The organism is Bradyrhizobium sp. CCBAU 25338, assembly GCF_028128965.1.
Lineage (GTDB): Bacteria > Pseudomonadota > Alphaproteobacteria > Rhizobiales > Xanthobacteraceae > Bradyrhizobium > Bradyrhizobium liaoningense.
In genome coordinates, this window is record NZ_LFKY01000043.1 from 903,214 (window position 1) to 992,835 (window position 89,622).

Consider the following 89,622-nt stretch of genomic DNA (forward strand, 5'->3'; position numbering starts at 1 on the left):
ACGGCCTCGTTGAGGAATTTCACGGCCGTGTCGAGGTTCGGTGCGCCCTTGAGGATGCAGAGCGAGGTGCTCTGCAGAATGCCCTGGTTGTAGGTGAAGGCGACCTTGGCGCCTTCCTTGGCGAGCGCGCTGACGCGGCCATTCCAAGCCATCTCGATATCGACCTCGCCGTCGTTGAGCAGCTGCGCCGACTGTGCGCCCGAGGTCCACCACACCGTGATGTGCGGCTTGATTTCCTCCAGCTTCTTGAAGGCGCGGTCGACGTCGAGCGGATAGAGCTTGTCCGGCGCGACGCCGTCGGCCATCAGCGCCGCCTCGAGCGTGGCGATCGGGTGGTTGCGTAGCGCCCGGCGGCCGGGGAATTTTTTGACGTCCCAGAAATCGGCCCAGCTGTTTGGCGCGTCCTTCGCGAAGGTCTTCTGGCTGTAGGCCAGCACGCTCGAATAGAATTCGTAGGAGATCGAATAGGGGCTACGATAGGCCTCCGGCATCGCCGCCGCGTTCGGTATCCTGGAGAAGTCGAGCTTCTCGATCAGCCCCTGCTCGCCACCGCGCAGGCAATAGCCGGTTGGCGTGTCGACCACGTCCCAGATCGGCTTGCCGCTGCCGACCTGGGTCTTGATCGCCGGCCAGGCGTCGGGAATGGAATCCTGGTTGATGGTGATGCCGAGCTTCTTGGCGGAGGGATCGAGGATCGCCACCGTCTGCGCCTGCTGATAGGCGCCGCCCTGCGAGACGAAGGTGATCTGCTCGGCGGCATCCGCCGCCGAGCCGCCGAGTGCAATTGCGCCCGCTACGGCACAGCTCAGTCCAAAAGTCCGTGTCGTCATCATCCTCGCCTCCTCCATCGCCATAACAATGTCACTGACCGATCGCGTCGAGAAACTGATACCAGCCGGCGACCATGCGGACGGCCGGCTCGCGCAACGGATAGAACGGGATCGCTTTCATGCGCCGCGCGTCGAGCAGCGCCAACTCGGGCGTCTCGCCGCGCACAAGGGCGGCGAGATAGCGGCCCATCAGGCTCGACATCGCGACGCCGGCGCCGTTGTAGCCGACCGAGAACAGCGTGCGGTCGTCGAGCCGGCCGATATGTGGCACCGAATCCAGCGTCATGCCGACGAGTCCGGACCATGTGTAGGCAAGCGGAACGTCGGCGAGATCGGGGAAGATGCCGACCATGGCCTTGCGCAGCGCGTCGAATGCGGCTTGCGAGTCCTGCTTGCCGAAGGCGCCGCGGCCGCCGAAGATCACGCGGTTGTCGACCATGCGGAACCAGCGCATCATGCGCTTGGTCTCGGTGTAGGTGCGGCCCGTCGGCATCAACTTTCCGGCGAGATTACGCGGCAGCTTGTCGGTTGCGATGATGGCGCTGCGGAACGGGATCAGCGTGCGCTGCAGATGCGCCGTCGCACCGGTGAGGTCGGAATAGCTGTTGGTGGCGATGATCGCCTGCCTGGCCCGCAGGGCGCCTCGCGGCGTCTCGGCGACGATGCCGTCGGTGTCCCGCCGGAGCTTCATCACGGGCGATTCCTGAAAGATCGGAACGCCCCTACGCGCCAGGCCGTCGGCGAGGCCGCGCAGATAATTCAGCGGATGAATGCCGCCCGAGCCTGGGTTGAGCACGCCGCCGACGAAGACGTCGGAGCCGGTCTCCTCGCGCACGCCGCCCCTGTCGAGGATGCGGACCTCGGCCGAGCCCATCTCGCGCGTCATCCAATTGGCCTCGTCGATCGCGGCCCGCAGCGTCGTCTCGTTGTGCGCGGCCTTGACCTGGCCGGTGCGCGTCAGGTTCGCGCTGGTGATGCCGAATTCGGAGACGAGCTCCTCGACGATGTCGGTCGATTCATGCGCGATCTCGTACATGCGCCGAGCCATGTCGCGGCCGTGCACGGCGTCGATCTGCCGGAACGACAGCCGGAATTTCGCGGTGATTACCCCGCCATTGCGCCCGCTCGCGCCCCAGCCGGGACGGTTGGCTTCCAGCACGACCGGTGACAGGCCGCTTTGGGCGATGTGGTGCGCAGCGGACAGGCCGGTATAGCCCGCACCGATGATCACCACGTCCGCCTGATACTCGCCCGCGAGCACCGGAAAGTCGCGCGCCGGCTCCGCGGTGGCGGCCCACAGCGAGTTGGCCGATGGCAGCGCGCTCCACTCCCCTGTCATGCCCGCGCTCACGTACTTACGCCGCCGGCCCGATGGCCGCATCGGCCAGCGCCTTCAAGGTCGGGAAATGGAAGTCCGGCTTGGTCAACGTCTCCACGGCCGGCGTGCCGCCGAAACCGGCGATGCCCTGGCGGCGCTCGATCCAGCACACCTTGTAGCCGAGCTTCCGGGCGATTCCGATGTCGTGATACTGGCTCTGCGCGACGTGCAATATGTCGGACTGCTTGTAGCCGAAGGCGGACTGCCGCCCCTTGTTGTAGGCGAAGAACTCGGCGTTCGGCTTGGCGACGCCGGTATCGTCGGCGCATACGGTGTCGTCGAAGGGATCGCCGAGTGCATGGGCGTAAGCGGACAGCGCGACGCGGTCGGCGTTGGTCATCGCGACCAGGCGGAATTTGGTGCGCAGGCGCTTCAGGGCCTCGACGGAATCGGCGAAGGGGCCCCATCGCAGCACCGAGAGCTGGAACGCATCGCAGGCGGCATCATCGGCCGGCAGACCGAGCTCCTGGGCGAGATGGCGATAGACATGGAACATCGCCTCGCTCGAGCGCTCATAGTGCTTGTCGCGGCCGCGCTTGTACGGCTCGAAGATCCGGTCGTCGCTGAGCTCGGCCGGGGTCTTGCCCGAAATCCGGCGCACCGCGGCAAGGACGCCACTCTCGAAATCGATCAAGGTGCCGACGACGTCGAAGGTGAGGACCTTGAAATGGCTGAATGCGGCTGGGGTGGACATGGTCGTTTCTTCTCTCGGTTGAACGGGCGTGGGTTCAGTCCACCCGGGGCACGACGATGGTGTCTTCGGGGTGGAGAGTGACGGTGAGACCGCCGCCGAGCGGCGGAATCCGGCTGTAGGCCTGGTGATAGGCCGGCTGGCGCAGGCTGAGCTCGATGCCGCCTTCCAGGGCCAGGAAGATGCGCAGGCTCTCGCCCTGATAGACGATGTCGGTGACCGTCCCGGTCAGCCGGTTGCAGGCGGGATCCTGTGCGCCGTCGTCGATCAGCAGCTTTTCGCTGTGCACCGCCAGCATCAGGGCGTCGCCATCGGGAAGCGCGCGCGCACTGCGCAGCAGCACATTGCCGAGTGCGATACTGGAGGTATCGACGCGACGGACCGGGAGCATGGTCGCCTCGCCGATGAAGCTGGCCACGAAGGAATCGGCGGGATGGTCGTGCAGCCGCTCGGGCGTGTCGATCTGGATCAGCCGGCCGTCCTTCATCACGGCCACGCGGTCGCTCATGGTCAGCGCCTCGCGCTGGTCATGCGTGACATAGATGATGGTGGCACCGATGCGCTTGTGCAGCGCCCGCAGCTCGATCTGCATGGATTCGCGCAGCTGCTTGTCGAGCGCGGAGAGCGGCTCGTCCATCAGGATCAGGCGCGGCTCGAAGATCATCGCGCGCGCCAGGGCCACGCGCTGGCGCTGGCCGCCCGAGAGCTGCGCGATGCCGCGCTCCTCATACCCGGCGAGCCCCACCATCGCGAGCGACGCACGCACCTTCTCCGGCCAGGTCGCTTTGGACAACCGCCGCGCGCGCAACGGAAAGGCGACGTTCTCGCCGACGCTCATATGCGGGAATAGCGCGTAGTTCTGGAACACGACCCCGATGTCGCGCTTGTGCGGCGGCATGTAGGTGACGTCGCGGTCGCCGAAATGGATCGAGCCCGACGATGGCAGGATGAAGCCGCCGAGAATGCCGAGCAGCGTGGTCTTGCCGGAACCTGAGGGACCGAGCAGCGAGACGAACTCGCCGGCGCCGACATCGAGGGACACGTCGTCCAGGGCGCGAACGGCGCCATACGCCTTGCTCGCGGACCTGATCTCGACGCTTTCCGCTCGCTTGTCCAACGACCGACCTCACCCATCCCTGCAACGGCGTGCCTCACTGCGCGCCATAAGCCTGCTTTATAGACAGGGATTCTGGGCACTCACGTCTGGAGCGTGCAGTGCACCCAACCTTCTCTGGCGAGCCCTGTCTTTAGGCTGTGATGCCAATGACAACAGACTTGGCAAAACCCGGCAATTGCCAAATTATTACGGGCCTCATAACATGACGTTATGCCTGAGTTGCGCCGGATGCTGCCGTCCAGTAACGCCCTGTTCGTCTTCGACGCAGCGGCGCGCAATGGCAGCTTCACGGCGGCGGCCGCCGAATTGAACGTCACGCAACCGGCGGTGAGCCGCATGCTCGGTCAGCTCGAGGAGCATCTCGGCGTGCGCCTGTTCGACCGCACAGCGGGCCGCGCGGTGCTGACCGAGGAAGGCGAGCTGCTCTATCGCCGCGTGCTCGAAGGCTTTCGCAGCATCGAGAGCGGGCTCGTCGAGATCGAGCGGCGCCGCAAGGGCACCGAGACGGTGACGCTGTCGGTCTCTTCCGCCTTCACCACTCACTGGCTGATGCCGCGCATCGACAAGCTGCAAAAGCAGTTTCCGCAAGTTGATCTGCGCTTCCAGCTCATCTCTGGTGCGCTACGCGGACCGGTGGAGAACGTCGATCTCGGCATGCGCTTCCGCGATCGCGACGAGCCGTCATCCGGCGGCACCTTGGTGATGAAGGAAGTCATGCTGCCCATGTGCAGCCCCGGCTATCTCGGCGAGACCGATCCAACGGAAGGCAACACCATCATTCGTCTCGCCGAGACGCCGGGCGACTGGGCCGCGGATTACGCCTCGCTGCTCACCGGGCGCCGCGGCGCAGCCAAAGCGCTGAGCTTCACCGACTATGCCGTCGTCGTGCAGGCTGCGCTACTCGGCCAGGGCATTGCGCTCGGCTGGCTGACGGTCACCTCGCATTGGCTGCTCACCGGCGCGCTGGTGCCGGCCTCCGACACGCTCACCACCACGCGCCGCATCTGCGAATTCCTGCCGCCGCGCAACCGGCCGATGCGCCCGATCGCCGCCGAGATCCGCGACTGGATCACCGCGCAGATGAAAAGCGAGATCGCCGCGATCGATCGGCTTTATCCGAAGCTCGGCGCGATGGCTGCGTGCTATTGATGCGATCGCGCGGATCGTACTGCCGCTCGACAGGCTCTGGTTTAGTCCTCGCGTCGCAGACCGAACCGAACGGAGTCCGGCATTGACCTGACGCTCCGAGAGGTGCTGGTGGAGTCCGGCAAATGATCGAAGCCCGCACAAAGCCTCGCTTCACTTCAGATAGCTCGCAAGATTCAGGCTCAAGATCTTCCCGAGAGCCGAATAGGACGCCGTGAGTTGCGTCTGGTAAGTCGAAAGCTGCGCCGTGACGGCGGCGACGTCGACGCTGGTCAGGTCATTCGACAAGGTCTCCGCATAGCTCTTGTACTCGGTCTGGCGGGCGCTCGCGGTCTCGATCGAGGACGACGAGCTCGACAGCTTGGCCTGCACGGCGGCGGTGTCGTCGAGCGCCGTGCTGGCGAGGTCGAGCGCGCTGGTGATGTCCGAAGACGACAGCGTGGTGCTGTTGGCGACGAACTTCAGCACGCGCATCACTTCCTCGAACGCCGAATTGTCTGCGGTGACGCCGTATGACACGGTTTCGTCGGCGGCGACCCGCACCGAAGCGATTTCGTTGTCGCCATTGTAATAGCTGGTGTCCGCAGTCGTGGTCGAACCAGTGCCGGACGAAAAGCTCGTGAGATCGACCGGTGCGGTGTCCGTCTTGCCGCCGGCGAAGACGTACTGGCCGTCATATTGCGTGTTCATCAGCGAGCCCATCTGCTCCAGCATCTGCTGAGCGGAGCTGATCACCGAATTCACCTCGGTTGAACTTCCCGTCGAGGCGGCGGTGAGCTGGGACCGGAGCTGGGTGAGGATGTCCGTCACCGAGCCGACCGCCGAATACATCACCTGGACCTTGCTGTCGGCGAGCGTGGCGGCATCGATATAGGATTGCGCGCGCGTCACCGAAACCTGGAGGTTGACGACGTGCTGCGCATCCGAGCCATAGCCGCCGAAATCGGTCGAGACGACCCCCGAGGATTCCTGGATCTGCATGTGGGCCATGACCGATTCCACGCGCATCGCGTCGGCGATCATCCGGTTCGACTGGGCGAAGGTGGCAACCCGCATCGCGACCATCAGCGCGCCCCCGTTATGTCGACTGCACGGCGGTGAGCAACGCCGAGTACATGGAGTTGATGGCCTGGATCAGCGCTGACGCCGCCGAATATTTGTTCTGAAGCGTGCTCAGATTGGCTGATTCTTCGTCGAGGTTGACGCCGGACTGCGACGCCAGCGAGTTCGCGTAGGTCGACTGAGCGGTTTCCTTGGCCGTGTAGTCGGTGGACGCCTGCGAGGCCTTGCTGGAGACGTCGGACACGATGGCCGAGGCGTAGTCGGCCAGCGAACCCGTGGTGGCGGCAAGCCCGCCGGTCGACGCGAACGTCCGCGAGTCCGTCAGCCCATCGTACAAGGCATTGACCACGGTGGCCGAGCCGGACGACAGCACCGAGCTGCCGACCGTCAGGCTCGAAGACGAATCCAGCGTCGCGAGCTGCAGCTCGTTCGTCCCGGACAGGATCTTGCTGTTGACCGCGATGTCCGAGGCACTCGTTCCGGTCACGAGATCGTTGAGGCCGAAATATTCGGAGAATCCCTCGCTGGAGCTTCCGACCGAGCTCGTCATCTCGTTGATGGCGACGCCGTTGCCGGAGCCGGTCGCCGTGATCGAGAGATGGCCGTCCGAGTCGACCGAGGCGGACAATCCGGATATACCGTTGATGGCGGTGACGAGATCGCCGACCGTGGCGTAGGACGACAGGTCGAGGTCGGCGTAGGAGACCAGATTGCCGCTCTGGTCGGTGGCCGCGATACGCACCGAGCCGGAGGCGGACAGGGCAGAACTGCTGGTGACGGCCGTCGTCCCCGTCAGGCTGGTCGGCGCCGGCACCGAAGAGGCGCTGTTCGAGACGCTGTTCATCACGGACGCAAGCTGCTGCGCCAGCTGGTCGAGCTGGGACTGCGCGTCCGGCAGAGTATCGTCACGGAGCGTGATGAGTGCGCCGATGTCCCCACCGGTGATCTGGGAGGTGATGTCCACCCCGTTCACGGTGATCGCGCTGAAGCCGCTCGACGAAGAGCCGGCGGTGTAGGTCGTCGACGCCGTCACATTGGCGGCCGCCGTATAGCTGATCGTATGCGCGGAAGAGTCCACCAGCGCCTGGCCTGACGCGGTGTAGATCTGGAGATCGCCGTTCGACGCCGTGAAATAGCTGATATTCATCTTGGACGCGAGGTCCTGGAGCGCGGTATTGCGCTGGTCCTCGAGATCCGCGGTCGACTGGCCGGTCGCCGCCGTCTGCTTGATTTCGGCGTTGAGGTCCGCGATCTGCTTCAGATCCGCGTTGACGTCGTCGATCGACGAGGAGATGTCCTGGTCGGCATCCGACCGGAGCTTCTGGATCCCGCTCGAGGTCTCACGCAGTTGGCTGGCAACGTCATCCAGCGCACTGACGACGTTGGATTGCAGCGAGGCGCTGCTCGGCGTGCTCGCCAACGACGACAGCGCCGACTCCAGCGAGGCGATGCTGTTGGCGAGTGAGGTCCCCGACGACGAATCGCCGCTGCTGCTGATCGAACCGTAGAGCTTCTGGAGCGACGTCAGATAGGTATTGGCGGTGTCGGCCGCGCCGAGCTCGGAATCCGCGCTGACCAGCGACTTCAACAGCAGCTTGTCGACGGTCGAGGTGATGCCGGTCACCGTGACGCCGGTGCCGACGCCGTTGGTGACGCTGCTCGACTGGGTCGCGGACTTCTTGGTGTAGCCGGTCGTGTCGGCGTTCGAAATATTCGACGACGTCACGCTGATCTGCACGGACGTCGCGGACAATCCGCTGAAGGCGATCGATCGTGCGATATCGAGCGACACGGCGGTTTCCCCTCGTTCCGTCAGGCGCTGCGGCTGGTGCCGCTGGAAACGGTGCGGGCGGCCGCAACGCGACCGGACGCGCCATAGGGCGACACCGCCGCGATCTGCTCGCGGATCGCCTGCATGACGGCCTCGATGCGGCGGTTGCTGGCCTCGATTGCCGCGCGCAGGCGCACCAGATTCTCGTCCATCGCCGCACGCAGCTTCAGGATCTTGTCCAGAAGCTGCTCGCGCAGGATGCGATCCCTGACGGTCAGGCTGGTCGTTCCCGCCGCGCACTCGGCGACGGTCCGCTCGAAAATCTCCGCGAGCTTGTTCTTCTCGTCGACCTGCTTCAGGCGGGAGGCCGGCAGGCCTTTGGCGAGCTCGGCGTTCTCCTCCGCAACCAGCGCGGTCAGCGTGTCGATCAGCGCGATCAGCGACTTGATCCTGTTATCGCCGCTCGCGACGTTCGTTCTGGTGGCTTGCCTGTTGGCTTGGGCTACACTCATGGTCATCGCCTTCTTCTAGTTCTGCCGTTTGCCGCGGTCGGCCTGCGAGCTGCGCAAATACGCGCCGATCGCGGTCGTCCTGACGGTTGCCTGCCTCATTTCGCTCTCGATCTCCGCGGCCTCCCGCAGGAGACCGCGCCGCGTCGTCTCCAGATCGTCGAGCAGCGCGAGCAATTGCCTGCGGTCGCTACCCTTGACCGTCGCGGTCCGCGCCAGAAGCCGCCGCAGCCGGAGCAGCAGAGCCTCGCCGACGGCGTTTGCCTTTTCGCCTGGCATCGCTCACCTCATCGCCGAGATCAGGGTGTCGTACATCTTGTTGACGGTGGAGACGACCTGGGACGCGGCGGAGTACGCCTGTTGCGCCGAGATCATGCTCGAGAACTGGCTGGAGGTGTCGGTGGTCGAGGACTCCAGCTCGCTGCCGTAGATCGTGCCCGCGCCGTTCTCCCCGGAGCCCTGCAGCGCGGCGTTGCCCGACGTCACCGTCGCTGAATAGATGCCGTTGCTGGAGGCGGCGAGCCCGTTGGGATCGGCGAAGGTCGCCACCGCGATCTTGTAGATCGCGATGGTCTGGCCGTTGGAATAGGTCGCGTTGACGATGCCGTCGTCACCGATCGAGACGCTCGACAGCTTGCCGTAGGACAGGCCATCCGAATCGATGCTGGTGACGTTGACTGACGGCGTGGTTTCACCCGAGGCATATTGCGTGAGGCCGTCGGTCTTGCCGGCGGTTCCGAGATTCATGGTGATGGTGCTGTCCGCCGCACCGTCGGTCCAGCCGGTGATCGAGACGGTGGCCGGGTCAGGATTGGTGCTGGCGAGCGAACCGTCGCTGTTGAAAGTGATGTCGATCGTGCCTGACGCCGTGCCGGTCGCAGTCGTGGTATCCGATGCCGAGGTCGGATTGGCGAAGCTCGCGCTCCAGGTATTGGCACCGCTCTTGGTCCAGGTAACCTGCATCGAATTCGCCGCGCCGAGCGAATCGTAGACCGTCACCGAACTGGTGTAGGTGTCGCCCGTCGCGGCGTCCGACGGCAGGTTCGCAGCGATCGTGGTCTTGGTGGTGGCGCTGCCGCTGGTCGAGGCGACCTGGGTGTTGATGGCTTCGAGATTGCCCGCCGATTCATTGCCGACGACATTGCCATCGGCATCGGTGCGCCATCCCTCGAGATAATAGCCGTTGTTCTGGAGATAGCCGGCATTGTCGGTCGTGAAGGCGCCGTTGCGGGTATAGGCGACCGTGCCGCCCGACTTGGCGTCGGTCACCACGAAGAAGCCGGAGCCCTGGATTGCGACGTCCGTGGCGTTGGAGGTCGCGGCGAGCAGGCCCTGCTGGGTGATGTTGGCGCGGCCCGAGACGGTGACGCCGCCGGAAGCGTAGGAGGTCGTATTGCTGGAGGCGGTCACGAGCGAGTCGAACATCGCCGAGGTGGTCTTGTAGCCGGTGGTGTCGGAGTTGGCGATGTTGTCGCTGATCATCGACAGGGACTGGCTCTGGGCGTTGAGCGCCGAGATCGCCGATGACAATGCGCCGGTGAGACTCATGATGAAGCTCCGAGGAAATCAGGACGTGAGATCAGGATGTGACGCCGAGGATGTTGGCGGCGCTGACCGCGACGCCGTTCACCGTGAGCGAGGGCGTGGAAGTCGAGGTGTCGATGCCGGTTACCGTGCCGGTAACGGTCGTGTAGTTGAGGACCGAGTTGCCGGCGGTGTCCGTCGCCGTCACCGAGATGGTGTACTTGCCACCGTCGGAGAGCTGGTTGCCGCTTGAGTCCTTGCCGTCCCAGGTGAACGTGTTGGAGCCGGAATTGCCGGTGCCGGTGCCGGTGTAGACGACGTTCCCGGAGGAATCCGAGATGCTGATCGAGACGTCCGAAGCGGTCGACGACAGCGAGTATCCATAGGTCGCCTCGCCGTTGCTCAAGGTCGCCGTATCTGACTTCACCTCGACGGTGTGGCCGATATAGTTCACCGAGTTCAGCGTCACGAGGCTCGAGAACGAGCTCGCCAGCGACGACAAGTTGGAGTTGATCGACTGCTGCGAGGTGAAATTGGCGTAGGAGGTGAGCTGATTGACGAGGTCGGTGGTCGAGGTCGCATCCAGCGGATTCTGGTTCTGCAGCTCGCTGACCAGCAGGGTCAGGAAATCGCTGGATGTCAGCGTCGAATTGGACGACGTGCTCGACGACGACGATGTCGTGGTGGTCGCAGTCGTTGCAGAACTCACGGAGGAAACGGTCATCGGAGACTCCGGCCTTCTTTTGCTGCCGGCGACCAGTGTCGGCTCGCGGCGCTTGAAATCTGTGTGCTGATGAAACGGGTGGGCGTGCGGATTCAGGCGGCGATTCACGTGCGCGAGAACGGCATTCGACACGGCAAAATCTGCCGTGTGTGGGCGGGAGTTAGAGGAGCGACGAGGTCAAGGTAATTCGTTGCGGCGACGGAGCTGCTCTCTTGCTTCGGCTGCGGCAAAGCCATCGTTCACGATGTGAGCGTTGGGGGTGCCGATGCTTCCACAGCGTCGTGGCCCGGCTTGTCCCGGCCATCACGCCTCGCCGCGCAGCACGAAGACCGTGGATGCCGAGACAAGCCCGGGCATGAGGACGTCTAAAGCGCGATGAGATTTGGATGAATTATTGTTTGAGCATGATCGTTTCGGAAAGCCGCTGCACACTTTTCCGAATCATGCTCTGGCAGTCGATGTGAGAGAAAGAGCCGCTCAGCTCTCCGCCGTCTCGCCTTCGGTGCGCGGCTCGGCAGTGTCATCTTGCATTTTCGCGGCCGCAGCGACGATGCGGTCGGCGAGCCCTGCTGGCGCGCGCACTGGCGGTGCCGCGAACGCACGGCGCAGCATACGTGCCTCTTCCAGCAGGGCCTGCGCAGCGGACGATCGCGCCAGCAACGCTTCGGCGGGCAAGCGCCGGTCGTCGGGCCAGAGGGAGAGATCCTCGCCCAGCCGATCGATCAGTTCCTCAAACTCGGTGACGTCCATCGCCCGCCGATCCCGCCTCGGTCAGGCCCGTCATAAAGCATTGCAGGCGCGGCGGAAACCGGATTTCGGCGGCTTCGCGCGCCAAATGTGCCCGCAGCACTGCGGAAAGCGACGGAAACGGCGGGCTGGATGACGCCTGCCCTCCCCCGCGTCGCATTGGGGCAGACGTCTTCAGCCCTTGCGGGCCGAATCGGCTGGCCCAGGCTTGCCGCCCCGCACGGTCGTGTCGACGAACTCCCAGGCCTCCCGCAGTTCGGTCAACCCGGCGATGATGCGGCCGAAACTTTGGCGGGCGTGCGGACGGCCATAGGCTTTGTGGCTCGCCAGGATCATCGCGTTGTAGGTCTGGAACAGCCGCTCCGCCACGTCGCCGCCTTTGGCGAAATCGAGGTTGTGGCTGAGCCCACGCAGGATCGCGGTCGCCTTCATCAGGTGCTCGTGCCCTTCCTCGAAACGCCTTGCCTCCTGGGCGGCGAGCGATTTCTGGAGAGACGTGATCGTGCCACCAAGCAGCATCGAGACCGCCTTGAGCGGCGGCACAATCGTTGCCGTTCCCCGATAGGCCTGGTTGGCCATGTACGCCATCGGATTATGCATCATCAATCACTCGAGCTGTTGAGCAGGGCCTTGAGATAATCGAGCGTGCTGTTCGCACTCTCGATCGCGGCTTGGTATTTCGCGTACTGCGTCTGCAGCTGCGACTGCAGCGTCGCCGCGGCGCTGTTGATATCATCGACCTTCTGCTGGAGCTCGTCGTCGCGCGTCGTCAGACTGGTGATTTGCGTCTGCAGTGCGCCGGTCGAAGACGAATAGTCCTTCGCAATCTCGTAGATCTGCGATGCAATCCCGGTGGTCGAGGTTACCGTGATCGACTGCGAGGTCGAGCCGCTATAGGTGAAGGCCATGCCGGCATAGATCGAGCCGGATGCACCGATGATCGTGGTGCCGCTGACGGTAAACAGCGAGGAGTCGCCGCCGACCGAGGCCGAGGACAGGTTGCCGTCGGAATCGACGGTCAGTTCCAGGGTGAAGGATTGCGGCGACGTACCGGTATTGACGACGCTGAGCTGGCTCGACGACGTCGTGGTTTGCGCCGACAGCAGTTCGGTCACGCCGCTCAGGTTGGTGCTCAGGATCTCCGACAGCGTGCTGGTGTCGAGCTCGAGCTCGTTCTTCTCGTTGAAGGACAGGCCGAGATCGGCCATCGTCATGCCGCCCACGGTGCTGTTCAGGGCGTTCTGGAGCGCATCCATGATGTTGCGCATGGTTCCGTCGCCGAACAGGACCGCGCTCGAATCTGCGGTGCCGTCGGTCGCGGTCGTCTGCTGGGCGATGACCTCGTCACGAAAGGCATTGTAGTTGGTGACGAAGGTCTCCAGCGCCGATTGGATCTGGCTGGTGTCGGTCTCGATACTGATGTTCAGCGAGGTTCCGTCCGGCGTCGCCTGGAGCAGGCTGAAGGTGACCCCGCTCAGAACGTCGGTGATGTCGTTGGTGTCGCGGGTCATCGAAATGCCGTCCAGCGTGAATTCGGCCGACTGCGCCTCCTGGATGACGTTGGTGAAGCTGCCCGAGCTGTCGGTCACGCCGAGCTTGTTCATGATGTCGTCGCCGGACGTGCTGGAATAGGTGATGTCCGCCGCATCCGCGGTGCCGGTCAGCACCATCTGGAATGACGTGCTGGACACCTGCACGATGGAGGCCTGGACGTTGGTGGTCGAGGTCTGCGCATTGATGGTATCGACGACGTCCTGTAGCGACATCGTGCTGGTGACGGTGATGTCGGACGTAGCCCCGCCCTCCAGACCGATGGAAAACGTGCCGGAATAGCCGAGCTCGTCGGTCTGGCTCGATTGCGAGGCACCGGACACCTTCTGCGCGGTGGCGATCTGGCTGATCGTCAGCGTGTGGTCGCCGATCGCGGCCCCGTTCTTGATGCTCATCGAGAGCGCCGAGGAGGCGCTGACGTCGCCGGTCGAGCCGATGCTCGCCGCGCGCGTCGCAAAGGCGCTGGTGGACAGCGAGTTGACCACCGCAGTCGAAAGCGACGCCAAGCCGGAGTACAGCGTCTTCAGATCGCTCTGGAGCGTCTGGTAGGCCGAGATCTTGGCCTCGTTGTTCGTGATCGTCGTCGAGATCGTGTCCGCCTGCGCGGTCTTCGCATCGACGGCGGACTGGATCAGCGCAGACCAATCAATGCTGCTCGAATTGGTGGTCCCGCTCGTGGTGACGGTGACGCCCGAACTTGTGCTGCTGGTCGAACTGACGCTGGTCACTTTGCCTGAATATCCCTGGTAGTGGGCGGGCCGGCATCATGCCGGCCCGCCCGGATCATCATCAGCCCAGCAGCTTGAGCAGGTACTGGGGCATCTGGTTCGCCGCCGCCAGCGCCGACACCGCGGCCTGGGTCTTCACCTCCGCGGAGGAAAGCTTGGACTGTTCGGCCGCGATATCGACGTCCTCGATCGCCGAGTTCGCCGACTGCAGGTTCTGGGTCTGGGTCGAGATCGAGTCGGCGCTGAAATTGAAGCGGGACTCCTGAGCGCCGATGCTGGCACGGGCCGCGGAGACCGTGTCGATCGCCGTATCCAGCGCGGTCAACGCCGAGGTCGCGTCCGACAGCGTACTCACGTCGAGCGAAGACACGCCGAGCGAAGAGGCCGTGAGGCTCGTGAGAGTGATGGTGATGGTATCCGAGCCCGAGGAGCCGACCAGAACGGAGACGCCGGAGGCGAACACGCTCGAGCCGTCGAGCAGGCTTTGGCTGGAATAGCGGGTGCCGGACGCGATCGAGTCGATTTGAGCCGTCAGCTGCGAGAACTCCGAGTTGATGTAGGCGCGGCTGGAGTCCGTCACGGTGCCCGAAGCCGATTCCGACGCCAGCGACTTCATGCGTGCAAGAATGTCGGAGATGTTGGAGGCGCCGCCGTCAGCAGTCTGCAGGATCGCGGTGGCCTGCGAGGCGTTGGTCGCAGCCTGCTGCAAGGTGGTGACGTCCGAGGAGATGCGGGTGGAGATCGCAAGGCCGGCGGCGTCGTCGGATGCGGAGGTGATACGCGAGCCGCTCGACAGCTTCGAGAGCGAGCTGGTTTCCTGCGCGGAGTTGATGTTGAGGTAGCGGACCGCCGCATTGGCGGCAGTGTTGGTGTTGATTGCGGGCATCTGAAGCTCCTAATATTGATGGGCACGGAGTGCCGCTTCGTGGGAATCGACTTACGACGACGCGGACCGCAGCCCCGTCCGTTCGCTCAAACGGCGGAGCGCGAGGAGATCAGGCGCGAAAATCTTCGCGAGGCGATTTTTATGGTTAGCAGTCGGTAAACGCGGTGCGGATGTCGCGCTCGTGCTTGCGCAGGAGCTGGCGAAGCTGCTGGCGGCCGCGCTTGAGCAGCGACTCGACGGCGGCGACGGTTGTATCCATCACCTGGGCAATCTCACCGTTGCTCATGTTTTCGTGGTAGGACAGGATCACCGCGATGCGCTGTTGCTCGGGCAAGCGCTGCATCGCGAGCTCCAGCATGTCGTTTAGCTCATTGCGCTCGATGAGCTCGACGGCGCCCGGCTGACTGTCGGCGACTTCCGGCACGGCCTCGACGTTCTCAGTGCGCGGCTTGCGACGCAGATCGATGCAGCGGTTGGAGATGACACGGTAGAGCCAGGTCGAGAATTTGGCGCGGCCGTGCTGCCAGCGTCCGCGATGGCTCCAGATCTTGAGCATGGAATCCTGCACCACGTCCTCGGCGTCCGCGGCGTTGCCGACGATGCGCAGCGCAATGGCATAGGCGCGATCGATGTGACGCTCGACCAGCATGCGGAATGCGACTTCGTCGCCGGTAGCGAGCTTGTCCAGGAGTTCGCTGTCCTCGTCGTAGACGACATCGGCGGTATCAGGCGCGCCGCCCGGCGCGAGCGGCGCGGACGGCATCATCGGCACGGTCTCTTCGGCCGGCACCGTCGTCGCGATCTCGGCCTCGGCGGGAGCCCAGACATCAGCAGCGTAACTCATCCCGCAACCTCCAACCCGCAATGCCGGCGGCGCCCATGCCACACGGCTTCCAAGCGTTGAACGCGGGACGAAGGCAATCCAGGCGATGAATTTCTGTTGTTTTTCAAGATGTTACCTGGTCATTTTTGCCGAGTGTCGGGCAATAATTGCCGGTCGCGCGATCATCTTGCGCGTCGTACCTGCAATCATCACATCGTCTCGCGCCATGGCGGATCGTTCATCCTGAGCAGATGTCGTCGAGAGAAAACGTTGACATTACGCGGCACTAGGTGATCAAGCGCGATACGCGCCCGGTGCATGAAGAGACGATTGTTTCCGAGTGTGAATGAACGCGAGACGACTTCCGCACCCGGCAATTTTTTCCGAATCACCTTCTGCGAACCTAACGATTTTTTTGAATCTGTCAGTCGCGACGAACGCGAATTTGAATCGCGCGTGAACTTTTTTCGCTTCCGTGGCGCCTGACCTCACGCGCACGCACGTTAATCGCTCTGATTGGCGGGGATTACTGGCATGACGATCGCAACGACTGGCGCAGCGCGCCGCGCGCAAATTGTTTCTGCTTGGTCGTTCGATGTTTTCGATACATTTCTGCTTCGCGCCTGCACGACTCCAGATGGCGTGTTTGAAAGGGCTTACGAGCTTTCGTGCATTTCACGATCTTGTCCAAGTGTTTCCACGAGTTTCGTTCAGCATCGCATCCAGGCCGAATCGCGTGCACGCCGGACCGCGAAGGAGAAACGCGGTGTGGGTGAAGTGCACATCGACCAGATCTATTCCTATTTTCCGTTCAGGCTCTTCGGTCTGTCGCGCAGCGATCTCACAGAGCTGGTCGAATCGGAGTTCGCGGCGGAGATCGAGCTCTGCCGCGTCAATCCGGACATGCTTCGGCAATATCAGGACATGAAGTGCGCGGGCCACCGCGTCGGCTTCATCTCGGACACCTATTGGGATTCCGACCGGATGGCGCGATTGCTGCGGGCTTGCCATCCCGGTCTGAGCTGGGACTTTCTCTACGCATCCTGCGACCACGGCAGCAGCAAGAGCGGGTCGCTGTTCGCGACGTATGTGTCGGAGCAGAACATCGACGCCAGTGCCTCCTTTCACGTCGGCGACAATGAAACGGCCGACATCAGGGGCGCGAAGCGCCACGGCATTCGCCCGCGCTACTATCCGCAGGCCACCGCCCAGCTTGCAGCGAAGTTTCAGCGCGAGACAGCGCTGTTCGAGCTGTTGTGCACGGGCGCGCCGTCTCGGCTCGATCACGGCGCACGCACCCTGCGGCGCATGGTCGTCGCGCGCAGCGCCGAGAGGTCGCCGGCTTTCCATCTGGGAGTGACAGTGCTCGGCCCGGTGATGAGGGCATTCGACGCCTTTGTTGCACGGCGCTGCGAAGAGGTCACAGGTCCCGGCCGAAAGGTCGCCCTCGGCTTCCTCGGCCGCGACGGCTTTCTGCCGCACCGGATCTGGCAGCAGCTGCACGGCACGACCTCGGCCTATGTCGAGATCAACCGCCGCGTCAGCCTGATCGCCTCCGCAGACACGATGCAGCCGATCACCGATCTTCTGGGCAAGATCCTGAAGATCGACGCTCCAACCTTTCGCGACATGATGAAGATCCTGCCGCCGAAGGTCGCCGCGTTCTTTGCGAAGTCGCCCGACGGCATCGTGACCGGCCTCGAGATTGCGGAGGCGCTGCCCGAGCTGATGGGGGCGGATGAGATCGGCGAGCTCGCGGCTGGCCTGCGCGCGGGGTTGCTTTCCCATCTGCGCCACGTGATCCCTGGCTTCGACGACTGCACCGATCTCGTGCTCGCCGATCTCGGCTATTCCGGGAGCGTGCAGAAGGCGCTGCGTCGGATCTTCGAGCTGGAAGGCCTCGATATTCGCCTCCACGGCGCCTATCTGATCTCGCTCGATGACGCCTTCGACGACGTCGCGGAGGAGGACAGCGCCACGGGCTTCATCTCCGATCTCGTCGTCACGCCCCATGTGAAGCGCATGCTGATCCGCAACATTGCGCTGCTGGAGCAGGTCTGCTGTTCGGCCGACGGTTCGGTCCGGGACTACGACGGCGGCACGGTGCTGCGGGAGATCAATCCGCGACCCACGAGCCAGATCATGCTGGCGGCAGACATCCAGGCCGGCACGCTGGCCTTTGCGGAATGCGCCGAACAGGTCGCGGTGGATTTTCGTCTGAGCCCCTATGCCGCGCCCGATGTCGCCGCGCGCTGGTGCGTGGCGACCTTGGCCCGGCTCCTGCTGCTGCCGGACGAGGACGAGCTGGCGCTGCTGGGCGAACTGAAGCACGACGTCAATCTCGGCACCCATGCGCTGGCGCCAATGATCGACGGCGACTTCATCCGTCGGCAGATCACCGCCCGCGGCCTCTCAGCCGCCTGCACGACATCGGCGCCGCCGATGTGGCTTGCGGGCTGCTTCGCGCGCCTGTCGGCGTCTCACTCCTATCTCTACACGTTGTTCGGCGCCAACCGCCTGCCGGCCGACGTCTTCGAGGAGAGGCCCCGCGGCCCGGTCCAGGTCGGACTGTTTCGCGGAAACGGCGAAGCGACGCTGGAGACGGTGACGGTTCACCACAACGGCCTCGGTGAGCTGCGCGTCCGTATTCCGGTCTCGCGTGCGATGGGCATCGCCACGATCGTCCTGCCGCTGCCCAAATTCGCCGCCGAAGGTCTATTGCATGGCGTGACTATGCAGAGCGCCGCCGATGTCCGCGACGCCGCGGAAAGCCAGAGCGTGGTCGGCATCGCGGCTGAGAGCCTGGTCTTCGCCGGGATTGAGCGGAACGGCGACCATTATCGCGCCGAAAGCGAGGATGGCTGCCTGCTGATCCCGGTCGCCCCCATGACTGACGATATCGCGATCTACTCCGTGGCAATTACGCCACTTGGCGCCCATCCCAAATAGTCCGCCTGATCGCATCGCCTCGACCGTTGAAGTCCAAGGGCTGAGAGCGGGGGGTACGGACTTGACGGACGAAGACCTTGATCGGCTGTTGCAATCCGACGGCGTGAGGCTCGGCCGGGCCCAGCGCGACCGCCTGGACTGGCTGTTCAAGCAGTACGGCGCGCCGCGCGACGATTTCAGCGAGTGCCGGCGGAGCGGCGTTATCATCCTCAAGGAGCCGCCAAGCGGTGCGGCCGCCGAGCTGTTCTACCGCTCGCTAACGCCCGCCTGCGCCGTCGTCATTCCCAGAAGCGAAAACCCCGGCTTCGACTTCCTCAAGTCCAAGCTGACCGAGTTCGGCACTGTCGGCCCCTGCGGCGCGGACGGCCCGCACGAAATGTGGTGGGGCGGCATCGGCTGGTCGAAATTCCTCGCCGCCGCCGATTCATCCACCGTCCGTCCGCGGATCGTCTCCTGCTACCCGCGCGGGGGCGACGCAACCGCGGCCTTCGCGCTCCGGCATTCGCTCGAACGGTTTGACCTCGCCTGCCACATCGAGCCGATCGACACCCAGCTCGGCGACCGCTTCCTCTGCTTCGAGAAAGCCGAGTTCATGATGCGGATGTGGAACAAATATCGCGAGCCGCTGCTGTTCGTCGAAGCCGGCGCGGTGGTGCGCGAGGCGCCGCTGCTGCCGTCCTTCCTCGGCTGCGACGTGGCCTTGCACAAGTGGAATCGCTGGGAGATGTCAGCGCGCACGCTCTATCTCGGCCGCACCAAGGCTGCGGAGATGATGCTGCGCGCCTGGCAGCAGCTCGCCGCATCCTATCCTGCGATCTGGGAGGGCTATCTGCTCGACCAGGCCTGGAGCCTGACATCCTCGCAGACGCCTCTCGACACCGTCTGGCTGCCACGCTCGTACCACGCGCTCCGGGGTGACCTCGGCGCGATGCGTGCCACGATCCTGCACGACCAGCAAACGACGACGCTGGAGCTCGGTCCCGATCCCGCCTTTGCCGGCATCGCGCGCGCAGCCCGCCGCGCCGGACGTACCGGCGCTCGCGACGCCTTCATGGTCATGACCTCGAAAGCCGAGACCGGCACCGGCATCGCCGTAATCCTGCGGGACGTCTCCACCAGCGACGCTGGCGCGGTGGCTGCGACCGTGGAAGCCGTGACGGGCGCCTATGCCGCCAATAGCGGCGGCTACGGCTGGCTCGAACTGTCCCTCTGCGCCTGGCAGGACGACGTCGGCGCCGCCCGCGAAGCCGCCGCCCAGGCGCGTTACCGCATCCTGGAGATCGCGCCGGGACAGCGCATTGCCAACGACTTCTTTGCGACCCACGCTTCCGACGAAGCGGTCATGGCCGCCCGCCATCTCTTCCCCTGACGGACACCTCACGATGCTCAAGACCATCATCCTGCTCACCGACACCGTGCAACAGCAACGGCCGCTGGCCAATCTGCTCCGCGAACACAATCGCGATCTCACCTTCTGCTCGGCGCTGCGCGCGTCCGACCTCAGCGCGATCGAAGCCGACGTGCTGAGCGAGGCTCGGCTGGTGTCGTTTGCCGCCGACGTCGCCGCCCCGGAAAAGTTCCTGCTCCGGCTCGGCTATGGTGCCTACAAATTCTACGCCGCGCCGACGCAATTTCCGGGCCTGCCGCCGGCGCCCGACGAGAGCGACGAGAATCCGCGCTGCTATTCCGTGATCGCGCAATCGATGACGATCTGGCCGGATTTCAAGAAGGTTGTCGGCCTGGAGACCGTGACGATTCCCGACGGCACCTCTGATGCCGAGCGTGAGCGGATGGTGTTCTCTCGCCTCGCGCACCTGTTCTGGCAGATGTCGGGCATGATCGCCGGCCAGGCCGTCGATCTCCCCGGCATCATCGAGTCCGGCGAAAACCGGCGTCCAGCGCTCGCGATGATGAACTAAAGGCCGCTGGCGCAGTGCGAGGCGGCGCGGAGAGCGCCTTGCGGTGCTCCGGCGCCGCGATCGCGATCGTCCGGCGCGCCCCCGCACGGCAAGGCCGCAGCCGCACACGGCGGCGGGCGACCAGCTAGAACGAAGTGCCGCCCCCAAACCTGAACTCCTGAACCGTGTCGTATTTGCCTTTCGTCAGCGGCACGGCATAGTCGAAGCGCAGTGGCCCGAACGGCGAGGCCCAGATCAGGCCGACGCCGACGGACGACCGCACCAGATTGCCGTCGTCGTATTGCAGTCCGCAGGTCGGGCAGGCTTTGGTGTTGACTTCGCCCGTGGCCGACCATGAGGTCGGCCCCTGGTAGCCCCAGAGCGATCCGGCATCGGCGTAGACCGCGCCCTTCAGGCCGACTTCCTTGGGAAGGAACCAGAACGGCATCTGCAACTCCATCGACGCGCCCCAGTATTTCGTGCCGCCAAGCGCATCGCCGCTCCCGCCCAGGCTCCAATAGGTGGTGTCGCGCGGACCGATACCATTGGACGCGAAGCCGCGCACGAGGTTCGGCCCCATCTGGAAGTGATCCAGCATGCGCAGGTCCTGGTTGCCGAGCTTGCTGAGGAGACCGCCCTGGAGATGGATCACGCTGACGATATCGGACACGAGCGACGTGTAGTACTTGGTGTCGACCGCCGTTTTCAGATAGGTGACGTCACCGCCGACACCCGCGAAATCCTGCTTGAAGTCGATGAGCAGACCGTCCGTGGGGTTCTTGGTGTTGTCGAGCGTGTTGTAGTTCAGCGTGTAGCCGAGCGCCGACGTCCAGGTCGCGCCGTTCGCCAGCTCTCTCCGGACCGGCAGACTCGACTCACCGTCGCCATAGCAGCCGTATCCGTAAACGCCCGAATCCGTGGAATTGGTCGGGTCCACGCCGCCCAGAACGCTCCTGATGTAGGCCGGTGTCGGATTGAAGGCCAGCGACGTGTTCGATGCGTTGTTGTTGCAATTGTTGTAGGCGCTGGCGAGCGTGATGCTCTGCTGATAGAGCGAATAGCGGAGCTGGAGTGAGAGGTCCTCGCGCAACGCAAAGCCCAGGCGCGGAGAAAAGCCCAGCGTCGTCACGCCGTAACTCGTGTAGCTGTTCGCCAATTGCTGGCGCCAATAGGTGTCGAATCCGAGCGCCAGCCGGTAGTCGAGCAGATAAGGCTCGACGAAGGACAGCGATATACCGCGCGAATACTGGCCGTAGCTGACGGTCGCCTTGGCGTAGAGCCCCTTGCCCAGCAGGTTGCGCTCGGAGACCGAAACCTCGGCCAGCGCGCCGTCGGTGGTTGAGTAGCCGCCCGAGATCGAGAAATCGCCGGTCGATTTCTCTTCCATGTCGACGATGAGGACGACGCGGTCGCTCGACGAGCCCGGCTCGGTCGTGATCTTCACGCTCTTGAAATAGTCTAGGTTCTTCAGGCGCCGCTCGGCACGGTCGACCAACGCGCGGTTGTAGGCGTCCCCCTCCGAGAGATCGAATTCGCGACGGATCACGTAATCGCGCGTGCGCGTGTTGCCGCGCAGGTTGATGCGCTCGATATAGGTTCGCGGGCCTTCGTCGACATTGAAAACGACGGACACCGTGTGCGCCTCGAAATTGCGGTCGCCGGCGGGACGGACCAGGGCAAAGGCGTAGCCGCGGCGCGAGGCCTCGATCTGCATGTCTTCGGTCGACTTCTCGACCGATTCGACGTTGTAGAGCGAGCCGACATGGACGCGCGAATAGACGCGTAGCGAGGATGGATCGAAGTTCGGGATGCTCGAGCGGAAGTCGACCGCGCCGACGCGGTACTGCGCGCCCTCCTCGATCTTGAAGGTGACGAGAAAGCCTTTTTTCTCGGGATCGTATTCAGTGAGCGCGGCGACGACCTGGACGTCGGCGAAGCCGTTCTTGAGGTAGAAGCGACGAATCAGGTCGCGATCGGCCTCGACGCGATCTGGATCATAGATGTCGTTGCTGCCGAGAAAGCTGAACAGATTGCTTTCATGCGTCTTGATGACGTCGCGCAGTCGCGAGGCCGAGAAGGCGCTGTTGCCGATGAACTCGACGGACTTGACCGGGGTCTTGGCGCCCTCCTCGATCGTGAAGATGAGATCGACGCGATTGCTCGGCTGCTCGATGACCTCGGGCGTGACGCGCACGTCATAGCGGCCGGACCGGCGATAGATTTCGGCGATTCGCAGCGTGTCGGATTGTACCAACGCCCGCGAGAAGGTCCCGCGCGGCTTGGACTGGATCTCGGCCGAGAGTTGCTCGTCCTTGATCTTCTTGTTGCCCTCGAAGGCAACGCGGCCGATCACGGCATTTTCCACCACCGACACCACGACGCGGCCGCCGGACTGACTGATCTTCACGTCCTGGAACAGGCCGGTCCCGACCAACGCCTTGAGTCCGTCATCGAGGGCGGATTGATCGAGGCGACCGCCGGGGCCGGGTTTGAAGTACGAGCGGACCGTCTCGACCGCCACGCGGCGATTGCCTTCGACCACGATCGTCTCCACGCTCTGCGCAGCCGCCGGCTGCGGCAACAGCACGACGGGAATTGAACTCGCAATCGATACACCACTCATCGCCACCGCGATCAGCAAGCCCCGCAACACCGACATTCCACACCTCAAGAGCACCTCTTGCTCTGAAACGAAACGGCTGTGGCCGCGATGTGGCTTTGATATTGCTGTACTGTTTCCGGTCGTTGAAATTGATTGGCGGATCAGCCGCGCGAGTACGGCCGCCCCTGTCGACCGCGCGAGCCTTCGGCGGCCAAAGACCGACATGCGGACGGCCTCGCACGAGCCCATCAGGCGAGCGCGCAGCAACATCCCGCAACGCCTGAATTCTTTACAGCCCCTGAAGTCGGTGCGAGAGGCGGCGGCATCAGGAATTCGCACGGGGCATTTGCCGATGAACGCGCTTGTCGTGACCAGAACGGTGCTGGTCGTCCTCCTCTCCTCGACCCTCACCGCTCACGCCGCAACCACGCGCAAGCGCGATCGACAACAAGCGATGCATGATGTCGTCTATGAGTATGGTCCGCACGGGCCCAACCGGTCCTACCAGTCCGGCCCGCATACGCGCGTCTATGTGAGCAAGCGGTCGTGGCTGGATGGCGGGACCGAAGTACTTCCCGGGGAGCGTAAGTTCACCGACTACGCGTTGCCGCCTGGCACGTCGTTCGCACGCGGCAACAACAACCGGCCGCTCGATCGTCAACCCCTGAACCCGGATTCGGACCTGGGTGGATTTGCGCAGAGGATTCCGATTTCGTGGTGATCCGACTCTCCCGTGTCCCGGACGAACTACAACGCGTTGAGCGTTGTGGTGCAGAGCCGGGACCCGGGAAGCGACATGGTATAGTGCTGATAGATGGGCCCCGGCTGGGCAGCGCACTGTCGAAGGGATGCTGCGCTGCGTCCGGGGCACGAGAGTGGAGTATGGCGCACGTTCTCTCCGCCTCGTCATTGCGAGGAGCTCTTGCGACGAAGCAATCCAGACTGTCGCTGTGGAACGATTCTGGATTGCGTCGCTGCGCTCGCAATGACGGAGGATGAGGCGGCATCGCAGCCTCTGCGCGCATTTGAAATCGCAGACATGCCTTCGCGTTCTCGCGGCTGAATTCGCCCGAGCTTTGCTTCGTCGCTCACCCTCTTGAGCCGAGAGGGCGCAGGGAAGACCGGGTGCCGGCCGGCACCCGCGGTCCGCTGCGCGAAGATGTAGCGCAAGAAGACCGCACAGCAGCATACAGGTGTAGCCAATCACTCGGCCTTCCCTGCGCGATGGTCGGACGGCTTATGCCGTGCTCTCCCGGGAGCCGAGTTCGTTCTGGCCTCCCTCACTCCCGCGAAATTCACCGGCGCCGCGCCGGTTGACGCGACTGCCGCCTCCGCAAGAGCTTGACCGTAGCAACGACGGCCAGGACCACACGGTTTTGCCGTACGCGCGGCCCGCCATTTCGCCGCAGTTTTCCCAGCCCTGTCGACGGAGCTGGAAACTTACAGGCGAGACGAAGCCTGACAGCGCCGCTCGTCCGCACGCGGTTTCGGGCTCACGGAGAGCAATCCGCCCTGCCCTTCACCTCTCGTGCACGACGCTGCCGCGTCCACCGCAAGCCCGGCTCGCGACAATGACGACCTCATGATCGCCCCTCAAGGATGAGCCGGGATGGGCGACACATACGTCAAATCCGAATTTCGGTAAAGTGGAATATTTTCGCAAAGAGGGCTTGACGCAGCAGCAAAACAGGGTCGATGTCCTGCCTGGCAGGCACCGTGCGGAGGGCGCGGAATGCCCCGCAACATCTGTTTACATTCAGCAACATTCCGGCTGCCGAAAGGCCACGATCGCGCGGCTAGTGGGCCCTGTTCGTCGTACCCTTCCGAAGGCCATGGGCACCGCACGTCCCGCGGCAAGGCCCATGGATCTCAGCCGATTTGATGCCGTCACACTTGTTCGTCGCAGTTCCCACGCCATCCGCAGAGGAGAACCATCGCCCGACGCCGTCCCCACTGCGCGCCGCCCTGTCGCGCGCCGGATCGGCCTGCGTCGCGCTGATGTTGGGTGCCACACTGGTTGGCTGCGCGGTCGGGCCGGATTATGCCGGGCCGCCCCGGCTGGACATGCCGTCGCACTGGAGCGCGCAACCCACGTCCCGGCGGCAAGCCGGCACGCTGGATCGCTGGTGGCTGCGCCTGCGCGACCCCCTGCTCAACCGGCTGATCGAACAGGCCGTCGAAGCCAACCCCGATGTCGCCAAGGCCAAGGCAGTCGTGCGCGAGGCGCGCGCAACGGTGCAACAGACCGGCGCCGGCCTGTTTCCCTCCATCAGCGGCTCGGCCTCGGTGACCAACAACAAGACCAGCGCGGGCTCCGCCACGGCCGTCGTCGACACAGCGCCCTACACGCTGCACCAGGCGAGCTTCGATTCGAGCTGGGAGCTCGACCTGTTCGGCGGCACGCAACGGAGCATCGAAGCAGCGGTGCGTGGGCAGCAATCGGCCGAGGAGGATCTGCGCGACAGCCTCGTCACGCTGATCGGCGACGTTGCCGCCTATTACGTGGAGGCGCGCGGCTACCAGGCGCGGATCGCGCTGGCGCAGCGAACATCGGTCTCGCAACGCGACACCGAAAAGCTCACCCGCAGCAAATACGAGGCCGGCAGCGGCAACGCCGTCGATCTCGCCAAGGCGACCGCACAAGCGGCGAGCACAGAGGCGAACGTTCCGACCTATCAGGCGGCGCTCGCGGCCGACATTCACCGGCTCGGCATCCTGCTCGGACGACCGCCCGACGGCGTCGCTTCGCTGATGGCACGGTCCGCGCCCGTGCCTGCACCGCGCATGCCGTTGCCGACGGGCCTGCCCGCCGATCTCCTCATGACCCGCCCCGACGTCGCCAGCGCCGAGCGCAAGCTCGCCCAGACCACTGCCAAGATCGGCGCGGCCGAGGCCGACCGCTATCCTGCGGTGTCGCTGACCGGCTCGGTCGGCACCTCTGCGCTGCGCGCCGGCGACCTCGCAAAATATTCCAACGTAAGCTGGTCGGTGGGCCCCTCGGTCACGGTGCCGGTGTTCGACGCGGGCAAGCGCCTGGCGACCGTCAGGATCGCGGAGGCGCAACGCGACCAGGCGTTCGCGACGTTCCATTCGACCCTGCTCACCGCCTTTGAAGACGTCGAGAACGCGCTGGTGTCGATTTCGCAAGAGCGCGTTCGCACGGTCAAGCTGGCCGAGGCAGCGAAGAACTATCGCGAGGCCGCCCGGTTGTCGCGATCGCTGTTCGAGACCGGCAGCGCGAGCTTCATCGACGTGCTGGACGCCGAACGCTCGCTCTATTCGGCTGAGGATTCTCTGATCCAGAGCAAGGTGTCCGTGGCCAAGGATTACATTTCCCTCGCGAAGGCGCTGGGGGGCGGCTGGTCCGATCCGGTCGACACATCGACGCCGATCATCGTGGACACCAATACAGGGCCACACTTCCGGGAGGCGGTGAAGTGACTGATATCATCACCGCCAAGCGCGTGAAGATTGCCGCCGCGGTGGTTGCCCTCGTGGCAACCGGGGTGGTGGCCGCCATGCGCTTTCCGGCGACGTCGAGCAAGGGACAGTCCTATATCACCGCGCCGGTCACCGTCAGCGATCTGCGCGAGGAGGTGCTCGCCAGCGGCACGCTCAAGCCGGCGCGCCTGACCGCCGTCGGCGCGCAGGTGTCGGGCCGGATCACCGCCCTCAATGTCCGCGTCGGCGACAGGATCAAGGCCGGCGACGTTATCGCGCAGATCGACCCCGTCACCAAGCAGAACGATCTGCGCAGTTCGGAAGCTTCGCTCAAGAACTACCGCGCGCAGAAACTGGAGAAGGAAGCCGCGTTGGTGCTGGCGGAAGCCAACCTCGCGCGACAGCAGGCGACACTGGCACAACGCGCCACCTCGCGCAGCGATTTCGACAGCGCGGATTCGACGGTGCGGCAGACCCGCGCCCAGATTGCCGCGCTCGATGCTCTGATCGTGGGAGCCGAAGCCAGTGTCGAGACGGCACGGGTGAACCTCGACTACACAAGGATCACCGCGCCCATCGACGGCACGGTGCTCGCCACCGTGGTGCAGGAGGGACAGACGGTCAACGCGGTGCAGTCCGCTCCGACCATCGTCGTGCTCGGCCAGCTCGAGACCATGACGGTGCGGGCGGAGATCTCCGAGGCCGACATCGTCAAGGTCAAGCCGGGCCAGGCGCTGTATTTCACCATCCTCGGCGACCAGGACCATCGCTACGAGGCCAAGCTGGAGCAGATCGAGCCGGCGCCCGAATCGATCAAGAGCGACGCCAGCTTCTCCTCGACCACCACGTCGAGCTCGAGCACGAGTTCGAGCTCATCGAGCTCCACCAGCACCGCCATCTACTACATCGGCGTCTTCAACGTCCCCAACAAGGATCTTTCGCTGCGGACCTACATGACCGCCGAGGTGCACATCATCACCGGCGAGGCCAAGCGCGTGAAGGTCATCCCCGCGCTCGCGCTGATGCGGAAATCCGACGGCCGCAGCACCGTCCGCACCCTCGACGCGTCGGGTGACGTGCGCGAGCGCGAGGTCAAGACCGGACTCAATGACCGCACTACGGTCGAGATCAGGTCCGGCCTCGATGAGGGCGACCGGGTCGTCACCGGAGAAGCCAGCGAGCAGACCGCATCGCGCAGCATGTCCGGCGGCCCGCCGGGAGGTCTCTGAGATGGCCGATCCGATCATCGCCCTTGAGAACGTCAGGCGGGAATTCTCGGCCGGTGACACGCGCGTGGTTGCGCTCGACGATTTGTCGCTGAGCATCCAGCCCGGCGAGATGGTGGCGATCATCGGCTCGTCCGGATCCGGAAAATCGACGCTGCTCAACATTCTCGGCTGCCTCGACCGACCGACCACCGGCACATATCGTGTCGCCGGCAAGAACGCCTCCGAACTCGACGCAGACGAGCTGGCGGCGCTGCGGCGCGAGCATTTCGGCTTCATCTTCCAGCGCTATCACTTGCTCGGCGATCTCTCCGCGGCCGAGAACGTCGAGATCCCGGCGATCTATGCCGGGATGAAGGCCCGGGAGCGCCGCACGCGCGCAGAGCAGCTGCTCGCAAGGCTTGGTGTGGACGACCGGCGCGGCCACCGCCCTAACCAGCTGTCGGGCGGCCAGCAGCAGCGCGTCTCGATCGCACGGGCGCTGATCAACGGCGCCGAAGTCATCCTGGCGGATGAGCCGACCGGCGCGCTCGACCGGCGCAGCGGCGAGGAGGTCCTGAAGATCCTGAAGGAGCTGCACGGCGAGGGACGGACGATCATCATCGTTACCCACGATGCCGATGTCGCCGCGCGGGCCGAGCGCATCATCGAGCTGCGTGACGGCAGGATCGTTTCCGATCGCCGCACCGAGACCGCAGGCGCAGCGGCGCCGGCTGTTGCGGCGCCTCGGGCCTCATGGGACAGCGGCGCCGGCTGGCCCGGCGCGCTGCGGCGCCTGCGGGAAGCCTCGCGAATGGCGCTGGTGGCGATGGCCGCTCACCGGCTGCGCGCCTTCCTGACCATGCTCGGAATCATCATCGGCATCGCCGCAGTGTCCTCCGTGGTTGCGCTCGGCAACGCCTCTCAGCGCAAGGTGCTGTCGGACATTTCGAGTCTCGGCACCAACACGATCGAGGTGTTTCCGGGCAAGGATTTTGGCGACGCGCGCGCCGGCAAGATCAAGACGCTCGTCCTCGGCGATGCCCGCGCGCTCGGCCAGCAGGGTTTCATTGCCGGAGTCACACCGACGGTCTCGACCAGCACGACAGTGCGCTATCGCGGCAGCGAGTCCAACGTGCTCGTGAACGGCGTCGGCGAGAGCTATTTCCAGGTCAAGGGCGCCAAGCTGGCGAAAGGCCGCTTGTTCGACTCCGACGCGGTGCGCAACATCGAGCGGCAGGTCGTCATCGACGACAACACCCGCAAGACCTTCTTCGCCGACGACCAGAACTCTGGGATCGGCCGCGTCATCTGGCTCGGCAAGGTGCCCTGCCGCATCGTCGGCGTCATCGCCCAGCAGCAGGGCGGCTTCGGCTCCAACCAGAACCTCTCGGTCTATCTTCCCTACACCACCGTGCAGGCACAGTTCACGGGCGACCGCTCGCTCCGCAGCATCCTGCTCCGGATCAGCGACGAGATCTCGACCACGCTGGCTCAGGATGCGGTCACCACGCTCTTGACGAAGCGGCACAATACCAGGGATTTCGTCATCCTCAATACCGACGACATCCGCCGCACCATCACCAGCACGACGCAGACCCTGGCGTTCCTCGTGGCGGCGATCGCGGTGATCTCGCTGGTCGTCGGCGGCATCGGCGTGATGAACATCATGCTGGTGTCCGTCTCCGAGCGAATCAGCGAGATCGGCGTGCGCATGGCGGTCGGCGCCAGACGCAGCGACATCCTCCAGCAGTTCCTGGTGGAGGCGACCCTGATCTCGTCCATCGGCGGCATCGCCGGTATCCTCGTCGCGATCCTGCTCGGGACGGTGGTCAATATGGCAATGCCCGGATTCCAGGTCAGCTATTCGCTGTTCTCGATCGGCGCGGCATTCCTGACCTCGACCGGGATCGGGGTGGCCTTCGGCTTCTTCCCCGCCCGCCGCGCCGCCTTCCTGGATCCCGTGGTGGCGTTGAGCCGTGACTGACCGTAGGATTGCAGACATGACCGTAGTTCTTCGGACGAGACAATCGTCCGCAAATCGACCAACGATCGGCAACCCCGATGCGATCTCAAACATGACCAACGGCACGCAAAACATCCTGATCGTCGAGGATGACCGGCAGACCCGCGACCTCATCGCGCGCTATCTGCGCGAGCATTCGTTCGAGGTCCACCTGGTCACGAACGGCAGGGAGATGGACCGGCATCTCTCGCATAACCGGGTGGACCTGATCGTGCTCGACCTGATGCTGCCGGGCGAGGACGGTCTGAGCCTCTGCCGCCGCGTGCGCATGGAATCCATGACACCCATCATCATCCTCACCGCGAAGGGCGAGGATCTCGACCGGATCCTCGGTCTCGAGATGGGGGCCGACGACTATCTGCCGAAGCCGTTCAACCCGCGCGAGCTTCTCGCCAGGATCAACGCCGTGCTGCGCCGCCAGGCGAGCGGCCGTGCCGCCGGCGGCGCGGCGACACGCCTGAAATTCCTGGGCTGGATCATCGATCTCCGTTTGCGGGAGTTGCGCGACCCCGAGGGCGCGCAGGTGCCGCTGACCAGCGCCGAGTTCGACCTGCTGCAGGTTTTCTGCGAACGGGCCGGCCGCATCCTCACCCGGGACAATCTCCTGAGCATGACGCGCGGCCGGCCCGGCGGCAACTTTGGCCGCAGCATCGACGTGCTGGTCAGCCGGCTACGCCGCAAGCTCGACCGCACCCAGGACACGTCCGTGATCAAGACCGTCCGCACCGGCGGCTACATCTTCACGCCGGTGGTGGAGGAAGCATGAGCCGCGCCGCCGATATCGTCGCGCTGTTCAGCTTCAGGCGGATCAGTGGCCAGATCGCAGCCTTGGTTCTGGGATCACTGATCCTGATCCATGTGCTGATTGCCGGATACTTTCTGCTCAGCCGGCCGAACGTTCTGACGGACAGCCCGGTGGAGCAGTTCGAGCTGGTTGCGAGGATCATCGCCAATACGCCGCAGGGAGAGCGAGATCTCGTTCTTGAAAACCTCAGCCGAACCTTTCCGGCGCTGAAGCTGCAATTGAAAAAGGATGTTTCCGCCTCCATCGCTCCTTTGCCGGAACGGACGCGCCTGAACACCCCCTCGGCTATTGAAGGCCCGGTCGATCTCATTCGCGGTTCCACACCGGAAGACAATCGCCTCTGGTTCTATCTGGCAAATGGCGACGTGCTCGAGGCGACGATCGGGACATTCAAGATGCCTGCCTTCGTGAGCGGCCTCTGGACGAGCACGCTCCTGTTCCTGGTGGCAAGCGTGACGCTGCTCGGCGTCTGGGCCGGCCGCGCGCTCAGTTCGCCCCTGTCGGCCTTCGCGCGCGCGGCGGAGGACTTCAGCTTGAATCGCTCGTCCGAACCGTTGCCTGAGAACGGCCCGGAGGAAATCCGATCCGCGGCGAGAGCGCTCAACCGGATGCGCGAACGCGTTACCGCACTGATGAACGATAGAACTCGAATGCTGGCCGCCATCAGCCACGACCTGCGCACCCCGATTACGCGCCTGCGGCTACGCTCGGAATACATCGAGGATCCAGCACAGCGCACCCAGACCGTACGCGACCTCGATCAGATGCAGTCGATGCTCGAGTCGGTGCTCTCGCTGCTGCGCAGTGAAAGTGCTGCCAGACCGACACTGGTCGACGTTGCCGCGCTGCTCCAGATGGTTTGCGACCAGTTTTCCGATAGCGGCCACGCGGTGCACTATCTTGGTCCGGACAGAGCCGCATTCATGGTCCGGCCGGACGAAATCATCCGCGCGGTCACCAACCTGGTCGAAAACGCCACACGCTTCGGAACCGAAGTCAGCGTCGAGCTCCTGATCTCCGGGAACCAGATCATCATCGACGTCGTCGACGACGGTCCTGGAATACCCGATGAGAAGAAGACGGCGATGCTGGAGCCCTTCGTGCGAGGAGAAGAAGCCCGCACCATGGACGAAACGGCGGGATTTGGCCTCGGCCTCGCGATCACGCAGGCGATCGTGACCGCGCATGGCGGAACGTTGCTGCTGCTCGACAATGAACCGAGGGGTCTTCGCGTCCGCCTGCTGCTTTCCAATGCAGACCGTAGCCACGACTGACGCTGCCGTCCGCATCGTTCCGGAAGCAAGGGGGGCAAGTGGGGACGGACCGTCAAGACGGCCGGAATCGACCCGCAATAGACACCGGTGTCGAAGAGGCGGCGCCGGTTTACGCTGCCGGCAAAGCAAAAGAAAACGTCGCGCCGCCGTCCGGATCATTCGCGGCGAGAAGCTCGCCGCCGTGCTCGCGCACAATGCCGTAGCTGATCCAGAGGCCGAGCCCCGTCCCCTCGCCGACTCGCTTGGTCGTGAAGAACGGCTCGAAGATGCGGCTGATGTGATCCTTGTCGATTCCCGGACCGTTGTCCGAAATCCGGAACAGGATCTCGTTGCCCTTGCGCGCCGCCGAGACGACCAGCCGCGGCAATTCGGTGCCGCGCATCGCGTCGATCGCGTTCTCGACGAGATTGACGATGACCTGGTGCAACTGTCCCTCGTTGCCGGAGATCCAGAGTTCCGGCTCGAGCTCCATCTGCAGGTCGATGCGCACCTGCTTGGTGCGGACGGCCCACATCACCGCGGTGTTGATCAAACGCTCGATATCGACACGCTCGACCTCGCCGAGCTTGCTGAAGGAGAGTCGGCGCAGATTCTTCACGATCTCGCTGATCCGGACCGCCCCTTCCATGGTGCCCTCGATCAGCGGGCCGAAATCCTCCATGACCTCGTCGATGCGCAGGCTCTTCTTCAGTGCGGCGAGGTCGCTCGCCCGTCCCTTGCCGTGGATCGCGTCGAGATAGGCGACGATGGCCGCGCGGTAGCGGATCAAGGTGTGAATGTTGCCGTAGACGAAGCTGATCGGATTGTTCAGCTCGTGCGCGACGCCGGCGACGAGACGGCCGAGGCTCGCCATCTTCTCCTGCTCGACCAGTTGCCGCTGGGCACGCTGCAATTCGTGATGGGCCTTGTGCAGCGCCTCATAGGCGCGGCGCAGCTCGCCGATCGGCCGCCCCGTCAGCACCACGCCGATAAAGCGGCCACGATGATCGTGGCGCGGCGAGCTGTTGATCGCGAACAGATCGGTGCTGCCGCCGTCGGTCGCGAACCTCAATTCACCGTCGACGACGTCTGGCGTGCCGCGCGGCTTCAGTAGCGGCAGCAGCTTGGCGCCGTCGGCGCTATCGATGACGTCGGCGATGCTCCTGCCGACCACGTCCCCGACGCTGCGGCCGAGCGCATGCTGGAACGCGGAATTGACCTGCTGCACCATCCCCTTGGCATCGCAGACGATCAGGATGTCCGAGACGGATTCGATGACGTTGGTGACGAAGGCCTGCGCCTCCTCGAGCTCCGCGTTCTTGTGCTCGAGGTCGACCTCGTAGCGCAACAGGTCGGAATAGACCTCGTCCATCTTGCGGATGACTTCGATCCAGGCGCCTTCGCGCTCGCGGTCGAACTCGATCGCACCGCCGCTGGTGACCAGCTTGAGCAGCGAATCCGCCTCACTCGCTTCAGGAGAATGCGTCGCCTTTGGCATTTTTTCTCAGATCATACCTGGTCAGCTTGTTCCTGAGCCCTACCCGCGAGAGACCCAGCTCGCTGGCGACGCGGCTGATGTTTCCGTCGTTCCTCTCCAGGCAGTTCATGATAACCGACTTCTCGAGATCCTCCACCTTGTCTTTCAGCGAGGCCGATCCGTTCAGCTTGCCGTGGGTCGGCGGCGGCGCGAATCGCTTCCCGTTGCGGCGGCCGAGCAGCGGCGGCGCGCGCAGCTCATCCCGGTCGGCGAGCACGACCATGCGCTGGATCTCGTTCTGGAGCTCGCGTACGTTGCCCGGCCAGTGATATTTGCCGAATTCATCCAGGGCCGAACGCGCAAAGCGCAGATTCGGCCGGTTGAAGGAACTCTTGACCGCCGACAGCACACCCTCCGCAATCAGCGGGATGTCCATCGGGCGCTCGCGCAGCGCCGGCATGTGCACCGGGAATGCGGCGAGGCGGTAGTAAAGGTCGCGCCTGAAGCGACCGGCCTCGACCTCCGCCTCCAGGTCGCGATTGGTCGCCGCCACCACGCGAACGTCGACCTTGCGCACGCGCTGCGCGCCGAGCGGCCGGATCTCGCTCTCCTGCAGCACACGCAGCAGCTTGACCTGGAACGCCGGCGAGGTCTCGCCGATCTCGTCGAGGAAGATCGTGCCGCCATCGGCGACCTCGAACAGGCCGATGCGGTCCTGATAGGCGCCGGTGAAGGCGCCCTTCTTGCAACCGAACAGCTCGCTTTCCAAGAGCTCGTCCGGCAGCGCGCCGCAATTCTCGACCACGAACGCCTTGTTGGCCCGCGCCGAGCCGTAATGGATCGCGCGCGCCAGAAGCTCCTTGCCGGTGCCGGATTCCCCGGTGATCAGAACCGAGATATCGTAGTCGGCGGCTCGCCTGCCGAGCTCGATCACGGCGTGCATCGGGCTTTCCGTCGAATGCACGATGCGGTCGAAATCGTAGAGTTGCTTGGCCACTCCGCGCTTGACCGAGACGACCTTCTTGATGTGCCCCGAGGTCGCCTTGACGTCGACGCCGGCGGTCTCGGTCTCCTTCTGCAGCCGATAGAGCTGAACCGCCTCCTTGACGGTTTCGACCAATTGGTCCGGCTGCCAGGGCTTGGTGATGTATTGATAGATGCCGGCCTCGTTCAGTCCCGCGATGATGTCCTCGGAGTCCGAATAGCCGGAGATGATCATCCGCACCGGATCCGGCCAGAGCTCGCGGACGCGCTTCAGGAAGCTCACGCCGGATTCGTGCGGCATCCGTTGGTCGCACAGGATCGCGTGGACGATCTCGCCCTCCAGCAGCTTCTCCGCATCGGTCGCATTGCCGACGCAGAGCACCTCGAAATCCTCCCTGAGCACGCGCCGCAGCGCTTCCTGCGAACGGACCTCGTCGTCGATGACGAGAATGGTTCCCTGAATGCTCACGATGGCACCGCCATGCCGACAGGCCGATCTGGCGCACGCCGGGACCGGTGACCAGCGATGGTCAGCGGCGTGCGCGACTTCGGCACCTTGTGGATGAAATTGTAGCGCGCGACGTGGTAGCTCGGATCGAAGCCGTAGAAATTCAGCTTCATCCGCCGCAGCTCCTCGTCGCGGTAGCATTGCAGCGGCTTCTCGGCCTCGTCGGCGGCGCGCCGCTGCCGCTTGGCGGCGAGGCGCGAGGCAAAGCCGGCATCCGACGCCATAGTAGAGCCGAACTTCACGAGGCTAGCATCAGCTAGCGCCTCGCCCGACAGCACGCGATCGACGATGCCGAGGCGGCGGGCCTCCGCCACGCCCATCGGGAGCCGGCATTGCGTGATCCGGGTCGCGTTCGCGGCGCCCGCACGGCGCGGCAGCAGATAGGTCCAGTATTCCGAGCCGTAAAGATTGCCCATGTCCTTGTAATGCGGATTGAGGACGATCTGGTCGCTCGCCCAGACCTCGTCGGCGGCGAGACTGAGGAAGACGCCGCCTGCACCCGCATTGCCGCGAATGACCGAGACGACCAGGCGGTCGGTGGTCTCGATGATCGCACGGGCAAGATCGTCGATCGCATTGATGTTGCGCCAGGACTCATCCGCGGGGCTGTCGGCCGCCTCAATTTCTGCAAGATGAATGCCGTTCGACCAATAATCCGGGCCACCGGTCAGGAGCAGCACCCTGGTCGGGCGCGCCAGCGCCGCGCGATAGGCCTCGAGCAGGGCCTCGCAGTCGCCGGTCGCCATGGCGCCGTTGTAGAAGGAGAACGCGAGCTCGCCGACCTCGCCATGCTCGCGATACCGGATCGGGGCGTAGCCGCAGCCGGGCCGGCGCGGCAGCTGCGCCGCCTCGGCGGCGAAGACTGTCGCGGCCGGCAGCTTCAGGCTCTTCGGCGCGAGCTTCCTGACATGCCCGATCCAGACCGCACCATCGACCGTGGCGCGCGCCAGCGCGCCGTCGCATTGCGCGACGACCGTGCCGGGCACGCCGGAGATGCCGTGAGCCTCATGCGCATCGAACAGCCTGACCTCCTGGAAGAACAGGCTGTCGACCAGGCCCGGCATGCCGTCGGCGCTGTCGATCTTGCGCAGCACGGTCGCGGTGGTGTCGTGCTGCCAGTCGATCGCCCGGTCCGGCTGGCGACAAGGTCCGCGCACGCGAATGCGCGGGTCGTCCGCATCCATCGGCTGCGGGGCAGGCCGTCCGGATTCGATCGCCGCGACCGCTTCGAGCACCGCCGCAACCGCGCAGTACGTCACCTCGTTGCGGTAGATGCTGGACTTGGCTGCGCGCCGCATCGGGAAGCTGCGGAACGCCCAGACCGGACCAGCGTCGAACTCGCCGTCCGCCTGCAAGACCGTGACGCCCCCCTCGCTTGCACCATCCAGAATCGCCCAGTCGAGCGCCGCCGGACCGCGGTCGCCGGGCGGACCGGGATGAACGACCAGACAACGCACGCCGCGCCAGACGTCGTCGGGAATCGCCCGCTTCAGGAACGGTGCGATCACAAGGTCCGGCCGATGCAGCGCCACGCTCTCGCGCGTGACCTCGGCATGGATGTCGAGCTCGACCGCGACATCGTGGCCTCGCTCCCTGAGCTCGACATGGAGCCGCTGCGTCAGGCTGTTGAAGGAATGCGACAGAAGCAGAATGCGCATGATGGGCCCTAACAGATTCTCGGCAATTGCTCACCCGACAGCCAGTCGACGATCCTCCCGCCGCCGAAGCTCGTGGCCATCTGCACGAAATGATGATCGTCGGCCACGGCCTCGCCGATGTCGGCGGCGTCGCGGCCAAGCGGATGCGCCCGCATCGCGGCCAACACCGCACCGGCAAGCTCGGGAGCGACGATCGCGACCAGCTTGCCCTCATTTGCGACATGGAGCGGATCGAGGCCGAGCAGCTCGCACGCTGCCGCCACGCCCGGCTTGACCGGGATCGCCTCCTCGCGAAGATGGAAGCCGAGGTCGGACTGCTGGGCGATCTCGTTCAGCGTGGCGGCAAGGCCGCCGCGGGTGGGATCGCGCATCAGGCGGATGCCACGGCCGCCGGCTTCGACCATCTTCGCGACGAGGTCGTTCAGCGCCGCCGAATCCGAGACGATCTCGGTCTCAAAGGCGAGATTCTGCCGCTTCGACATGATCGCCACGCCGTGATCGCCGAGCGTGCCCGAGATCAGGACGCGATCGCCGACGCGGGCATTCTCCGCCGAGAGATCGAGCCCGGGGGGCACGACCCCGACGCCGGTGGTCGATATGAACAGGCCGTCGGCCTTGCCGCGCTCGACCACCTTGGTGTCGCCGGTGATGATGTGAACGCCGGCCGTGCGCGCCGCCTCGCCCATCGATTCAGCGATCATCTTGAGGTCGGCGAAGCGGAAGCCTTCCTCGATGATAAAGCTCGCGGAGAGGTAGAGCGGGCGTGCACCGGCCATGGCGATATCGTTGACGGTGCCGTGCACCGCAAGCGAGCCGATATTGCCGCCGGGGAAGAACAGCGGCGAGACCACATAGCCGTCGGTCGTCATCACCATGCGTCCGGCACCGACGTCGAATGCCGACTGGTCGTTGCCGCGTGCCAGCCATTCATTACCGAAGGCCTCGTGGAACAGACCCGAGATCAATTGCGCCATGGCCCGGCCGCCCGAGCCGTGGGACAGGTCGACGCAGCCGTTCCTGATGTCGAGCTTGCGCTGGTGGGCCTTCATGATGCGCGCCTTTGCTGGTGGTCGCGGAAGCGGCCATAAGTCCAGTGTGCGGCACAGGCGCCCTCGGAGGAGACCATGCAGGAGCCCATGGGCGTCTCCGGCGTGCAGACGGTGCCGAACAGCTTGCAGTCGACCGGCTTCTTCACGCCGCGCAGGATGGCGCCGCATTCGCACGCGGGGTTGTCGTCGACGCGCAGCTCGTGCATGTCGAAGCGCACCTCGGCGTCGTATATGGCGTAAGCGCGCTTCAGCTTCAGCCCGCTATAGGGGACCTGTCCGAGCCCCCGCCATTCGAACTGATCGCGCAGCTCGAAGATGTCGGAGACCTCCTCCTTGGCGCGCAGATTGCCGTCGCGGTTCACCGCGCGGCTGTACTGGTTCTCGACCTCGTGCCTGTCCTCGTTGACCTGCCGCACCAGCATCAGGATCGCCTGCATCATGTCGAGCGGCTCGAAGCCCGCGATCACCACGGGCTTGCCGAACTCCTCGGCAAAGAACTCGTAAGGGGCCGTGCCGATGATCGTCGAGACATGGGCCGGCCCGACGAAACCGTCGATCTCGATCCGGCCGATGTTGCGGATGTCGGGACTCTCCAGGATGTTCTGCATCGCCGGCGGCGTCAGCACGTGGTTGCAGAACACGGAGAAGTTTTCGAGCTTCTTCTTCTCCGCCAGCCGGATCATGACTGCAGTCGGCGGCGTCGTGGTCTCGAAGCCGATGGCGAAGAACACCACCTCACGCCCGGGATTGTCCTCGGCGATCCGGATAACGTCGATGGTGGAATAGACCATGCGGATGTCGGCGCCGCGCGCCTTCGCCTTCAACAGCGACGCGCCCTGCGAGCCGGGAACGCGCATCAGGTCGCCATAGACGCACAGGATGATGTCCGGCCGCTCGGCGAGCCGGATCGCCATGTCGATGCGTCCGGCCGGCAGCACGCACACGGGACAGCCGGGTCCGTGGATCATCCGCACGTTCTTCGGCAGCATGTCCTCGAGGCCGTAACGCGAGATCGCGTGGGTATGGCCGCCGCAGAATTCCATGAAGCGATAGGGCTTCTGCGGATCGGCTTCCGCACGGATCGCTTTCGCGAGCCCGAGCGCGATCTCCTTGTCGCGAAACTCATCGGCATATTTCATGACGCGGCTCCCTGCCCCTCGGCGCTGAGCTCGCGCAGCAGCTCAAGCGTCCGCCTCGCCTCCTCCGGATCGATCTTGGTCAGGGCATAGCCGACATGGATGATCACATAGTCGCCGACGGCGAGATCCTCGATCAAAGCGACCGATATCTCCTTGCTGACGCCGTCGATCGAGACGATCGCCATTGCGTCGGGCAGGAGCTTCGTGACCTCAGCAGGTATCGCGAGACACATCAGGCTGTTCCTTCCAGGCCGTATTGTTCGAGCCGGAGCGCGGCGATCCAGGCCTGGCCCAGGCTGAGACCGCCGTCATTGGGCGGCATTTGCCGCGGCAGCAGCGGCAAGAGACCGGCGGCGATACAGCCGCGCTCGATCTCGGAACTCAGGATCGCGTTGAGAAAGCAGCCGCCGCTCAGGGCGACGGCCGTGACGCCGGTCTCGCGCGCCGCTCGGCCGATCCAGTCGACGCAGGCGGCGGCGAGCGTGCCATGGAACAGCCCGGCCCCCTCGACCGGATCGATGTCCTCGGCCGCAAGGCGCGCAAGCAACGGAAACAGGGACAGCACCCCATCCTCGATTGACCAGCCGTCTTTCATGGAATGCGGCGCGCGAACCCGCGCCTCCAGCTTCATCGCGGCTTCGCCCTCATAGCTCTGCACCTGGCAAAGACCCAGCAGCCCCGCCACCGCGTCGAACAGCCGGCCGGCGCTGGTCGTCACCGGCACACCCGGCTGGTCGAGCAAGGCATGGAGACGCGCAGCCTGCGGCTGCGCGGCAAACCGGGCCGCGATCGCGTTGCCGCGGGCCAGGCCATGCATTGCGCTTGCGGCCATGCGCCACGGTTCGCGGGCGGCACGATCTCCACCCGGGACCTTCATCGGCGCCAGATGGCCGAGCCGCCGGAACGTCGCCCCCTCGTACAGCAGGAGTTCGCCGCCCCAATTGCCGCCGTCGCTGCCCTGGCCGAAGCCATCGAGCACCAGCGCCAACGCAGGCCCCGCGATGCCATGCTCCGCCATCACAGAGGCGGCATGGGCATGATGGTGCTGGACTGCGATCAGCCGCCGCCCGTTCGCTTCGGCAAAGCGGGTCGAGGCCATGTTCGGGTGCAGATCATGGGCGACGACGACCGGATCGACATCAAGGGTCGAGAGCAGATGGCTGACGGTTTCCTCGAAAAAGCGGACGCCTTCGGCGGTGTCGAGGTCGCCGATATGCTGCGAGACGAAGGCCTCGTTGCCACGCATCACCGTCACGGTCGACTTCAACGCGCCGCCGACCGCAAGGATCGGCTGCACCGGTCGCGCCAGCCGAACCGGCTCGGGCACCCAGCCGCGGGCCCGACGGATGAACTGCGTCCGGCCGGCAACGACCATGGCCACGGAATCGTCGGCGCGCGTGACGATGTCGCGATCATGCGTGACGACGAGGTCGGCGATGCCGGAAAGCCGCAGCTCCGCCTCGTGATTGTCGATCAGAAGCGGCTCGCCGCCGGGATTGGCGCTGGTGGCGACGATCGCCCAACTCTCGCCGGGCCGCTGATGCGCCGTGTTCAGTACCTCGAAGATCAGGTGGTGGATCGGCGCGACGGGCAGCATGACGCCAATCCGTGACAGTTTTGGCGCGATCGCGCCCGCGAGGCGCCTGTGCGACGTCATTAGCACGATCGGCCGCGCCGTCGTTTCGAGCAAGGCAAGCTCTGCAGCACTGGCGTCGGCGATCCCGCCGACGTCGTCGCGCGAGGCGACCATCACCGCGAACGGCTTCTGGTCACGATGCTTGCGTTGCCGCAGCCGCGCGACGGCTTCATCGTCGCGGGCATCGCAGAGCAGTTGATAGCCGCCGAGCCCCTTGATCGCCACGATCTGGCCCGCGGCGATCGCAGCCGCGATATCCGCAATGCCGTGGCCGAGCCGCGGGCCGCATTGCGGGCAAGCAATCGCCTCGGCATGGAAACGGCGGCTAGCCGGATCGGCATATTCGGCGGCGCAGGCCGCGCACATGGCAAAGCGTTTCATGGCCGTTGCCGCTCGATCATAGGGAAGCCGCTCGGCAATGGTATAGCGCGGACCGCAATGGGTGCAGTTGATGAAGGGGTAGCGATAGAACCGGCTGGCTGGATCGAACAGCTCGCGCAGGCATTCCTCGCAGGTCGCGGCATCGGCGACGATGCGTGTCGACACCCTGCCCTGTTCGCTCCCGCGGATATAAAACCCCTCGCTCGCCACCGCCCCGACCGGCTGCACCGAGATCTCGTCGATGCGGGCGAGCGGCGGTTTTTCCAGCGGCAACGCCGCGACGAAATCGGACGCGCGCTCGCCCTCGACCTCGATGACGACGCCATGGGAATCGTTGGCGACGAAGCCGCCGAGGCGGTAGCGCGTGGCGAGACCGTAGACATAGGGGCGAAAGCCGACGCCCTGCACCGCGCCGCGCACATGCAGGCGCAGCCGCCGTCCGTCCCGTGCTGTGGCCTCGCCGCCCATCGTCACTCCGCCGCCGTCATCGCGGCAGGCGTCGTCGCCGCCATCCGCTTGCGGATCCAGGCATAGAACGTTGGAAACCCCTCGCCGGTGCGTGCCGACACCGTCAGCACCTCGATCTTCGGGTTGACTCGGCGCGCATATTCGATGGTCTTCGCCAGATCGAAATCGAGCACGGGCGCGAGATCGATCTTGTTGATCAGCATCAGCGACGAGGCTGCGAACATGTCAGGGTATTTCAGCGGCTTGTCCTCGCCCTCGGTGGTCGAGAACACCACGATCTTGCAGGCCTCGCCGAGATCGAACGCCGCCGGGCAAACCAGATTGCCGACATTCTCGATGAAGAGCAGGCCGCCGTTCAGCCAGGGCAGCCGGTCATAGGCCTCGCCGACCATGGCGGCATCGAGGTGACAGCCCTTGCCGGTATTGACCTGGATCGCCGGCACGCCGGTGGCGCGAATGCGCTCGGCATCGTTGGAGGTCTGCTGGTCGCCTTCGATCACGCCGATCGCAAAGCTTGCCTTCAGCTCGGACACGGCGCGGACCAGCAGCGAGGTCTTGCCGGCGCCGGGGCTTGAGACCAGGTTGAAGGCGAGCACGCCGTCGGCCGCGAAGCGGGCGCGGTTGTCGGCCGCAAGCCGGTCGTTCTTGCCGAGGATGTCGCGCTCGACCTGGATGATGCGGTCGCTGCTCATACCGGCGATCTTCTGGCCCGCGGGATTGGCGCCGCAGTCGAGCAGCCCGGCCTCATCGGGGGCTGGGTCGTGGTCACCACCGTGGTGATGGTGGTGAACATGGCCGTGGCCATGACCGTGGTGATGATGATGGTGGTGCCCGCCGTGCTCATGGCCATCACCGTGATCATGATGATGATCATGCGCATGTTCGATCGATGCCTTGCCGTCGCCGCAGCCGCAGACCGTACACATCAGTCGACCTCCAATTCCCTTACGCGCATCTCTTCGCCGCCCGTCACCTGCAATTGGTAGCCGCCGCAGGACGGGCACGGCTCGTAACGCTGCCCGATCTCGACGGTTTTGGAACAGGCCATGCACCAGGCCGTGCCGGGCGTCTCGACGATCTCGAGCCGCGCGCCTTGCGCGATGGTCCGCCTGGCGACGGCCTCGAAGCAGAATTTCAGCGCCTCCGGCGCGACATGGCTCAGCGCACCGATCTCCAGACAGACGACGTTCACCTTGGTGAAGGCGCGCTTGCGCGCTTCCTCCTCGACGATACCGACGATGCCTTCGCACAGCGCCATCTCATGCATGGGCGGCCTCACGAAAATCCAGGCTGAAGCCGACGCAGGGATCGAAGGAGCCTACCAGCGCGCGAACCGCGTCCTGTCCCTGCCGGCCGGCCGCGAGCGTCGCGCCCTTGAGGCTCCTGACCAGCGGTCCGCGGGCGTGAAAATTCCACTCGGTCGGTGCCAGGAACTCGAACTTGACGATGCGATCCTCGTCGTCCAGCACGACGGCATGATGGAGGCGCCCGCGTGCGCATTCGACAGCGGCCGCCCCCTTGCCCGCGCCGAGCCGGTAGCTCGCAACGACGCCCTCATCGAGATCCGCATCGCCACGATCGAGCCAAGCGCAGAGCCGCTTGACCTCGGCAACCCGCGCCTTCAGACGCGCGGCGGGCCCAGCTTCCGCCGGCGAGACCGCTTCACGGCGCGCCCTGCGCGCCCAGACGCCGGTTTCCGGAATCCGGCCGCGGAGGTCCGGCGCATCGGCATAAGCCGCACCGTCCGCCAGCAGACGCGTGACGATGTCTGGATCGTCCGCCACCGTCAGGAAGGACGGTTCGGCCTCCGGCTGTGACACCAGCCTGCCATTGCATCCCGCGACGGAGGCGGCGAGCGCGCTGCCCGGCGCGAGCGTCTCGTCTTCTTCGCCGGCGATCCCCATCGCGCCGAGCGCGGCCTTGATCTGCACCACCGCGTCGCGATGCAAGGCCGGTGGGACGGCCTCATCCGCGCGGCCGAGCAGCGCGCCTGCCTGCATTGCGGCGCGCACCGCCGGCGCGTTTGTGCCGTCGAGCGCGAGCCGTCCGACGAAGAGGCCGCGCAGCAGTTCGGTCAGCCGCTCGACGACGACTGCGGTGACGCGGCGCCGCACTGTTGCGGGAGACGCCTGCCGCCCTTGTGCGGCTTCCACCGCCGACTGGAACGCCACGTGATGGGCGACCGAGCACAGCGAGAACAGACGCGGCAGCACGGGAAGCAGCGAAGCGGCGGGCTTTCCCGCAAACAGCCGCGTCAGCGGCGGCCGGCTGCGCGGCTTGATCGCGACGTCGGCGATCATGGCGCCGGACAACAGCACCGTGATATCGATCTCGTTGCGGAACGAGAGGCTCATCCGCGCCGCTCCGTCAAGGCACCCCGCAGGAAGTTACGCCGATCGATCGGGCTTGTCGCGGGCTCGCGGCGGCGAACCGCCTCATCGCTGTCCGCCGGCAGCATCAATTCGGCAAGCGCGGCTTCGGCCGTCGCTCGCGCGGCGTCCATGTCGGCAAACTGGAACATCGGCGAGAACAGCGAGCAGCTCGCGATCCGGCCGATCGGGGCGACCTCGCTGAGGGTGAATTCGATATCGCCCGCGGGAAAACGCATTCGCAGGGTCGCGCCCGAGGTGGCCGGCGCCACCGCGCCCGCCGCCATCACCACGTTCATGAACCACGGCGTGACCATGATGCCGACGATCGTGCCGTCGTAGGGGCAGAAACCGACCGCATCGACGCCGAGCGCATCGTTGTAGATGGGCAGATCGCGCATCGCGCGCTCGCCGATCTCCCGATAGCTTGCGGCCAGAAGCTCGCCCCATGCCGCCGCGTCGGCGCCGCCGGCAGGACCTGATGTACTCGCTGGCGCGCTGCCGGTCATGTTTCGATCGCCATGAACTTGGATTTTGGCGCGTCGCAGTTCGGGCAGCGCCACTCCTCCGGCAGCGCCGCGAACGGCGTGCCCGGCGCGATCTGCGCTACCTCATCGCCATCCGCCGGATCGTAGACGGTCCAGCAGATGCCGCATTCCAGCCGCGTGGCCTCAGTGACGTCCTGGCGCACGCCAAAATTCTCGAAGGCGCTCATTTGAAGTAGGCCTCGATGATTTCCTGCAGCCGCTCGGCGGAATCCTCGAAATCCTCGTCCGCTGCCAGCGCAACCGTCGGCACGCCGCCGACTTCGAGCGTATCGAGAATGATGGTGTCCATGGCGTTGAAGAACTGCACCGACCAGACATGGCGGATGCCGGTGGAGAGCACCCGGCAGGTGCCGTAGCCGCGCGACACGAGCTGAATCGGTCCGTTCCGGATCGTGTCCTGCAGGAAGCTCATGTCGACCGGGCTCATCGGCAGCAGCGTGAAATTGATGATCTGCGAGCGAAGGCCGGGCCGCCAGGCCTGTGCCCGCTCGCGGATCTCGGCGAGCACCGGCAGCACGTTCATCGCGCCCTCCGGCACCTGCCCGATCTCGAAATCGGCGGATGTCAGATCGGCCGCCGCGCGCCTGACGATCTCCGGAATCGCCCCGATCTCGAGATATTCGGAAGCGGCGTCGGTCTCGAGCCGCACACGCCAAATTCCCGCCAGCACCGATTCCTGGATCTGCGCCAGCGATCCGCCCGGCAGCGCGACGACGCCGGCGACCTCGCCCTCGCCGAGCACGTCGGCCACCAGCTTGCTCTCGAGATCGTTGAGATTGGCGAGCCGGAACAGGCTTGTCGGCGCCTCCGCCTTTTGATCCGCGATGGCATCCGCGATCCTCGAAAGCAGCGCGACCGCGTTCGGGCAGCTCTTTGCAAGCTCCGCACTGTCGAGCGTTGCAAGTTTTGCCAGCGCGCCGGCCGCCGTCAGGCTGCCCTTCGCTGCATTGAGACTCTCCTCGCCGATCGGAAACACGTTGACCGGCTGCTCAGCACCTTCGGGCGCATCCCAGAAGCCGGCCTTCATAGCCCGACCTCTTGTGCGCGATGCTGGGGAACGATGGTGACGGCGACTGCGGCGCCTTGCCCGCGCGGCCGGTCGATCAGCTTGGCAATGCGGTCGACATAGACCGACCAGTCCTGGATCTTGGCGATCAGTCCGAGCGTCTCGCCCTTGGCGACGAAGATCAGCGTCGGCTGCACGCGCACGCCGAAACGCTGGCCGAGCGCGCTCTCGTCGCTGCGCGCGATGATCGCACCGCGCAGCCGATTGCCGAACGCTACGATAAGTTCGGGCAGCACCACGGCGACATCGATTGCCTCCGGAAAGCGGTTGGGATCGCCCGCCGACAGCAGCACCGCGACCGCACCGGCCTCGTCCGCTCCGCCAAGGAAATGATCGACCGTCGCAGCATCGACCTCGGGCAGGCCACTCCGCGCCGGATCATGCTTTCCCACCTGGAATTCCATCGAACCTCCCCTGACAAGCTTGTGTTTTTGCTCGAACTAGAGGTTAGCAAGGCACGTGCCAGGATCGGTTATCACCTGTCCGGATTTATCCAATTGATCTATATCATCTATTTTCTGGCATCGACTGTCAGCCAAGCTTCTATGAAAAGATACTTTTCATCCCTGGTGATAGCCAGCTTTGCAGATAGAAATCGACCTTCCAGGCGCACAGCGGCCGCCGGGGCCGGCCGGTCACTTGTGTCGTCAATGCATTCATCGGGAGATGCGGCGGCGCTGCTAGCTGGACCGGAGGTGCTCCGGTAGTTGCGGCTCGCGGTCGATGAGGTCGGCGAAGAAGCGGTCGCAATCCTCGCCGTCGAGCGCCGCGCTGAGTCCTTCGATCGCATTCGCGATGAGGCGCGCCTCGTCCTCGTCCAGCAGCCGGATCGCGGTGTCGATATAGACCAGCACCTTGGCGCCGACCGGCGGATTCGAGAGCAGCAGCACAGAGACCCGGCGCTGCTCGCCGCGATAGGCGCACAGCGCCGACACTCCGTCGGTCTCGACAATCGTCATGGGCAGGCCGAGGCACATGGACAAAATCTCCGGCAGTGGCCGATCAGGCCGGCCGCGTCTCGTAGTGGAGATGATCGATGTCATTGGCGAGCAGCCGCTCGGTATCCGCCAATGGCTCGGCGCGTTGGCTCACCGTGACGCCCCATTCGGCCAGGATGGCGCAAGCGAGATTGATCGCCGGCGCGATCTGGTCGCGCACCGGCGGCGTCAGCGGCCCGCCCCAGTCCTCGAGATCGAGCGGCTGGCAGCCGATCAGCACCAGATGTTTCGGGCACCGGCCGAGCAGGTCGGCCGCGCTGATCACTTCCTGGAAGCCGGTCTGGTGCAGGCTCATCTTCTTGGCGCCGGTGAAACGCGGCACCTCGTCGTCACGCACAAGCTTCAACTGCCCGGGCTCGAGGCCATAGTCGATCGCGTCGAACACGATCAGGCGGTCCGCCTCTTCCAGATAGTTGACGAGATAGAGCCCCTGCGTGCCGCCATCGAGGATGGTGACATTGTCCGGCACGGCGTAGCGGCGGTGAAACTCCTCCACCGCGCGCACGCCAAAGCCTTCGTCGGCCCACAGGATATTGCCGATGCCGAGCACCAGGATGCGATCGTCTTGCGAGAATGTCGGCATCACTTGGCGTTCCCGTCTCTCAATCCCGGAATTGCCGTTCGCCCGAGATCATCGAGGAGATGATGCTCTGGCGCGACATGATGTCCTCGCGGATCGCGGCGTAGATGTGTACCATCACGAACACGACCAGCGCCCACATGCCGAGGTGATGCCAGGTATGAACGTCCTGGCTGTTCGGCCAGATTGCAAACACCCAGCCGAACAGCTTGTGCTGCCAGCTGTCGATGCCCTGCCCTTCCGAATATAGTGCAAAGCCGGTGACGATCATGAAGGCCACGAACAGCGTGAAGCCGGTGAACATCGCGGTCTGCGCCAGCGGATTGTGGCCGACATACATCTTCGGCTCGCGCTCCAGGAACGCGTACCAGCGGATTTCGTGCAGCACTTCCTTCCAGAACTGCTTGCGGTGAACCGGGATGTAGAAGATCTGCCGGGAATGGTGGTTGCCGACGAAAGCCCACAGGATGCGCGTGAGGAAGAATACCGCGAGCACCTGTCCCGCAGCGAAATGGGCGAAGCGGATGTAGCCCATCACGAAATTATCGGACGCCTCGCCCGCGACCGTCGGCAATGGCGTTCCGATCAGATAGCCGGTCACCATGAGCACGATGATCGAGAACGCGTTCACCCAGTGACAGATCCGCACCGGAGCCTCATAGACATAGACGGTGGGACGACCCACCGCTCGTTCTCCGGAAGCATCGGCTGCGATCGCCGCGAGGTCGGGCCTGGCGTCCGAGGCGGGAGCAACTGCATCCATCATGATCCTCTCCTACCTGACCTTGACCTTGGCGAGCTCCTGGCCGTCCGGGCTCATGACATGCGTCGAACAGGCCAGGCACGGATCGAAGGAATGGATGGTGCGCAGGATCTCCAGCGGCTGTTCGGGATTGACCATCGGCGTGTTCATCAGCGACGCTTCGAAGGCGCCGATGTTTCCCTTGGGGTCGCGCGGCGAGCCGTTCCAGGTCGTGGGCACCACGCACTGGTAGTTGTCGATCTTGGTGTCCTTGATCTTGACCCAGTGCGCGAGCGCGCCGCGCGGCGCCTCGGTGAAGCCGACTCCCTTGGCCTCCTTCGGCCAGCTCTCCGGCTTCCACTTGTCGACATTGGCGGTCGAGCTGTCGCCGGCCTTGATGTTGGCGACGAGCTTGTCCTGGAAGTAGCGCATCTGGCGTCCGGCCCAGACGGATTCGAGCGCACGCGCCGCCGTGCGGCCGAGCGTCGAGAACAGCGCCGACATCGGCAGGTCCAAATCCCGAAGGAACTTGTCGACGGGATCCTTGAACTCCGCCTTGTTCTGCGCGTAGCCGACGACCCAGCGCGCCAGCGGGCCGACCTCCATGGCGTGACCGCGCCAGCGCGGCGCCTTGATCCAGGAGTACTTGCCGCCTTCGTCGAGCTGCTCGATCGCCGTCTTGGTGCCCTTCGCGTTGGGTCCCAGCACGTAATTCGGCTCGGTGACACCGTCCCAGGGATGAAGTCCCTTGGTCTCGTCGGGATATTTGTACCAGGAGTGCACCACGAACTCCTGGATCTCGTCGGGATTGGCGAGATCGACCGGAAATACTTCCGAGAGATTGCCGTTGATGATGGCCCCGCGCGGCAGCTTCAGACTCTTGGCGGAATAGTCGTTGGCGTGTTCGGGCACGTCGCCATAGGCGAGCACGCTTTTGCCGGAGAGGCCGCCGCCATAGAGCCAATCCTTGTAGAATGAGCCGATCGCCGCCACGTCGGGCAGATAGACCATTTCGTTGAACTCGATCAGACGGTCGATGATCGAGGAGATCAGGTTCAGCCGTTCCATGTTGATGGCGCCGACAGCGCCGGTGCCGTCGACGTTGATCGGACAGGGCACGCCGCCGACCAGCCAGTTGGGATGCGGGTTCTTGCCGCCGAAGATGGTGTGAACCTTGACGATCTCCTTCTGGAAATCGAGCGCCTCCAGATAATGCGCCACCGCCATCAGATTGGCTTCGGGCGGCAGCCTGTAGGCCTTGCTGCCCCAATAGCCATTCTTGAACGGACCGAGCTGTCCGGACTCGACGAACTTCTTCAGCCGGGTCTGCAGATCCTTGAAGTAGCCGGGCGACGACAGCGGCCAGCTCGAGATCGACTGCGCCAGCGTCGAGGTCGCCCGCGGATCGGCCGAGAGCGCGGAAACGACGTCGACCCAGTCCAGCGCGTGAAGGTGATAGAAATGGACGACGTGGTCGTGCACCTGAAGGGCAAGCTGCATCAGGTTGCGGATCGAATTGGCGTTCTCCGGGATGGTGATCCCGAGCGCGTTCTCGACCGCGCGCACCGAGGTCAGCGCGTGCGTGCCGGTGCAGACGCCGCAGATCCGTTCGGTGAACGCCCAGGCGTCGCGCGGATCGCGGTTCTTCAGGATCACCTCGATGCCGCGCCACATCGTGCCAGTAGAGACCGCGTTGCGGATGACGTTGTCGGCGTCGACGTTGACCTCGACCCGCATGTGACCTTCGATACGGGTCACCGGGTCCACGACGATGCGCTTGCCGGAATTGTCGAGATTGAAGCCGTTGGGAGTCTGGATACCCATGATTGTCCTGCCCTGCCGTGTCTTTTCGATCAGCTATTGTGGTCGGCGTCTTCGCGCTTGGTCGCCAGCCGCTTGACGGCGGTCACAGCCGCATGCGCAGCCACCGCGGCGCCGACGGCGCCGGCCGCCACCATGCCGATCTGATCGGCGTTCTTCTCGATGCCGAACTGCTTGATGTTGGTGAGACGATCGTAGAACGAGCCCTTGTCCCAGAAGCCGTCCTCCGAGCAGCCGATGCAGCCGTGACCCGACTGGATCGGGAAGGACACGCCGCCGTTCCAGCGTACGGTCGAGCAGGCGTTGTAGGTGGTCGGCCCCTTGCAGCCCATCTTGTAGAGGCAATAGCCCTTGCGCGCGGACTCGTCGTCCCACTCCTCGACGAACTGCCCCGCGTCGAAATGCGGGCGCCGGTAGCACTTGTCATGAATGCGTTGCGAGTAGAACATCTTCGGCCGGCCCTGGCGATCGAGCTCGGGCAGCTTGCCGAAGGTGGTGATGAAGGTGACGACGCCGGTCATCACCTCGGCGATCGGGGGGCATCCCGGCACCTTGATGATGGGCTTGTTGGTGATCACCTTGTCGATCGGAGTTGCCTGCGTCGGATTGGGCTTTGCCGCCTGCACGCAGCCCCAGGAGGCGCAGGCGCCCCAGGCGATGATCGCCATCGCGTCGTCGGCCATCATCTTCAGCTTCTCGACGAACGGCTTGCCGCCGTCGATGCAGAACATGCCGCCTTCGTTCAGCGGCGGATTGCCTTCTACCGCGAGGATATACTGGCCTTTGTGCTTGGCGCGGGTCTCATCGAGGATCGCCTCGGCCTGGTGGCCAGCGGCAGCCATGATGGTGTCGTCGTAGTCGAGCGAGATCATCGACAGCACCGCATCCTTGACCAACGGATGCGCGGAGCGGATGAAGCTCTCCGAACAGCAGGTGCATTCGAGGCCGTGCATCCAGATCACAGGCAGGCGCGGCTTGGTCTCGAGCGCGTTCGCGATGCGGCTCGCCGCCAGCGGTCCGAGGCCGAGGCTCGTCGCCGTCAGGCTGCAGAATTTATGAAAGCTCCGACGCGTGATGCCTTGCCGCCTGATCACGCTGTAAAACGTTTCCGTCGCCGCGCCCATGAATCCTCCCGCCTTCGGCTTTGACTTTTCGATGACGCAAAGCACAGCAAGAAGCAGGCCAACAGCCTGGAGCGATTCAAAACTGGAGAGATTCCAGAATGTTGCGGATTTGAACCACCTTCAAGAACGGTACGCGAGGACGCTGCCAGCACGAGAAGCGGAAACAATTCGATTTGCAGCCGGCAACGAAGTTTCCGGTCAATGCGCGGTGCACACCATGCAGGGATCGAACGAGCGCACGACGTGCTGGATCGCCACCGCACGCGGCCCGGCGTCGCCGACATCGGTGCCGACCAGCGCCTGCTCCAGCGGGCCGCCGACGTCGAAGGAATCGCGCGGCGAGAAATTCCAGGTGGTCGGCGCGATGATCTGGTAGCGCTCGATCTTGCCGTCGCGCACCGCCATCCAGTGCCCGAGACTGCCGCGGGCGGCCTCGACCAACCCGACACAGCTTCCGTCGGGGAGTTCGCGCGAATTGTGGCAGAACGGCTCCGACAGCCGCAGCGCGCGCGTCCACTGCTCCATGGCAAGCGCGATGCGCGCGGTCTCGATCAGCCGCGCGATCACGCGGCTGCGCACGTTGGTGCCGTCCCGCGCGACCAGATCCGTGATCAGCGCCTGGCCCGCCACCGTCTGCCGCGCGATCGCGCCGACCTCGATCGGCTGGCCCGACAGCCGTGGCGCCTTGCACCAGCTGTAGGCCGCCGGCTTGTCGGGATCCGGGACTGTGCTGCTATGGGCCGGATCCGCGGAGGAATTCCGCATCCAGGCATGCGAGACGTCCTCGGTGATTTGCGTCAGCGGCAGGGGTTCGACGATTGCGCGCGGGCCGAACAGGCCGCGCGGAAACAACTCGCCGTCGACGCCATGATAGGCGCCGTAGCTCATCATCAGCCCCGCCCCCCGGCCGAGCCCGGTCAATGCCAGACTGTCCGCCAGCCGCAGGAAATGCGCGAAGTCGCCGCCACGGCCGTCGCGCCAGCCGTCCAGTTCGTCGGCGGTTGCGATCGCCAGCACGTTCTCCAGCGAATCCGCGAAGACGATGCGCTCCAGGAAGGCTCGGAACGCCGTCGTAATCGACAAGAGCCGGATCCGCTCGCCGAGATCGATGGCGCGCGTAGTGCCGCCGGGCTGGAACGCCAGGCTGTGCGGCCATTTTCCGGCAATGATGCCCATAGTCTCGAGCAGCCGCGCCCGCGCCGGCAAGGCATCGCGCGCCGCGCTGCCGCGGGTGGCGGCAAAGCGCTCGCGCGCCTCCTCATGCCAGCCATGGGCGGCATAGGCCTCGCGGGCAAAGTCCGGCATGAAGAAGATGTAGAAATGGGTCAGATGGTCGGCCGCGTTCTCCGCGGCATGGGCGATGTTGGTGGCGAGCAGCCCGTTGGGCGCCGCCTCGATCGACATGGCGTCGCGCAGGGCGGCCGCAGCCGCGACCGATTGCGAGACCGAGCAGATGCCGCAGATCCGCGGTGCAAGCGCCAGCGCATCGAGCGGCGGCCGACCCTCCAGGATCTGCTCGAAACCTCGGTAGAGCGGCGCCGTCACCTCGGCGCGCACGACGCGGCCGCTCTCGACATCGAGGCGGACTTCGAGATCGCCCTCGACGCGGTTGAACGGGCCGATCGTGATCCGCGTCATGGCTTGCCCTTCGTCGTCGCGCGCCCCGGCGGCACGACCACATGGTCGGCGGTCGCGTTCAGCCGCACGCGGCGCGGCGTCGCTGACTTCGACAACGCGGCGAGCGCGACGAACCACGCCTTCGGCATGTCGGTCGGAAGCCCGACCGGAATGCCCGCGAGCTTGGCGGTCTCCAGAAAGTTCTGCGCCCCTTCGAAGCCCGGCGAGGTGCAGGCGATGCAGGCATAGCCGCCCTTGGTGCAGGATCCGCCGCCGTTCCAGGAGCGCTGGTTGCAGTCGCCCACCGCCTGGGTCGCCTTGCAGCCGAGATGCTCCATCAGGCAGCCACGCTCCGACATGGTCTCGGCGCTGGCCTTAAACTCGTAGAACTCGTTGCGCGAGCAGCCGTGATGGGCAAGGTGATTGGCGACGAATTTAGGCCGCCCGTAGGAATCGAGGTCGGTGGCGGCGAGATCCTTGGTGGTCAGTGCCAGGATGGTTTCCATCATCCAGCCCGGATGCGGCGCGCAACCCGCGACGTTGATGACGGGAAGACCGAGCCGCGAGCGGAAGCCCGCGCCCAGCGCACCGCCGCTGTCGGACCCTTCGAATTGCAGGCCGACCGCATCGGTCGGGTTCGATCCGGCGGCCGGCACGCCGCCATAGGCCGCACAGCTTCCGACCGCGATCACATAGTCGGCGCGCGGCGCAAGATCGAGCATCCAGCGATAGACCGAACGGTTGGTGCCCGCGAGCATGTTGAAGCGGCCGGTGTCGTTCGGCCCCCGCGCCACTGATCCTTCCAGCAGGAGCAGGTCGAGCCGCACCTTGCCGTCGAGCACGGACTGCAGAACCTCGACCGCCTCCTCGCCGGTCTCTTCGCTGACCGACGGATGCCATAGCAAGTTGATGCCGAACTGCCTGAGCTCGTCGAACCAGCCGGACGCACCGCTTTCAAGGATCGACATCGTGCAGCCGCCGCAACTGGCACCCTGCAGCCAGAGCACGTTGGTCATTCCGTCCGATCCGCTCATGGCTCCTCCTCAGCCTCCAAGCATCGGCCCCTCGTAGCACACGAGCACGGCCTTGGCTTGAAGTAACTCAATCTTGCCTGGCCGACGTCCCACCGTCATGCTTCAAGTGCCGCCTGCGAATCCGGTGCGTGACAATCCAGGTGACGCCGATGGCGACCGGCACGAAGAGCGCAGTCGCGAGCGACGGCTCGATATGCACGCCGCCGTCATGCGCGCCCTTGGCAAGATAGCCGAACAGGCTGACAACGTAATAGCCGATCGCCGCCACCGACAGCCCCTCGACCGTACTTTGCAGGCGCAGCTGCAGCTTGGTACGCTCGTTCATCGCGCGCAAGAGGTCGCGATTCTGCTCCTCCAGTTCGACGTCGACGCGGGTGCGCAGGAGGTCGGCGGCGCGCGCAAGCTTGATCGACAAATTGGCCTGGCGCTCCTCCAGAGCGGCGCAGGTCCGCATCGCCGGCGCCATCCGGCGGGCGAGAAATGACGACCAGGTCGGATAGCCCGCGATCTCACCGCCTTCGACCACCCCGAGCCGAGCCTGCACGATATCGTAATAGGCCCGGCTGGCCCCAAATCTGAAGAGACTGCCGGCGGCGCCGCGCTCGAGCGAGGCGGCGAGCGCAGTCAGCTCGGTCAACAGATGATTGTTGAGCTTGAAGTCTGCTGCGCCCTGCATCTCCTCGAGCACCTCGACCAGCCGTCGCCCGATGTGATCCGCAGATGGTGCGAGCGCAAGCGCAGCCGGCAAACCGAGCAGCGCCAGCGTGCGATAGGTCTCGATCTCAAGCACGCGCTGCACCAGGGCGCCCAGACGGCCTGAAGACAGACCGTTGTTGCAGACCAGGATGCGCACGAAGCCCTGCTCGTCCACGCGGAAGTCGGAAGCAACCACAGCCTGGCCGCTTCGAACGTTGACCATGGCCAGGCTGCCTTTCTCGAACAGCTGTTCGGCGCGTTCAACCGCGGCAGATGTCTCCTCGACCTCGAGTTTGAGTGCGACCAGCAATTGTCCGGCCTGAGGAAGCGACCCGATCAGCGCAGCAAGCTCGTCATCCACATCACCAAACGGACGCGAGGCGCCCGCATGATTTCTGATCCAGGTGAAGGTCGTGAACTCGGAATGTTGCTCCCAGCGCAAAGTGACGGCGCCGACCGTCACGTGATGGTGTTTTGCAGATGCATCCGGCGTTGTCAGTCCATGTGCGGCGCAAAAGGAGGCAAAGCTCTGCCGATCAGCGGTAGCTGTATCGCCCTGGCTGAGAAATGCAAATCGCAGCACGGCGAGCGGTCCGGTTAGCCGGGTGAACGGGCGCGCATGGACTTCACCCAACACCGTGCCCCGCTGCGGATGCAACTGAAAGCAGGCGAGGTCCAGACCAGAGCTCATCGACGAACTATCTGCTTTTCGCTGCACGGCTTATTTCTCCTGGAAGTCGGCGCGGTAGCCGACGCACCCGTTGAAGGCTCTGGTCGCGGATGAACGGAACGCATTGTCTTCGGTCAGCGGGCTCGAGGCCAGATAGCGCCAACGCAAGGATCCGGACCAGCCGGTCTTCTCGCCGAGCGCATGCCGGCCGAGGCCACCATCGGCGGGCATTCGGAATGTAGTTGCCGGGTGGTCTGCGTCGGCAGGCTCGCCAATGGACCGTTCAGCGTATGCGAGACGTTGGCGCCGGCCAAACTCAGGCCGCCTCCGTCGCATCGACGCATTCCAGCACTTCTGGCGCCGCACCGCGCGCGTCATCGGCAAACATGCGGCGATAGGTCACGACCGAGACGAGCCAAGTGATCGCGAACAGGGCGACAACGGCGAAACCGACGTTCGCAAGCGACTCATTGAGGCCGTCGACCAGCGCCCAGGCGCCGCCGGAAAGGCCGAAGCGGTCGCCGACCAACCCGAGCGCCTCGATGCCGCCGATGAACAGCGCGACCGCCACGGAGGCGCCGGTGATCGTCAGGTTGTACCAGAGCTTTCGCAGGGGATCGACGTAAGCCCAGCGATAGGCGCTGACCATCAGCGCCGAGTCGGCGGTGTCGACCAGCGCCATGCCGGCGGCAAACAGCACAGGAAAGACCAGCACATGCACGAGAGACACGCTGCGCGCAGCTTCTGTGGCGGCGATGCCGAGCAAGCCGATCTCGGTCGCCGTGTCGAAGCCGAGCCCGAACAGCAGGCCGAGCGGGTACATGTGCCAGGATCTCGTCACCAGGCGGAACATCGGACCGAGACATCGCGCTAGAAATCCGCGGGCCGCGAGCTGCGCATCGAGACGTGCGGCGTCATGGATACCCTGCTCGCGCACCTCGCGCAGGGTTCGCCACAGGCCGGCGAAGAGCGCCAGATTGATGACTGCGACCGCCAGCAAGAACAGCGCCGACACCGAGGTTCCGATCAGGCCGCCAACTTCCTTGAGCAGACTGTCGCCGCCAAGGCTCACCATGCCGAGCGCAAGCAACATCGTCGCAACTACGACGACGCTGGCATGGCCCAGTGCGAAGTACAGGCCCGCGGACCGGGGCGCCTGTCCCGCCTGCATGAGCTTTCGTACGACGTTGTCGATCGCTGCGATGTGGTCGGCATCAACTGCATGGCGCAATCCGAACACCCAGGCAAGCAACGCGGTCGCCATCACCGTCGGCCGGTCGCCGAACAGCGCGAAAGCCCAAGTCCATGCGGCGATGTTGGCTGTCACAAGCCCGCCGAACAGCAAAATGGGATTGGCAGCTAGCGCGCGTCGAGAGCCTTCCCTCGCGCGATGCACTTTAGCCAAGACCGGAGCTCCTCTCGTATGATCTTTGCGTCAACCTTGTCATACCAAGGGGCAACATTTGGGCCAGACGGCAATCGCTGCTCCGAGGCGCCTGGTTCCTAGACCCAAGTTTTTGTCTTACGAGAAGAATTGGCCTTGCTGGCACTTTTGAAGCTCTGAGCTCACGATGCGCAGCCCTGGAAACCAACTAACCAAAAGCGCAAACATAGTTTGATGCTTAGTCGCGAAATGCTCACATCATGGCATGAGGTGGCCTCGCAAGTGCTATCGACGCTCACACAACCTTGCCAACAACTGCGCCAATTCCAGCCGTCAATCCCATCGCACAAGCTCCCCAGAATGTCACTCGCATGGTTGGCTTCAACAAGCCGGCGCCTCCCGCCCTGGCACCGATCGCGCCGAGCAGCGACAGGAAGAGCAGCGAACCTGCGGAGACGACCGGAATCAAGATATTGGATGGCGAGACCAGGACAAGCGCAAGCGGCGCCGCCGCTCCGACGGAGAAGGTCGCAGCCGATGCCAACGCCGCCTGCACCGGACGCGCAGTGCTGATTTCCGAAATGCCAAGTTCGTCCCGGGCGTGCGCGCTCAACGCGTCCTTTGCCATCAATTGCTTCGAAACCTCGCGGGCGAGACCGGCCTCGACGCCCCGCGCGACATAGATCTGGGCGAGTTCTTCCCTCTCAGATACCGGATCGCCCGCCAGTTCCCGCTTCTCGCGCGCGAGGTCGGCATGCTCCGTATCGGACTGCGAACTGACTGAGACATATTCGCCAGCCGCCATGGACATGGCGCCGGCAACCAACCCGGCGATCCCGGTCAAGAGAACATCGCTTCGGGAGACGGCAGCCGACGCCACTCCCAGGATAAGACTCGCGGTTGATATGATTCCGTCATTCGCGCCGAGCACGGCCGCTCTCAACCAGCCGATGCGCGCAACGAGGTGGGTCTCTTTGTGAAGGCGGGTCATCTGTCCAATACTCTCTCGACCGCCCTTGCCTGCCCTGCGGAGGCCGGTTGAAGAGCTTGCTAGCGGTAAACAGCCGACGTGATACTTCTTTCACACACTTCGTGATTCTCGATCACGATCACCGCTCAGTTGCATCACGATCGATCCCTTGATCTTAATCTCCGGAACTGCGAGCCTCCCGTAATGATCTAGATCAACAAGGGACTGCATAACGGCGGTTCTGAGCGAGCCAGGCGCTCGGAGGTCACCCGTCCTAGTGCGGCATATTTTCTGACAACTGGTCTTCCAGACGAACGCACGAACAGCAGAAGCCGCTGAGAGCCGTGCGCAACCGCTGAGACCTGCAATTCCCCGATGGCAGCAGTCCGCCTAAGCCTCGATCAGGCCGCGCTCATAACAGGATTTATCGTAAGGAAAGACGACCGCCGGATCCGGCCTGTGGAGGCGGCGGTGCTCTCCCGGTTAATTCAGCCGCCACAGCATGTCGCGAATAACATTGAGTCGCGCATGTTCCTTGTCGCCGGCCCGGACCACGGCCCATCTGGATCGACATTTGCATGGGCTCGTCAACTCGGCCACACTTCCCGAAGGGATAGGGGCCTGGCCAGAGGCCGCCCGATCGGAGCTTTCGTTGTCTACGCTGAAGGTTCTTCACACGACGACCTATCGATTCAACGAACACGTGTGCCTGTTGCCGCACCGCTTGATGCTTCGTCCGCGCGAAAGCCGCGAGCTTCGTTTGATTTCGTTCAACATCACGGTGACGCCCCCTGCGGCCCTGACCTGGGCGCACGATGTGTTTGGCAATGCAATCGCAACTGCCACGTTTCAGATGACCGCCTCCAACCTGGTGATCGCCAGCGTCGCGGAGCTTCAGCTCGACGCGGTTGCATGGCCGGTGTTCGATATCGCGGTCCCGGCCATGTCTTACCCATTCCGCTATTCCGATGACGATTGGACTGATCTCGGCGCCCTTGCTCTCCCCCAGTTCTCGGACACGGCTGGGGTGCTGCAAAATTGGGCAAGAATGTTCGTTCGAGGAAGTCGGACGGACACGCTGTCACTGCTAAAGGACCTCAGCGTCGGCGTTTCCGAGGCTGTCCGATATCAGAGCCGTGAGGACGAGGGCACCCAAACGCCGGTAGAAACCCTGAATCGCGGCTGGGGGTCATGCCGGGATTTCGCGGTGCTCTTCACCGAAGCAGCACGCATGCTCGGGTTCGGAGCCAGAATCGTCTCCGGCTACCTTCACAATCCGGAACAACAGAGCGTCGGATCGAGCGGAGCGGGTTCAACCCATGCGTGGGCGGAGGTGTTCGTACCGGGAGCCGGCTGGATCACATTCGACCCAACCAATCGCAGCCTCGGCGGCTTCAATCTGATCCCGGTCGCGGTCGCGCGCGATATCCGGCAGACGACCCCAGTGTCCGGCAACTTCGTCGGAAGCACCGGCGCCTTCGCCGGGATGTCCGTAGAAGTGCTTGTCACGTCATAGGTCGACGGGATCTTTGGCGATCGCCGTTGAGCTTCGCTTTTTTGACGCGCCTCGCGCGCCGGTTCGATCTGCTGCGTGAGTGCCGCATCCCCACGCAGCAGATCGGTGACGAGTTGCGGGCCGGCTATAGCCAATTGATCCCCGCCAGCGGCAACAGCCGTTGAAGGATCGCGGCCAGGCAGACCAGCCCCACCAACAATTTGAGAAGACCCGCCAAACGGGATTCATTGACAAACTTGTCGATGACCCAGAAGCAAATTGCCCCGACGACGCAAATGATCAAGATCCCGATTATGAGTGAAAGCATGGAAGCCCCCTTGTTCTGTCGTGGCAGCGACACGCATGCGCCACTGCGGATGAAAGGAATAAATCAGCGCTCGTTCATGCGCAGGGCGCTGCGTCGCGGACGCCTCCGACGATCAAACTAAGTCTGTCCAATCGATGCGCGCTCACGTTGCGCTGGATCAATATACGTAAGCTTTCCTGGATCATTATGACGCGTCCCTTCCCGAAGATGGCCGGCTGCGCTGAAGGCAGCCGCTTTGCCAAAATGCAACTGGAGATGCTGTCATGAACAAGACGTCCAAGACTGTGCTTCTTGCGCTCATCGTCGCCGCCACACCGTGGTTCGTCGCGCCAGTCACAGCGGCGCCGGTAAGCTCCGCGCTGATGCTGCGAGACGCGGTGGCGCCGTCGGTGGAGACCGTGCAATATCGCCGCGGCTGGCGCGGTGGTTATCGTGGCGATGCGGGCATTGGAATTGGTGCAGGCATCGCTGGCGCGCTGATCGGCGGGGCAATTATTGGCGCAACGCAGCCTTACGGCTATTACGGCTACGCTCCCGGCTACTACGGGCCGGCCTATGTCGCTCCGCCCCCCTATGTTGGTGGCGACGCGGTCGGCTATTGCGCGCGACGCTTCAGGTCCTATGACCCGTATTCCGGCACCTATCTCGGCTACGACGGCCTAAGGCATCCCTGCCCGTGAGGAGGGCGACCTAAAGTCTCGGCAGTTTGATATAAGTGATCATTCAGGCTGCCGAGAGGCATTCGCAATTGTCATTGATCCACATCAACTGACGCGCAAAAAACAAATCCGCCATAACTGGAACGCCTGCCCGCCGTTTCTATTCGTTCATTGTCCAGTTCCGGACGAACAAGAATTGGTGGATTCCATGAAAAGCACCCTATTGGCGGCGGCCGCAGTCCTTGCGCTCGCTTCGCCGTTATTCGCGGCTGAGACGGGCAAGACCGTTGGGCAATCGCCTTCATCTTTTTACCTGGCTCAGGATAGCGCGACCATGAAATGCCAGATCGTCGAGAGCCAGCCTGCGACCGGCAGCAACATGAAGGTTGTCGGCGCCGCCCACACGACAAAGGCTTCCGCAGAAGCGGCTTTGAAAGCCGACAAGACTTGCGCCAAGTGATCGATCAAGTCGCGGCGCGAGTACAGCGGCGGGTCTATTGCCTCGCTGGAAGCACGAGACTTTAGACCTGCCACGTGACCTTCAGAGCACTCTGGCTCTGCGTCAGTAGCTGCAACAAGGGCCAACCATCAAGCAGGCCAGCGACACGCAAGCCGCTTGCCGCTTGAGATACTCCAAGTTCGAGAGGATACAGCGATGAACAGGCAGACCAGGATATGCGCGATTGGCGCCGCGCTCTTCGGCGCCGCGATGCTCGGCTCGGTACTCCCCTCGGGGGCAGCTCCGATCTCGCCGAGCGCACCTCTTCTGACAGAAGGGACGTCTTCGTCCGGAGTGACGGAGGTCCGCTATCGACGCCATTACCGCGGTCGCGTCTATCGGCCGGCTCCCGGGGCGGCAATTGGTCTTGGAATTCTTGGTGCCGCGGCCGGAGCCGCCGCCTATGGGGCCTACGGCCCCCGCTACTACGGTCCGGGTTACGCGCCGGGCTACGCACCAGGTTACTACGGCGATCCCTACCCGTATCGCCGCCAATACTACGCCCCGTACTAAGGCAACTTTGACGCCGTTTGGCGCGGCAGGCTCTGGCGCAGGCCCGCGCCGCTGAATCCGCTCTCAAGCGGCGGTCCGTCGAAAGAAACGATCAGCGCTGCGGTTCAGCGAACGCGATGACGCGGCAGCGTATTCAATGTGAAGTTTGGAGATACACCTTTGGAGATACACCATGGACTGGAATCAAATTGAAGGAAACTGGAAGGAGCTCCGAGGCAAGGTGAAGGAGCAATGGGGCAAACTTACCGACGACGATCTCACCGCGATCAACGGCAAACGCGACCAGCTCGAGGGTCGGCTTCAGCAGCGATATGGCTTTGCAAAGGATCAGGTTCGCAAGGACATCGATAGTTGGTTTTCTTCCCTCAAGTAGGGTGTTAACCGAGGCCGGGGGCTCCTGGCCCCCGGGGCGAACGATGCACGCAAGACCAATCCGCCCTGGTTCGCTGGCGGGGGCCATTTTCGGCTTGCCGTAACGAGCGTCAGCCGGAAGAGGCATTCGTTGCGGGCAATGGTGAATTGATTGCAGGTCCGCTATCAACAGCGCGGCTGACATGGAACGCTAAGTACAATGCCGAGATGCGGAGGAAATTGACCTGCATCAATCTAGCGTTTTCCCGCCGCTCTAAACTCATCCAATAGTTGAGTGCAATGAGAAGAACCCTCTCATTGGGAGTTGGTATCATGGATGAGGAACGTTCGTCCGGCGATCCCGGTCTTCCTCCGGGCGTGCTTGCTCAGAGCTCGGGTCGATATTTGCCCCGTGCGGAGCTGACGGACTACCGGCTTGTTGCAGTTCAATTGCGAAAGGCGCTTGCAAGAACCGAGGCGCGGCTTCGTCAACGGGACGAGCTGATCCACCGACAAGAACTGCTGAAGGCGGAATCCGATCATCGCCTGCTGAACGATCTCCAGATGACGATCAGCCTTCTTACGCTGCAGAGCCGCAATTCAACGAGTCCGGAAGCGGCCTCACAATTGGCCGCGGCGGCTAGTCGCGTTTCCATGATCGCCCGAATCCACCATCGCCTCAATTCCCACGATGGTGTGAGAACAATCGAATTCAAGAAATTCCTTGAGGACTTTGGACGTGAGTTTGCAGCGATGTCGTCGTCGGACGCCTCCGCAGGAAAAATTAGCGTCGAAGGCTGTGAGATCAATTTGCCTGCCGTCACCGCCATTCCGCTCGGCTTTATCGCCAACGAGTTGATCACGAACGCGGCCAAATACGGCAAGGGTAGGATAGCCGTCAGGTTGGCAACGGATCCGAAACATGGCTGCGCGCTGTCGGTTTCCAATGAGGGCCCGGCATTGCCCGAGGGTTTCGACCCCGGCGCCGGCAAAGGGCTGGGGATGAGAATTGTTCGATCCTTTACCGACCAGATCGGCGGTGAGTTACGGATCGGCCGTGGCGCCGACGGTCAGGGTGCGCAATTTACCGTGCTGTTCTCCAGTGGCTGAGCATCGAGGATACCCCCTATGGACGAGGACCGCATCCCTGAGCGGAGAGACCGCAAGCGGACAAAAAACAAGCGTTGACGATCGAACCGCGGAGCATCGGTCACTCCCGTTTGGGACCCTCGTCCGCGCCGACAATCAGGAAAGCAGACAGTCGGCAATCGTACGGGTCACCGATCGTGGCCCGTTCGGCAGCGGAAGAATAATCGACCTCATCACTGATCACCGAACATAAATCGGCTTCACAGATCTGACGAAAGTATACCTCAAGAATCCATCATTTCCGGAAACTCGATCATCGACGATATCATCAACCGGTCGGCGCAAGCTTGAGGCGGGTCAGTATCGCCACCAGATCTTCGAATTTGAAGGGCTTCTTCAGCACCGGCCGGCCCGCGTAACCGTCTCTCAAGTTATGACCGGTGTTGCCGGTCGCATAGACAAACGGCACACCGTGCGCGGAGAGTGCGTCCGCCACAGGATGACTATCGTTGCCATCCAGATTCACGTCAAGCAAGGCGACGTCGAAAGCTTGCGCCTCGATCAGCGCGAGCGCCTTATCGACCGTCGCGGCAGATGTCACCGACTTGCAGCCGAGGTCCCCAAGCATGTCTTCAATCATGATGAGAATCAGCATCTCGTCCTCGACCACGAGGGCTCGCCGGCCGTAAAGGAACTTATCCACCACGAGCGTCTCCTGCCAAGGGAACGTCTATCGTGCAGATAAGACCGTCGGGCCGATAGTCGAGCTGCACCGTGCCTTCCAGCTCATGGGCGAGGCCACGCTCAAGCACCCGCGAACCAAATCCCTTGTGTGCCGGCGGCGTGACCGGGGGCCCGCCACTCTCCTTCCAGCTCAGCAAGAGCCGTTTTCCAGCCGGTGTCTTCTCTGCCGCCCACGCGATCTGGATTGATCCGGCCGCGTTGGACAAGGCGCCGTATTTCACGGCATTGGTCGCAAGCTCGTTAAACGCGATGCCGAGGGCCAAAGCTGATTTCGGTGAAAAGCGGATGTTTTCACCCGTGATCACGATGCGATCCGCCCGGCCGCCCGAAACTCCGAACGGCTCCAGGGCATCGTGCGCGATATCGAGCAGACCGGCGCCTTCCCATCTTTCGCGGGTCAGCAGGTCGTGCGACCGGGAGAGCGCAAACAATCGCGATTCGATGGATTGTCGGATCTCCTTAGGATCGGTGGTTGCTCGCAATGTCTGCCAGACAATCGATTGCACCGTAGAAAGGGTATTCTTGACGCGATGGTTCAGCTCGTCGATCAGCATCCTGGAGCGGACTTCCTCCTCCTTGTGCTTGGTGAGATCGATGAGGGATGCAAAATACTGAACGATGGCGCCGCCCCCATCGCGTACCGGACTGACGAAGAGCGCAGCCCAGAATTCGCTGCCGTCCTTGCGGCGGCAGAGGACCTCCGTGCCGCCGCTGGACGAACCCTCGAACTCGGCTTTGGTTCGTGTCAGGGCCTCGGCATCCGAACCGTCAGCCATCAGGAAATTGAATCCTTTGCCTAGCACTTCGTCCCGGTCGTAGCCGGCAAGGGCGACAAGACTGTCGTTCGCAAAAATGATCGGGTTGTCGGGTTTTGCCGCGTCCGTAAACAGCATGGGCATCCGGGTTGTTTCAGCGGCGACGACAAACGGGCCGAGGTCCTTCCGGAAGCTGTCGACTGCGGCTTCGGCGCCCTTCTGCCGGTCAGATTTTTCCGTTATGTCCGACATGTCCCCAACCGATCGATGCGCCTTGCGGCCAGCGCTGAGATGACGGTGCTGCGGGCTTCTTCCTCAGCCGAGCATTTTCATGATAGCATGATGATGCTGCTGCCGGAGCAAATCATTGCGGCGGTCAAAATCCAGTTCACCTGGATCTGCTTGCGGCGAACCGACGGACGAAATGGGGGGCGAAGCGGGCGTATGAAGGCGGACGTTGTATCACCCGCGGCTCCCCAGGCCTCCGTTCCTTCTCCGGCGGAGGCAGTTGAGAAGCTGCCGCAGGCCGCCCATCCTCTGCTACCGATCATGCCGGGCGTGGTGGCCAGACCCGCTCTCGCGGACGCACTCGTCAAAGCTACACCGATACACGGCTTCAATCTTGCCCGGGACCTGAGCTTGTTCGCGCGCGTGCTTCGGCAGGCTGACGGCGGGCGACGGGTGATGGCGATCTTCATTGCTTCGACTGTCGTCACCATTGCCAATATGTTGGGACAAGTCCAACTCAATGATTGGAATGGCCGGTTCTTCGACGCCGTCGGCCGCAAGGACCTGTCGGGCTTCGTTCATGATCTCCAGACGTTCGTTGTGATCATCGCCATTTTGTTGGCGCTCACGGTCGCAAACACCTATCTCCAGGAGCGCCTGAAGTTTCGACTGCGGGAATGGATCACCCTTCACCTCCTGGCCGAGTGGCTCAAGCCGTTGCGCGTCTATCAGCTCGGCTTTGCTGGCGAGTATGGTCGCAACCCGGATCAGCGCATCCAGGAGGATACGCGTCTTTTGGGCGACTACACCGCCGACCTTGGCTGCGGCGTCGTATATTCCTTGCTTCAGCTCATAGCTTTCGTCGGCATGCTCTGGACGCTCTCGGCGCAAGTCACGTTCCAGGTCGCGGGCTACGACATCGCCATTCCCGGCTACATGGTCTGGTGTGCGCTCGCTTATGCCTTGACGGGGTCCGCTCTGACCTGGATCGTTGGGCGACCGCTGATTGCCTTGAACGGTGAGCGATATGCGCGTGAGGCGGAATTCCGCTTCGCACTCGTTCGCGTCAACGAATCCGGCGAGAGCATCGCACTCCATGGCGGTGAGATCGACGAACGACGGCATCTCGAGGCCGCGCTCGCGGCGGTCGTAGACACGATGCGACGGATATCCTCCTCGCTTGCTCACCTGACCTGGATCACATCGGGCATTGGCTGGCTGTCGCTGGTCGTTCCGATACTGGTAGCCGCACCGGCCTATTTCGGCGGCAATCTGACGCTGGGCGGCCTGATCATGGTGGCGGGCGCGTTCACCCAGGTGCAATTGGCGTTGCGATGGTTCGTCGATAATTTTTCGCGGCTCGCCGACTGGCGCGCCGCGGTTCATCGGGTCGCGGCGTTTCGCGAAGCGCTCGACAATCTTCCTGCGGTCGAACAAGGCGCCGAGGAAATCAAACGCGCGGTGCACCCGGAGGGACATCTCGCTTTCGAAGCCGTGCGCATCCTTTTGCCGGACGGGCATATCGTTATCGATGACGCGACGGCCAGCATCACCCCTGGCGAGCGCGTCCTGATTGTCGGCGACACAGGACGAGGAAAATCGACACTCTTCCGCGCCGTGGCGGGTTTATGGCCATGGGGTTCCGGAACAATCCTCACGCCTCCACCCGATTCCATGGCGTTCCTGCCGCAGCGCCCCTATCTGCCGTTGGGCACGCTACGCAACGCCCTGAGTTACCCGAGCCCGCCCGAAGCCTTCCTCGATTCGGATGTGCGACAGGCCCTGGAGCGGTGCGATCTCGGCGATCTCATTTCCAAGCTCGATACGACCCAGCGCTGGGACAAGGAGCTTTCGCTCGGCGAACAGGAGCGCCTCGCCTTTGCGCGCCTGCTCCTTCACAAGCCGGGATGGGTCTTTCTTGACGAAGCAACAGCCGCGCTTGACGAAGACAGCCAGCGTCGCGTCATGGCTCTGTTCGATGATGAGCTGAAGCAGACCACCGTGTTGAGTATCGGTCACCGCCCGGATCTGGCCGTCTATCACACCCGAACGCTTCAGCTTGTTCATGGACGTGACGGTGACCGCCTCAAGCTCAAGCCGCCCCCGGCGCCACCTCCCCCGCGGCGCTGGCTGCAACGGCTCGACGACTGGCTGCTGAGGATCGGATCATAATGGATGACGGTCTCAGCCTGCTCCACATCTTTGATTTGCATCAACAAGTCTCCGCCACCTCCGCTACAAGATGAGTTCCTGATTGGAAACCCGCTTTGAAATCCGCCGCTGAGTCATGCATGAGGCAGCGACGTCGCGATCCGAACCGCAAAAGGAGATTGGGCAATGTCAATTTGGACCATCATTCTGATCATCTTGGTGATTGCGCTGCTGGGCGGCTTCAGCGGGATCGGTGGCGGTCCGTTTTACGGTACTGGTTACTACGGCGGTGGCGGTCTCGGCCTCGTGATCGTTATCCTGCTGATCTTACTTCTGCTTGGAAAACTCTGACCAACCGGCGGCCCGCAAATAGGTGATGAGCCGGGCTGTAACGCCACTATTCCACAGGTCTAGCCTTGAGATTGCTTCTGGCGAGCCTGTTCGTGGTGCGGTGGAGTTCGTTGAACTGGATGGGCCAGACCAGCCATCAAGGCGAAGCACACAAATCGAGAGTTCGGACAATGTCGCGCAATATGCTCTACCTCGTCATCGGCGGGCTCGCTGTCGTCACGATGATCCTAGGCTATCAATTCTACCTGGAGCGACAGAAGACCAGTGGCGTCGAGATCAGCATCGGCGACCGTGGAATCTCAATCGAAAAGAAGTAGCGGGACTCTTTCTCGGTGATGCCGCCGGCTATCATCGCCGGAAGCTTGAAAGTCGCGCACTCAACTTGGACTGCCAGTAGACCAACAATTTCCCAAGGTCCCGTCAAAGGAGTCGGACAATGTCGATCGGACTGATCCTGGTCATCATCCTCATCATCTTCCTGCTCGGAGGCTTCAGCGGCCGCTTTGGCGGCTACGGCTACGGCTTCGGTCACGGCGGCATGGGCGTGATCGGGATCATCCTGGTCATCCTCGTCGTATTGCTGCTGCTGGGTCGGCTCTGATCCCGTCAGGGGCCAGCTGCGTCGACCGCGCGGCGCTGTCCAGGAAAATCCTGTCACGAGCGTACAGAGTCCCAACAAGCGCCAACCGGGGCACGTGGCGACGGTTTTCCCGTCCGCCGTTACCTCGGGTGGAACTCGGCGGAAGAGCGCCGTTTATCTGATTCGATCTTTCTGAGCGGTCGCCAGGCCATGATCAGGCGAGCAAGGCATCCGCCATTGGTATTGCTGCCCGGTCAAAATGAGGGCTGCTCGAAAGAGGTAGCCGCCACTGGAGATCCGGATGCGCCAGTCGAAGCCGACGCAAGCCGCCGATGAAGAGGTGTTTGCGCCCGCGTCTGTCCTGCTGCAGCGCCTGCACGACGAGGCACCGACCGATCATTTCACTCTGGGTTGGCTGATGGGCCGCCTCCACAAACGCTCCTTCGGCCTCATCATGCTGCTGCTTGCTGTGGTCGCTATCGCACCGGGTGTCTCGATCGTGGCCGGCCTGCTGCTTATGATTCCCGCGTTCCAGATGATCGCCGGTCAGAACATGCCCGTGTTCCCACGCCGCATCGCTGTCCATCCGTTGCCGACCCGGCACCTCGCCGCTCTGGTGCAGCGAGCTGTTCCCGTGCTCCGGTATCTGGAGAAACTCATCCATCCGCGCTGGCCAACTCCGCTCGACGCGACGAACCGTGTCGTCGGCGCCGTCGTCGTGCTGCTGAACATCAGCCTGCTCTTCACGCCGGTCCCACTGAGCAACGTCGTGCCCGCGCTCGTCATCGCGCTGATCGCGCTGACCTATCTCGAGGAGGACGGGCTCCTGCTCTCGATAGCCCTGCTCATTGGCGGCGTCGTGCTGGCGGTCGAGCTGGTGGTTGTCTGGGAGACCGTCCTCGGCGCGAAATGGATCGTCGGGCTCTGGTGAACCACAATCGTGGCCAACCCGGAGGATGCCCTTCCGGGTGCGTCCTGATTGGTTTGTATCAATTCTCAAGCTCCCGCGGCAGCAACGAAGTGCCTGGGCCCAAGATGTTTCACAGGGCGCAGTCCTCACGGAGATACATGGTACGATGTGAATCCTCCCGATTCCGGCGGTCGCCTTCTTGCTGATCCTGCAAAAGAAAGGCCCGGTATCTCTACCGGGCCTTCTGTAATTACTGAGCTCCAACGAGCTGGATCTAAAAATCCATACCACCCATGCCGCCACCTTGAGGCATGCCGCCACCGACGGCGTTCTTCTTTGGCAATTCGGCCACCATGGCTTCGGTCGTGATCAGCAGTGCGGCAACAGAAGCCGCATTCTGAATCGCCACACGAACGACCTTGGTCGGATCGATGATGCCTCTTGTGACCAGGTTGACGTACTCGCCGGATTGGGAATCAAAGCCATAGCCATACTGATCCTTCTCCAGGATCTTGCCGACGATCACCGAGCCGTCTTCACCGGCGTTGATCGCGATCTGGCGGGCGGGAGCCGACAGCGCCTTGCGCACGATCTCGACGCCGGTCTTCTGGTCGTCGTTCTTGGTGCGCAGGCCCTTGAGATGCTCGGAAGCACGCAGCAGGGCGACGCCGCCGCCCGGCAAGATGCCTTCCTCGACGGCCGCACGGGTCGCATGCATCGCGTCATCAACGCGATCCTTGCGCTCCTTCACCTCGACCTCGGTCGCGCCGCCGACGCGGATCACCGCGACGCCGCCTGCGAGCTTGGCGAGACGCTCCTGAAGCTTCTCACGGTCGTAGTCCGAGGTGGTCTCCTCGATCTGCGCCTTGATCTGGTTGACGCGCGCCTCGATGTCGGCCTTCTTGCCGGCACCGTTGACGATCGTGGTGTTCTCCTTGTCGATCATCACCTTCTTGGCGCGACCGAGCATGGCGAGCGTGACGTTCTCCAGCTTGATGCCGAGATCTTCCGAGATCGCCTGGCCGCCGGTCAGGATCGCGATGTCCTGCAGCATGGCCTTGCGGCGATCGCCGAAGCCCGGAGCCTTGACGGCCGCGACCTTCAGGCCGCCACGCAGGCGGTTGACGACGAGAGTGGCGAGCGCCTCGCCTTCCACGTCTTCTGCGATGATAACAAGCGGCTTGCCGCTCTGTACGATGGCTTCCAGGAGCGGAAGCAGTTCGTTCAGGCTGGAGAGTTTCTTCTCGTAGATCAGGATATAGGCGTCGTCCATTTCAACACGCATCTTGTCGGCGTTGGTGACGAAGTAGGGCGAGATGTAGCCGCGATCGAACTGCATGCCCTCGACGACCTCGAGTTCCGTCTCGAGCGATTTGGCTTCTTCAACGGTGATGACGCCCTCGTTGCCGACCTTCTTCATGGCGTCGGAGAGGAACTTGCCGATCTCCGCATCGCCATTGGCCGAGATGGTGCCGACCTGGGCAATCTCCTCGTTCGAGGTGACCTTCTTGGAGTTCTTGACGAGATCGGCGACCACGGCGTCCACCGCGAGGTCGATACCGCGCTTTAGGTCCATCGGGTTCATGCCGGCGGCAACCGCCTTAGCGCCTTCACGGACAATCGCAGCCGCGAGCACGGTCGCGGTGGTGGTGCCGTCGCCGGCCGCATCCGCCGACTTGGAGGCAACTTCGCGCACCATCTGGGCGCCCATGTTCTCGAACTTGTCCTCGAGCTCGATCTCCTTGGCGACCGTGACGCCGTCCTTGGTGATGCGGGGAGCGCCAAACGACTTTTCGAGCACGACGTTGCGGCCCTTCGGGCCGAGCGTCACCTTTACCGCGTTGTTGAGAATTTCAACGCCGCGCAACATGCGATCGCGGGCATCGACACCGAATTTGACTTCTTTGGCTGACATAGCGATCTCCGTTTTCAACTGGCCAGATCCCAAAGGCCGCACAACTGGCGAGCTCTTGAGAGATGAGATTTGAATTGCCGGCCTCATCCTTCGAGAACCCGGCTATGCCGAATCCTCAGGGTAAGGAAAACTGTCTGGCGCTTACGCCGCCTTCTTCTTGGCGATCGGCAGGTCAGTGAGAACGCCCATGACGTCGCTCTCCTTCATGATCAACAGCTCCTGGCCGTCGATCGTGACCTCGGTTCCCGACCACTTGCCGAACAGCACGCGGTCGCCGACTTGCAGGTCGATCGGGATCGGCTTGCCGGCTTCGTCGCGGCGGCCGCGGCCGACGGCGATGACTTCACCCTGGGAGGGCTTCTCCCTGGCAGTGTCCGGAATGATGATGCCACCAGCGGTCTTGTCTTCGGCCTCTATGCGCTTGACCACGACACGGTCATGGAGCGGACGGAATTTCATGCGAGTCTCCCCTTGGCTTTTGTGATTATTTCTGGATTGGAGTCGTAAATGAACTACGTGCCGTAAACGGCGTCCATTAAGACGTCGGTCTTCGTTTCAAAAGTTAGCGGCGACCAGATCGTAAGACCCCCTGCTGCCGCGGACGTACACCCTGGCAGCGGCGGCACATATTGCATCACGATTGGAATCGAATGCGTTCAGGAAGCCCGATTCATTGGGGTGAGCGTCCGGTTGAAGTCGCCTCAGCGCGTCTTCCTCTATGAAGAACGATGCCTCTAACGCGCTATCGTATCCCCAAAAACGCACGGCATGCCGCGTTCGGTCATATGAACGACTATAATTGGGAAACTCGATCACGGTTGATTCCCAAATTCTCGCAACGGAACGAGATGCTGAAAGCGACCCGACCGCGCTTAACCGTAAGTGGCTACTCTGGAACCGGATTACAACCTGCCCACGGAAATTAAGTTACGACGATTCGTCGCGATCCGGTGGAGCGCCGCGATATTCCCCCATATCTCCGCGCAATAGATTCAGTGTTCATGGGTGGCTCGTACGTCCGGTATTTCTGCCGATCTCTCGGCTGTTGATCGTCGCTGCAATAGTTATCCAGTGGAACCATTCTCTCACGAGCCCATTGGCTCACTGACACAATTACTTTTGGAGAAATCTTATGAAAGCTCTCACAATCATTCTGGCTGCCACGGCAAGCACGCTTGTTGCGGCCGCCGCTTCAGCCGCCCCGCTTTCCGCCAACGCAACAGTTGGACCGGAGAGCGACCTTCAGAACGTTCGCATGGTCTGCAACGAAGACGGTCGCTGCTGGCGCCAGCGTGACGAACGCCGCGTCATCATCCGCGACAGGCGCGATGCTTACGGATATGCACCCCGCCAGCGTCACATCGAACGGCGCGGCTATGAGGACCGTGGCGGCATCGGCTTCAGCGCTCCCGGCGTGAGCGTTGGAATCGGGAACGGCCGATACTGAAAGACGACGAAATACCCCAGAAAAATGGCCGCGGAGAAATCCGCGGCTTTTTCATTGGGACCCATCCCGAATGGCAAGGATCGAATGCGTCAGGGTGTCTGCCGTGGATTTGTCCCGACCTGCCGACGCAAGGAGCGTTCGTCCCGACGCAACCGTTCGGCAAACCAAAACGCCCCGATCGCGACGAATGAGAGAAGAACAATTCCTCCACACGACAGGAAGGTAAGCGTAAGATTTACATCCATGATTCTCCCAAGAGAAGTGTCCGCCTCGAGCGGAAATACCGCCAAGGCGATCCGGCGGCGCCAATTCTTAAGCGGCTAGGTTGCTGGCAGACGACAACCCCACTCCCCCTGTCACAGTAAATAGTTTCGCCTGGACCATCGTTATTCCATGGACGGGCATTATATCTTGAACATCACCGCGCGCTTCTCGGCTGTTATCGGTGACTGAGAGCATTGTGCTCCCGCCGCGACCAAAAGGCGGTCTATATGTCAGACATCTCCCAGTTAGGACTCCGCGAGTGGCTGCGGCCTTCGGTACTGCTGCCGATCTTCTTCGCGATCGTGATCGCTGCTGCAGTGCTTGTTCAGTGGTAGTTGCTCCCCTGCGCGGACTCGAGCCGCCATCTCTGGCCGGCGGCTCATTCGGGCCAATGACGCGAGTCGAAACATCATTGGCCCACAGGCTGGGGATCCAGGCGGCCGACGCGCTGGATCGAGCCGGCAAGATGCCTCCAGGCCGCGGGCGCCTCGAGGCAATGCAAAAGGCGACAATCCTTCAGAACGCTTCTGACATGATGGAGCATTTCAGTCGCAAGATCGGAGTGCCGGCAGAATGACCGTCGTCAGCTGTTTTTGATGCCAGAGAGCGCGAAGTGTCCGACAGGCTGCAGAAGCTGATCCTCTAAGAGCTGCACCACCAGATCAAGAGCACGCTTACCGGCTCGCCCCAATCGTCTGCCAGAGCCTATGGGGGCGGTCACTGGTCACCGCCGAGGAATCGCACGGCTAAGAAGCATTGATTGCACAGTGCCTGGCTGGCGGCTGAGCAATATTGCTCAGCAAGTCGTCCAGGCGCGGACTAAGATTGATTTGCAGAACGAGCCCTTCGAGATGTCTCGAACGTCTCAGCGCGATAGATCCTGCGAAACCTTGCGTCGCTGTCGGCGCGGTACCGGGTGTCATGCGTTGCGTTGTGCGAACACCGAAGGTCGTGATCATTCCGGTCGGCGACGATGTCCCGACTTTGCCAGCCAATCCAAGAGCAATTGGACATGATTCAAAGTGCACCAGAAGCCCGCTCGTTGGCACAGTTGCTGGCGCGCTATCGCCAAGCCGACAATTCTCGCGCCATTTTTGAGCTGGTGATCACAGCAGTACCGTTCTTTGTCATCTGGGCTCTGATGCTGGCTGGTGTTGCCTACGGCCACTGGATCGGTCTGCTGCTGGCGGTGCCTGCGGCGGGCCTGCTCGTTCGTCTTTTCATGATCCAGCACGACTGTGGCCATGGGTCGTTCTTTCGGGCTCGCCTCGCGAACGACTGGGTCGGGCGATCCCTTGGCGTTGTTACCCTGACGCCTTACGATTACTGGCGGCGCAACCATGCCCGCCATCACGCGAGTTCGGGCAATCTCGATCATAGGGGCTCCGGCGACATCGACACATTGACCGTGAGCGAGTTTGCCGCGCGGCCTCGATGGCGCCAGATCCTCTATCGCCTGTACCGGCATCCGGCTGTGATGTTTGGCGTAGGCCCCACGTACTTGTTCGTCCTGCGGTTTCGGCTTCCGATCGGGATGATGCATGGCGGCTGGCGGCCGTGGCTGAGTACAATGGGTACGAACCTCGCCATCACGGCTCTGGTCGCCGGCATGATTTGGCTGGTCGGCCTTGGCCCATTCCTGCTGGTGCATCTGCCGATCATGATTCTGGCGGCGTCGATCGGTGTGTGGTTGTTCTACGTTCAACACCAGTTCGAGAACACGTCGTGGTCACGTGATGAGGCCTGGAGCTTTCACGATGCTGCGCTCTATGGCAGTTCGCATTACCACTTGCCGGCTGTCTTGCGCTGGTTCACCGCGAACATCGGCGTCCATCACGTCCATCATCTATGCAGTCGAATCCCCTGCTATCGGTTGCCGGACGTGCTCCGGGATCATCCGGAGCTCGCCATCGTGGGGAGAATCACCCTCTTCGAGAGCTTGCAATGCGTGTCGAGGACCTTGTGGGACGAAAAGGAGCGGCGGCTCATTTCATTCCGAGATGCGGGCCTCGGCCAGAAGCCGGAGTTGAAAAGGTCTCCATTCGCCTGACCCGCACGGATCTTGGAAGCCGCCGCGGTTACCATGATGCAGCGTGTGCCGCAGAGCGAGCCCACAGTCGCGGCGCCGGAAGCGATGTCACAGCGGCCCGTCGCAAGCCGGTCTGCGGGAATGCGTCACCATCGCCGACCCCAATTGCCGCCCCATCGACCTCCCCATCCGCTGCCACCCCGAAGCAACCGAACGATGAGCAGCAGCAATATCGCTCCGATGGTCGCATTGACGATCGCACTGATCATTCCGGTACCAAGATGGATGCCGAGCTTAGGTAACAACCAGCTTCCGACAAAGGCGCCCAAGATCCCGACAATGAGGTCACCGATGATTCCAAAGCCGGTTCCCTGGACGATTTGACCCGCCAACCAGCCCGCAGCGAGACCGACAAAGAGTATGACCAGCAGCCCTTCGCTCGACATATGCATCGTGACACCTCAGGCACCCGGTTTGGAGGTAGTATTGCAGGGTGGTCCGCCCTGCGTCTGTGCAAATTTGATCAGCTTGTTGGAATATCGGGTTTGGCGCGCGGTATCTCATTCGGTTTCCGACAATTCCATTGGTCGGATCGAACTCGACCCAGCCGGAACCGGGGACGTAAATTTGGCACCAGGCATGGGTGGCGCCCCCGCCCAGCCAGGCAGGTCCATCGCGATCCGGTACGCAGATAAAGCCCGTAGTAAAGCCATCGACCGACACGATCTTCGGGATCGGAGAACCATCCAGATCGGAGGCCTCTTCCTCATGATACGCAAATGGATGGTCCCTTCGCGTAGATCTGGTCCGCGTGGCGGTGGCCAGAATTCCGAGTCAGGCCATTCCTTTGTTCGGCACGTATTGGGGGACTGGCGAGGATGAGATCGGGATGAACGTGGACGTCAACGTCAAAACAGCGTCGGCTCTTTTGTAGTTATTTGCTAAATGAGATAGCATCAACCTCAAGCACCGCCAGAGTGCTAGAGCTTGCGCCGGCGCAACATACCAGAGTGCAGAGTGAGCATACTCAAAATCAAAGCGGTCGAGTCCATCTAGTAGATTTGAGGAACGCCAGTGAAGATCCGGGTCGGCTATGAGATGATCTACGATTTTCCGCAGCCCACACCCATGATCATGGTCCTGGGTGTTCATTTTACCCGGGCTTCAGATGTGATCGTGCCCGATTATCTGACCACTGACCCCTCGGTTGCGATCGTCCCCTACCGCGACGGCTTCGGTAACTGGTGCAGCCGTATCGTTGCCCCAGCGGGTCGAATGCGTCTGGCGGCTGATGGGATCGTTCGGGACACAGGCCTGCCGGACGTCGTTGTGCCCTCGGCTTCCCAACACGCGGTCGAGGACTTGCCGGCAGAGACGATCGTGTATCTGCTTGGCAGCCGCTATTGCGAAACCGACCAGCTGTCCGATGTCGCGTGGAAACTCTTTGCGAAGGAGCCGCCTGGATGGGCACGCGTTCAGGCGATCTGTGATTTCGTTCACAATCACATTCAATTCGGCTATGAGCACGCGCGCGCAACCAAGACCGCCCGGGACGTTTTCAACGAGGGTAAGGGCGTGTGCCGAGATTTCGCGCATCTGGCCATCACGTTCTGTCGCTGCATGAACATTCCAGCCAGATACTGCACCGGCTATCTGGGCGACATTGGCATGCCTCCCCCCTACGCCCCAGGAGATTTCGCGGGATGGTTCGAAGCCTATATTGGCGGGCGCTGGTACACGTTCGATCCACGCAACAACGTCCCCCGGATTGGACGTATACTGATTGCTCAAGGACGTGATGCCGCTGACGTCCCGATTTCCCAGACATTTGGACCCAACACCTTGGTCAGCTTCAAAGTGTGGACCGACGAGATCCCTTCCTAAGCGGGATACAGTGAGTCTGGGCCCCGGGTTTAGTCCCACAGAAGCGACTTGAGCCTGTGCCGGAACGAATGTCGGTGGCGTAACTTGGTGAAGGGCGACCGGATGCAAACGCCCCCCAAAGCATCCGAGGAAATGACGGCCTTGGAGCGCCCCCACGCTCTGGGGCCGTCTGTTCGGGCGGTCCTTCTAGTCGCGCTCTCTGAGCAGAGGCTTCTCGTGCAACACCGCACTCAGGAGCGAGTTGTGGACCTCGATATGGCCATTATAGCTGATGAGTCCCAATCTTCGAAACTTGTTCATGAAATAGCTGACCCGCGATCGCGTGGTTCCGATCATCTCAGCCAATGTTTCCTGACTGATACTCGCGCTGATCGGCTGCGGGCTGCCTTCCTTGCCGAAATTCGCGAGGAGCAACAGCAGACGAGCAAGCCGCCGTTCGCTCGAATTGAATAGCTGGTCGATCAGGTCCTCCTCAATCCGGCTGTTCCTGGTCAGAAGGTACGACATGAACAGCTGTGAAAATTTCGGCTCGTCGCGAATAGCCGCCATCATCGCTTCTTTGGTTATCGACGTGATGACGCAATCTTCCATCGCTGTTGTCGTCGCGATACGTAACGTATGACCATTCATGCATCCCTCGCCAAAGAACTGGCCAGGCTCCAGAATCGCAACGACCGCCTCCTTGCCCTGCTCCGATACGACCGTCAGCTTGACCTTCCCGCTTTGAATGTAAAACACCGAGTCCGCAGCGTCTCCTTGCTCAAACACATGCTGGTTCTTGCGAAATGTGAGAATTGCTTTGCCCGCGCCCATCTTGGCGAGAAATCTTTTGGGGTCGAACGCGTCCTTGGTCGATTTCGCCACGTATGGACTCCTTTGACTGGACGAAACTTACTCGCTTTCGATCAGTCGCCAAGCGAACGGAGACGAGCAGCTGCTTCTGCCGCCCAGAACCTGCAGGGGCGACCTCGTTAGGCAGACTTTACTCCCTGATTGCTCGCAATTCTACGGGAAGAGCCACCTTCCAAGCGGCGCGGTTCACTGTGCGCCCATCAGTAGGCCTTCGCCATTCACAGACAAGGCGGCGCTCGCCCTGCGCGCGACACGACCTTGAGGTGGAGCATAGAGAGTATGCGGACCCGGCAGCGCGACGCGCTGGTCAATATAGCTCACCATGGAGCGCTTGACGGGATCATTGCAGAAGGCAGCAGCGACACGCCTCTTTGCGGGGCCTGCTTTGCACCCTCGCTATTCGAACCTTCCATACCCATATCCTGTGTGTCTGATCGTACCGTCGGGCAGTTGAGTGCGGCGCACTTTCCTCGACAGGCTGCCGACATGAATAAGCGCCGACAATAGGAGGATTCCCATGTCACCTGCGCACTTTCGAATCGATGACGGGCCGCACAGCATGGACGGGCTCCGGCTCTTCGCTCGGGAGGGCAACGAACGGGTCGAGGCCTTCATGAGCCGGAAGGTGGTGGACGTTTGGGCGGAATCTGTCGAGCATCGCGGAGGACGTCAAAGCCTCTTCCGAGATCAATACAACGCACTCGGCAGACTGAACCTCCCCGCACTCCAACGGATTGTGCGCGCGAAATACGAGCGAGGCGCCGTATTCAACCGCCAACATCCCTTCGTCGAGATTCTATTCTCTGACATTGTCGAAAGTGGCGAGGCTTTGGATCTAAGCGAACTGGTTCGAGAGGCGTTGCCGCCGGCATTTCACAGGCTGACCTGAGATCTGAACGCTGCGACCGAAGCGGCAACGATGAGTGGCGCTCCGCTTAACCATGGTTGATGTCATGCGGTCACTTCAGCGCAAGCGAACAGAGAACCAAATCGGCTACAGCATCTCGCAACTTGTTCAATTGCGCTGCCAGATGCTCCGGTTTGCTCGGTCGCTCCCGCTCGGACCCGAGCGGAATCAGCGCCGGCAAATCGCATCTTCCTTGCGTAGCCTCTCTAGAAGCAAGCGGTGATCCGACGATGCGCCCTCCCTCGGAGGAGGAACGCACGGAGCGCAAGCGTCGACTGACAAGAGGCCCGAATCTCGCCAGGGGCCTCGACCAGCCTCGACCGGCCGAGGCAAAGGAGCCGCTCTCGCATCAATGCCATGCGACACTGGGCGCCATGACAATGGCGACGGCGCGTCGTCAATGCGAACAGCAGTCAACTAGAGCGTCCCAGATGCGTCGCTGCGCTTCGGCCTTCCTCGCGCATTCGGAAGTCTCTGCGTCGTCCGATTGTAGGAAATTTGCCGCAGAAGTCGATGGGTACGGAAGAATCCAGCGCTCCGAGATTGGATCATACCATTTTCCGATTTTCATCTACGACACACCGTGTTTGCTCGCTGCAAGGCCTACGCGGACACGACTCACGGCAAACCAGTCAAGGCCACCCTTGCAATGCGCGCCAACCTGCGAGTGCCAACCAACATACATAGGCTTCCGTTCCTGCGGAACATTGGCCAGCTCTTGCCGGCCTGTGCCATCGCACCTTTCTTCGCGCCGCGTGGTGCCAACCTGGTCCAGTGCTAGACGTCCCAGCGAGCAACAAGTGCCCTGTGGGAGCGTTCCTAAGCCTTGGCAAACCGTTGTGGGGCATTCCCGCCGATACGGGTCTCGGAAGCGGCTTCGTCGATGGCCGCCATCAACTGAGCAGTGGCAGACTGTTGGATCATATGCCCTGCTCCGGCGATGCGGCGCAATCTGCTGTGCTTGACTTCACCATGCAGTCTGACCGATTGCTCGTTGATGTCGATTATCCGGTCGTCATCGCCGGCAATTATGATGGTGGGCATCTCGAGTTGCTCGTAGGTCTGCGAGGCTTCGTATGCCGCGGGTATCATCAACGTCGCTTCCGCAGCACTGGCACGCATCTGTGACGGTCGCACCGCCATTTCCCTGGGGAAACCATCGAACTTTTCCGGGATTGGCTGCGGACCGAACATCTTGCGCAACATGGAAGGCCACAGGAGGCGGCTGAGAATTGGCGAGATGGTGTGAGTGATGGCATCGCCCATCCCGGGGATCGCCGATACCGAAGATGCCGCCACGTCGGCACGGACAGTGGGAAAATAGTATCCCGATGCCAGCACCAAGGCTTCGACAAATGACGGATGTCTTATCGCCAGCGCAAGAGCGACCGAAGCACCCCATGAATGTCCAAGCACAATCGCACGTTGAACGCTCAGCCGATCCAGCGCTTTTCTGAACAGATCTGCCTGTGCTTCGGGCGTCCAGATCACATTCCGCGGCCGCGAGCTGTGTCCAAATCCGGGGCGGTCGAACACGATCACCCTGTAGCTATCGGCCGCCAGATCGATCAAGCCGCTTGATTCAAAATCCTGGATCATGCTGCCGTTGCCGTGAAAGAGCACAAGCGGACGCCCATTGCCGCGTTCCACGTAGTGCAGCCGGACGCCATCGATCTCCAAGAACTGCCCACGCGGCGGGTTATCGCGTTCCGCTTTCCTGGCGAATTGCTGGTTTACGATCGCTATGGCACCGACAAGAGTAGCTGCCGCTGCAAAGGCCGCACGCGCAGGGTGCCGCCGCAAGACGGCCACATAGTCGGACAGGAGGGAGGGGGAACGTGTTCGCGGAAGAGCCATGTGCAGTACCTCAGTTGGTCTGCACGATGCCTCAGGCGAATTGAGAAATGTTGCAGCTCATCGTCAACGGGGGCGGTTGGGCTTTCGTTCCACACAGTTTTGGGGCGGCATCGCAAGCATGTACGCTGCGATCGTTACGAGGTTTTCATGCGTTCGTGTTCGCACCCGTCACGGTCGCTGTCGCTTCTCGCAGGAGCTGGAATTTCTCGCTCAAGCCGTGGCGCGATTGCCTCACTGAGTTGCGCATACCGAACGAACACAAGTCAATGAGACAGAGTTGGAACATAGCAACACTGATCTCGTTCAACTCCGTTACCCTTTCTCAGGAGCGAGTGTCCAATGGCCAACAACAAAGATCCCGATGAGAAGCAGCCCGGCGAGAATCCGGAAGGCAAGTATCACTTCAATCCCGGAAACATGGCTGGGAAAAAGCCGGAGGATGCAGAAAAGACTGACGAAAATCGCGGCGCTCCACGTGAGCACAAAGACCACAAAAAGCCCGCCGGCTAAACTGCTCGGTGGCCGCACGGGATGGACAGCGGCCATCTGCCTCCGCACACCTTCTGCCGCAACTCGACGGACTGCAGGCGAAATTGGTTGGCCACTGCCCGGTAGCGAACTCCCGAATCCGGACGACACGGGGGATGGTCTTTGGCGAGGCGCTTCCAGGACTTGAGTGCAGCGGCCCGGACAAGATGGCCGTTCATCTCGTCTCCGAGCGTGGGCCGCCGACCTGCCGAGAACAGGAAGCTTGCGAGGAACAAAGGGTGAGAAGGCGGTTTGTATCTGGCGGCAGAACCAGGAGACTGGGAGCCGCGAGGAAAAGCCGTTCGGTGTAACGCCCGGACGGCTTTTGTTTGACGGCGTGTTTCTTGATATCCTTGGCGTGTCATCCGGCGTCCGCGGCGTTTGCACCGGGATTTTGACGTGCCGGTGCTTCAGAAGCCTCCTCTCGCCATGTTGCGATGGATTGTGGTCAAGTGGGAGCAGCTAAGGCGACCTTTCAGAACGACGCCGTCACACACAGGGATGACGCCAGTTGGCCACGCGGCAAACTGGAGCGACGCGAACGTCCCACCCAGCGCGAAACAAGTCCGGCATTTGGAACGTTGGGGCTGAGCCGGGTTTGGTCAAGCAGGAGGTCACCATGACCAAGACATCAGACCACGGCATCACGCGCGTGCGCGGAGAAGACCAGCCTGCGGACAAGGAGCGGGCCCAACAGGCGCAGAAAATTGAGCTTGGCCACACACCGCCTGTGGTTAGGGAAGAGGCAAACGACCGAGACTGATCGGTATCATGAGCTGATCGCGCGGGCTGCCATCAGGATCCGGGCGCCTCATCATGCTGCCTTCTGCGGCTGCTCGAGCGCGGCAATAGCTCGAAAGCATCAGCGTGAGGCTCTCGCCCTTAAGCATCTGCGTCTTGATACTTTCCAGCAGGATCTCGGCCGCCTGCTGAGGATCTGCGATCCCACCCGAGCGGTCCAGAACGTTCTATGAGAGCTGGAAGTAGCAGGTCGTGCGGGAGAACCGCCCCGCATGACCTGCCGCTCCTTCATTTCGGAGCCAGCACTCTGGGTGAGGACAGCCACTCGCTGATTTGAGCGCCAGTCTCAGCCTGTCGAGCTTTGCGGATTGCTTGCTCCCGTTCAATACCCGGCGGAAGCGATCTTGCCTTCTGACGCAGGAGCCGCGCTTGTTCGGCAAGGCGTTCTTCAAGCGAGCTGGTTTGCCTGAAATAGCGTCGCTGCATGTCGCGCTCCTTGTCCAGAGAAGGCGGGAGCGCGATAGCGTTCTCATCACCGACAGATGCCGAGGGCCGCGCGGTGGTGGACAAAGTGTGGCACTTTCCGGTCCGATGTGCCGGTCAATATTGATCACCTCGCGAAGGGTGAGTGGGACGAGCGCCTCACCGCTCAGAAAGAATTGCGCGAAGCATCGGCTCATCCTCGACGATCAGGACGCCCAGGAGAGCTTCGCTCGTTCATATTAGGCCTTCTCAGGCGCGCAACAAATGTCGTCAGCCGGGACACACTCCCGCGGTCACACCTTTAAGCGCCGCAATCTGCACACATCTCGCTGAGCTCGCTCGGCAATGTGCCCCTTGACCGGCTTTCCTCGCATATCGCCGCAGGTCGAATGCCGCACACCTCCCCACACGAAGATGACAGGCGTCATCTGCGCGGCAGCCGGATAGAAAAGCACGTCCCTGTCTGTTCGTTCGACACCACAGAAATCTCGCCGCCATGGGCTTCGACGATCAATTTTGCGATGTAGAGGCCAAGCCCAAGGTGCGTGTTGTGCTCGGACAGATTTCCCACATCCTGCCCGCGTGTCCAGGACTGAAAGATTGACTTTTGCGTATCAGGCAGGATTGAAGACCCGAGATTGTGCACGCTGATTGTAACGGCATCGGGATCGTGACCTGCGACGGTCACCGTGATCGGGGTCGTTACGTCGCCATATTGGATAGCGTTGCCCATCAGGTTGGACAACACCTGTCCCAGGCGCGCGGAGTCGCATGAAACCAACGGATCACCGTCATGTGTGACCTCAAACTTCCGATCTGCGTTGACGGCACGAAACTCATCCGCGATTTCCTGACACAAAGCCGCAACGTCGACCCTGGTCTTTGTAACCGGGATTTGAGTGCCGAAAGACGAGCGCGTGAGATCGAGCAGATCGTTCAGAATCTGTGTTGCGCGCCCTGCCGCCATCCTGATCTCCGAAACGACCCTCGCCTGCTTTGCGTCGGTTATTGCAGATCGCTCCATCCAAAGAGCCCCCATTGAAACGGCGCCGAGGGGATTGCGCAGGTCGTGGCCAAGGACGCCCAGAAACAGGTTGCGCGAGTCGTTTATCGTCTTGGTGTAGTGCGCTACCGACTCCGTGACGGCCTGATCGATCGCTTCGTTGAACCGCGTCAAATCCTCGATATCGGTTCCGGCGAGCGTCCTATGGTGCGCAACCCACTGCTTGACAACGCTTGCCCGAAGCGCCCTGTACTCCGAGACCATCTGATCAATATCAAAGCCGTCGGCGAGACGTAGCGCGGCATGAAGCTCGGCCGCGCTTTGAGAAAAGGCGCTATCTTGCGGGCCGTCGCCCCGCGATTTATCGAACCGCTCCCGCGCGGTTTGTACAGTCTCGAGGTCGTCCGCCACAAACCCAAGAAGATCGACGATATGATCTTCAAGAGCCAGTTTCGACATCTGATCGCTAGCCGGGGACAGCGTTCGAGCGAACTCCGTCCATTCTTTCACGATAGGAGCGTGGTTCTGTCGAATGAAGTCAGCCAGGCGTTCATACTTTGGCCGCTCAGTAGAATTACTCAAAGCGAGCTCCCAAGTAGATGACTGCGAGAACCAATCGAGCCGGCACCGCGAGCGCCTCTGCTCGCGAAACGGCCATGCCCGGCCGGCATTCTGGAACAACAAGTTTCGAGTATAGCTACCGCCTTCCGCGCTGTCACAACTGACTGCCTCGGGCGGAGGAGAACGTTGCAACCGGAACCTCGGGGATAGCGTCCGCGGGCCATTGCACCGCCCCTGTAATGTGGAACCCATTCGCCGAACTCGCCGGCGCACCTCTGCCTTCTCATCTACCAGGGGTATCGGGGTTGCTGCCGCGGCGCCCAACAGACGTCGATACGCCGAGCTTCGATACCATCACGCTGGCAGACCTGCTCTGACGCTCCGGTGGCGGTTCCGTCGCGGGCAAGAAGCCGTGTCGAACGGTCGCACTTTGTGAACGTGTAAGCCCGGTTTCTTGGAAGTATGTCACGGCCGGCACTTGCCAGCCACATTGCGCTGTTAAACAGCTTGGATGACGTTGTAAGGCAGATCTCGCTCGCCGTCGCCATCATTTGGTGGTGATCGCGTCAGCATCGCTGCCGAGCGCCGTCAAGAACAAGCGGAGGTCACGATCATCAACTCAAATTCGTTGGCAAGTGCTGTCTCCTTCGGACAATCTCGTTCCATGGTCCGACCGAACTAGGTGATGCGCATGAATGCATTCAAGATAAAGATCGCACGCATCGAGATGATTCCGCCGAATGAACGCAGCGAGGACATTAGCCTGACGTTTCAATTCGAGAGCCGTCAGACCAGCTTTGCCTTGCCGATTTTTCTAAGCTCTTGCGAATTCGACGATACCGAGATCGTCAAGGTGGCTCGAAGCAAGTTACACGACGTTTTCCGGCAGCTCCGCGGCCAGTGCGAGGATTGGCAGCTGACAGAGGACGAGCGTCGCGAACTTGCAAGCATCAGCGTCCGGCCCGGCGTCAAGGCGCACGAGTAGGTCGGGACCACAAGTCGCTATTGAATTTGAATGCATGCCTCCTGAAATCGACTTTTTCGTCGCGGCGGGATGCGGATTCAGCTCTCGGAAAGGCCAGACGAGTAACCTTTCGAACAGGGAAAGCGAGATCAGAGACGTCAGCTGAAGCGCGGTTGACGCCACCGATCATGATAGAGGCACTCAGCGCCTCATTGCAGCCAGCAGCGCCGAAATCTCGATGGTCGCGAAGTTGGAGAACGTGTCCGACACCGCGTATGGCAGAATGATCCGGTCGTTGTGCCGCATCGCGCCGCAGGTATAAACGACGTTGGGGACGTATCCTTCGCGCTCGGACGGTTCGGGCCGCAACAGTGGCTCGCGCGAACGCGCCAGCACCTTGGAGGGATCGCGCTTGTCGAGCAGCACCGCGCCGATCGAATACTTGCGGACCGGGCCGACACCATGCGTCAGCAGCAGCCAGCCTTCATCGAGCTCGATCGGCGACCCGCAATTTCCGATCTGGACGAACTCCCAGGGAAATTGCGGTTTCAGAATGGCTTGGCCGCCATCCCATGTGTGCAGGTCGTCCGAATAGATCAGATACAAGTTCTCATTGTCTTGCCGCGCGATCATGGCATACTTGTTGTCGATCTTGCGCGGGAACAGTGCCATACCCTTGTTCCTTGCTGCTGTCCCCCGCAAAGGCGCCAGTCGAAACGATATGAAATCGCTGGTCTCAATCAATTCGGATCGGATCGCCCGCCCGCTGTAGGCTGTAAAGGTCGCGTAGTAGGTCTTTCGATCCCCGTCGCTGAATTCGACGAAGCGTGCGTCTTCTATGCCGTTCGATTGGGATTCCGTGACGGGAAAGATGACGCGCTCGGTCAGGTCTTCTTCCGGCTTGAAGATCAACTCGATGCGCTCGCCGTCCGGTCCGGACACGCGATGGCAAATCCGGGGAATCGACGCGAGCCGAGCCGTCGGATCAACGGCCAGACTGCCGTCAGCCGCGATGGTCCCGCGTCGAAACGTCAGCGACGACACATGCCCTTCGCCTATGGCGCGGAGACTGAGCACGAACCGCACGCTGTCCTTCGGCACTCCCGATTGATCGGGGTGCGCCACGATGCTGGGGTTGAACAAGGCAGAGGCTTCGAACGAATACTCATTGAGGAAATATGCGCCGATCAGCTGGCGCTGCGTTCTTGAAAAAACGCCATGCGTTGCGAAAGCGTCCTCCATTTCGTCTGCGCGGGCCTCGAACCTTTCCAGCAGGTTACGATGTCGACCCTTGAAATTGTCAAGGACGTCCGCGAGCTGGGCGGCAACCGCTTCCTTATCGAGTGCGAGAACTCGCTCAACGATATGATTGGCGCGCATCTTGTCGGTCGGGTTGAGATCGCGCGGCTCCGTCGCCGGCTTGAATGGCCGCACGATGACCCGCGCGGGGTCGGGGCGCAGATGAAGCGCCTGCCGATTCAGGAAGGTTGCTTGTGACACGATATCCTCGGCTCACTGGATAAAAGATGAAATTCAGGCACCCACGGCGCGTAGGGCCAGGGGCTTGGTCAGGCTGGTGTTGACGCGCGCAAGCTGACGGATCTCCGCAAGTCCAAGGAGATAGCAGACGACCGACTCGCCTCCGCGGTTTTCGTTGGCGCGATCTGGGTGCAATCCATCGCGGCAGCTTCCGGAGTGCGGATCGACCAGTGCCACGGACAGATCATTGCTGCCAAGAAACCAGCCGAAGGCGCGTAGCGCCATGGCTTTCCACTCCGCATCGCCGTCCGCACGCCACGCCGTCAGGCAGGCAGCGATTGTCGCCGTTGCTTCGACGGGTTGCTGATCGAACGCGCGCGGATGTCGCCGCTGCTCACCGAATCCGGCCGTGCCCACCGGCCGGAAATGACCTTCCACCGCCGTCTGCCGCGTCATCAGCCAGCGCAGTGATCGCAATCCGGCATCGAGGTATCGAGGCGTTTGCGTTGCCATCCCAGCCAGCATCAAAGCCTGCGGCAATCGCGCGTTGTCGTAAGCGAGCCCTTCTTCGAACCATACCCAGTCAGGCGTCTCTACCGACGCCAGACAGGACATTAACCTGTCCGCAAGAGCGTGCCGGACCTCTCTCGCGTGGAGATCATCCGGAGCGACAGTGCAATAAGCGTCCAGCCCTAGCAGCATGAACGCCCACGCGCGGGGTGAACCAAAGCTCTCCGCCGTGGACAGAGCCTTGGCGAACAGATCGGCGGCCCACCTGCGACGCGACGGGCTAGTGTCTCCGCGGGCCGCCTCTCCCAATGCCCATAGCGTCCGCCCGTGACTGTCTTCGGAGCCTTTGTCCTCAAGCCAGGTTCGGTTGAAGCCCATGAAGTTGCGAAAGTGCCTGGTTTCGGGATTCCACGCATGCTGCACGAAAGCCGCAAAGCGGGTCGTCAGGATGTCCGGCAACGGTTGCTCGCCGGGATTGTTCAGGGCGCAGGCCAAGAGGAGCGCCCGGGCATTGTCGTCGACGCAATAACCGTGCGAGCGGTCCGGCACCGATTGCACCGCGTGCTGGAACAGGCCGATATCGTCGCACATCGTCATGAAATAGCCGATCTGCATGTCAGGAGCCGCGGGGCCGGGCAGCTCCTGCGAGCCGGCGCCGGGGCGCGCGAGCACCCTGAGCCGGTGCCCCAGCCGCGCGGTCTCGAAGGTCGACATGTAATGCTCGGCCGTGCGTTCCCACGTCATCATTCGGCTCATTGCATATGCTCGTCGACACATCGCCTGCCGGCGCGCGTCATCGGTGAGCAATTCGGCGATCTCGCCGCCGATCGCCGCCGCATCGCCAAAAGGCACCAGAACTCCGCATCCATCGGCAAGCAGCTCGCGTGCGTGCCAGTAGGGCGTCGAGACGACAGGCTTCCCGAGCCCGAAACTGTAGGCCAGGGTTCCGGAGGTCATCTGCGCCTCGTTGAGATAGGGCGTGACATAGACGTCGCACATCGAGATGAACTCAAGCAGCGTGGCCTGATCCACGAACCGGTCGAGGAAGACCACGTGGTCTCCGACACCAAGCTTGCGGACCCGCGCTATCAGACTTTCGCGATAGGCTTCACCCTGATCTCGAACCAGATTGGGGTGCGTCGCCCCGAGCACGACATACACCGCATCCGCACGGGACTTCAGAATCGATGGCAACGCATCGATCATGACTTCAATGCCTTTGTTCGGGGATAGCAGGCCGAATGTCAGAATGACCGACTTGCCGTCAAAGCCGAGCCTGGCCTTCGCCGCGGCGGGCTCGGCAAAGGCGACATCGGGAATACCGTGGGGAATCACTTCGATCTTGTCGTCCGACACGAGGTAGACGCTGCGCAGCAGGTCGCGGCCCTTGTTGGCCATAACCACCACTTTGGACGACACATCGACAATGCGCTCCATGACCGCGCGTTGTTGCACCGTGGGATCGGCCAGTACGGTATGGAACGTCGTCACGACCGGCATCGTCAGGCGCTCCAGCAGTGCGAGGACATGAGCACCGGCTTCGCCGCCAAAAATACCGAATTCGTGCTGCAGGGACACGCTGTCAAACCGGCCGGCATTCAGGAAATCCGCTGCGCTTATGTAGTCTTCGATATTGTCGTCCTTGATCTGGAAAGCGACCGCCGGAGGATAGTCGTAGACCTGTCCACGATCAGTCATCGCCACGATGCAGGTCTCCAGCTCGGGTTGTGACGCCGATATCGCCCTCTGCAGATCCGTCGTGAAGGTTGCGATTCCGCAGCGGCGAGGCAGCGAGTTACCGATAAGGGCGATACGGTGGAGTGACGTCATATCTGTGCCTCGATGATCTTGCCCGAGGCACCGGATGCGGCGGGAGATCTGTTCATTCGTCCGGTGCAGTCTAGCAGCAGCGAAACCAGGGGATCCGGTCCCGGGTAGGCGACCAGTCCGCCCATTCCGTTCGGGCCAACCTCGATGCCGGCGCTGTCGGCCTCAACGAAGATGGCATCACCCATGGTCGCATTCGTCCGCCCGATCCGCCCCCTCCCCTCGATCACGAGGATCCAGGTTTCCCGATCGGTCTCGAGCGCCCAGTGCGAATTTGGCTGGAGATCGATCCGCTCAAGCACGAATTGTGGACTGGCGACGAGAACCCTTCGTGCGTCGGCGAGACGCCGCGGGGCGGATTGAGGCCGAAGTGGACCGGCATCGGAAGCGGCCACCGCATCGTCTTCGTGCAACTCGCGGTGCCGGCCAAAGTCGAACAGGCGGAACGTCGTGTCGCTGCGTTGCTGAATCTCGGCGAGCACGATACCGGCGCCGATGGCATGGATTGTGCCGCCGGGGACGAAGACGAAATCGCCCTTCGCAACAGGGCGCCATTGCATGAGACCGGCTATCGAGCCGTCCCTGATCGCTGCACGCAGGGCCTGTGATGTGAGGCGCCGCTTGAGTCCGAGCGCTACCCGCGCGCCCGGCGCGGCCGACAGGATGTACCATGCCTCGGTCTTCCCGTTCGGCAAATCGATGGCGCGCGCGAATTCATCGTCGGGATGGACCTGGATCGATAGAGGCTGGCTCGTAAACAGGAGCTTGAGCAGAAGGGCGGACCCTGGTGCGTCCTTATCGACGCGCTCAAACCACAACTCTCCGACCGTGTCGCCGGAAATGTCGATACGGCTCCATGGGCGGATGTCTGCAACTCCCCACGGTTTGCGCGCAACCTGCACGGAGGCATGTTCGACGGTCATGGATTGTCCTTACCCGCATCTCGAAGCGACTGCCGTTGGTGGTACCGTCGGTAGGATTTGGCGTGGTTAAAAGCGCCGCGCTTCGCGACAGGCGCTGTCACAGCGATGCGATCGTGTCCTCCGTCAGATGGCTACTCCGGCATCCGATAACAACCTTTGCGCGTTCAAATAGAACAGCGCGCCTTCATTCGTCGGCTCATTCATCCCTTGGAACTTTGGCGGCAAGCCTTGCGCAACAGTTCTCCGAGCTTCAGGGCCTCACCGCTGCCTTCGATGTCCGAGACAAAAAGCTCGGCTTCAAAAGCTGTAACGGCAAGATCGAGGTTGACAATTCCCGTCTGGACGCGGTCTTGTCCGACAAACCCGGAGATCATCAGGGACGACTGAGGTCGTCGGACCGAAAGACTGCAATCCCACGGCCGGCTGCTGCGCATCGCGGAACAATAAGCGCGCCATCCCGTTGCCGGTTAAGCCCCCGAACATATTCAGATGCGCACTGGCGCTGCCGGCGCATTCAACCAACCCGCTAACCCAGAATTGCGATGAAGGCACCCATGAAAAAGACGATCACACAAACCGGCGAGATTGAGCCGAGAAACATCCAAAGGGCTGATGTGGCGCCGACCGACGGCTTCTCGCTTGTGGTCGATGGTCACTTCAAGACACACTACGAGAGCGCGGCGGCTGCTCAAGAAGCCGGGGCCGAACTGCTGGGCAGGTTTCCAATGCTGCAAGTTCTGGTCTACGACGCCGCGACCAAGACGCGGTCCCCGCTGCAATAGAGTTCTCGGCCATTATCAAGTCCGGCAATTGCGCGCAGTCCCACAGGCTTCCGCAACGTGGTCGTAAAGCCCTGGGGATGTACGATCATCCTCTGTTGGGATCAGACGGAGCGAGGGGAGCCCCCCGCGCAGACGTATTGCTTCAACAAAGCCGTCCGATAGCCGTCTTTGGGATTGAGGACGAGTCTCGGGCTTGTCGAACTCCGGCCGGGTTTGGACGGAAAGCAGCCCTTCGCTGTCCCAATCCAGCCGCTTGTCAGAGCCCGACGCCCTGGTCGCCGTAGGCATCAACGAAGACTGACCTTCCACGATCTGCGCGGCTCGGCCGTGTGCGCCTGGCGCTCTCGGGCGCGACGGTGCCGGAGATGGCCACGTTCACCGGCCACAGCCCGAGAGACGTTGAGGCTATCCTTGATTGCCACTACCTCGGCCGCGACGTGCGCCTGGCCGAGAGCGCGATGGCGAAGCTCGCTGGTATGTTTTCGTCAGGTGTTTGTAAGATCGCGGCGAACGAAACGGGCTCGCCGTCGTCAAAGACCGATCGAAGACCCGCTGAGCGTTCCGGTTCTGATCCGCCTGAATAGGCTGTAAGTTTCTTTGATTTTATTGGTGGGCGCACCAGGGCTCGAACCTCGGACCCGCTGATTAAGAGGCGTATGATTCCCCAGTAAAATCAGTGGCTATTCCGACATACGTGTCTTCAAACCTGCAATTAGCCCCCAACAGGTTTTGCCCTTGTCGGAATGGCCCGGTAGCAAACTCTCGGCGAAGAGCAGCTCGTGTTTGGATGAGTTCTTGGAGTTATCGGGGGTTTGAGTCACTGGAGGATTACCGCCTTTCCCCACACCAGCCCAGCCTGCGCTACTTGCTTCAATCATCCTCTTAACCCGGCACGCCGGAAACCGGGCGAGTTCGGGTTTACTCGAGGCAATGCAACTGTTGAGGGAATACGAACTCTCTATAACGGAGACGAGCGAACAATCCCGCGAAGAGACGGACGGCAGCGCATTTTCGGCGACCTGATGGAATCCATCCATCAACACTGCCCGATAATCGGACGCTGCCGCCACATCGGTACGGCTTCCTCGAACGCCGCGGCGGCCTGCAGGACCTCCAGATCGTTGAACCGGCGGCTCACGATCTGCAGGCCGACTGGCAGTCCGGCAGGGGTCATCCCACAGGGGACGCTCGCCGCCGGGTGACTGGACATATTGAAAGGGTAGAGAAACTCTGCCCAAGCGAGCCAGTCCCAAGCATGCTCCGGCCAATGCGGCGGCCTCACCCGTTCGACCGGGAATGCCGCGACCGATGCGGCCGGCGTTATGAGATAATCCCAGTCTTCGAGGAATGATGAAATCTTGGCTACATAGGCCAGCTTGCGCTCCCGCATGTTGATGTAATCAGCAGCGGAGAAATTGGCGCCGGAAC

Annotated in this window: 86 protein-coding genes and 3 pseudogenes (1 of these 89 only partly in view); 32 read left to right on the forward strand and 57 right to left on the reverse strand. The window is 62.9% G+C overall.

Annotated elements, in window-relative coordinates; all coding sequences use genetic code 11:
- The 4 genes in view from ACM42_RS37995 to ACM42_RS38010 are tightly spaced (at most 34 nt apart) and all read right to left on the reverse strand, a layout consistent with a single transcriptional unit that may run on beyond the window.
- Positions 1 to 833, reverse strand: partial view of an ABC transporter substrate-binding protein gene (locus ACM42_RS37995; protein WP_271533550.1) — the 5' portion only. Its footprint begins 217 nt before the window's first position; the window shows 833 of its 1,050 coding nt (coding positions 1-833); its start codon is at positions 831 to 833; its stop codon lies off the left edge, out of view.
- Positions 834 to 861: 28 nt separating this feature from the next.
- Entirely contained in the window at positions 862 to 2,169 is a 1,308-nt protein-coding gene (locus tag ACM42_RS38000) for an NAD(P)/FAD-dependent oxidoreductase (protein ID WP_271533552.1), read from the reverse strand.
- Between the two features lie 16 nt (positions 2,170 to 2,185).
- On the reverse strand, positions 2,186 to 2,902 hold the full coding sequence (locus tag ACM42_RS38005; protein ID WP_271533554.1) for an HAD family hydrolase: 717 nt from the start codon (positions 2,900 to 2,902) through the stop codon (positions 2,186 to 2,188).
- 34 nt (positions 2,903 to 2,936) lie between these two features.
- Positions 2,937 to 4,016 carry an ABC transporter ATP-binding protein gene (locus tag ACM42_RS38010; RefSeq protein WP_271533556.1) on the reverse strand — a complete coding sequence of 360 codons (1,080 nt, stop codon included), beginning with the start codon at positions 4,014 to 4,016 and terminating at the stop codon, positions 2,937 to 2,939.
- A gap of 210 nt (positions 4,017 to 4,226) precedes the next feature.
- On the opposite strand from ACM42_RS38010, the gene ACM42_RS38015 reads away from it, so the two are divergent.
- Positions 4,227 to 5,165 (forward strand): LysR family transcriptional regulator, encoded by a 939-nt coding sequence (locus ACM42_RS38015; protein WP_061883533.1) that lies wholly within the window; start codon positions 4,227 to 4,229, stop codon positions 5,163 to 5,165.
- Positions 5,166 to 5,315: 150 nt separating this feature from the next.
- Here ACM42_RS38015 and ACM42_RS38020 read toward each other — a convergent pair whose 3' ends face one another.
- The 11 genes from ACM42_RS38020 to ACM42_RS38070 form a co-directional block, all read right to left on the reverse strand.
- Positions 5,316 to 6,227 (reverse strand): flagellin, encoded by a 912-nt coding sequence (locus tag ACM42_RS38020; RefSeq protein WP_271533559.1) that lies wholly within the window; start codon positions 6,225 to 6,227, stop codon positions 5,316 to 5,318.
- A gap of 13 nt (positions 6,228 to 6,240) precedes the next feature.
- Positions 6,241 to 8,016 (reverse strand): flagellar hook-associated protein FlgK, encoded by a 1,776-nt coding sequence (gene flgK, locus ACM42_RS38025; protein WP_271533561.1) that lies wholly within the window; start codon positions 8,014 to 8,016, stop codon positions 6,241 to 6,243.
- A 20-nt stretch (positions 8,017 to 8,036) separates the two neighbouring features.
- Entirely contained in the window at positions 8,037 to 8,513 is a 477-nt protein-coding gene (locus ACM42_RS38030; RefSeq protein WP_271533563.1) for a flagellar protein FlgN, read from the reverse strand.
- Between the two features lie 9 nt (positions 8,514 to 8,522).
- The gene (locus tag ACM42_RS38035) at positions 8,523 to 8,783 is read right to left on the reverse strand and encodes a hypothetical protein (protein WP_271533565.1); all 261 of its coding nucleotides are present in this window, start codon (positions 8,781 to 8,783) and stop codon (positions 8,523 to 8,525) included.
- Positions 8,784 to 8,786: 3 nt separating this feature from the next.
- Entirely contained in the window at positions 8,787 to 10,052 is a 1,266-nt protein-coding gene (gene flgE, locus ACM42_RS38040; RefSeq protein WP_271533567.1) for a flagellar hook protein FlgE, read from the reverse strand.
- Between the two features lie 31 nt (positions 10,053 to 10,083).
- Complete coding sequence (locus tag ACM42_RS38045; protein WP_271533569.1) at positions 10,084 to 10,752, reverse strand: flagellar hook assembly protein FlgD; 669 nt, start codon at positions 10,750 to 10,752, stop codon at positions 10,084 to 10,086.
- A 477-nt stretch (positions 10,753 to 11,229) separates the two neighbouring features.
- Positions 11,230 to 11,502 (reverse strand): hypothetical protein, encoded by a 273-nt coding sequence (locus tag ACM42_RS38050; protein ID WP_271533571.1) that lies wholly within the window; start codon positions 11,500 to 11,502, stop codon positions 11,230 to 11,232.
- Positions 11,503 to 11,673: 171 nt separating this feature from the next.
- Positions 11,674 to 12,102, reverse strand: coding sequence for a flagellar export chaperone FliS (locus ACM42_RS38055; protein WP_271533573.1), 429 nt, complete (start codon positions 12,100 to 12,102; stop codon positions 11,674 to 11,676).
- Positions 12,102 to 13,778, reverse strand: a complete 1,677-nt coding sequence (gene fliD / locus ACM42_RS38060; protein ID WP_271533575.1) for a flagellar filament capping protein FliD — start codon at positions 13,776 to 13,778, stop codon at positions 12,102 to 12,104. The genes ACM42_RS38055 and fliD overlap by 1 nt, the downstream gene beginning before the upstream one ends.
- A 61-nt stretch (positions 13,779 to 13,839) precedes the next feature.
- A complete protein-coding gene (locus tag ACM42_RS38065) occupies positions 13,840 to 14,664 on the reverse strand; it encodes a flagellin (protein ID WP_271533577.1) in 825 nt (274 codons plus the stop codon).
- 145 nt (positions 14,665 to 14,809) lie between these two features.
- The gene (locus ACM42_RS38070) at positions 14,810 to 15,508 is read right to left on the reverse strand and encodes an RNA polymerase sigma factor (protein WP_271533579.1); all 699 of its coding nucleotides are present in this window, start codon (positions 15,506 to 15,508) and stop codon (positions 14,810 to 14,812) included.
- A gap of 747 nt (positions 15,509 to 16,255) precedes the next feature.
- Here ACM42_RS38070 and ACM42_RS38075 point away from each other — a divergent pair.
- The 3 genes from ACM42_RS38075 (at position 16,256) to ACM42_RS38085 (ending at position 20,355) form a co-directional block, all read left to right on the forward strand.
- Positions 16,256 to 18,436 carry a hypothetical protein gene (locus ACM42_RS38075; RefSeq protein ID WP_333922779.1) on the forward strand — a complete coding sequence of 727 codons (2,181 nt, stop codon included), beginning with the start codon at positions 16,256 to 16,258 and terminating at the stop codon, positions 18,434 to 18,436.
- Positions 18,437 to 18,497: 61 nt separating this feature from the next.
- The gene (locus ACM42_RS38080; protein ID WP_271533583.1) at positions 18,498 to 19,805 is read left to right on the forward strand and encodes a hypothetical protein; all 1,308 of its coding nucleotides are present in this window, start codon (positions 18,498 to 18,500) and stop codon (positions 19,803 to 19,805) included.
- Positions 19,806 to 19,818: 13 nt separating this feature from the next.
- On the forward strand, positions 19,819 to 20,355 hold the full coding sequence (locus ACM42_RS38085) for a hypothetical protein (RefSeq protein ID WP_271533585.1): 537 nt from the start codon (positions 19,819 to 19,821) through the stop codon (positions 20,353 to 20,355).
- Positions 20,356 to 20,479: 124 nt separating this feature from the next.
- On the opposite strand, the gene bamA is transcribed toward ACM42_RS38085, so the two are convergent.
- The gene (gene bamA / locus ACM42_RS38090; RefSeq protein ID WP_442868974.1) at positions 20,480 to 22,957 is read right to left on the reverse strand and encodes an outer membrane protein assembly factor BamA; all 2,478 of its coding nucleotides are present in this window, start codon (positions 22,955 to 22,957) and stop codon (positions 20,480 to 20,482) included.
- Positions 22,958 to 23,288: 331 nt separating this feature from the next.
- On the opposite strand from bamA, the gene ACM42_RS38095 reads away from it, so the two are divergent.
- From ACM42_RS38095 to ACM42_RS38120, 6 genes are all read left to right on the forward strand, one after another.
- Positions 23,289 to 23,657 (forward strand): hypothetical protein, encoded by a 369-nt coding sequence (locus tag ACM42_RS38095; RefSeq protein ID WP_271533762.1) that lies wholly within the window; start codon positions 23,289 to 23,291, stop codon positions 23,655 to 23,657.
- A gap of 1,160 nt (positions 23,658 to 24,817) precedes the next feature.
- Positions 24,818 to 26,377, forward strand: a complete 1,560-nt coding sequence (locus ACM42_RS38100; RefSeq protein ID WP_271533589.1) for an efflux transporter outer membrane subunit — start codon at positions 24,818 to 24,820, stop codon at positions 26,375 to 26,377.
- Positions 26,374 to 27,606 (forward strand): efflux RND transporter periplasmic adaptor subunit, encoded by a 1,233-nt coding sequence (locus tag ACM42_RS38105; protein ID WP_271533590.1) that lies wholly within the window; start codon positions 26,374 to 26,376, stop codon positions 27,604 to 27,606. Before ACM42_RS38100 ends, ACM42_RS38105 begins: the two co-directional genes overlap by 4 nt.
- Before the next feature lies 1 nt (position 27,607).
- Positions 27,608 to 29,569 carry a MacB family efflux pump subunit gene (locus ACM42_RS38110; protein ID WP_271533592.1) on the forward strand — a complete coding sequence of 654 codons (1,962 nt, stop codon included), beginning with the start codon at positions 27,608 to 27,610 and terminating at the stop codon, positions 29,567 to 29,569.
- 91 nt (positions 29,570 to 29,660) lie between these two features.
- Positions 29,661 to 30,374, forward strand: coding sequence for a response regulator (locus tag ACM42_RS38115; RefSeq protein ID WP_271533764.1), 714 nt, complete (start codon positions 29,661 to 29,663; stop codon positions 30,372 to 30,374).
- Positions 30,371 to 31,687 carry an ATP-binding protein gene (locus ACM42_RS38120; RefSeq protein ID WP_271533594.1) on the forward strand — a complete coding sequence of 439 codons (1,317 nt, stop codon included), beginning with the start codon at positions 30,371 to 30,373 and terminating at the stop codon, positions 31,685 to 31,687. Before ACM42_RS38115 ends, ACM42_RS38120 begins: the two co-directional genes overlap by 4 nt.
- Positions 31,688 to 31,796: 109 nt before the next feature.
- Here the strand turns inward: ACM42_RS38120 and ACM42_RS38125 are convergent, their stop codons facing one another.
- The 25 genes and pseudogenes from ACM42_RS38125 to ACM42_RS38245 form a co-directional block, all read right to left on the reverse strand.
- Entirely contained in the window at positions 31,797 to 33,164 is a 1,368-nt protein-coding gene (locus ACM42_RS38125) for a sensor histidine kinase (RefSeq protein ID WP_271533596.1), read from the reverse strand.
- Positions 33,139 to 34,596, reverse strand: a complete 1,458-nt coding sequence (locus ACM42_RS38130) for a sigma-54-dependent transcriptional regulator (RefSeq protein WP_271533597.1) — start codon at positions 34,594 to 34,596, stop codon at positions 33,139 to 33,141. The genes ACM42_RS38125 and ACM42_RS38130 overlap by 26 nt, the downstream gene beginning before the upstream one ends.
- Positions 34,593 to 36,293, reverse strand: coding sequence for a hydrogenase maturation protein (locus tag ACM42_RS38135; protein WP_271533598.1), 1,701 nt, complete (start codon positions 36,291 to 36,293; stop codon positions 34,593 to 34,595). The genes ACM42_RS38130 and ACM42_RS38135 overlap by 4 nt, the downstream gene beginning before the upstream one ends.
- Positions 36,294 to 36,301: 8 nt before the next feature.
- On the reverse strand, positions 36,302 to 37,342 hold the full coding sequence (gene hypE, locus ACM42_RS38140) for a hydrogenase expression/formation protein HypE (RefSeq protein WP_271533599.1): 1,041 nt from the start codon (positions 37,340 to 37,342) through the stop codon (positions 36,302 to 36,304).
- Positions 37,339 to 38,481: a hydrogenase formation protein HypD gene (gene hypD / locus ACM42_RS38145; RefSeq protein ID WP_271533600.1), complete on the reverse strand. Its 1,143-nt coding sequence runs from the start codon at positions 38,479 to 38,481 to the stop codon at positions 37,339 to 37,341. Before hypD ends, hypE begins: the two co-directional genes overlap by 4 nt.
- On the reverse strand, positions 38,478 to 38,714 hold the full coding sequence (locus ACM42_RS38150; protein WP_271533601.1) for a HypC/HybG/HupF family hydrogenase formation chaperone: 237 nt from the start codon (positions 38,712 to 38,714) through the stop codon (positions 38,478 to 38,480). Before ACM42_RS38150 ends, hypD begins: the two co-directional genes overlap by 4 nt.
- The gene (gene hypF / locus ACM42_RS38155; RefSeq protein ID WP_271533602.1) at positions 38,714 to 40,966 is read right to left on the reverse strand and encodes a carbamoyltransferase HypF; all 2,253 of its coding nucleotides are present in this window, start codon (positions 40,964 to 40,966) and stop codon (positions 38,714 to 38,716) included. Before hypF ends, ACM42_RS38150 begins: the two co-directional genes overlap by 1 nt.
- Before the next feature lie 2 nt (positions 40,967 to 40,968).
- Positions 40,969 to 41,892: a hydrogenase nickel incorporation protein HypB gene (gene hypB, locus ACM42_RS38160; protein ID WP_271533603.1), complete on the reverse strand. Its 924-nt coding sequence runs from the start codon at positions 41,890 to 41,892 to the stop codon at positions 40,969 to 40,971.
- A complete protein-coding gene (gene hypA / locus ACM42_RS38165; protein ID WP_271533604.1) occupies positions 41,892 to 42,233 on the reverse strand; it encodes a hydrogenase maturation nickel metallochaperone HypA in 342 nt (113 codons plus the stop codon). The genes hypB and hypA overlap by 1 nt, the downstream gene beginning before the upstream one ends.
- Positions 42,226 to 43,320 carry a nickel-dependent hydrogenase large subunit gene (locus ACM42_RS38170; protein ID WP_271533605.1) on the reverse strand — a complete coding sequence of 365 codons (1,095 nt, stop codon included), beginning with the start codon at positions 43,318 to 43,320 and terminating at the stop codon, positions 42,226 to 42,228. Before ACM42_RS38170 ends, hypA begins: the two co-directional genes overlap by 8 nt.
- A complete protein-coding gene (gene hybE, locus ACM42_RS38175) occupies positions 43,317 to 43,844 on the reverse strand; it encodes a [NiFe]-hydrogenase assembly chaperone HybE (protein WP_271533606.1) in 528 nt (175 codons plus the stop codon). The genes ACM42_RS38170 and hybE overlap by 4 nt, the downstream gene beginning before the upstream one ends.
- The gene (locus tag ACM42_RS38180) at positions 43,841 to 44,050 is read right to left on the reverse strand and encodes a rubredoxin (RefSeq protein ID WP_271533607.1); all 210 of its coding nucleotides are present in this window, start codon (positions 44,048 to 44,050) and stop codon (positions 43,841 to 43,843) included. Before ACM42_RS38180 ends, hybE begins: the two co-directional genes overlap by 4 nt.
- Entirely contained in the window at positions 44,047 to 44,910 is an 864-nt protein-coding gene (locus tag ACM42_RS38185; RefSeq protein ID WP_271533609.1) for a hydrogenase expression/formation protein, read from the reverse strand. Before ACM42_RS38185 ends, ACM42_RS38180 begins: the two co-directional genes overlap by 4 nt.
- Positions 44,907 to 45,353 carry a hydrogenase accessory protein gene (locus ACM42_RS38190; RefSeq protein WP_271533611.1) on the reverse strand — a complete coding sequence of 149 codons (447 nt, stop codon included), beginning with the start codon at positions 45,351 to 45,353 and terminating at the stop codon, positions 44,907 to 44,909. Before ACM42_RS38190 ends, ACM42_RS38185 begins: the two co-directional genes overlap by 4 nt.
- A 276-nt stretch (positions 45,354 to 45,629) precedes the next feature.
- Entirely contained in the window at positions 45,630 to 45,926 is a 297-nt protein-coding gene (locus ACM42_RS38195; protein ID WP_194392654.1) for a HypC/HybG/HupF family hydrogenase formation chaperone, read from the reverse strand.
- Between the two features lie 25 nt (positions 45,927 to 45,951).
- The gene (locus ACM42_RS38200) at positions 45,952 to 46,530 is read right to left on the reverse strand and encodes a HyaD/HybD family hydrogenase maturation endopeptidase (protein WP_271533614.1); all 579 of its coding nucleotides are present in this window, start codon (positions 46,528 to 46,530) and stop codon (positions 45,952 to 45,954) included.
- Positions 46,531 to 46,549: 19 nt separating this feature from the next.
- On the reverse strand, positions 46,550 to 47,293 hold the full coding sequence (gene cybH, locus ACM42_RS38205) for a Ni/Fe-hydrogenase, b-type cytochrome subunit (protein ID WP_271533616.1): 744 nt from the start codon (positions 47,291 to 47,293) through the stop codon (positions 46,550 to 46,552).
- Positions 47,294 to 47,302: 9 nt separating this feature from the next.
- The gene (locus ACM42_RS38210) at positions 47,303 to 49,093 is read right to left on the reverse strand and encodes a nickel-dependent hydrogenase large subunit (RefSeq protein ID WP_271533618.1); all 1,791 of its coding nucleotides are present in this window, start codon (positions 49,091 to 49,093) and stop codon (positions 47,303 to 47,305) included.
- Between the two features lie 29 nt (positions 49,094 to 49,122).
- Positions 49,123 to 50,214 (reverse strand): hydrogenase small subunit, encoded by a 1,092-nt coding sequence (locus tag ACM42_RS38215; RefSeq protein WP_271533620.1) that lies wholly within the window; start codon positions 50,212 to 50,214, stop codon positions 49,123 to 49,125.
- 198 nt (positions 50,215 to 50,412) lie between these two features.
- The gene (locus tag ACM42_RS38220; RefSeq protein WP_271533622.1) at positions 50,413 to 51,852 is read right to left on the reverse strand and encodes a nickel-dependent hydrogenase large subunit; all 1,440 of its coding nucleotides are present in this window, start codon (positions 51,850 to 51,852) and stop codon (positions 50,413 to 50,415) included.
- Positions 51,849 to 52,865, reverse strand: a complete 1,017-nt coding sequence (locus ACM42_RS38225) for a HupU protein (RefSeq protein WP_271533624.1) — start codon at positions 52,863 to 52,865, stop codon at positions 51,849 to 51,851. Before ACM42_RS38225 ends, ACM42_RS38220 begins: the two co-directional genes overlap by 4 nt.
- A 67-nt stretch (positions 52,866 to 52,932) precedes the next feature.
- Positions 52,933 to 54,252, reverse strand: coding sequence for a DUF3422 domain-containing protein (locus tag ACM42_RS38230; RefSeq protein ID WP_271533626.1), 1,320 nt, complete (start codon positions 54,250 to 54,252; stop codon positions 52,933 to 52,935).
- A gap of 45 nt (positions 54,253 to 54,297) precedes the next feature.
- Positions 54,298 to 54,481, reverse strand: a pseudogene (locus tag ACM42_RS38235) (hypothetical protein); the annotation flags it as partial.
- 66 nt (positions 54,482 to 54,547) lie between these two features.
- Positions 54,548 to 55,627 carry a HoxN/HupN/NixA family nickel/cobalt transporter gene (locus tag ACM42_RS38240; protein WP_271533766.1) on the reverse strand — a complete coding sequence of 360 codons (1,080 nt, stop codon included), beginning with the start codon at positions 55,625 to 55,627 and terminating at the stop codon, positions 54,548 to 54,550.
- A gap of 283 nt (positions 55,628 to 55,910) precedes the next feature.
- Positions 55,911 to 56,606, reverse strand: a complete 696-nt coding sequence (locus ACM42_RS38245) for a VIT1/CCC1 transporter family protein (protein WP_271533628.1) — start codon at positions 56,604 to 56,606, stop codon at positions 55,911 to 55,913.
- Between the two features lie 631 nt (positions 56,607 to 57,237).
- On the opposite strand from ACM42_RS38245, the gene ACM42_RS38250 reads away from it, so the two are divergent.
- The 7 genes from ACM42_RS38250 (at position 57,238) to ACM42_RS38785 (ending at position 61,772) form a co-directional block, all read left to right on the forward strand.
- On the forward strand, positions 57,238 to 58,101 hold the full coding sequence (locus tag ACM42_RS38250; RefSeq protein WP_271533630.1) for a transglutaminase family protein: 864 nt from the start codon (positions 57,238 to 57,240) through the stop codon (positions 58,099 to 58,101).
- A gap of 26 nt (positions 58,102 to 58,127) precedes the next feature.
- Positions 58,128 to 58,265, forward strand: a complete 138-nt coding sequence (locus tag ACM42_RS38255) for a hypothetical protein (protein ID WP_271533632.1) — start codon at positions 58,128 to 58,130, stop codon at positions 58,263 to 58,265.
- A 406-nt stretch (positions 58,266 to 58,671) separates the two neighbouring features.
- Positions 58,672 to 59,088: a BA14K family protein gene (locus ACM42_RS38260; RefSeq protein WP_271533633.1), complete on the forward strand. Its 417-nt coding sequence runs from the start codon at positions 58,672 to 58,674 to the stop codon at positions 59,086 to 59,088.
- 187 nt (positions 59,089 to 59,275) lie between these two features.
- Positions 59,276 to 59,527: a hypothetical protein gene (locus tag ACM42_RS38265; protein WP_271533635.1), complete on the forward strand. Its 252-nt coding sequence runs from the start codon at positions 59,276 to 59,278 to the stop codon at positions 59,525 to 59,527.
- Between the two features lie 724 nt (positions 59,528 to 60,251).
- Positions 60,252 to 60,452: a CsbD family protein gene (locus ACM42_RS38270; RefSeq protein WP_028181499.1), complete on the forward strand. Its 201-nt coding sequence runs from the start codon at positions 60,252 to 60,254 to the stop codon at positions 60,450 to 60,452.
- A gap of 311 nt (positions 60,453 to 60,763) precedes the next feature.
- Positions 60,764 to 61,540, forward strand: a complete 777-nt coding sequence (locus tag ACM42_RS38275) for a sensor histidine kinase (protein WP_271533638.1) — start codon at positions 60,764 to 60,766, stop codon at positions 61,538 to 61,540.
- The gene (locus ACM42_RS38785; protein WP_370143645.1) at positions 61,533 to 61,772 is read left to right on the forward strand and encodes an RlpA-like double-psi beta-barrel domain-containing protein; all 240 of its coding nucleotides are present in this window, start codon (positions 61,533 to 61,535) and stop codon (positions 61,770 to 61,772) included. Before ACM42_RS38275 ends, ACM42_RS38785 begins: the two co-directional genes overlap by 8 nt.
- Positions 61,773 to 61,847: 75 nt before the next feature.
- Here ACM42_RS38785 and ACM42_RS38280 read toward each other — a convergent pair whose 3' ends face one another.
- Positions 61,848 to 62,225, reverse strand: a complete 378-nt coding sequence (locus ACM42_RS38280) for a response regulator (protein ID WP_271533640.1) — start codon at positions 62,223 to 62,225, stop codon at positions 61,848 to 61,850.
- On the reverse strand, positions 62,215 to 63,270 hold the full coding sequence (locus ACM42_RS38285) for an HWE histidine kinase domain-containing protein (protein WP_271533642.1): 1,056 nt from the start codon (positions 63,268 to 63,270) through the stop codon (positions 62,215 to 62,217). Before ACM42_RS38285 ends, ACM42_RS38280 begins: the two co-directional genes overlap by 11 nt.
- Before the next feature lie 39 nt (positions 63,271 to 63,309).
- On the opposite strand from ACM42_RS38285, the gene ACM42_RS38290 reads away from it, so the two are divergent.
- The 5 genes from ACM42_RS38290 to ACM42_RS38310 all read left to right on the forward strand — a co-directional run bounded on the left by ACM42_RS38290 (position 63,310) and on the right by ACM42_RS38310 (position 67,259).
- On the forward strand, positions 63,310 to 65,418 hold the full coding sequence (locus ACM42_RS38290) for an ABC transporter ATP-binding protein/permease (protein WP_271533644.1): 2,109 nt from the start codon (positions 63,310 to 63,312) through the stop codon (positions 65,416 to 65,418).
- A gap of 165 nt (positions 65,419 to 65,583) precedes the next feature.
- Complete coding sequence (locus ACM42_RS38295) at positions 65,584 to 65,748, forward strand: DUF3309 family protein (protein ID WP_080584230.1); 165 nt, start codon at positions 65,584 to 65,586, stop codon at positions 65,746 to 65,748.
- Positions 65,749 to 65,918: 170 nt separating this feature from the next.
- A complete protein-coding gene (locus tag ACM42_RS38300) occupies positions 65,919 to 66,065 on the forward strand; it encodes a hypothetical protein (protein ID WP_028181502.1) in 147 nt (48 codons plus the stop codon).
- Between the two features lie 119 nt (positions 66,066 to 66,184).
- Positions 66,185 to 66,349, forward strand: a complete 165-nt coding sequence (locus tag ACM42_RS38305) for a DUF3309 family protein (protein WP_080660040.1) — start codon at positions 66,185 to 66,187, stop codon at positions 66,347 to 66,349.
- 280 nt (positions 66,350 to 66,629) lie between these two features.
- A complete protein-coding gene (locus ACM42_RS38310) occupies positions 66,630 to 67,259 on the forward strand; it encodes an exopolysaccharide biosynthesis protein (RefSeq protein ID WP_271533649.1) in 630 nt (209 codons plus the stop codon).
- Between the two features lie 253 nt (positions 67,260 to 67,512).
- Here ACM42_RS38310 and groL read toward each other — a convergent pair whose 3' ends face one another.
- From groL to ACM42_RS38325, 3 genes are all read right to left on the reverse strand, one after another.
- A complete protein-coding gene (groL, locus tag ACM42_RS38315) occupies positions 67,513 to 69,153 on the reverse strand; it encodes a chaperonin GroEL (protein ID WP_271533651.1) in 1,641 nt (546 codons plus the stop codon).
- 141 nt (positions 69,154 to 69,294) lie between these two features.
- Positions 69,295 to 69,612: a co-chaperone GroES gene (locus ACM42_RS38320; RefSeq protein ID WP_271533653.1), complete on the reverse strand. Its 318-nt coding sequence runs from the start codon at positions 69,610 to 69,612 to the stop codon at positions 69,295 to 69,297.
- 96 nt (positions 69,613 to 69,708) lie between these two features.
- Complete coding sequence (locus ACM42_RS38325; protein ID WP_271533655.1) at positions 69,709 to 69,969, reverse strand: DUF1488 domain-containing protein; 261 nt, start codon at positions 69,967 to 69,969, stop codon at positions 69,709 to 69,711.
- 316 nt (positions 69,970 to 70,285) lie between these two features.
- On the opposite strand from ACM42_RS38325, the gene ACM42_RS38330 reads away from it, so the two are divergent.
- Positions 70,286 to 70,600 (forward strand): hypothetical protein, encoded by a 315-nt coding sequence (locus ACM42_RS38330; RefSeq protein WP_271533657.1) that lies wholly within the window; start codon positions 70,286 to 70,288, stop codon positions 70,598 to 70,600.
- A gap of 1,276 nt (positions 70,601 to 71,876) precedes the next feature.
- A complete protein-coding gene (locus ACM42_RS38335; RefSeq protein WP_271533659.1) occupies positions 71,877 to 72,914 on the forward strand; it encodes a fatty acid desaturase in 1,038 nt (345 codons plus the stop codon).
- A gap of 125 nt (positions 72,915 to 73,039) precedes the next feature.
- On the opposite strand, the gene ACM42_RS38340 is transcribed toward ACM42_RS38335, so the two are convergent.
- The gene (locus tag ACM42_RS38340; RefSeq protein WP_271533661.1) at positions 73,040 to 73,345 is read right to left on the reverse strand and encodes a GlsB/YeaQ/YmgE family stress response membrane protein; all 306 of its coding nucleotides are present in this window, start codon (positions 73,343 to 73,345) and stop codon (positions 73,040 to 73,042) included.
- A 112-nt stretch (positions 73,346 to 73,457) separates the two neighbouring features.
- Positions 73,458 to 73,601, reverse strand: a pseudogene (locus tag ACM42_RS38345) (transglutaminase family protein); the annotation flags it as partial.
- A 91-nt stretch (positions 73,602 to 73,692) separates the two neighbouring features.
- On the opposite strand from ACM42_RS38345, the pseudogene ACM42_RS38790 reads away from it, so the two are divergent.
- Both ACM42_RS38790 and ACM42_RS38350 read left to right on the forward strand, forming a co-directional pair.
- A pseudogene (locus ACM42_RS38790) lies at positions 73,693 to 73,827 on the forward strand (transglutaminase family protein); the annotation flags it as partial.
- Positions 73,828 to 73,967: 140 nt separating this feature from the next.
- Positions 73,968 to 74,777 (forward strand): transglutaminase-like domain-containing protein, encoded by an 810-nt coding sequence (locus ACM42_RS38350; protein ID WP_271533663.1) that lies wholly within the window; start codon positions 73,968 to 73,970, stop codon positions 74,775 to 74,777.
- A gap of 186 nt (positions 74,778 to 74,963) precedes the next feature.
- On the opposite strand, the gene ACM42_RS38355 is transcribed toward ACM42_RS38350, so the two are convergent.
- A complete protein-coding gene (locus ACM42_RS38355) occupies positions 74,964 to 75,641 on the reverse strand; it encodes a Crp/Fnr family transcriptional regulator (RefSeq protein ID WP_271533665.1) in 678 nt (225 codons plus the stop codon).
- A gap of 505 nt (positions 75,642 to 76,146) precedes the next feature.
- On the opposite strand from ACM42_RS38355, the gene ACM42_RS38360 reads away from it, so the two are divergent.
- Positions 76,147 to 76,518 carry a signal transduction histidine kinase gene (locus tag ACM42_RS38360; RefSeq protein ID WP_271533667.1) on the forward strand — a complete coding sequence of 124 codons (372 nt, stop codon included), beginning with the start codon at positions 76,147 to 76,149 and terminating at the stop codon, positions 76,516 to 76,518.
- Positions 76,519 to 77,355: 837 nt separating this feature from the next.
- Here the strand turns inward: ACM42_RS38360 and ACM42_RS38365 are convergent.
- Positions 77,356 to 78,393 carry an alpha/beta fold hydrolase gene (locus tag ACM42_RS38365; RefSeq protein WP_271533669.1) on the reverse strand — a complete coding sequence of 346 codons (1,038 nt, stop codon included), beginning with the start codon at positions 78,391 to 78,393 and terminating at the stop codon, positions 77,356 to 77,358.
- A gap of 339 nt (positions 78,394 to 78,732) precedes the next feature.
- Here ACM42_RS38365 and ACM42_RS38370 point away from each other — a divergent pair, with 339 nt between their 5' ends.
- Complete coding sequence (locus tag ACM42_RS38370) at positions 78,733 to 78,903, forward strand: hypothetical protein (protein ID WP_271533671.1); 171 nt, start codon at positions 78,733 to 78,735, stop codon at positions 78,901 to 78,903.
- Between the two features lie 637 nt (positions 78,904 to 79,540).
- Positions 79,541 to 79,684 carry a hypothetical protein gene (locus tag ACM42_RS38375; RefSeq protein WP_271533673.1) on the forward strand — a complete coding sequence of 48 codons (144 nt, stop codon included), beginning with the start codon at positions 79,541 to 79,543 and terminating at the stop codon, positions 79,682 to 79,684.
- 266 nt (positions 79,685 to 79,950) lie between these two features.
- Here the strand turns inward: ACM42_RS38375 and ACM42_RS38380 are convergent, their stop codons facing one another.
- Both ACM42_RS38380 and ACM42_RS38385 read right to left on the reverse strand, forming a co-directional pair.
- A complete protein-coding gene (locus tag ACM42_RS38380; protein WP_271533675.1) occupies positions 79,951 to 80,148 on the reverse strand; it encodes a hypothetical protein in 198 nt (65 codons plus the stop codon).
- Positions 80,149 to 80,569: 421 nt separating this feature from the next.
- Positions 80,570 to 81,607 carry a sensor histidine kinase gene (locus ACM42_RS38385; protein ID WP_333922787.1) on the reverse strand — a complete coding sequence of 346 codons (1,038 nt, stop codon included), beginning with the start codon at positions 81,605 to 81,607 and terminating at the stop codon, positions 80,570 to 80,572.
- 793 nt (positions 81,608 to 82,400) lie between these two features.
- On the opposite strand from ACM42_RS38385, the gene ACM42_RS38390 reads away from it, so the two are divergent.
- Entirely contained in the window at positions 82,401 to 82,694 is a 294-nt protein-coding gene (locus ACM42_RS38390) for a hypothetical protein (protein WP_271533679.1), read from the forward strand.
- Positions 82,695 to 82,874: 180 nt separating this feature from the next.
- Here ACM42_RS38390 and ACM42_RS38395 read toward each other — a convergent pair whose 3' ends face one another.
- The 4 genes from ACM42_RS38395 to ACM42_RS38410 all read right to left on the reverse strand — a co-directional run bounded on the left by ACM42_RS38395 (position 82,875) and on the right by ACM42_RS38410 (position 87,786).
- Positions 82,875 to 84,173 carry a glycoside hydrolase family 130 protein gene (locus tag ACM42_RS38395; RefSeq protein ID WP_271533681.1) on the reverse strand — a complete coding sequence of 433 codons (1,299 nt, stop codon included), beginning with the start codon at positions 84,171 to 84,173 and terminating at the stop codon, positions 82,875 to 82,877.
- Positions 84,174 to 84,206: 33 nt separating this feature from the next.
- Positions 84,207 to 86,492: a glycosyltransferase family 4 protein gene (locus ACM42_RS38400; protein WP_271533683.1), complete on the reverse strand. Its 2,286-nt coding sequence runs from the start codon at positions 86,490 to 86,492 to the stop codon at positions 84,207 to 84,209.
- Entirely contained in the window at positions 86,489 to 87,412 is a 924-nt protein-coding gene (locus ACM42_RS38405; RefSeq protein WP_271533684.1) for a class I mannose-6-phosphate isomerase, read from the reverse strand. The genes ACM42_RS38400 and ACM42_RS38405 overlap by 4 nt, the downstream gene beginning before the upstream one ends.
- Before the next feature lie 200 nt (positions 87,413 to 87,612).
- Complete coding sequence (locus ACM42_RS38410) at positions 87,613 to 87,786, reverse strand: hypothetical protein (RefSeq protein WP_271533686.1); 174 nt, start codon at positions 87,784 to 87,786, stop codon at positions 87,613 to 87,615.
- A gap of 180 nt (positions 87,787 to 87,966) precedes the next feature.
- On the opposite strand from ACM42_RS38410, the gene ACM42_RS38415 reads away from it, so the two are divergent.
- Together ACM42_RS38415 and ACM42_RS38560 are read left to right on the forward strand one after the other, a co-directional pair.
- Positions 87,967 to 88,194: a hypothetical protein gene (locus ACM42_RS38415; protein WP_271533688.1), complete on the forward strand. Its 228-nt coding sequence runs from the start codon at positions 87,967 to 87,969 to the stop codon at positions 88,192 to 88,194.
- A 365-nt stretch (positions 88,195 to 88,559) separates the two neighbouring features.
- A complete protein-coding gene (locus ACM42_RS38560) occupies positions 88,560 to 88,778 on the forward strand; it encodes a hypothetical protein (RefSeq protein WP_333922790.1) in 219 nt (72 codons plus the stop codon).
- A 452-nt stretch (positions 88,779 to 89,230) separates the two neighbouring features.
- Here the strand turns inward: ACM42_RS38560 and ACM42_RS38425 are convergent.
- On the reverse strand, positions 89,231 to 89,622 hold a 392-nt coding region (locus ACM42_RS38425), incomplete at its 5' end, for an amidase family protein (protein ID WP_271533690.1).

What these genes read in the sequence shown, in the direction of transcription:
- ACM42_RS38335 (WP_271533659.1), top strand. Translation starts at nt 71,877, where the DNA reads ATGATTCAAAGTGCACCAGAAGCCCGCTCGTTGGCACAGTTGCTGGCG.
- ACM42_RS38360 (WP_271533667.1), top strand. Translation starts at nt 76,147, where the DNA reads ATGTCACCTGCGCACTTTCGAATCGATGACGGGCCGCACAGCATGGAC.
- ACM42_RS38295 (WP_080584230.1), top strand. Translation starts at nt 65,584, where the DNA reads ATGTCAATTTGGACCATCATTCTGATCATCTTGGTGATTGCGCTGCTG.
- ACM42_RS38200 (WP_271533614.1), bottom strand. Translation starts at nt 46,530, where the DNA reads ATGCCGACATTCTCGCAAGACGATCGCATCCTGGTGCTCGGCATCGGC.
- ACM42_RS38365 (WP_271533669.1), bottom strand. Translation starts at nt 78,393, where the DNA reads ATGGCTCTTCCGCGAACACGTTCCCCCTCCCTCCTGTCCGACTATGTG.
- ACM42_RS38300 (WP_028181502.1), top strand. Translation starts at nt 65,919, where the DNA reads ATGTCGCGCAATATGCTCTACCTCGTCATCGGCGGGCTCGCTGTCGTC.
- ACM42_RS38095 (WP_271533762.1), top strand. Translation starts at nt 23,289, where the DNA reads ATGAACGCGCTTGTCGTGACCAGAACGGTGCTGGTCGTCCTCCTCTCC.
- ACM42_RS38115 (WP_271533764.1), top strand. Translation starts at nt 29,661, where the DNA reads ATGACCAACGGCACGCAAAACATCCTGATCGTCGAGGATGACCGGCAG.
- ACM42_RS38085 (WP_271533585.1), top strand. Translation starts at nt 19,819, where the DNA reads ATGCTCAAGACCATCATCCTGCTCACCGACACCGTGCAACAGCAACGG.
- ACM42_RS38030 (WP_271533563.1), bottom strand. Translation starts at nt 8,513, where the DNA reads ATGACCATGAGTGTAGCCCAAGCCAACAGGCAAGCCACCAGAACGAAC.
- ACM42_RS38260 (WP_271533633.1), top strand. Translation starts at nt 58,672, where the DNA reads ATGAACAAGACGTCCAAGACTGTGCTTCTTGCGCTCATCGTCGCCGCC.
- ACM42_RS38415 (WP_271533688.1), top strand. Translation starts at nt 87,967, where the DNA reads ATGAAAAAGACGATCACACAAACCGGCGAGATTGAGCCGAGAAACATC.
- hypD (WP_271533600.1), bottom strand. Translation starts at nt 38,481, where the DNA reads ATGAAATATGCCGATGAGTTTCGCGACAAGGAGATCGCGCTCGGGCTC.
- ACM42_RS38100 (WP_271533589.1), top strand. Translation starts at nt 24,818, where the DNA reads ATGCCGTCACACTTGTTCGTCGCAGTTCCCACGCCATCCGCAGAGGAG.
- ACM42_RS38390 (WP_271533679.1), top strand. Translation starts at nt 82,401, where the DNA reads ATGAATGCATTCAAGATAAAGATCGCACGCATCGAGATGATTCCGCCG.
- ACM42_RS38150 (WP_271533601.1), bottom strand. Translation starts at nt 38,714, where the DNA reads ATGTGTCTCGCGATACCTGCTGAGGTCACGAAGCTCCTGCCCGACGCA.
- ACM42_RS38215 (WP_271533620.1), bottom strand. Translation starts at nt 50,214, where the DNA reads ATGGGCGCGGCGACGGAAACGTTTTACAGCGTGATCAGGCGGCAAGGC.
- ACM42_RS38330 (WP_271533657.1), top strand. Translation starts at nt 70,286, where the DNA reads ATGAAAGCTCTCACAATCATTCTGGCTGCCACGGCAAGCACGCTTGTT.
- flgE (WP_271533567.1), bottom strand. Translation starts at nt 10,052, where the DNA reads ATGAGTCTCACCGGCGCATTGTCATCGGCGATCTCGGCGCTCAACGCC.
- ACM42_RS38035 (WP_271533565.1), bottom strand. Translation starts at nt 8,783, where the DNA reads ATGCCAGGCGAAAAGGCAAACGCCGTCGGCGAGGCTCTGCTGCTCCGG.
- ACM42_RS38400 (WP_271533683.1), bottom strand. Translation starts at nt 86,492, where the DNA reads ATGACGTCACTCCACCGTATCGCCCTTATCGGTAACTCGCTGCCTCGC.
- ACM42_RS38050 (WP_271533571.1), bottom strand. Translation starts at nt 11,502, where the DNA reads ATGGACGTCACCGAGTTTGAGGAACTGATCGATCGGCTGGGCGAGGAT.
- ACM42_RS38560 (WP_333922790.1), top strand. Translation starts at nt 88,560, where the DNA reads ATGGCCACGTTCACCGGCCACAGCCCGAGAGACGTTGAGGCTATCCTT.
- ACM42_RS38285 (WP_271533642.1), bottom strand. Translation starts at nt 63,270, where the DNA reads ATGTCGGACATAACGGAAAAATCTGACCGGCAGAAGGGCGCCGAAGCC.
- ACM42_RS38005 (WP_271533554.1), bottom strand. Translation starts at nt 2,902, where the DNA reads ATGTCCACCCCAGCCGCATTCAGCCATTTCAAGGTCCTCACCTTCGAC.
- ACM42_RS38110 (WP_271533592.1), top strand. Translation starts at nt 27,608, where the DNA reads ATGGCCGATCCGATCATCGCCCTTGAGAACGTCAGGCGGGAATTCTCG.
- ACM42_RS38135 (WP_271533598.1), bottom strand. Translation starts at nt 36,293, where the DNA reads ATGCGCATTCTGCTTCTGTCGCATTCCTTCAACAGCCTGACGCAGCGG.
- ACM42_RS38275 (WP_271533638.1), top strand. Translation starts at nt 60,764, where the DNA reads ATGGATGAGGAACGTTCGTCCGGCGATCCCGGTCTTCCTCCGGGCGTG.
- ACM42_RS38290 (WP_271533644.1), top strand. Translation starts at nt 63,310, where the DNA reads ATGACGGTGCTGCGGGCTTCTTCCTCAGCCGAGCATTTTCATGATAGC.
- ACM42_RS38380 (WP_271533675.1), bottom strand. Translation starts at nt 80,148, where the DNA reads ATGCAGCGACGCTATTTCAGGCAAACCAGCTCGCTTGAAGAACGCCTT.
- ACM42_RS38305 (WP_080660040.1), top strand. Translation starts at nt 66,185, where the DNA reads ATGTCGATCGGACTGATCCTGGTCATCATCCTCATCATCTTCCTGCTC.
- ACM42_RS38320 (WP_271533653.1), bottom strand. Translation starts at nt 69,612, where the DNA reads ATGAAATTCCGTCCGCTCCATGACCGTGTCGTGGTCAAGCGCATAGAG.
- ACM42_RS38055 (WP_271533573.1), bottom strand. Translation starts at nt 12,102, where the DNA reads ATGATGCATAATCCGATGGCGTACATGGCCAACCAGGCCTATCGGGGA.
- ACM42_RS38410 (WP_271533686.1), bottom strand. Translation starts at nt 87,786, where the DNA reads ATGATCTCCGGGTTTGTCGGACAAGACCGCGTCCAGACGGGAATTGTC.
- ACM42_RS38195 (WP_194392654.1), bottom strand. Translation starts at nt 45,926, where the DNA reads ATGTGCCTCGGCCTGCCCATGACGATTGTCGAGACCGACGGAGTGTCG.
- ACM42_RS38210 (WP_271533618.1), bottom strand. Translation starts at nt 49,093, where the DNA reads ATGGGTATCCAGACTCCCAACGGCTTCAATCTCGACAATTCCGGCAAG.
- ACM42_RS38065 (WP_271533577.1), bottom strand. Translation starts at nt 14,664, where the DNA reads ATGCCCGCAATCAACACCAACACTGCCGCCAATGCGGCGGTCCGCTAC.
- ACM42_RS38180 (WP_271533607.1), bottom strand. Translation starts at nt 44,050, where the DNA reads ATGAGCGCCTTCGAGAATTTTGGCGTGCGCCAGGACGTCACTGAGGCC.
- ACM42_RS38225 (WP_271533624.1), bottom strand. Translation starts at nt 52,865, where the DNA reads ATGAGCGGATCGGACGGAATGACCAACGTGCTCTGGCTGCAGGGTGCC.
- ACM42_RS38000 (WP_271533552.1), bottom strand. Translation starts at nt 2,169, where the DNA reads ATGACAGGGGAGTGGAGCGCGCTGCCATCGGCCAACTCGCTGTGGGCC.
- ACM42_RS38185 (WP_271533609.1), bottom strand. Translation starts at nt 44,910, where the DNA reads ATGAAGGCCGGCTTCTGGGATGCGCCCGAAGGTGCTGAGCAGCCGGTC.
- ACM42_RS38190 (WP_271533611.1), bottom strand. Translation starts at nt 45,353, where the DNA reads ATGGAATTCCAGGTGGGAAAGCATGATCCGGCGCGGAGTGGCCTGCCC.
- ACM42_RS38310 (WP_271533649.1), top strand. Translation starts at nt 66,630, where the DNA reads ATGCGCCAGTCGAAGCCGACGCAAGCCGCCGATGAAGAGGTGTTTGCG.
- ACM42_RS38375 (WP_271533673.1), top strand. Translation starts at nt 79,541, where the DNA reads ATGACCAAGACATCAGACCACGGCATCACGCGCGTGCGCGGAGAAGAC.
- hypB (WP_271533603.1), bottom strand. Translation starts at nt 41,892, where the DNA reads ATGTGTACGGTCTGCGGCTGCGGCGACGGCAAGGCATCGATCGAACAT.
- hypA (WP_271533604.1), bottom strand. Translation starts at nt 42,233, where the DNA reads ATGCATGAGATGGCGCTGTGCGAAGGCATCGTCGGTATCGTCGAGGAG.
- ACM42_RS38170 (WP_271533605.1), bottom strand. Translation starts at nt 43,320, where the DNA reads ATGAGCCTCTCGTTCCGCAACGAGATCGATATCACGGTGCTGTTGTCC.
- ACM42_RS38245 (WP_271533628.1), bottom strand. Translation starts at nt 56,606, where the DNA reads ATGACCCGCCTTCACAAAGAGACCCACCTCGTTGCGCGCATCGGCTGG.
- bamA (WP_442868974.1), bottom strand. Translation starts at nt 22,957, where the DNA reads ATGAGTGGTGTATCGATTGCGAGTTCAATTCCCGTCGTGCTGTTGCCG.
- ACM42_RS38385 (WP_333922787.1), bottom strand. Translation starts at nt 81,607, where the DNA reads ATGTCGAAACTGGCTCTTGAAGATCATATCGTCGATCTTCTTGGGTTT.
- ACM42_RS38270 (WP_028181499.1), top strand. Translation starts at nt 60,252, where the DNA reads ATGGACTGGAATCAAATTGAAGGAAACTGGAAGGAGCTCCGAGGCAAG.
- ACM42_RS38340 (WP_271533661.1), bottom strand. Translation starts at nt 73,345, where the DNA reads ATGCATATGTCGAGCGAAGGGCTGCTGGTCATACTCTTTGTCGGTCTC.
- ACM42_RS38045 (WP_271533569.1), bottom strand. Translation starts at nt 10,752, where the DNA reads ATGACCGTTTCCTCCGTGAGTTCTGCAACGACTGCGACCACCACGACA.
- cybH (WP_271533616.1), bottom strand. Translation starts at nt 47,293, where the DNA reads ATGATGGATGCAGTTGCTCCCGCCTCGGACGCCAGGCCCGACCTCGCG.
- ACM42_RS38125 (WP_271533596.1), bottom strand. Translation starts at nt 33,164, where the DNA reads ATGCCAAAGGCGACGCATTCTCCTGAAGCGAGTGAGGCGGATTCGCTG.
- ACM42_RS38230 (WP_271533626.1), bottom strand. Translation starts at nt 54,252, where the DNA reads ATGAGCTCTGGTCTGGACCTCGCCTGCTTTCAGTTGCATCCGCAGCGG.
- ACM42_RS38405 (WP_271533684.1), bottom strand. Translation starts at nt 87,412, where the DNA reads ATGACCGTCGAACATGCCTCCGTGCAGGTTGCGCGCAAACCGTGGGGA.
- ACM42_RS38015 (WP_061883533.1), top strand. Translation starts at nt 4,227, where the DNA reads ATGCCTGAGTTGCGCCGGATGCTGCCGTCCAGTAACGCCCTGTTCGTC.
- hypE (WP_271533599.1), bottom strand. Translation starts at nt 37,342, where the DNA reads ATGAAGGCCCACCAGCGCAAGCTCGACATCAGGAACGGCTGCGTCGAC.
- ACM42_RS38370 (WP_271533671.1), top strand. Translation starts at nt 78,733, where the DNA reads ATGGCCAACAACAAAGATCCCGATGAGAAGCAGCCCGGCGAGAATCCG.
- ACM42_RS38020 (WP_271533559.1), bottom strand. Translation starts at nt 6,227, where the DNA reads ATGGTCGCGATGCGGGTTGCCACCTTCGCCCAGTCGAACCGGATGATC.
- ACM42_RS38070 (WP_271533579.1), bottom strand. Translation starts at nt 15,508, where the DNA reads ATGAGTTACGCTGCTGATGTCTGGGCTCCCGCCGAGGCCGAGATCGCG.
- hybE (WP_271533606.1), bottom strand. Translation starts at nt 43,844, where the DNA reads ATGACCGGCAGCGCGCCAGCGAGTACATCAGGTCCTGCCGGCGGCGCC.
- ACM42_RS38265 (WP_271533635.1), top strand. Translation starts at nt 59,276, where the DNA reads ATGAAAAGCACCCTATTGGCGGCGGCCGCAGTCCTTGCGCTCGCTTCG.
- ACM42_RS38220 (WP_271533622.1), bottom strand. Translation starts at nt 51,852, where the DNA reads ATGACGCGGATCACGATCGGCCCGTTCAACCGCGTCGAGGGCGATCTC.
- hypF (WP_271533602.1), bottom strand. Translation starts at nt 40,966, where the DNA reads ATGGGCGGCGAGGCCACAGCACGGGACGGACGGCGGCTGCGCCTGCAT.
- ACM42_RS38120 (WP_271533594.1), top strand. Translation starts at nt 30,371, where the DNA reads ATGAGCCGCGCCGCCGATATCGTCGCGCTGTTCAGCTTCAGGCGGATC.
- groL (WP_271533651.1), bottom strand. Translation starts at nt 69,153, where the DNA reads ATGTCAGCCAAAGAAGTCAAATTCGGTGTCGATGCCCGCGATCGCATG.